Below are 115,343 nucleotides of genomic sequence, written 5' to 3'. Positions count from 1 at the left end.
ATGTTGCAGCACGTCCGGCGGTAACCAGGTGGTCATCTGGACCGGGAACGAAATCAGCAGCACCACGTAGCCGACCATCGCCGGGTTAAACGGATTCTGTCCCAGCCCGCCGTACAACTGTTTGGCAATAATGATGGCGAATATGGTGCCGAGCACCACCATCCACCACGGCCCGAGCGGCGGCAGGCTGATGCCCAGCAACACCGCCGTCAGCAGGGCGCTGTTATCGCCCAGACGTTTTTTCACCGGTTGTTTGCGCAGTTGCAGCACCGCGCCTTCTGCCAGCAGAGCAATCATAATGGCCAGCGTCAGCTGAACCAGTGTGCCATAACCAAAAAACCAGACCTGAGCGATCAGGCCGGGAACACAGGCCAGGATCACCATCATCATGATGGTGCTGGTGCTCTGGCGGTTATGCGTAAAAGGTGAACTTGCGATCCTGAAGGCCATCTATTCCTCGTTCGACATGGTCTGAGCGGCTTTGCGGGCCTTAACTCGGGCGATCGCAGCAGCCACGGCGGCTTTACGTGGATCGCTTTCTTGTTGTGATGGGTCTTTTTCTGATGGAGCGTCGTCTTGTAAATCACTCTGCGCGGCGGCTTTTTTCGCTTTGGCACGGGCAATCGCGGCGGCGACAGCGGCTTTGCGTTTGTCGTCAGCGGTGAGTTCAGCCGGTGCCGTTGCCACGTTTTCCACACCGGTTGTTTCACCGGCAGGCTGTGCGGCAGCGGCTTTTTTGGCTTTGACGCGGGCAATGGCGGCGGCCACAGCGGCTTTGCGATCTGCATCCGCATCGGCGGCAGGCGCAACGTTCAGCTCACTGTCCTTTGCTTCGACTACCACGCCGGTGCCGGCTTTTTTGGCTTTGACGCGGGCGATGGCGGCGGCCACGGCGGCTTTACGGTCGTCTCCGGCAGCCGGTGGCGTTTCAGGCACCGGTTCTGAGGCCACGGGGATGTCTTGCTGCGCGGCGGCTTTTTTCGCTTTGGCACGGGCAATCGCCGCCGCCAGTGCGGCCTGACGCGGATCGACGTCCGGCGTTTCAGCTACCGGTTTCTCTTCGGCTGGCGCGTCTTGCACCGGCGTTTCACTGAGCTTCACGGCGGCTTTCTGATGTTTCTCTTCACGCGCTAACTTCTCGCGTTCCATGCGCGCCTGTTTGGCTTCGAAACGCGCTTTGGCTTCGGTAGCACGGGCGGTTTCGGCATCAATGGCGCGGATTTCGGCCTTTTCCTGACGGTAATACTGCACCAGCGGAATGTTGCTCGGGCAGACATAGGCGCACGCGCCGCACTCGATGCAATCAAACAAATTGTGATTGCGGGCTTTCTCGTGCTCTTCACCTTTGCTGAACCAGTAAAGCTGTTGCGGCAGCAAACCGGCAGGGCAGGCCTCCGCGCACAGGCTGCAACGGATACAGGCTTCTTCCGGCTCCTGCTGACCCAGTTCGGATTCAGACGGTGCCAGCAGGCAGTTGGAAATTTTCACCACAGGCACGTCAAGCGACGGCAGGGTAAAGCCCATCAGCGGGCCGCCCATGATCACCATCTTTTTGTCGCCCTGAGGCTGCAATCCGCCTTCCTGCATCAGGTGCGCCACCGGTGTTCCCAGACGCGCCCAGACGTTGCCCGGTTTCGCCATCGCTTCACCGGTCAGCGTCACCACGCGTTCGATCAGCGGTTCGCCGTCGATGATGGCGCGTTTGATGGCATACACCGTGCCGACGTTTTGCATCAGCACGCCGATGGACGACGAGTGATGGCCTTTCGGCACTTCGAGGCCGGTCAGAATTTTGGTCAGCTGTTTGGCGCCGCCGGAAGGGTATTTGGTCGGCACCACGCGCAGTTCGAAACGCACGCCGTCGGTAATATCCGCACCGATCGCCGCTTTGAACGCCGCAATGGCTTCAGGTTTGTTGTCTTCGATGCCAATCAGCACGCGCTCCGGATGCAGCATGTGGCACAGAATGCGCGTGCCCTGCAGGATCTCCGTCGCGTGTTCCTGCATCAGCCGGTCATCGGCGGTGATGTAGGGTTCACATTCGGCCGCGTTGAGGATCAGCGTGCGGGTGGAGGTCAGGCCGCCTGCCAGCTTACTGGCGGTCGGGAAGCCTGCGCCGCCCAGCCCGGCGATACCGGCCTGGCTGATGCGCTGATTCAGCTCATCGGCAGAAAGCTGGCGGTAATCGGCAATCAGTTCGCGCTCGCACCAGGTGTCCTGACCGTCGGCTTCAATCAGCACGCACAGTTCTTTCAGGCCGGAAGGGTGCGCGGTGATGTGCGGTTCGATGGCCGTGATCACGCCTGACGTCGGCGAATGCACGGGCACGGTACGGCCACGGCCTGTCGTCAGCGGCTGACCTTTTAATACGCGGTCGCCCGCACTGACGCACAGCTCGCCTTCAGGGCCAAGATGTTGCTGAAGAGGGATGATAAAGCGCTCAGGCAGCGGCACGTTGCGCAGCGGAACGTGGCTCGACTGCGTCTTCATTTCCGGCGGATGAATACCGCCGTCGAAGTCCCAGACTTTGTCTTTTTTGAGCGCGGCAAACAGATTAAACATGTTACTCCGCATGGATGACCTGAACCGGAATGGATTGCATATCCCACTTCCAGTTTGCGGTGGTGGTTTTGATCGGCAGCATTTCGATGCAGTCCGTCGGACAAGGCGCGACGCACAGGTCACAGCCGGTACATAAATCAGTGATCACGGTATGCACGGCGCGGGTGGCACCCACGATGGCATCCACCGGGCAGGCCTGAATGCACTTGGTGCAGCCGATGCAGTTGCTTTCATCGATGTAGGCCACTCGGCGCACCGGTACCGCCGCGGCGGCGTCTTCGCCCATCGGCTGCGGTTCAACGTTAAGCAGCGTGGCCAGCTTGAGCATCACGGCTTCGCCACCCGGCACACATTTATTGATGTTGTCGCCGTTGGCAACGGCTTCGGCGTAAGGCTTACAGCCGGGATATCCGCATTGCGCGCACTGGCTTTGCGGCAGAATATCGTCAATCTGATCGACAACCGGGTTGCCTTCCACGGCAAAACGACGCGAGGCGTAACCCAGCAGCAGGCCAAAAACCAGCGCCAGAGCGGTCAGCGCGCCAATCGCTACCCATAATTCAAACATTAGAATTTCACCAGACCCGTGAAGCCCATAAAGGCCAGCGACATCAGACCGGCGGTGACCAGCGCAATGGAAGAACCTTTGAATGGCGCAGGGACGTCAGCCACCACCAGGCGTTCACGGATAGCGGCGAACAGCACCATGACCAGCGAGAAGCCGAGCGATGCGGCGAAGCCGTACAGCGCAGACTGCATGAAGTTCAGCTGCTGGTTAATGTTCAGCAGCGCCACGCCGAGCACGGCGCAGTTAGTGGTAATCAGCGGCAGGAAGATGCCGAGCAGGCGATACAGCGACGGGCTGGTTTTACGCACCACCATTTCGGTGAACTGCACGACCACGGCGATGACCAGAATGAACGCCATCGTGCGCAGATAAACCAGCTCCAGCGGCATCAGGATGAAGGTGTTGACCATCCATGAGCAGATATTGGACAGGGTGATAACGAACGTGGTCGCCAGCCCCATGCCGATAGCCGATTCCAGTTTCTTAGAGACGCCCATAAACGGGCACAGCCCAAGAAACTTCACCAGAACGAAGTTATTTACCAGCATGGTGCCGACAAACAGTAATAAATAAGAGGTCATGACAATTGCCCGGACATAATAAACATTAAAACTTCAGGGTTATTCCGTGAAGGTTTCTTTAACCCGCAGAGAGCGTTTGAAATAAGGCACAAACACCGCGGCAGCCAATAAAGGTAACAATAAGTTACGCACGGCCAGATCATCGGTAACCGGCGAGAATGCAAAGGCTTTTACGGCCAGCAACACGGTGCACAGTAACCAGATAATATACATTTTCGGCAAGGCTTTGGCACGCTTGCAGAATTGCCACAACACGGCGACGGTAAATACCCCCATCGCTAATGTGGTCACTACGGAAAAATACCATTGCAGGGTAAATGCCTGCGAATTGGTGAGTAAGTAATCCCGCGATTCCGGCATAAATAATGCCATGGAAAACAATGCCAGCATTAATGCCACGCTTAACAACGTCACAATCAGATACGCCATCGGGGCCAGTAACCACCCACCAATACGTTTATAGCCCGGATTATTCGACATAAAAAACCTTTATTACGCGGGTTTTTTCACCCAGTCAGCACGGAGAGTCTTCCCCGACCTTCAAGGCGCAGTAGCTTAACCTGAGTTAGCGGTAGCCGATATCGTATTTATGTGATCAATACCTTAATCCTTCACGCCATCTCCGCGTTGGCCCCTTGGTACGCCCCGTTCACATACTTTTGTATGCTCACGGGGCTGACCCGGTTGCCGCCTTGATTCAGCATGAAGGCTTCAGGTAATCAAATGGGGAAGGTTTAACGCACCGGCACCAGAATTTCAGTGGCGACGATCACCACAATCAGGCCGACCAGTACGGGCACGGAGGTGCGTTTGACCACTTCGAACGGGGAGATTTTTGCCATACCGGCGACGGCGACGATCACGCCTGACACCGGCGAAATGGTGCGTCCGAGGTTTGAGGCCTGCAGCATCGGGATCACCAGATATTCCGGGTTTATGCCCATTTTCGCCGCCAGTTTCGGAATAAGTTCCACAAATGCATAGAAAGAGGCGTTACCGGAACCGGTGGTCATGGCCGCCAGCACGGTGATCACCACCAGAACCAGCATCATGAGCAGGCTGCCGGAACCGAAGTTTTGCGCCAGACCGATCAGGCTGCTGATGAAACCGACGGTGCTCAGCCCCTGCGCGAAGACACCTGCCGCGACCAGCAGCATCACCACGTTGGCGAAGGCATCGGCCATGCCGCGATAGGCAACGTCCAGACCGGCGAACACGATTTTCCCGCTGCGGTTACGTACGGTTTCAATCAACGCCGTCAGCAACATGCAGATCACCAGAATGGTAATAATGTGCAGCCCCGGTCCCCATTTGCCGTCAAAAATCAGCACCCCGATAATGGGCGTGAAGGGCAGAATGGCGTAGAACGCGGGCGCATTGGTTTCCACCACATCTTCTTTATTGGAATCCAGGGCATCCACCGTTTCGGGGGTTTCACGTTTATCGAGGTAACGCTGCCAGAAGAAATGGGCAACGGCCATCGCCACGATGGCGGCCACGGAAATCGGCAGAGTGGCTTTAAACGCAAAATCCACCAGCGGCATGTTCGCCGCCTGCGCGGCCAGCACCACGTCCCCGGAGGTCGGTGAAAGAATGATGGCCGCAGGGGAGGCACAAATCGCCGCTGCTGCACCACGGCTGATGCCGACGTTGACCATGATCGGGAACAGGGTGGCCATCAGCAGCACGCCCAGCCCGGTTGCCGAGGAGACGGCCAGCGACATCAGGCACGCCAGAATGTAGGCCGCCACCATCAGAATATAAGGGGAGTTGATCATTTTCAGCGGACGCGACGCCAGCCGCACGACCACGTCGTTCGCGCCGATGTGCGTCATGTAGGCGGCGAAACCGCACAGCATCATGATCATCATCCCGAGATCGCCACCGCGGCTCATCAGCAGAATTTTGACGTATTCCACGATATCCGTGGTGTTCCAGCCGGTGCTTTTCGCCCCTTCAGGCAGCACGCTGTGGCCCATTAACACGCTTATCACCAGCAGCAGAAGGCCGCCGACCATCAGCACGCCGGTGGGCGAATAGCCTTTAATGATGTACCGCCCGACAAACACGGCAACCACCAGCCCGATCAGTAATTCCCACATAATGTTGTATCCCCGAGAGTCAATATGGATCCAAATGAAAGGCGGGCACTGTGCCGAAATAGCGCACCGGGCGTCATGACGTTTATCAATTATGGGTGATGAAAAAGAGGGGAATATCAAAATATGTGATGTTTAGCGGGGAATAAGAGGGATGTTTAAAACTGATTTTAACTTCAACTTCAACTTCAACTTCAACTTCAACTTCAACGTCAACGTCAAAACCGTGGGTTGCCACCCACACGGGCCTTAAGAGGCGCCTATCGCCGCGCCTCTTAAGAATCTCCGGCTCTTTTACTGCGCGCTCCGCTCGCGGGCTATGTTTCAGATGCCGCAGCGATAGCCGCAAAATCCCGCCGCTTCGCGGTGCCCTTCGTTCGGGCTACAACCCGCGCAAAAAGACGCGCGGTTTTGCGCCTCTCCTCCGGCGGAATTTTGGAACCGGCCTCAGGCTTTTACTTCACAACCTCACTGATTTTGATTTGAAAAGCCAACGGGTATGGGTTTTGAATTTAAGATCGTGCGGGTGATTCAGAAATCTTGCCTCCGGCGGAATTTTGGATCCGGCCTCAGGCTATTACTTCACAACCTCACTGATTTTGATTTGAAAAGCCAATGGGAATGGGTTTTGAATTTAAGATCGTGCGGGCGATTCAGAAATCTTGCTGAGTGAGAGGTTGCAGACCAGAGGCTGCAATCCCGAAACGAAGGTACCGCGCAGCGGCAAGATTTCCAGCCTTACGCCGTGGTAACTGAAACATAGCCAGCAAGCGGTAGCGCGCAGTAAAAGAGCCGGAGATTCTTAAGAGGCGCGGCGATAGGCGCCTCTTAAGGCCCGTGTGGGTGGCAACCCACGGTTTTGACCTTAAGGCCCGTGTGGGTGGCAACCCACGGTTTTGACCTTAAGGCCCGTTTGGGCGGCCAACCCAAAATCAAAGCTTCGGGATTTCCCGATAAAACCCCACGCCAATCAGGCGCCCAAACAAGAACGGGATAAATTTGCGCCCGCGCAGCCATGCCTCCATCCGGGAGGGAGGTTTGGTGCGTTTTTTTTGCCCCGCACGGCTGATCATAATTTGTAGCGACTGCGTCGCCCATGTCGGAAACGCGCGGCGGCGCTGGATGCGCTTTAAATGCCTGAGCGTCAGGCGTCCGGCTTTCAAAGGTTCAGTGATGATATTCGCGGTCGCCACCGCATCCTGAATCGCCAGATTCACGCCGACGCCGCCGATAGGCGACATGGCATGAGCCGCATCGCCGATGCACAGCAGCCCCGGTTTCGCCCACGCCTTCAGACGGTCGATGCGGATCACCAGCAGACGCACGTCGTCCCAGCTGAGAATATCCTCGGCTAAGCGTGCGCGTTCGAACGGCGATACCCCGGCCAGAAGATCGAGGAACGGCGGGATCCCTTGCGCTTTGAGCGCGTCGAGGCTGTCTTTGGGGATGGAATAGCCACACTGCCAGTAATCACCCCGGTCGATCATGATGAAGTTTTTCTTCGGACCGCGGTGGCCCATTGACCACTGCGGATCGTCCGGGCGCTTGTTGATTTTAAGCCACAGCACGTCGCGCGGCGCGCCATAACGGCGAATTTCCATACCGGCCTTTTCACGCACAATTGAATTGCGCCCGTCGCAGCCCACCACCAGATCGGCGTTGAAGGTCTGTGTTTCGCCCGCCACGTCGGCAATCACGCCGGTTACCTGGCCTTTCTCTTCCTGCAACGACAACACCTGTGCGTGATGGATCAACCGGAAATTCGGCAGCAGGGCGGCTTTACCGGCGATAAAATTAAGAAAATCCCACTGCGGCATAAACGCGATGAATTTGCATTGTGTCGGCAGATGGCTGAAATCCGCCAGCGTGGTTTCCTTGCCGTCAATCTCGCCGTAAAGTTTTTCAGCCCGCTGATGCGGAAGTTTCAGAAACTCGTCGAGAAAACCGAGCTGCCAGATAATGTCGAGGGTGGAAGGATGGATGGTGTCGCCGCGAAAATCGCGAAGAAAATCACGGTGTTTTTCCAGCACCGTCACATCGATGCCCTTGCGCGCCAGCAAATACCCCAGCATTAAGCCCGCGGGGCCGCCGCCGACAATGCAACATGTGGCGGCGGAATCCGTGTTCGGTGTCATAAAAACCTGCCTGGCAAAGTGAATTTACATGATAACAATTATCATTTGCGCAAGTGCGCGTCAATTCTCAGATAACCGCATCAGTTTCACCCCAACCCCCAGGCCGGCAACCAGCATCAAACTGATGAACCCGGTGATCCCGTACCAGCCGTAGGCGTGCCAGAAGAATCCCCCAAGCGTACCGGCGACGCTTGACCCGGCGTAATAACAGAACAGGTACAGTGAGGAAGCCTGGCCTTTGGCACGGCGCGCGCGGCGTCCGATCCAGCCGCTGGCGACCGAGTGCGCGGCGAAGAACCCGCCGGTGACCAGGATCATGCCGATGAAAATCAGCCAGACCGGTGAAAACGCGGTGATCACAATGCCCAGCAGCATGATGCCGGTGGCACCGATAAGTACCGGACCTCGGCCATAAACACCGGTCAGCACGCCCGCTTTGGGGGAGCTGTAGGTGCCCATCAGGTACACCACCGATAAAATCCCGACAATGGCCTGACTCATGTTGTACGGCGTGCCGAGCAGGCGATAACCGATATAGTTAAACATGGTCACGAAGCTGCCCATCAGCAGAAAACCTTCGATAAACAGCAGCGGCAAACCGCTGTCGCGCCAGTGCAATTTAAAGTTGATCAGCAGCTTGCGCGGTTTCAGCGAGCTGGCTCGAAAGTGCTTAGACGGCGGGAGAATTCGCCAGAACATGATTGCCGCCGCCAGCGCGAAGACACCGACCACCGCAATGGCGATGCGCCAGGAGAAGAAATCCGTCAGTACGCCGCTGACCAGACGCCCGCTCATGCCACCAATGGAGTTCCCGCTGATGTATAACCCCATCGAGAACGCCACCACGCTCGGGTGAATTTCTTCGCTCAGATAGGTCATCGCCACCGCAGCCACGCCGCTGAGCGACAGGCCGATCAGGGCGCGCATCATCAGAATGCCGTCCCAGCTTTGCATCACCGAACAGACCAGCGTGCAGCCTGCCGCGAGCAGCAGCGCCACCACCATCACTGATTTGCGCCCGACGGCGTCAGAAACCGGCCCGGTGAACAGCAGACCGATGGCCATCAGACCGGTAGACAACGACAGCGACAGGCTGCTGGTGGCCGGCGACACGCCGAAATCATGGGACAGCACCGGCAATATGGGCTGAACGCAGTAGAGCAGCGCAAAGGTCGCCAGGCCCGCCGAAAACAGGGCGAGGGTGACGCGGATGAATTGCGGTGTACCACGTTTAATGAAAGGTGTTTTAAGGCCGGAGCGGACGACGGGCATGTCCGGATTGAGTTCGTCGTCATTCACTGAGTCGCGGGAGGGTGCAGCGGCATTCCGCCGGGTGGTTTTCACTGAGAGTCCTTAACCAGGGTGATAATAAAAATTATTTGAAAATGTATGAAAATTTTAACAGTCGGCTTTATATTGTCTAATATATTAATTTCGCTGAAACGATATGTTTAAGATATCAATCGGAGTCAGACCCGCGCCATGAGCCACATCGAACTGCGCCACCTGCGTTACTTTATCGCCGTCGCTGATGAGTTGCATTTCGGCCGCGCGGCGGAGCGTTTACACATTTCGCAGCCGCCGCTGAGCCAGCAAATTCAGGCACTGGAGGCCCACGTGGGCGCGGCGCTGTTTTATCGCAGCAACCGCACGGTGCGGCTGACACAGGCGGGTGCCGCTTTCCTGCCGGAAGCGCGGCAGATTTTACAGCGTGTGGAGGAAGCCTCGGAACAGGCGGCGCGTATTCACCGTGGCGAGGCGGGCAATCTGACCCTCGGGCTGACCTCATCAGCGCCTTTTCTCCAGCGTGTTTCCCGTACCTTGCACCGTTTTCGCCTGACTTATCCCGCGGTGAATATCCGCATTGAGCAGCTCAACAGCAAACAGCAGATCGAACCGCTTCTGGAAGGAAAACTCGATCTGGGGATCATGCGCAACGGCGAATTGCCGCCGCAGCTGGCGCATCAGCAGGTGTGGTCGGAGCCGCTGATTGCCGTGGTGCACAAAGACCATCCGCTTAACGATCTTCCCGCAGGCGAACTGACGTTTCAGCATCTTGCCGATCAGCCCTTCGTGTTTTTCTCTAAAGACGTGGGGACGTCACTGTATGACGACATTCTGGTGCAGCTGAAAACGCAGGGGATCACGCCTTATATCACGCAGGAAGTCGGCGAACCGCTGACCATTATCGGGCTGGTGGCGGCGGGGCTTGGCGTCTCGATTTTACCGGCCTCGTATTTGCGTATTCAGGTCGAGGGCGTGCGCTATTTACGCTTTGGAAAAATGGAAGGCACCACGCAACTCTGGCTGGTGAATCACGCCGAACGGCCCATGACGGCGTCGGCGACGGCGTTTATGGCAATGATGATGGCGGAGGACGGGCTCTGACCTATGACAAAAACTGCTGTATTTCCAGTCAATTCCGAACGTGTTTTCACGCAATATGTGCACCGAATCACATAACGAATCAAATAGTTGACGACATATAGCAAAAACCCCACCATAGCCTCTAATCTTTATTTTGAAGCGCGAAAATAACAGGAGTTCCTTGAGTGATCCCCGATGGGCAGCCCGGCCATATTGATCAAATCAAACAAACCAACGTCGGTGCTGTGTATCGCCTGATCGATCAGTTTGGTCCTATTTCGCGCATTGAGCTTTCCAAAAAAGCCCAACTGGCTCCCGCCAGTATCACCAAAATTGTCCGTGAACTGATTCAGGCGCATCTGGTGCTGGAAACGGAATTTCAGGATCCCGGCAGCCGCGGGCGTCCCGCCATCGGTTTAGCCCTGGATACTCAGGCCTGGCATTATCTTTCCGCACGCATCAGCCTGGGGTCGATCACCCTGGGGCTGCGCGATCTGAGCAGTAAACTGGTGGTGGAAGAGGTGCTGCCGCTGCCCGAGCAGGCCCCGCAGCCGCTGATGCAGCGCATCATCGCCGAAATCGACCAGTTCTTCATCCGTCACCAGCGCAAACTTGAACGCCTTACCGCTATCGCCATCACCTTACCGGGCATGATTGATGCACGGCGCGGCATTGTGCACCGTATGCCGTTTTACCATGACGTGTTCGATATGCCGCTGGGCGATACGCTCAGCACACACACCGGTTTGCCGGTTTTCGTGCAACATGACATCAGCGCCTGGACGCTGGCGGAAGCGTTATACGGCGCATCGCGCGGCTGCAAAAACGTGGTGCAGATTGTTATCGATCACAACGTCGGCGCGGGGGTGATCACCAGCGGGCGCGTACTGCATGCGGGCAGCAGCAGCGTGGTGGAAATCGGTCACACGCAGGTCGATCCTTACGGTAAACGTTGTTACTGCGGCAATCACGGGTGTCTGGAAACCGTGGCCAGCACCGACAGCATTCTCGAACTGGTGCGCCAGCGTCTGACGGCATCCGCGCCTGCCAGCCTGTTGCACGGCGTGTCGCTGACCATTGAAGCCGTCTGCGACGCCGCCAACCGGGGCGATCAGCTGGCGCGCGATGTCATTATCGGCGTCGGCCAGAGCGTCGGCCGGATGCTGGCGATCATGGTCAATTTGTTCAATCCGGAAAAAGTGCTCATCGGTTCACCGCTTAATTTATCTCAGGATATTCTGCATCCGGCGATAATGTCCTGTATTCAGCAGCAATCACTTCCTGCATATAGCGAAAATATCAAACTTGAATCCACGCAATTTTATAATCAGGGAACAATGCCCGGCGCGGCATTAGTTAAAGACGCGCTGTACAGCGGATCATTACTGATTAAGCTTCTGCAAGGCTGAGTTTTTTTTATAACGTTACTGTCTGATTTAAAATAAATCAGAATAAGCTTTCGTTCGCTGGTCAACAAAACATTGCGCTAACGCAAACCGCTCGCATCTCGCATCGCCTAGACTTTCCGTCGTTACTTTGTCTCTGGCGGTGTTTTTTACCGGAGATTATCTTTCAATAAGACGGAGAGATCCCGGAGCCTGAATTCCATGTTAACGCACTTTTTCGTCACGGGTACGGATGCCCGTGTAGGTAAAACCATTGTCACACGTGCCTTGCTTCAGGCCTTAGCCGCGCAGGATCGCTGCGTTCTGGGCTATAAACCTATTGCAACAGGCAGCCAGGAGTTGGCCGACGGGGTTCGAAATAAAGATGCGGTAACTCTCCAGCAGTCATCTTCTATTGCTTATCCTTTCAAAAAAATAACGCCTCTGGCATTAACTGATGAAGATATTTATGCCAGTGAAATACCTGAGAATGTGTTTGAAATAATGACCAGTGGCCTCAATTTTATGCGGGAAGAGGCTGATTCGGTGATTGTGGAAGGATGTGATGGCTGGAGAACGTTGATTACTCCGCATCTTTTATATTCCGACTGGGTGCGCCAGCAAAATATGCCGGTGGTGTTAGTGGTCGGTATTCAGGAAGGTTGTGTCAGCCACGCGCTATTAACCGCGCAGGCTATTATTGCCGACGGTTTACCGTTGTTAGGGTGGGTGGCGAATCGAATTAACCCATGCCTTGCACATTATCAGCAGACTATCGATGCGCTGACCGCCAATATTTCGGCACCGCTGCTGGGTGAAATTCCCTATTTACCCCGCGCAGAAAGCCGCGATATGGCGAAGTTTATCGACCTCTCAAGCTTTGATCTGAAAACCCTGACCCGCGCCTGACGTCAGCGTTGTAAAATCTGCTCATCAATTAAACGGCTCCGTCTCTCTGACCCGGAGCCGTTTTTTTGTCTATAATTCGGGATTAGCATTAACGCATCAATCTGAAGAAAAAAGAGAACATGGCCGTCACTCACACCTCAGAAACACAATCTGCGCACGATCCTGTCGTTAAAAATGCCCACCGACCGTTGATCCTCATCGCCTGTATGTTGTCGATGTTTATGGCGGCGGTGGAAGTGACGATTGTCGCGACCGCGATGCCGACCATCATTGGCGATCTGGGCGGTTTCTCCCTGCTTGGCTGGGTGTTCGCCGTCTATCTGCTGACCCAGGCGATCACCGTGCCGGTGTACGGCAGGCTGGCCGATTTGTACGGCTGCCGGAAAATGTTTTTTATCGGCACCACGCTGTTTTTAATCGGCTCCGTTCTCTGTGGCTTCGCTCCATCCCTTGGCTGGATGATCGGTTTTCGTGCCTTGCAGGGGCTGGGCGCCGGGGCGATCACGCCGATTGCGACCACGCTTATCGCCAACGTCTATGGCCCGCAGGAAAGGGCGAAAGCGCAGGGGTATCTTTCCAGCGTGTGGGGTGTTTCGGCCATCGTCGGGCCGCTGATGGGCGCGTTTATTGTGTCGCATTTCCACTGGGCGGTAGTGTTTTGGGTCAACGTACCTATCGGTCTGGTGGCGATGGGGATTTTAATCAAATACCTGCCGCCGGACGGTCAGCGTAAACAGCACCAGCTGGATCTGGCCGGTACTGGTTATCTCACCCTCTCGGTGGCGGCGTTGCTGCTGGCGCTGCTGCAGGCCGAAGTGCTGGGTTACTGGGCGCTGGGGCTGATTGCGCTGGCCGTGTGCAGCGCGCTGTTGCTGATTCGTCAGGAGCGCAAAACGCCGGAGCCGCTGTTTCCGCTGGCATTGTGGCAGAGCAAAGTGATCATCGCCGGTAACGTCGGCGGCCTGATTATCGGCGCGACCATGATGGGGATCAGCGCGTTTCTGCCGACTTACGTGCAGGGCGTGCTTGGCGGCACGCCGTTACAGGCGGGCACCACGCTGGCGCTGATGTCGATTGGCTGGCCGCTGGCGAGTATGTTAAGCAGCCGGCTGATGCAGACGACGTCATACCGCGCCACGGCGGTCATCGGCGGGATTTTGCTGGTGGGCGGCAGTCTGGCGCTGTTGTTACTTTCACCGACGTCCGGCCTGTGGGTTGCGCGTCTGGCGGCGTTCTCCATCGGTGCGGGCATGGGATTATGTAACACCACGTTTATCGTTTCGGTGCAAAACAGCGTCGGGCCAGAGATACGGGGAATTGCCACGGCATCCACATTGTTTACCCGCATGCTCGGGTCGGCCATCGGCACGGCGTTACTGGGCGCGACGCTCAATCTTAATCTGCAATTCCGTTTGCCAGGGGTGAACGATCCGGTACAGCAACTGATGGAGAAAGCCACGCGTGGCGCGATGGAAGCCGGTCAGCTCAGTGCTATAACCGAAAGCGTTGCGGCCTCTTTGCACTGGGTGTTTGTGGTCTCGGCGGTGATTTCGGTACTGGCGGTCGCCGCCGGTTTACTGATCCCTTCCGGCGACCGCCCGCACCCGCAGCCTCAGCGGGAAAGTTAAGCTGCCTGCCGTTGCTGTAGCCTGAACGCCGCTAACATCAGCGTCAGGCTCAGTAACACCGCCACGGAAGCCATCGCCATTCCGTCGCCCACCGAACCTTGCTCAAACTGCCGCCAGACAAACACCGACACCGTTTGTACGCCCGCCGGGGAGAGCAGCAGGGAGGTCACCAGTTCACGTGAAGCGACGGCAAACACCATCATCATCGCCGCCAGCAGGCTTGGAAACACCAGCGGCAGCAGGATCAGCCGTAAGGTCTGTGACGCCGTGGCACCATGCACCCGCGCGGCTGCATCGAGATTTCCGCCAATCTGTTTCAGCGCTGCGCTGACGTAACGCACCGGATACGGCAGCAGCAAACAGCAATAGGCCAGCAGCAAAATTCCCCAGGTGTTGTAAGGCGTCACCGGCCAGAAACTGCGGTTCCACGCCAGAATCAACCCGACGCCGACCACAATGCCCGGCAGCGCAGCGGGCAGCAAAGAGAGCCCGTCGATCCACGCCGCCCCACGAATTTTCCGTACCACCACCAGCCAGGATGCCAGAAAGCCGGTCAGCCCGGCGATCAGCGCCGTGCCCGCCGCCAGACTGAGGCTGGTGGAGAGCGCCCCGATCGCGTCACCGTGCGCAGCAAACAGCACGCTGAAATGCCGCAGGGTCAGATTCGAAAGTGAAAGGCCGCCTGACAGCGTGCCGGAAAATGCGGTCGCCAGCATCGAAAGCAGCGGCAGCGCGACGGCAATCAGCGCCACCAGTGAAAACAAAATCATCACCGGGATCGTCCGGCCCGCCAGGGATTTTTGCGTCAGGTCTGCCGGTTTGCCGGTCATACTTTCCACATTTTTACCCGCCAGCACCGCGCGCTGGACGCTGTAAGCACACAGCGCCATCGCCACCAGCACCAGCGAAAGCACTGCCGCACCGGGCAAATCGATCGGCCAGTCAGCCAGGCGTTGCTCGATGCCGGTGGTCAGCATCAGAATGCCGCTGCGTGAACCGAGTGCGCCGGGCACGCCGTACTCTTCAATCGACAGCGTGAATGCCAGCAACAGGCTGGATGCCATCGCCGGTAAGGCCATCGGTAACGTGATCCGCCAGAATGCCCGCCACGGGCCCGCGCCGTGGATCCGCGCCACATCGGCCAGGCGACTGCCGCTGGCGGCCATGCTGCGTGAGACGGCGAAATAGACCACCGGAAAGATATTCAGCGTCATCACCACGATCATCCCCGGCAGGGAAAACAGGAAATCATTAAGATGCAGCCACGGCAGCAGTTGCTGCACATAACCGTTGGTCTGCAACGCCAGCATCCACGACAGCGCGGCGATGTAAGGCGGCAGTAAAAAAGGTACCAGAAACAGCACGTCCCACAGCCCGGCGCACGGCAGCCGGAATAACCCGCGCAGGGCGCCGAGCGGAATACCGATCAGCCCGCTGCATAACGCCACGCCGAGCCCGACCTGTAAGGTCGTACCGATAAGCCCTGAGAGCTGAGGTTCGGCGAAAACGCGGCGAAATGCGCTGAAAGGTGCATGATAGCTGCTGGTGTCCAGATGCGGAAAAACCGCCTGTAACACCACAAAACTCACCGGTATGGCGACCAGCAACAGCAGCGCAAGGCCGGTCACGCCCGGTAAAAAAGCGTTCTTATTCATGATTTGTTTCTCAGAAACGGGCTGCGCAACCTGCGGCAACGCAGCCCGGCGGGCGTTATGGCTGGGCGAACAGTTTTGCGAAACGATCGAGAACGTCTTTACGTGAGGCAGAAGCCTGCGGGTCTTCCGGCAACAGCTTCAGGGATTTGAACAACGGACGTTTGGCGTCGATGTCCGTGCGCGCCGGCATCAGCCAGGCATCCGCCACCAGCTTCTGGCCTTCCGGCGAGAGGGCATAATCGATGAAAGCTTTGGCGTCTTTTTGTTGCTGGCTGGATTTGAGGATCATCATCGGGCGCGGAGCAATCACGGTGCCGCTGGCCGGGAAAATCACTTTGACCGATTCGCCGTCCTGCATGCTGGCGTAGGAAACGTAATCCACCGCGCCGAACACTGCCGCTTTCGCGCCCTGTAACACCGGCGTCAGCGCCTGCGCGTTCGGCCCGGCGATAATCATGCCGTTGGCTTTCAGGTCATCAAATAATTGCCATGCCTGCTGAGCGTGGGCATTTTGTAACCCGATCAGCAAATCCAGCGAGGCGCCGGAAAGAGAGGGATCCGGCGTGGTGACTTTGTCTTTGAACTCCGGTTTGGTCAGGTCGCCCCAGTCTTTCGGTTCCGGGGTACCGCTTTTGGTGTTCCACACAATGCCCAGCGCGGAAATGCCCTGCGCGACGTAATACGGCGTTTTAAACTGCGCCGGCACCTGTTCTGCGTTCGGGCTCTGGTATTCCAGCAGCCAGCCGCGCTGTTCGAGATCGGTCGCGGTGTCCCACGAGGCGGAAATCAGGACGTCAGCGCGCGGATTGGCCTGTTCGGCTTCCAGTCGTGCCATCACTTTACCGGTGGTTGCCTGAAAAACATCGACTTTCACGCCGGTCTGTTTTTCATAGCCTGCCGCCAGTTTTTTAGCCAGCGAACCCGGCCCGGCGGTATAGAGGGTCAGCGCCTGCGCGCTGCCTGCTGCCATTGCGAGAGAAAGAGTCATTGCGGTGATTACGCCTGTTTTGGTTCCGGAAAATCGTGTGCGATTCATGTGTGTAATTCCATCAGAGGTTAAGCAACGAAAGGGGAAACGACGGAGGTGTCATTCAGGTCAATGCTGGCGATAGCGCCCTGATCCATGCGTGCGATCCGGTGAGCCAGGGCGCGGGCTTCGTGATGATCGTGGGTGACATACACCGCCGTGGTGCCGAGCTGGCGCAGCAGCGTTGCCATCTCTTCGCACAGGCTTTCGCGCAGGTCGCGATCAAGATTGGACAGCGGTTCGTCGAACAGCAAAATGCGCGGCTCGGCGACAATCGCACGCGCCAGTGCCACACGCTGTTGCTGACCGCCGGAAAGCTCGGCAGGACGACGGGAGGCGAAATCGGCCAGGCCGACCCGATCCAGCGCGGCCATCACTTTCTCGTGGCGGGCTGCGCCGCGAATACCGCGCATTTGCAGCGGAAACGCGACGTTTTGCCCGACGCTCATGTGCGGCCACAGCGCGTAATCCTGAAAAGCCATGCCGAGATTGCGTTGTTCCGGCGGCAGACTGAACGTTCCGCTGGCAACGACGTTGCCGTCAAAACAGATCTGGCCTGAGGCGGGATGCAATAAACCGGCGAGCATTTTCAGCAGCGTGCTTTTGCCGCAACCCGAAGGGCCGAGGAGGGCGAGGATCGTGCCTGAAGGCACCGAAAGATTGACGTGATTGAGTACCCGGTTGCTCCCGAAAAAATGGGACACCTGATGGATGGCGATAGCGGGGGGAGAAGCAATGCGCGGTGGCGCATTCCCGCCGGTAAAAGCTGGAATGTTCATGACGGTACTATCCTCTTTGGGACTTATTGGTGAGATGAGCCTAAAGAGATTATGTGACGGGGAAATGACAGCAGGCGCTGCGCGGGAAAACGGAGGGTGCAGGCCGGAAACCTGCACCGCAAAGGGTTAACGGTAGTGCGCCTCTCCCCATGCCAGCATGCCCGCCAGCAGCGGTTTCAGCACGCCCTGAAGTTCGGTTGCTTTGTCTTCCGACCAGGCAAAGGGCTCGATTTCTTCCATGTAATTCATCTGTGCCAGCTCCAGCTGAACCGCGTGCTGGTCGGCCTGTGGCTGCCCGTACTCGCGGGTAATATATCCGCCTTTAAAACGCCCGTTGAGCACGTGGCTAAACCGCGTTTGTTGCCGGCAACAGCCTTCCACCGCGTCGCTCAACCCCGGCAGGCAGCTCGCGCCGTCGTTGGTGCCCAGATTGAGATCCGGCAGTTTACCCTCGAAAAGTCGCGGAATGCGCGAGGCGATGGAGTGCGCATCAAACAACAACGCATAGCCAAATTCCTGTTTCATCCGCGCCAGTTCCGCCTGCAGGGTCTGATGATACGGCTGCCAGATTTGCGCCAGATACTGCTGACGCTGTGCGGCGGTCGGTTCCATGCCGGGTTTAAAGGTCGGGCGTCCGTCGAACAAGGTATCGGGGAACAGCCCGGTGGTGGCCGTGGCATAAAGCGGTGTGTCGTCCGCCGGGCGGTTGAGGTCAATCACAAAGCGGGAATATTCACCCACCAGAATGCTGGCACCGAGTGCGCGCGCAAAATCGTACAGGCGGGGAATATGCCAGTCGGTATCAGACAACGGCAGCGCCGCGTCCGTCAGACCACTGGCGACTTCCGGCGTCAGGTGCGTGCCTGCGTGAGGAATGCTGATCAGCAACGGAGCAGTTCCCCGGATAAAATGGTAAGGATTGGCGATAACGTGATTAGCTGAAAGGCTCATAAACGAACGTCTCCACGGGAGTGACCACGATAAACAACGGTGCAGGGCAGCTGACCACCCAGCCAGTAAACCAGCTCAGCCGGACGCGAAAGCGGCCAGTGAATAAAATCGGCGACTTTTCCCGCCTCCAGCGTGCCGTGTGTGGCCTGCAAACCCAGCGCGCGTGCGCCGTGACAGGTTACGCCTGCCAGCGCTTCCTCCGGCGTGAGGCGAAACAGCGTACAGCCCATATTCAGCATTAAGCGCAGGGAAAGGGCGGGCGACGTGCCCGGATTGGCATCACTGGCCAGCGCCATCGGCACGCCGTGCTGGCGAAAGAGGGCGACGGGCGGGCACTGCGTTTCGCGCAGCAGGTAATACGCGCCCGGCAGCAATACTGCCACGGTACCGCTGGCCGCCATGGCGATGGCGTCGGCGTCGGTGGCGTATTCGAGATGATCGGCAGACAGCGCGTGATGACGTGCGGCCAGCGCGCTGCCGTGCAGGGAAGAGAGTTGTTCAGCATGAATTTTCACCGGCAGGCCGAGAGCCTGAGCGGCAGTGAAAACCCGTTCGACCTGTTCCGGCGAGAACGCCAGGTGTTCGCAAAAAGCATCCACGGCATCCGCCAGGTGTTCTCTGGCAACCACCGGCAGCAGGGTGTCGCAAATCAGCTGGATGTAATCATCAGCCCGGCCTTTGAACTCCGGCGGCAGGGCGTGCGCGGCAAGACAGGTGGATTTCACCTCCACCGGCAACATGTGGCCCAGCCTGCGGATCACCCGCAGCATTTTGATTTCGCTTTCCACGCTCAGGCCGTAGCCCGATTTAATCTCCACGCAGGTCACGCCCTCGGCCAGCAGCGGTTGCAGGCGGAACAATGCCTGCGCCAGCAGTTCCTCTTCGCTGGCCGCGCGGGTGGCGTTCACCGTCGATAAAATCCCGCCGCCTGCCGCCGCAATGTCCGCGTAGCTCACGCCGTTCAGACGTTGCTCGAACTCTGCGCTGCGGTCACCGCCGAAAACCAGATGGGTATGGCAGTCAACCAGCCCCGGCGTGATGATCCCGCCTGAAAACGCATGTTCCACGGCGTCGGGAAAATCCGGGCAGTCGGCCTCGCTGCCGACCCAGAGAATGTGGCCGTCGCGCACGGCGATTACGCCGTTTTCGATCAGGTTATAGTGCCCGTCCTGCATGGTGACCAGCGTGGCACCACGCCATACGCTGTCACAATCGCGGGAGGGGGCAGAAGAGTGCGGGGACGTTGTTACCGGCATGGCAGGCTCCAGGTGGCGATCAATTGTCGGGATAATCATCTTGTATAGACAACTAAAGTCAACCTAGCGCATTCGCCGATAACCGGCAAGTGAAAAGCCGCTTAACCGTGACTGGTGAAACGTCCGAACAGCTGATAACGGGAACCGGGATAAATCAGACGCGCCGAGGTGACCACGCGGTTGCCGCTCCAGGTGCGGCGATGGATCAGCAGACAAGGCTCATGTTCGCCCAGTTGCAACAGCTCCCGCTGTTCGTCGCTGGCACTGATGGCTTCGACGCGGTGCTCACCGGCGGTCAGCGGCGCAATGGTCATCAGATACGTGTACGGCGACTGTTTGTTCAGCACTTCCTGCAGATAGTCCGGCGCAGTCTCGGGGTTGACGAAACGCTCTTCAATCTGTACCGGCACCCGCTCTTCGTAATGGACAATTTGCGAATAGAACAGGATCGCGCCGGGGGCGATTTCCATTTGTTGCGCCTGAGCGGCATCGGACAGCCGCGCTTCGCACACCAAAATTTTGCTGTCATGACGATGGCCGCGCCGGGCGATTTCATCGGCAATGTTGTGCACTTCCAGCATCGGGGTGTAAGCCTTGGCTTCGGCAACAAACGTGCCGACACCCTGCATGCGGATCAGAAAACCTTCGCTGGTCAGTTCGCGCAGCGCCCGGTTGATGGTCATGCGGCTGACGCCCAGTTCGTTCACCAGTTCGCTTTCCGACGGCACACGCTGATGCGGTTTCCACACGCCTGCGCGGATCTGGCTGATGATCGCCTGTTTGACGCGCTGATAGATCGGGGCGGGGGTGTCGCTCATCGCGGCGGCCAGTTCGGACAATGTCTGCTGGGACACTCCCTGTTGCGCTGCACCGTACTGCAAAAGTGGCGTCGGCTCCGACATGTCTTTTACCTCGTTCATTGAGTTTTCAACGCTCTTCATTTCACACGCATTGTCAGATGTGCAATGGCTGAATGGGATCCCTGATACAGCCCCGTAGTGTCCACCACGGGCAGGCAAACGAAAAGAGGACGACGGAAACAAAAATCAAAAAAATTCCTGTTGCAAGTTTACAGCGCAATCAGGCATATGTATATGTATAGACAAGTTGCTCAAAACTTTCTCACATCGGGTTTTGTTTCCCCATGTTTAATCAGGAACGATGTCATGGCTGCTTATTTTGCTTCACGCGCTTTACTCGCCGAAGGCTGGGCGCACGATGTACGTCTGGACGTGGATGCTGCAGGAATGCTGACGGCGGTCACCGCAGGCAGCGATTCGCAAGACTGCATCAGGCTGTCAGGACCGGTCGTGCCGGGAATGCCTAACCTGCATTCGCATGCTTTCCAGCGGGTGATGGCCGGTCTGGCGGAAGTCGCCGGGGATCCGCAGGACAGTTTCTGGACATGGCGCGACCTGATGTATCGCATGGTGCAGCGCCTGACGCCGGAGCAAACCGGTATCATCGCCCGCCAGTTGTACATAGAAATGCTTAAGGGCGGTTATACCCAGGTCGCCGAATTCCACTATCTGCACAATGATGTCAGCGGGCAACCGTATGCCGATCGCGGTGAAATGACCGCGCAGTTAAGCGCCGCGGCGGAGCAGGCAGGCATCGGCCTGACGCTGCTGCCGGTGCTGTATCGCTACGCGGGATTTGGCGGGCAGCCTGCGCAGCCCGGCCAGAAACGCTTTATTCAGGATGTGGACAGCTATCTGCAACAGCAGGCGGTGGTTCGCCAGCAGCTCAGCGGCAAACCTCTGCAAAAAAGCGGGCTGTGCTTTCACTCCCTGCGCGCGGTGACCCTCGGGCAAATGCGTGAGGTGCTGGCGGCGGGCGATGCGCACTCACCGGTGCATATTCATATTGCCGAACAGCTGAAAGAAGTGAACGACTGCCTCGGCTGGAGCGGACAGCGTCCGATCACCTGGCTTTACGATAATCTCGATATTGACCGCCGCTGGTGTCTTATTCACGCCACCCATGCCGACCGTTTTGAGCTTGCCAGCATGGCGAAAAGCGGCGCTGTCGCCGGATTATGCCCGACGACGGAAGCCAATTTAGGCGACGGTATTTTCCCCGGTGTGGAGTACCTCGGGCACCAGGGCCGCTGGGGCATTGGCTCCGACAGCCACGTTTCGCTCAACGTCGTGGAAGAACTGCGCTGGTTTGAATATGGGCAGCGTCTGCGCGATCAGCGCCGTAACCGTCTGACGCTGGCGCATCAACACTCGGTGGGTGATGTGCTGTATTCACAGGCTTTACAGGGCGGGGCGCAGGCGTGCGGCGTTAGTATTGGCAAACTCGCCAGCGGTTTTCGCGCCGACTGGCTGGTGCTGGACGGCAACGATCCTTATCTGGCGGCGGCGAAAAACAGTGAGCTGCTCAACCGCTGGCTGTTTGCCGGTCACGCCGGGCAAATCCGCGACGTTTATGTCGGGGGGATAGCCCGGATTATTGACGGACAACACGCGCAGCAACAGGCCGCCGCCGCAGATTTCCTGCGGGTGCTTAAGCAGCTGGCGGAGGGCGTCGCATGACCGGCTGGCAGCATTTCACTTTCGCCGGGCTGCCGGTCACCCCCTGGCGTAACGGCGGTGGGGAAACCCGCGAAATCCTCAGCGCTGCGCAAGGAAACACCGATTTTGACTGGCGCGCCAGCATCGCCACTATCGCGCAGGACGGCCCGTTTTCAGCTTTTCCCGGCATTGACCGCTCCATCACTTTGCTTTCCGGCGCAGGCGCACAGTTGCTCGCGCCACCGGACATCAGTCACTCCCTGACCCGCACCGGTGAACCCTTTGCTTTCTCCGGCGAACTGGCGATCACCGCCCGTCTGACCGCAGGCGTCACCACCGATTTCAACATCATGACGCGCCGCGCGGTGTGCCAGGCACGGGTGATCGCCGCACGGGAAACGCTGTCCGTTTCCACCGATCAGAGCGGTGTGATCTATGTCGTGAGCGGTGAATGGCAGATGCCGGACGGACGGCGCATCAGGCAGGGCGAAGGGTTTTACCGGGCCACACCGGCTGGCCGCGCGGACACCGCCCGGATACACACAGAATACCCGGACAGCCTGCTGCTCTGGGCTGCGATCGTCTTTCACTAATCAGTAGCGTACAGCCACCCGACAGGCTCCGGTCTGGTTCGGGTGAACTCTTAGCTTCACTTGTCTATACAGGAATAGATTATGGCTTCTTCATCCACAAAATTGACCCTTTGCCACCTGCAACCGGGTCTGGTTGATTTACCGATGCTGCGCAACATTTATCAGGGCAACGTGCGTCTCGAACTGGCTGAGGAAGCACGGGCCGACGTGCAGGCTTCACAGGAAACGGTTACCCGCATTGTGGAATCCGGCAAGGTGGTGTACGGCATCAATACCGGTTTTGGCAAACTGGCGCAGACCCGTATTCCGGCGGACCGGCTGGCGGAACTGCAACGTAACCTGGTGCTGTCACACAGCGTCGGCATAGGCAAAGATCTGGCCGATAACGTGGTGCGGCTGGTGATGGCAACCAAAGTGCTGAGCCTGTCGCGCGGGCATTCCGGGATCCGGATGGCGGTGATCGACGCGCTGATCGCGTTGTTTAACGCCGGGGTCTATCCCTGCATTCCGGAAAAAGGCTCGGTGGGGGCATCCGGCGATTTAGCGCCGCTGGCCCATCTTTCCCTGATGCTGATAGGCGAAGGGCAGGTGACGGTAAAAGGGCAGAAAGTGTCAGCCCGTGAAGGGTTGGCGGTAGTCGGGCTTGAGCCGTTTGAACTCGGGCCGAAAGAGGGGCTGGCGCTGCTTAACGGCACGCAGGTGTCCACCTCGCTGGCGCTCTCCGGGCTGTTTGAGGCCGAGCGGGTCTTCTCCGCCGGTCTGGTGGCCGGTGCGCTGTCGCTTGAGGCCATCAAAGGGTCCGTCAAACCGCTGGACCCGCGTATTCATCAGGCGCGCGGGCAGATCGGGCAAATCGCCGTGGCCGCGGCGGTGTCTGAGTTGCTGGCGGGCAGTGACATTGTCACTTCTCATGCCGGGTGCAGCCGCGTGCAGGATCCTTATTCTATCCGCTGTGTGCCGCAGGTGATGGGCGCCTGCCTCGATAATTTGCATCACGCCGCACGTATTTTACGTATTGAGGCCAACGCGGCATCTGATAATCCGCTGGTGTTTGCTGAGAACGGAGAGGTGATTTCCGGCGGGAATTTCCACGCCGAGCCGGTGGCCTTTGCGGCGGACATTCTGGCGCTGGCGATTGCTGAGATCGGCGCGATTTCAGAACGCCGCATGGCGCTGCTGCTTGATACCGGGCTTTCCGGCCTGCCGCCGTTCCTGGTTAACGACGGCGGCGTCAATTCCGGCTTTATGATTGCGCAGGTCACCGCCGCGGCGCTGGCATCCGAGAACAAATCTCTGGCACACCCTGGCAGCGTGGACAGCCTGCCAACGTCGGCCAATCAGGAAGATCATGTGTCAATGGCGACCTACGCCGCGCGGCGTCTGGGCGACATGTGCTTTAACACCAGCGTGGTGGTCGGCATCGAAGCGATGGCCGCGGCGCAGGGCATCGATTTCCACCGTCCGTTGCAAAGTTCGGCCCTGCTGGAAAACGAACTGAAAGCCATTCGCGCCGACGTGCCTTTCCTTGAACAAGACCGCCTGATGGCGCCGGATGTCGAGATGATGCGTCTGTGGGCCACCCGTGAACACTGGCCGGCGGTCATTGAAGCGCTGTTGCCAAGTTTTGCCTGATTCTCCTGACCCGATAAAGGATACGAAAATGAACGCTCCACAAAAAACTGCCGTTGCCCGCGTAGTTCGTGCCCCGCACGGCACAGAACTCAGTTGCCAGAACTGGCTGATCGAAGCGGCTTACCGCATGTTGCAGAATAACCTCGACCCCGACGTGGCCGAGCGCCCGGACGATCTGGTGGTGTACGGCGGCATTGGCAAAGCGGCGCGTAACTGGCCGGCTTTCGAAGCCATTCTCGACAGTCTGCGCAAGCTGCGTGAAGACGAAACGCTGCTGGTGCAATCTGGTAAACCGGTGGGCGTGTTCCGTACGCACACCGATGCGCCCCGCGTGCTGATCGCCAACTCCAATCTGGTGCCGCACTGGGCAAACTGGGAGCACTTCCACCAGCTGGATAAAGCCGGACTGATGATGTACGGCCAGATGACCGCCGGTTCGTGGATCTACATCGGTGCGCAGGGCATCGTCCAGGGCACTTACGAAACCTTCGCCGAAGCAGGGCGTCAGCATTACAACAGCGACCTGCGCGGCAAGTGGATTTTAACGGCCGGTCTGGGCGGTATGGGCGGCGCACAACCGCTGGCCGGTGTGCTGGCCGGTGCCTGCGTGCTGGCGATTGAATGTCAGGAATCGCGCATTGATTTCCGCCTGCGCACCCGCTATCTCGATTACAAAGCGCACAGCATTGATGAGGCGCTGGCGATGATCGAAAAAGCCTGTGCAGAGAAGAAAGCGATTTCCGTGGGATTACTGGGTAACGCGGCTCAGCTGATGCCGCAACTGGTGGCGCGCGCCAAAGAAGGCGGCCTGCGTCCGGATATGGTTACCGACCAGACTTCCGCACACGACCCGCTGAACGGTTATCTGCCGGAAGGCTGGAGCCTGGAACAATGGCAGGCGGCGCGTCAGTCCGACCCGCAGTCTGTGATTAAGGCCGCGAAAGCCTCGATGGCGAAACACGTTCTGGCGATGCTGGATTTCCACGCGATGGGCATTCCGACCGTGGATTACGGCAACAACATCCGTCAGGTGGCAAAAGACGAAGGTGTGACTAATGCGTTTGATTTCCCGGGGTTTGTTCCGGCCTATATCCGCCCGCTGTTCTGCGAGGGCAAAGGGCCGTTCCGCTGGGTGGCGCTTTCCGGTGATCCGGAAGATATCTACAAAACGGACGCCAAACTGAAAGAGCTGTTCCCGGATAATGCCAATCTGATCAACTGGCTGGACATGGCGCGTGAACGCATTGCCTTCCAGGGACTCCCGGCGCGCATCTGCTGGCTGGGGCTGGGCGAGCGTCATATTGCCGGTCTGGCCTTCAACGAAATGGTGCGCAACGGCGAGCTGAAAGCGCCGGTGGTGATTGGCCGTGACCATCTGGACACCGGTTCGGTGGCGTCACCAAACCGTGAAACCGAGGCGATGAAAGATGGCTCGGACGCGGTGTCTGACTGGCCGTTGCTGAACGCCTTACTCAATACCGCAGGCGGCGCGACCTGGGTCAGCCTGCACCACGGCGGCGGCGTCGGCATGGGCTTCTCGCAACATGCGGGCATGGTGATTGTGGCGGACGGCACACCCGAGGCAGATGTCCGGCTGGCGCGCGTACTGTGGAATGATCCGGCGACCGGCGTCATGCGTCATGCCGATGCAGGCTATGAACAGGCAGCCGAATGCGCAGCGCGACATGACCTGAATTTACCGATGATCTGAGCCGTGACGTGAGGTGAAAAACCGCCGCCCGCTTAACGTACTCCGATAAGCGGGCGGCGGTCGTTTTATCATCGCTGTGATGTAATCGGCTGAATTAACCGAAAAAAGCCCCTTTTATTGCCCGATCAAAAAGGGCGGGTGTCGTGTCTAATGGCTAGCATCAGACAGGTGTAAAGCCCAGCAGGCGGGATTCTGAGGGCTGAGGCCGTCCAAAAAAATACCCCTGGAACAGCGAACACCCTTCTTCTTTCAGACGCCGGAACTGCTCGTCGGTTTCCACGCCCTCGGCGGTGGTCTGAATATCCAGACTGCGGCTCATGCCGGTGATGGCGCGGATAATCGCCAGCGCTTCCGGACTGTCCTGCATATCATTAATGAATGACCGGTCGATTTTGATTTTGTCGAACGGGAATGAACGCAGATAGCTCAGTGACGAATACCCGGTGCCAAAATCGTCCAGCGCGATGCGGATGCCCAGCGCTTTCAGCTGGCGCAGTGTACCGACATTTCCCAGCGTGTTGTCCAGCAGCACGGACTCGGTGATTTCCACTTCCAGCCGTTCCGGCGCAAGGCCCGAGGCGGCCAGAGCCGATTCGACGACGGACACCAGCCCACTGTTTTTGAACTGGATCGGCGAGAGGTTCACCGCCACGGTTTGATTTCCCGCCCAGGTGGCGGCCTCGCGACAGGCTTCATGCAGCGCAAAAGATCCCAGGCTGTGTATCAGGCCGGTTTCTTCGGCAATCGGGATGAAATCGACCGGCATGATCAGCCCGTTTTGCGGATGGTGCCAGCGCATCAGCGCTTCGTAGCCCATCACGGCATCGTGCCGCGCATCGGTGATCGGCTGGTAATAAAGACGCAGCTGATTGCAGGTTATAGCGTCGCGCAGATCCATTTCGACCACACGGCGTTTACGTGCGGCGGCATCCATCTCAATGCGGAAATCTTCATAGCGGTTGCGGCCATTGCGTTTGGCTTCGTACAGCGCCATATCCGCGCAGCGCAGCAGCTGATCCGGGGAGTTATCCGTCGAATCTGCCAGCGCAATGCCGATGCTCAGACCGACCGACAACGAGTGACCGTCGATGATCACCGGCGGGCGCACCGATTCAATCAGACGTTTTGAGATCTGATGCGCATCGGAGATATCTTTCAGCCCCGGCAGCACCACGGCAAACTCATCGCCGCCAATTCGCGCCAGCGTATCGTCGTCACGCAGGGTCATGCGCAGCCGTTTGGCAATGGCGCGCAGCAGTTCATCGCCGACCTGATGGCCGAGTGCGTCGTTGACGTTTTTGAAGTTATCGAGATCCAGACACAGCGTGGCCGTATGGGTGTGGCTGTAACTGTCGTGTTGCAGGGCTTCGTTGAGGCGCTGACTGAACAGGATGCGGTTGGGCAGGCTGGTCAGATTATCGTGATGCGCCATGTGGTGGATACGCGCATGGGCGGCGTGCTGGTCGGTCACGTCGTCAGCGATCATCATGACGTAGCTGGTCTGCGGATCGTGCCCGCGGATCACCGAACTGGTGGTTTGCAGCGTGCGGTCACCGACGGCGGTCAGCAGTTGCTGTTCGCTTTTATGCACGCCTTCCGCCCGCAGACATTCGTCTGACTGCTTATTGATAAAGGTGCTCAGGCCGACACCCATGCAGTCCTGCGGACGCTTACCCAGCATCTCTTCGCGCGAAATGCCCAGCAGACGTTCAGCCTGACGATTCACCAGCAAAATTTCCCGCGAGACAGCGTTTTCGACAATCACAGACGAAGGAATATTGGCGATCACCGTGTTGAGAAACTGGGTGAGGGCGGAGAGCTGCTCGCTGTTGGATTCTGCCAGATCTTTGGCATACATCAGCGCCTGTTCATTTTCACGGCGTTCGGTGACGTCGCGGGTGATTTTGGCAAAACCGATGATGTTACCGGATTCACGCAGGGCTTCGATGATGACATGCGCCCAGAAGCGTGAACCGTCTTTGCGCTGTCGCCAGCCTTCGGATTCATAGCGGCCGGTTTCCCGTGCCGTCTCCAGCCCGTGCTGCGGCCAGCCACTTTTTTTATCTTCCTCGGTGTAAAAACACGAAAAATGCTTCCCGACCACTTCCTCAGGCGAATAGCCCTTAGCGCGCTGCGCACCGGCATTCCAGTTCGCCACGGTGCCATCGGGTTTCAGCATGTAAATAGCGTAATCTTCTACGCGTTGAACCAGCAACCGATACAGTACGTCAGAATCTTCGTTCATTATATTTTGCCTGCTAGCTGGCCGCCTCTGTGCGGGATCCTCCCAAATCAGAGTCCGGCTAAATAGTGCGCCTGTTCCCGACGCATTTCTGCTGTGATGTGCGGTGAAACGTTAGCATAAGATAATTCTCAGTTCGTCAAATTTTGCCTCTAACGTGCTTAAAATTAAGCCTTTTTAGCAAAAAGATCGGCCTTAAGTGAAATTTCACTTTTGGTCTGAAAGAGGCGTAAAAGTTATCGGCAGTAACCTGCCAGGCTTTAATGAAAGGGCACAAAAAGCTTAAGGGTTTGTAAGGCCATTCAGGGGGAGCCGGTCAGGCAGAAATAAGAAAGCCGCAACAGGTTGCGGCTTGACATACAAAGGGCATTTCGGGCAGGGCAAACGCCGCCTTATTTTAGCGCAGGATCGCGGTCGGAGAGCGCCGTGGAATAATATGGCCCGTTAATGACCGACTCGCGCAAAATAACGTCGGAGGTAAACTGATTCTGTTGCGATAAATACCCGCCATCGAGCATCGAAATAATCTGGTTAATCACTTCGCTGACCATATCGCTGACCGGATCTTTCACACTGGAGAGCGCGGGAATTAAAAACGGCGCAGTAGGAATATTATCAAAGCCTATTACCGAGACTTGCGCAGGTACCGCGACGGCGGCGTGGCTGAGCTGTTTCATTGCGCCGATCGCCATGTCATCGTTGCTGGCAATCAGCGCGCTGAACGTGACGCCACGGGCGAGAAGGGTATCGACCGCCGCTGCGCCGCTGGCCGGTGACCATTTCCCGGCCACGATCAGGTCTTCCTTCACCCCGATCCCGGCGAAGATTAAGGCGTCTTTATAACCCGACAGACGTTCAGTGGCGGTCGGGGAATCCATTGAACCGGTAATAAACGCAATATCGCGATGACCGCGTTCAATCAATGTCCGGGTGGCCTGAAAACTCGACCCTTTATGATCACAATAAATACAGTGGCTCTGATGTTTTCTCAGCTTACGGTTCACCACCATCACCGGTTTTTTATATTTATCGATGATCACGTCCATTTCATCGACCGTTAAAAAGCGCGGATAAATAATGATGCCGTCGCAGCGTAAATCATGCAGAAAATCGATCGCCTCGCGCTCTTCGGCAGCGCTGTTTTTGCCGTCCACCAGGATCAGCTGCCGCCCGTTGGCGTCCAGTTTTTTGGCCGCCTGCGAGATCAGTTCACTGAAATAATTGCCGTTATACAAGGTGTTGGTAACCACCAGGCCGATGCACATCGATTTGCTGGTCGCCAGATTACGGGCCAGTAAATTCGGGCGATAGCCGGTTTCTTCGATGGCTTTAAAAACCTGATCTTTTGTTTCCTGGGTCACATAGCCTTTCCCGGAAAGCACCCGCGAAACCGTGGCTTTTGAGACGCCTGCTCTTGACGCTACTTCCTGCATTGTCGACATCAGGCACACCTGAAAAATAAAAATGATTCGCTATTCTACACATTTCGGCAGTTTTTCGAGGATTTCGACGCGCAAAGCCACCGCATGGAGATCGTCATCACAAAAATGAAACAGCGTTGTTACTTTTTATTGAAGTCAGCATCAGAACTGAACATTCTCGTATGTAACCGGTTACCTATTGTTTCATCCACCGACTTAAAAAGCGCGAATAACAGCATTTAACGCTCACAGCATCATTCATAACCCTATGAATTCGAGAGAGTTGTCACTCATGTCAAAGAATTTTGCAGCAATGTCACAGTCGATCGTCAGTGCCCTTGGCGGCGCGGACAACGTCGCGGCGGTTACGCACTGCATGACCCGTTTACGTTTTGTGCTTAATGACGCCTCGCGGGTTGATGGCGCAACCCTGAAAAACATCACCGGGGTGATGGGGGTCGTGCGTAATGAAAATCAGTGTCAGGTGATCATTGGCAACAACGTGTCGCAGGCCTATGCCGAAGTACAGAAACTGCTGCCGGAAGGCGTATCGGGTGCAAATCTTGCGCCGGTAAAACGGAAAATTACCTTAAAAAGCATTGGGTCGGGGATTCTTGACGCGCTGATTGGTACAATGTCGCCGCTGATCCCGGCGATCATCGGCGGCTCTATGGTAAAACTGCTGGCGATGATGCTCGAGATGACTGGCGTACTCGAGAAGGGCGCGTCTACCCTGGTGATTCTCAACACTATTGGTGACGGCGCGTTCTTCTTCCTACCTGTGATGGTCGCGGCTTCGGCAGCGGTAAAATTCAAAACCAATATGTCGCTGGCGATCGCCATTGCCGGTGTGCTGCTCCATCCGGCGTTTATCGATCTGATGGCAAAAGCGGCTGCCGGGCAAAAAGTCGAATTTATCGGCATCTCCATCACGGCGGTGAAATACACCTACACCGTCATTCCCGCGTTGTGCATGACCTGGATGCTGTCCTATATCGAAAGATGGGTTGACCGCATTACGCCGGTCGTGACCAAAAACTTCCTTAAACCGATGCTGATCATGCTGATTGCGGCACCGATCGCCATCGTCATTATTGGCCCGCTGGGGATCTGGATCGGCACCGGCATTTCTGCGGGCGTGTATACCGTTCACCACTATCTTGGCTGGCTTTCCGTCGCCATCATGGGGGCGGCCTGGCCGCTGCTGGTGATGACCGGGATGCACCGGGTGTTTACGCCGGGCATCATTCAGACCATCGCCCAGACCGGCAAAGAAGGCATGGTGATGCCGTCCGAAATTGGCGCCAACCTGTCCCTTGGCGGGTCTTCGCTGGCCGTCGCGTGGCGCACCAAAAATCCGGAATTACGTCAGACCGCGCTGGCCGCTGCCGCTTCGGCAATCATCGCCGGCATTTCTGAACCGGCACTCTACGGTGTCGCATTGCGGCTGAAACGCCCGCTTATCGCCTGTCTTATCAGCGGATTTATCTGCGGCGGCGTGGCCGGGCTCGGCGGGCTCGCCAGCCACTCGATGGCCTCACCGGGGCTGTTCACCAGCGTCCAGTTCTTCGATCCGTCGAACCCGATGAGCATCGTCTGGGTATTTGGCGTGATGATTCTGGCGATTGTGATTTCCTTCGTCACCACGCTGTTGCTCGGCTTTGAAGATATTCCGGTGGAGACGGCGCAGCCTGACGTTCAGCAGCCGACGGACACCCCGCAATCCAGCCACTTTGCCGCCGGGCAAAGTGCGCTAAAAACACATTAAAGACCCTACAGAAGAGGACTTTCTCATGGCAGCATCACCATTTCCTGACGGCTTCTTATGGGGCGGCGCGATAGCCGCCAATCAGGCCGAAGGTGCCAGTTTTGAAGGCGGAAAAGGCCTGACCACGGTGGATATGATCCCACACGGCCAGCACCGGCTGGCGGTGAAAACCGGTCAGGAAAAACGTTTTTCGCTCAGAGACGATGAGTTTTATCCTGCCCATCAGGCGATTGATTTTTACCATCGTTACAAAGAAGACATCGCGCTGATGGCGGAGATGGGCTTTACGGTATTCAGAACCTCGATTGCCTGGAGCCGTCTTTATCCGAACGGTGACGAACTGACGCCAAACGCCGAAGGCATCGCGTTCTACCGTGACGTGTTTGCCGAGTGCAAAAAGTACGGCATCGAACCGCTGGTGACGCTGTGCCACTTCGACGTGCCGATGCACCTGGTGATCGAATACGGCTCGTGGCGTAACCGTAAAATGGTGGAGTTTTTCGCCCGCTACGCGCGCACCTGCTTTGAAGCCTTTGACGGGCTGGTGAAATACTGGCTGACCTTTAACGAGATCAATATTCTGCTGCACAGCCCGTTCTCCGGCGCCGGTCTGGTGTTCGAAGAAGGGGAAGATCAGGAACAGGTGAAATATCAGGCCGCGCATCATGAGCTGGTTGCCAGCGCCCTGGCGACCAAAATTGCCCATGAAGTGAACCCGCAAAATCAGGTCGGCTGCATGCTGGCGGGCGGTAATTTCTACCCGCGCACCTGCAAACCGGAAGATGTGTGGGCGGCGTTGCAAAAAGATCGCGAGAACCTGTTCTTTATCGATGTCCAGGCGCGTGGCGAATATCCTTCTTATACCCGCCGCGTCTTCGCGCAGAAGGGGATAACCATTGCGAAAGAGCCGGGGGATGACGACATCCTGAAAAACACCGTCGATTTTGTGTCGTTCAGTTATTACGCCTCCCGCTGCGCCTCGGCGGACATGAACGACAATAACAGCAGCGCAGCAAACATCGTTAAATCACTGAAAAACCCGCACATCGAGGTCAGCGAATGGGGGTGGGGCATCGACCCGCTTGGCCTGCGCATCACCATGAACATGATGTACGACCGCTATCAGAAACCGTTATTTCTGGTGGAAAACGGCCTGGGTGCGAAAGATGAAATTAACGAGCGTGGCGAAATCGATGATGATTACCGCATCAGTTATTTGCGTGAGCATATTCAGGCGATGGGCGAAGCCATTACCGACGGCATTCCGGTCATCGGTTACACCTCGTGGGGCTGTATCGATCTGGTGTCGGCATCCACCGGTGAAATGAGCAAACGCTACGGTTTCGTGTATGTCGATCGCGATGACAGCGGCAACGGCACGCTGGAGAGAAAACGCAAGAAATCGTTCTGGTGGTATAAAAAGGTGATCGCCAGTCACGGTACGGATTTGCAGTAATCTGACCGGGTAATAAATATTCAGGCCAGCGCCATGCTGGCCTTTATTTTGGCGCATCCTTTATGACACTCCGTGGTGTTTTAAATAGTGGTCATCCTCTTATACAATCACTTAATGAATGATGGCTAACAGCTTTGCCCACTCCTCAACCTGTGAACGGTATATAAACTCAATAATATCGGTATCATAAAGTCTCATGCCTTTAATTTCTAATACAATGCAGGGGTAGTTTACAGGCATATGTCTGACCAGTTCATTTTCAATTTCAACGGCTTCAAGCATTGGCGGAAAACCGTCATCAATATATAAATAATCTTTCGTCATCCATTCTCTGTATTCAGATTCATTATTTAATAGTTTCATCGTGATTACTCATGTTTTCTGTAATGACAGACAGAGTTATGCTTTTCATTCTACACAGGCATAACCCTCAACGATATCTTGTGTGTTAGAGGAAATATGACCATCTGACAGGTAGGCATAGGCGTAGGCACTGACATCGAAACTGGAAATATCAGAAGACCAGAAGACAACGCCTGAATGCGGCATATCTTCCACACTTTCTCCCCATTCTTCCCACAAAGAGGTGCCGGGTGCGTGACGGACATGAAGTCCGGCGGAGAGTTCATACAGCTTAGGCAGACGCAGCCCCTGATTTTCACACGCTTTTTTGGCGTCCGGCCAATTTTTGCCGGAGGTACTTGCGGTGTAAAAACGCTCAGGGGAGAAAATCATGGACGCTCTTTTCTCATTATGTCTGGCCATAATACGCACCGCGCCTTTTGTTTTAAATGTCACCAGTCCGCTGTTCGAGACTGTCGCGATGGCACTGTTACTGGTGGTCCAGTCTAACTGGTCAGCCAGGTTATCTGTTTCCATTTGTACTTCGGCACCCGCAAAGGCGGTGTGTAAACTGTTATCGCCACTCACGGTTAATCGCGCGGAGGGATTATTCGGTGCGACGATATATCCCACTATATTGATAGCGTGCGGGTTTACCGGTCCGTCAGGAATATTATCCGAATTGTCATAACTGCTGATATCGCCGATCTGAAGGGGAGTATTTGCCTGAGGAAAACCGGTAACCGTTTTCGGAGTAATGTTCACACCGATGACACAGCCCTTATCGGCGGGCCTGATAACATAATTTGTCGTGCCTTGTGACAGCGTTCGCTTATTATTCGCCGCATCCAGACATATCCATTCGACAGAAGGGAGGGTCACATCATCATCACCTTCATCATCATTAAAACGCCAGGATAAAGAAATACTGTCATTAATTTCGAGTTCGTCATTATCGCCAATAATATCGTTATCCCGCGTGATATTTATCGTTTCGGGAAGGTCTTTATTATTGTAAATCACAGGCGCTGTACCGGCGACGATGCCCGCTGACCCCGTCATAACTTCTGCGGTTGCCATGAATGAGACGCCGAGAGAGGTTGCCACTAAAAAAGCGATCCCGGTGACGTTGGGTTTATTCGTTTTCATTTTTTACACCATAACAGCGGGAGTCTGGTTATTCAGTAAAGGGAAATAAACCGGGCGTTCGTCGCCCGGCTTATTCAACGCCGGGAAAGATTATTTTTGACGCTTACCGGACTTTAATGTGGCTTTCACTTTTGCGGTGTAATCCACTTTCAGCTGATAACCCTGAATACCGTCCGGGCCGGCGCTGGCGAAGACGTTCTTCGCATCAGCGTTGGTTAATGGCAGTTTCAGATCCTTGTTATCGGTTGAACTGACGGCCGCACCTCCTGCTGTACCCGCCGTTGCCGAGGTACCGTCGAAGGTCCACACGTAGCTGTAGTTAGAGGAAGCATCCACTTCACCGGCATCCATGACGTTGTTGTTGTTGGTGTCATACCAAATTTTGAACTGATAGCTGTGACCAAGGATCAACTGACTGTTCGCTTTGCCAATCAGGTTAGTGCCAGGATCGGCTGCATCGACAATCATGGTTGACACAGTTCCGCCAACGACCGGACCGTCAGGGATATTATCTGTGGTGTCATTTTTACTGACATCCTGAATGGTGAGGGTTTCTCCGACCGCTGGGATACCCGTCGAGGTGGTTTCAATGATCGTCACGCCAAGATAACGTCCGGCATCGGCCTGCGCGAGTGTATAGTCGGCGTTGCCGTCAGCAGCGGTGATATCCTTTTTGTCGCTCTGACCGTCTGACGTGGTGAACCATTTAATGGTTTTTTCACTGGCGTCCGTATCCCCTTCGGCGTCTTTTAAAACATAACTCAGGGTGACTTTATCTCCGACGGCCATTCCCGTGACAGAGCCACTTTCATGTCCGTTGGAAAAGGAAACGCTGTGATCGACGGCACCCGCACCGGTACCGGTGAGAACAGGTTTGGTACCCATTATCTGACCCGCGCTGGCGGTGGTATCCGCAACGGCAAACTGTGAACAGCTCGCAAATAACAGGGTGGCGAGTAATGTTTTATTGAAATTTTTCATAGGTAATAAAGACTCTTGTTAATGAGATAATCGTAAACTCTGAATGAAGCTGCCAGTTATTATCGGGTTCGTAATGACTCAACGGATTTCAACCCTGCCTGCGTCAGCTGGTAATCCACTTTTAATTCATAACCCTGAATACCTTCTGCTCCGGCACCGGCGAAAACGCTCTTCGCCATAGCATTGGTGGCTGGCAGAATAAGGCTATGGTTGTCTGTCGCGGAAACGGCAAAGCCGCCCGGCGTTCCCGCCGGCGTGACCCCGGTAAATTGCCAGCGGTAATTCACAAGCGACGATAATGGTGTTGACGAGGTATCAGAAATAGTTTCCCGGTCACTGGCATCCCACTGACCATTGTTATTACTGTCGTAGGCGACCCTGAATAAATATTCATGGCCTAACTGAAGGGTATTTCCCCGGGTAGCCGTCAGATTAATATCCGGAGCTGCTTTATCCACAATGGCGGTATAAAACATGGTGTCAGCTGGGGAGAAATTAATCAGCACCGCATTGGTCCGTTGTGTTTCTTTATTTTCTGGTGAAGCGACAATGCTATAAACGCCGCTCATGGTACTGCTGACCGCGGCTTTTCCATTATCCGGAGAACGGGTGTAGAAAAGACAAGATGTTGCTGCGTCGCATTTTTCTTTTGATGCGTGAATCACCACTTCGCTGCTATGACTTTTATCTTCCATTTTGTAAGCACGGAACGTCATATTCAGATCTTCTGCATGAATCGGTGTCGTTTCACCTGCCAGCCCGGCAATTTTGCTCCCGCTGGCTTCTAAATCGACCACACTTTTACCGTCAGACAGAACTTTGGTGGCTTTCTTCTCCTCACCGGCATCATTAATCACCAGCTGATAGGAAGAAGGGGCTTCTGAAACGATAATATCCACTGCGTTTGACTGCTTGCTGCGCCCTTTATCGTCGAGCAGCATCACCGAGAGCGTATATTTATTAGCATCAGGATCCGCAGAATCCACCCAGGCCGGGAACGTCAATGTCCAGTGGTTGTTGGTGCCTGCGCTGATATTTTGCTCAGGGGATAACGCGGGTAAACCTAACTGTGTTTCCGGATTAAACGCGCCAGAGGGGATCCAGCGGGCTTCTTTAATCGCCAGATGTGAGGAAATGGAAGCATTTACGGTCCAGTGACATCCTTCATAGGCCTGTGCTTGCTCCGGCGTATCAGCAATGATGCATTGCGCGGCGGTGCCCGTCGGTTTGAGGTACAAACCGATATCCAGATCGTTTTTTTCGCGGTATTCGAGAACGATGTGATTATTACGATCGACGAAATCCATCCGGCTGCCGGCCAGCGTTCTCATTTGCGACACTGCGGAAGGATCCAGTTGTTTTGAAATGGGCACGCCGATGCGGTAATCCAGCGCGAGTTCGGCAGTCACTTCATCGCTATCAGAATTCCCTTTTTTATAACCCACGCCAAGGGTGACCATGGGAACCGGCGTATAATCTGCGCCCAGCGTGACCGCGGAAGGGTCTTTTTGCAGATCATCAGTGCCAAATAGCGCCACTTCGTCACCGTAATACTTTTCATAAACCAGTGACGAACCAAGCTGAGGGTAGGCAGGTAAATAAGCCTGCACACGCATATCCCAGCCCCTTGCCGGGCGTTCTTCATAATTTTCCAGATCGCGGGAATCTTTCCATGAAGATAAAGGCAGATAATAGTTACCGCTGAGCTTTAAAAAGTTTGTCCAGGCCTCACCACCAAAACCTATACGCCGGTGATGCCGGGTAATATCGTAATCATAGAAAGTATTGGCACCAATCATCCAGTCCTGGCTGAGATTATGACGAATACCGGCACCCAGGTTAGCTATTGTCCTGCCATCGGTATTATGAGCAGAAATTTGATTAAAAAAGAGATTATCCTTTCCCTCAATGATCGGGATGAGATAATCCAGTGACGAGCCGTCAAGGCTTCCGTCATCATCGAGAACGAATTGTGTACTGATATGCCCGTAGGGAGAAAGTAAAGATTCGGCTTGCGCCTGTGCCGCGCCGCTGGCCATTCCTTTTCCGTACTGGAATAACTGTGATTTCAATCCTTCAGGTGTCAGATTTTGAAAATTTTGTTGCGCTTCACTCGTCGCCATTTGCGCCGTCTTCGAGGCCCAAATATCATTCTCAGCCGGGTTATTTTTTGTCTCGCTTTGATCTGCGTCGTCAGATGATTCAGCACGGCTGCCGAGATCAGGCAACGGAATATTATCAGAGGCCTGTACTGTCTCTGCAGGAATTTGACAAAATAAAGATATTGCCAATGAATAAAAAATAAATTCTTTCATCATATTATTAACCGATAATACGGGGCAAGTTCTTAAAAAAAGAATGATTGAGTATTCGCAATCAGATATTACTCTGGCTTTGCGCGGGTAAATTGTATTCCATGTGGGTGGATGAAGCAGATCTTAACAACAATGGGTTTTTACAACAACGTCCGTTTTTGGACAGTTGGCCGGACTAACCGAATGAGAGATAAGAATTTTTTTATCGAAGTGATCTCTCGCTCCCACAGCGCAGGACAGCGTGAATTTTTCAGTGATGAAGTTATTTTTATTTAAAATCAGTGAGTTAAGTAATATTTTAAAACGAGGAATATCAGAGTGCTTTTGCGCAAAGATTTTTGGTGATTAACAACTATTCAGAACAAACAGAACCCCCATTCAGAATGATTTTGGCAGTTTTCTCAATATGCTTATCAGCTTGCCACTTTCTATTTTTATATATTCACCTTGCCGCAGGTGAGATAATATTTTCATTATTCCGCTGCGCGCCAGATGACTACGTTCTAAAATAAACGTAGGGACATTGATTTTGGTTTTTATCTCAGCGGGAACCTTATCCAGTTCGAGTAACAGGGCGCGTACGATTTCATAAGATGTCTTATTAATGAGCATGTTTGTTCGGTACGCGTGGTAATCATTGAAATAGGACTGGCAGATGAGCAGTTCTTCAAGAAGTGAGTTTGCATTTATAATCCGGATAACAGAGGACAAAGGCAGTGTTTCTAATACACAGTCAGGGCGGGAAATGAATTTATAGATACTGTCGCGATAGGGTGAACCTTGCATCCCGAAAATAGCGGGGGCGCGGGCAGTGGCAAATAGCATATTATCCGCGTTACGGTAAATATCCACGGTACCTTCAATCACAAGCACGACCTGAGAATCACCCTGTTCATTGTGCAGTTTAACCTCTCCTGCGGCGATGTCGGGCAGTAATGGAGCAGATAATTGTTTGAATAACCCGATTAATTTAATGATTGTTTTAACGGGCTTTTGCATAGGATGATGACCTGAAGTCGACATTTTTTCAGACAGGTGTTGAGTGTTCATTCCGCCTCTGATTTATTTAAAATTGACTTTCCCTGTTCAGGCGGAAGTCTACCACGGCGGAGGAGAATTGCTATGGACTTAACACGTCAGGCGTTGTTGATTAATCTTTATAACCTCCGTTGTTGCTACGGATGTTATAAAAAAGCAGAAAGCTAATTTCTGAAAAATAATGTCATCATGGGTTAATGTGCATTAAAAACGGAAACATTATCCTGCGGTGCTCGCACGCACCTTCAGTTTTCCTGCCATGCGTACACGCGTTGCCGCGTCTTCTCCTGAACAAATATATTCCACCGCCTGACGGCCCAGTTCGACATAAGGCAACTGTACGCTGGTCAGTTTCGGGGTCATCTGATCGGCAATGCGCTGATCGTCGTATCCGGCAACCAGAATATCCTGCGGAATACGCAGATGCAGTTCGGTCAGCGCCTGATAACAGCCGAGCGTCATCCAGTCGCTGGAGCAAAAAATGGCATCGGGCGGTTCCGGCAGTTTCATCAGTGCCAGCGTGGCCTGATAGGTTTCATTCAGTGACCAGTTGGTGGCCATCACCCGCCGTTCATCATAAGGGATCCCCGCGTGTGACAACGCTTCGCGGTAACCTTCACGGCGCATTTCGCAGGCCTCCATCCAGTTATCCCCCATGATATGCGCAATGCGTGTCGCGCCCTGTTCGATGAGGTGTCGGGTAATCTGCAACGCGTTAGCACGGTCGTCGGGCAGGAAGGTGGGCAGCAGCGGGAAGGCGCGATCGTAGACATTGAGCAGCACAACGGGAAGCGAGGTCTGGTTGGCGAATACCGAAAAATCAATCGCCTGCGTAACCGGTGAGGCAATGATGATGCCCGCACAGCGGCGCTGATTCAGCTGCGCAATGATACGCACCGCCAGCCCGATATCATCGCCATAATCATAGACGGTCAGCAGCGTATCGTGCCGCCACGCGGCTTCACGGGCTTCGCTCAGCGCATCAACAAAGGGATCGTAACTTGGCATGGCGTTGAGCAGCAGGGCGATCTCTTCCTGTCCGTTATCCCGGTGCGGCGCAGGCATTTTTTTATAGCCGAGCGACAGGGCGGTATCGAACACCCGCTGACGGGTTTCTTCGCTGAGTTTTATGGCGCGTGAGTTGTTTAAAATAAGCGAAACCGTTGCCTGTGAAACTCCCGCTTCACGTGCGATATCACTCATTGTCACTTTGTTCTTTTTCTCCATCCGCCTTTCCCCGTCACCCTGTTTTATGCCCGGCGCACTATATCACAGCACGCATTTTTGCCAGACCAACCGCGAGCTTGCCTGAAAAGAGTGTGATCCCACTTGCAGAACCCGCCCCCCATATTTGCAGCCTGGCGGGTTTGATAATAACTATTAGCTAATATTATTAGCAATGACATGTTACCGGCAAGCGAACCAGGAGAACAGAATGAAAACGCAGTGGAGCGAACAACAGGCAGCAGAATGGGGAAAGCAGCAGGGATGGATTTGCGGATTCAACTACCTGCCGCGCACGGCGGTAAACTGGACAGAACTCTGGCAGCGCGAGACGTTTGACGCGCCAACCATTGATCAGGAGCTGGGCTGGGCGCACCAGGCAGGCTATAACCAGCTGCGCATCAATCTGCCGTTCATCGTCTGGCAGGACGATCGCGACGGTTTGCTGGCGCGGATTGATCAGTTCCTGAGTATCGCCGCGCACCATCAGATCAAGGTGATGCTGACGCTGATGGACGATTGCGGATTCTCCGGTGACGAGCCGTTCCTTGGCCCGCAAAAAGCGCCGGAGCCGGGTAAACATAACAGTCAGGCGGCGGCCAGTCCGGGGCGGGATGTGGTGTGCGATCGCGACAGGTGGCCGGAAATAGAGCGCTATGTGCGCGATATTATTCGTCATTTCCGCACCGACGCGCGCATCGCCATCTGGGATTTATACAACGAGCCGGGCAACCGTGGCACTTTTGCCACCGGGCTTGAAGAAGTGCTGTATGACGAAAAACTTGAGGTTTTTGCGCTCGAACTGATGCAGCGGGCGTTTGTCTGGGCGCGGGAGGAGGATCCGGTTGCGCCGCTGACCGTCTGCGCATGGCATTTCCCGCAAGACCCGGATCAGCCGGAAAGCGAGTTTTTCACCCATCCGGTCGATGTTGCCGCCGCGCAGCTCTCTGACGTCATCAGTTTCCATGCCTACGTCGCCACGCCAAAGCTTTTGCAGGCGCTGCGGTTCTGGCAAAAATTCAACCGCCCGGTGCTGTGTACCGAATGGCTGGCGCGCCACGTGGGCAGCGTGTTTGAAGAACAACTGCCGCTGTTCAGCGCCTTTAACGCGGGCTGTTATCACTGGGGGCTGGTGCGGGGTAAAACGCAGACCACACTGCAGTGGCCTTCGGTGCGCAAGGGGAATCAGGATTACGCCCACTTATGGTTCCACGATGTGCTCGATGAATACGGCATTCCGTTCCGCCGTGCCGAAATGGATCTGGTTCGCCGTTTAACACGCATGAAATAATCTTTTCAACAGCCGCACAGGGACGTGCGGCCGATTCACGAATCTTCAGTGCTTACTACTTCCTTTCATCAGCAGCCATAAAAACCACGGTGCGCCGATCAGCGCGCACAGCAGCCCGGCGGAAACCGGCCACGGCCAGGCGATGTTGCGGCCCAGCCAGTCGGCGATCACCATCAGCAAAGAGCCAAACAGTGCCGCGACCAGACATTGCGCGCGGAAACGGATTGCGCCGCTGTAGCGGGCCAGCTGCGGGGCGATCAGCCCGACAAAACTCAGCGGGCCGATCAGCAACGTGCCGCTTGCGGTCAGCGCCGCCGCCAGCAGCAGGATCAGCATATTGCTGCGCCGAAGCCCGATGCCGAGCGCCCGCGCGGTGGGATGCCCGAGGCTCAGCAACTGCACCCAGCGCTGCAACAGCAAGGCCAGCGGGATCAACACCAGCGCCTGACCCGCGCCCCAGACCGCACGTTCTGCGGTAATGCCTGCGGTGGATCCGGTGCTCCAGTTGAGCAACATCATCGCGCGCGGATCGCCGCTCATCAGCAACAGCATACTCAGCGCCATGCTCAGGTGCGTCAGACACAGCCCGACCATGACCATCGACTGTGGCTGAAAGCGCGAGCGTAACCCGAACATAAACAGCAACAGTGTCGCCAGCAAACTGCCCGCCAGCGCGGCCGGAAACAGCGAAGACAGCGGCTGATTAAACAGGACAACCATCATTACCACCGTCAGCGATGCGCCGCTGCTGATGCCGAGCAGTTCCGGGCTGGCGAGGGGGTTGCCGCTCTGCCGCTGGATCAGCACCCCGGCGACCGCCAGCATCGCCCCTGCGCTCAGTGCGCCGAGCATGCGCGGCCAGCGCCATTCCAGCAGCGCCCGGAACGCAGCGCCTTCCGGCGACCGGTTAACCAGCAACGAGACGACGATCCCGCCCAGCAACATCAGCAGCAAGATCCGCAGCCGGGCGCGGGTCAGCCTGCGTGCGGGCGGTGCGCTGAACGGCGACGGCGTGAGAAGCGGATTGCGCTGGCGAAACAGCAACACCAGCATCAGCGGTGCGCTGAGTAATCCCGAGAGCGCACCGGTCGGCAGATCGCCCCCGGCAGGTGACAGAAACTGTGCCAGCTGATCGACCAGCGTCAGCAACAGTGCGCCACACAGCGGCACCCACAGCATCTGATGCCGGAACGCACGCACGCCGGTCAGCCGCACCAGAGCCGGAGCGGCCAGTCCGACAAAACCGATAATGCCAAGCTGACTGGTGACCAGCGCACTGAGCGCCACGGCGACGGCAAGGGTGGCGATACGCACTTTCACCACCGAAACGCCGAGCGCACCGGCGCTTTGGTCGGAAAGCCCGATCAGCGCCAGCGGCCTTGCCAGCAGGGCGCTCAGTGCCATCAGTATCAGCAGCGGCAGCAGTAAAAACTGCGTCGCCTGCCAGCCGCTCTGGCTGAGTGAACCGGCCTGCCAGCTGAACAAATCGCTGAGATAATCATGGTTGAACAGCACCATCAGCGTATTGAGGGCATTGCCGTACAGGCTGATGACCATGCCGGTGAGGATCACTTTCAGCGGATCCAGCCCCTGACGGGCGATCAGCAGATAGAGCACCAGCGCTGTCAGCGCCGCACCCGCCAGCGCCAGATTGGTCAGGCCGACAACCAGCAGGCCGGGGAACACAATCATGCTGGCGGACATGGCGAGATTAGCACCGGCGGCAATGCCGAGCGTTGCGGGTTCGGCCAGCGGATTGCGCAATACCTGCTGAAAAAGCAGGCCTGCCATCGCCAGCGCCATTCCTGCCAGCACGCCGATCGCCAGACGCGGTAAAAAACTGTAATGCAGCAACAGGCTGGCGGTTGCCGGAGAAGGCGTATTGCCAGAACGTGAAAGATTACTGAACAGTAAAAATGCGCACAGCAGCGTCAGTAGCAGCGCGAACAGCCACGGGAGCAAAGCACGGTGTTGTTTATGCATCGCCCATTGCCTCTTCCAGTGCCGCCGTGATGTGCTGCGCCAGACTCACCGCCGTCGCCAGACCGCCAAACGGGAAGAAGTGCGACAGTTCTCTGGCCCGGCCTGCGGCCACCAGCGGTAACTGCTGCCACATACCCTGCGGCTGACGCAGCCGCGAAACGCGCGTCAGCGTGGTCGGCAGTTCTGTATAAAACAGCCAGTCCGCCGGTAACGACACCAGTTTCTCAATGCCCATATTGGCGGTGCCCATCGCGCCGACCGGCTGCGTCCAGGCATTGCGTAACCCGAGCTGAGTGAGCAGCGCATCGGGCAGGCTGTTGCTGCCATACACCGTGGCGTATTTCCCGTCCTGACTGCGTACGGCGACCAGGATCCGTTGCCCGGCGGCGTGCGCGATGCGCTGTTTGCAGCGTTCGATCGCCACCGCTGACGTCTCAGTCAGGCGGGCGGCGCGGGGGGAGATCGCCAGTTGTTGCCCGAGTTCCGCCGTGAAGTTCAGCAAGCCTGACCAGAGCGGCCCGGCAGAAGGATAGACCGACACCACCTGCAACGGCGCGATGCGTTGCAGGCTGTCGAGGAGGGCAGGCGCAAGCCTGTCGCTGAGAATAAGTCCGGGTTTCAGGGCGGCGATAAGTTCCAGATTCGGCTCCCAGTAGGGGCCGATATCCTGAACCTCTGTCGGTAACACCGGCGTGGCAATCCGGCGGCGAAAATAACCGCCGTCAGATACCGCGAGCGGCGTCATACCGAGCGAAAGCAGGGTTTCCGCCGCCAGCCAGTTGATGGCAACGATACGGTGATCCGCAGGCGCCGCCAGCGCTGACGCTGCATCAAGCAGCGGCAGCGCCAGTAACGCCTTCAGACAGTCGCGCCGGCTGAGTAACAGGCCTGACATCAGAAGCTGTATTTCAGCGAGCCGATGAACGTGCGTTCCTGTCCCGGATAACAGCTGGTGTCGTCGTCGCAGGTGCCGACATAGTCATGATCCAGCAGGTTCTGAATATTGAAACCGACAGAAACATGCTGATTAACCTGATATTTCGCCCCGGCGTCGATCAATGCAAAGTTCTTCACCGGCACGGTATTGGCGTTATCGCCGTACATGCTGCCGACATAGCGCACGCCGGTGCTCAGCAGCAAACCGTCAAGCACACCCTGATGGAAGCCGTAATTCAGCCAGGTGGAAGCCATATGTTTGGGCACGTTGGCCTGCTCGTTGCCGCGGTCGCCGTTGTTGCTGGCGGTGATTTCGGTTTCGGTGTAGGTGTACGACGCCAGGACATCGAGATTCTGCGTCAGCTTCACCGTGCTTTCAGCTTCCACGCCTCGCGAGCGAACTTCGCCGGAAGCCACCTGATAACCGGTGATCACGTTATTGACGATCTCGTTGGTCAGCACGTTACTTTTGGTGATATCAAACGCTGCCAGCGTCATCAGCAGATCCGGGTCCGGCTGATATTTCACGCCGACTTCGTACTGGTGCGCCTTGCTCGGATCGAAGGTGCGGTTCTGGCTGTCGGTTCCGCTGTTTGGCACGAAAGATTCGGCATAGCTGATGTACGGCGCAAGCCCGTTATCGGCCAGGTACGTCAGCCCGGCACGGCCTGTCCAGGCGCCTTTATCCAGCCAGCTGGTGCTGTCGTTGAGATTATTTTGCGTGCGCATGCTGATGTCATCGTGGCGGCCACCTAAGGTCAGCAACCATTTTGGCGTCAGTGAAATCTGATCCTGCATATACAGGCCGAGCTGCGCGGTGGTCTGATCGTTATTGTTCAGGGCATAGGTCGGGTCGGCGATATTCTGGCCATACACCGGATTGTAGATATTCAGCGCCGGGGCGGCGGCCCCGAAGCGTTTGGCATTGCCATCAAGGCGGCTGTAATCCAGCCCGGTTAACAGACGGTGCGTGACGGAGGCGGTGGAGAAATCCGCCTGCAACTGGTTGTCGATATTGAACGCATTCATGTGCTCGTCAAAACGAATCGCATTGCGCGACACCGTACCGGCGTTGAAATTCACCGCGCCCGGCAGCAGGTTATTCAAAATCGTGTCAGTCTGGCCGTAACGCACGTTCTGGCGTACCTGAAAAATATCGTTGAACTGATGGCTCAGCTCATACCCGACGGTGAACTGTTCCTGACGAAAACGGTTATAGCTGTAATCGCCGAGCAGGGTATCGGTGACCTTGCCGCCCGGTTTGGTCAGCACGGCGATGGTGCCGCCGGAGGTGTCACGCAGATAATCGGCGCGCACGGTCAGGCTGGTATCGGCGTCCGGCAGCCAGGTCAGAGAAGGGGCGAGATAGACGCGGTTATCTTCCACATCCGGGCCGTCGCGGTACTGGAACTGTGTGTCGCTGTCACGGGCCAGGCCGATCACGCGGTACAGATAATGGCTGTCATCATCGATTTTATCGCTCATATCAAACTGCGCCTGACGGCGGTTAAAATTGCCCAGTTCGACTTCCACGTCATGCACACCCTGCGCCGACGGCAGCTTGCTGATGCGGTTCACAATGCCGCCCGCGTCGCCCAGACCGAACAGCGTGGATGAAGGCCCGCGCACAATATCAATCCGTTCCAGCGCGTAAGGTTCGGTGCGGAAATAGCTGTAACTGTTGTTGAGCTGGCGCAGGCCGTCGCGGTAATCATTGGTGGTCAGGGCGTTAAACCCGCGAATGTAGATCCAGTCATAGCCTTTAGGATCCACGCCGTAGGTTTCGGTTTTGACGCCTGGCACATAACGCAGCGCTTCGGTGACGCTTTGCACGTTCTGTCTGTCCATCCGTTCACGGGTAATGACTGACACGGACTGAGGCACTTCCAGCAGCGGCGTGTCGGTTTTGGTGGCTGAGTTGCTTTGCTGCGGAATGGCAGAATAAGGGCCGGTCTGCCCGGTGACCGTCAGCGTATCGGCGGCGGCGGGCTGCGGCGCGACCACCACGGTGTCTTTGTCGAGGCTGTAACCCAGGCCGCTGCCGCCCAGCAGACGGCCAAGTGCCGCTTCCAGCGTCATGTTTCCCTGTACCGCGGGGGCATTTTTTTGTGCGACGGAGTCCGGTGCGGCAATCAGCTGTACGCCTGCCTGCTGTGCCAGCGCATTAAGCGAGGTGAGAAGCGGCTGGGCAGGCAGTGAAACCGGCAGCGTGGCTGCCGCCATGACCCCCGGTGAACAGACGGCGAGCGCGATCGCGGTCAGGCCAGTTTTGAAACGCGTACCCTGATAAAACGAAGAAATGGTCATGCGGATATCCCCAGAAATAAATCAAATAAGAATCATTATCCTTTCTGAAGACGAGACTGACGCCAAAACCCTGACGTCGTCTCAGGAATATTTTTACTTTATTTTTAATCGGGTCCTTCAGCGCCTGCGGATCTGCGTCTCGCCTGCCTGCAGATTGATTTTCACCGGCAACACTTTGGGCAGGGCGCGGGCAAAACTGTCCGGGCGATAGACGTTAAAACTGCCGCTGATGCGCAGGGCGGCAACCTCCGCCGATCCCGCCACGTAAGGCATATCGCCGTAGCGGGCGAATTCCGCCAGCGCCAGACGCAGCGGCGTGTTATTGAAATTAATGCGCGACTGGCGCCAGTCTGCGATAGCGTCCGGCGCAACCGGTGGCTGACGGGTGAGATTTCCGCGGATATCGCTGGTGGCGCGCTGCGTGGCGCCCAGCACCATCAGATGACGGTCCTGCCCGGTCAGATGCAGTGCGGCCATCGCCCGCCAGCGCATATTTTGCAGCCATGCGCGAGGGCCGACGCGCACGGCGCCGCTGCTGACCGCGACATCCACACCGTCGCCGCTCATCGACTGCGGGATATAGCGCACGCTGAAACGGGTGCCAAGCACCGTGACGCGGGAAGGGCCGCTCAGCACCACAAAGGGTTTGTCCTCAAGATGCTTCACGTCGAAAAAGGCCTGCCCCTGACGGAGCGTGACTTCACGCCGCTGCGGGTAATACGCCACGTCGAGCCGGGTTTGGGCATCGAGCGTCAGCACGGTGCCGTCCGGCAGGGTGATCTGTTGCGTTTCACCGCGTCCGGTATGCAGCTGGGTGGTCATCACCGGCGGCGTCAGCCACTGCCAGGCAGGCCACATCAGCACCAGCAGCAGCGCACACGCCAGACCGGCCAGGTGCCAGGCCGGGCGGCGCAAAGCCTGAGGCCGTGCGGCGGGCAGTGAAGCACGCAGACGCGCCACGTTTTTCTGCGGTAATTCACCGACCTGCTGCCACACCTGCTGCATGGCGCGGTATCGCGCGGCGTTGTCGGCCTGCGTCAGCCAGCGTTCAAATTCAGCGCGTTCCCCGGCGGACAGCCCGGTCTGCTGTTGACTCAGCCAGTGCACGGCCTGCTCATCGGTCTGCATATGTGGATCCCTGGCGCTATTCATCAAGGCCATCCTTATTCTTGTCTCGGGCTTGCTGGCCGGAATGCTCCTGCTGCCAGATGTCGTTACTGTTCCGGCAGGCCAACATGGCGCGGATAATGTGTTTTTCGACCATATTGATGGAGATCCCCATCTGGCGCGCGACCTCTTTCTGCGACAGGCCGTCAAAGCGGTGCAGAATAAAGGCTTCACGGCAGCGCGGCGGCAGGCCTTCAATGGTGCGGGTCATCAGTTCAGTATACTGATTTTCTTCGATTAATTCGTAAGGTTGCAGATAAGAAGGCGCTGCAAATTGCTCCGCGTCCGTCTCATCAGCAGCGTCGCCGGACGCTATGTCAGGGCGGCGATAGTGATCGACCAGCAAATTGCGGGCGATACGGTACAGCAGGCTGCGGTGCGACCGTATGGGCTGGGTGACCGTCAGCGCCCGGATAAACGTTTCCTGCGCCATGTCTTCTGCATGTTCACGGTCACGGAGTTTCCGGTTTATAAACCGATATAATTCAGTGTAATACTTCTCGAAAGCAGGCACTTGATTCTCTGGTGATGAAGGACAGGGGGGCTTCTGCGATGCCTATATTACGCATAAATCCCCGCGCCTGGCATACTTAAATGATAATCATTCTCGAAAATAATCTGCCCAACTGGTCTGAATCTCTGCGCAGGCCGCCCTCCGGCACGCTTCTTGCTTCACCGCTGTTATCCTCCGGCGATCAGGTTCAACCATGACACTTTCTGCTCTCGATTTTGTACTGGCTTCCAAGAGAAGTGAAATCACCGGCCTGCAACAGTTGCTGCAAATGGGCAAACTGGTGGGAGCGGTCAGCCAGCTTATTCACGTCTTACAACGCGAGCGCGGCACGGCAAATATCTACCTGGGTTCGCAGGGCAAAACCTGGGGTGACCGGCTGAGCGAGCGGGCGCTTCAGGTACAGCTTGCTGAGCAGGCGGTCAGCCAGCAACTTGCGGCGCTCGATCTCCACGGACAACCGATGGCTAACGCCTCGCGGCTGTTCAGCCGGATTGCCGGCGTGTTGCATAGCCTGAGCACGCTGCCGTCGCTGCGCGCGCAGGTTCAGGCGCTGAGTATCCAACAGCCGGACGCCATGAGCCGTTACAGCGAGGTGATCCGCATTCATCTGGCACTGGTGTTTGAAGCTGCGGATACCTCCGGTGATCCTTCTGTCTCACGGGCGTTGCTGGCGATGTTCAGCTTTATGCAGGGTAAGGAACTGGCCGCTCAGGAGCGCGCGCTGGGTGCGGCGGGTTTTACGGCGCGCCACTTTGACGAGCAGACGCACCAGCAGTTACTGGCGCTGATCGAAAGTCAGGAGCGCTGTTTCCAGACATTCACCGAGTTTGCCGATCCCCGCTGTCTGGCGCTGTGGCAGCAACAGCTGAGCGCCGACAGCAGCGAGTTCGAGCGTTTTCGCCGTATTGCCTGCACCCGCGCAACACCTTCCGGCGAAGCCAGCGACGTGGCGTTGCGCTGGTTTGACGTCACCACCGCCCGCATCGACGGCATGAAAATTGTCGAGGATTTACTGGAAGATGTGCTGACCGAATGCTGCCGTCAGCGGATCCGCGATGCAGAACGTGCCGGAGAATTGCAGCAGCAGGAAATCGGCCAGATACCGCGCCATGACCCGCACTACGCCGCGCTGATCCCGCCGCAGCTCAGCCGTTCCGTCCTCGAACTGGTGGAGCAGCAATCCCGCCAGCTACAGGCGCAGGATGCTGAACTGGCCGGACTGCGCACCACGCTTGCCGAACGCAAAGTAGTGGAACGCGCCAAAGGCTTACTGATGCAACACCACGGCATGAGCGAGCCGCAGGCGCACAAGACGCTGCGCGACATGGCGATGAACCAGAAAAAAAAGCTGTCAGACATCGCCGACGCGATGCTCTCGGTGGCGGCGGTATTGGGCAAATCCGCGTCCTAATCCTAAAGGAGTATCTGCACAATCTATGTGCCATACGGGTGTGCACCGCGGGCAGTGGCGGTGCACCGGAAAGCGCTGAACGCGAAGGGCACCCGCTAACCGGCTGATTTACCAGTGATGTCACAAGTTGGCACACAAGCTGCATTGTTTATCATCACAGCACTAAACCAATGGCGGTTTAGTCAGCATTTCGGATAAAGGCGTCCGTTAGCGTTCAGGAAACTGAGCGCTAACCGGACGCTTTTTTTTTGCTCATTTTTCACCTTACAGGAAGCCGTAATGACGCAAGACGACAACAACACAGTGGGCACATTCTCCCGCCGCCGTTTTCTGGCCGGCAGTGCAGTGCTGGGCGGCAGCATGATGATGCCGGGCTTTATGAACAGCGTCTGGGCGGCGGGCTCTGATGCGCCCGAGAAAAAAGAGATCCGCGTTGGTTTCATTCCGCTCACTGACTGCGCGTCAGTGGTGATGGCGGCGGTGAAAAAGTTCGATGAGAAATACGGCATCAAAATCATCCCCAGCAAAGAATCGAGCTGGGCGTCGGTGCGCGACAAACTGGTGTCCGGCGAGCTCGATGCCGCCCACGTGCTTTATGGCCTGGTGTACGGATTACAGCTCGGGGCCTCCGGTCCGCAGCACGACATGGCGATGCTGATGACCCTCAACAATAACGGGCAGGCGATCACCCTCTCAAACCAGCTGAAACAGGCGGGCGTCACCGATGCGGCCTCGCTGAAAAAAGTGGTGGATGCCAGCGCAAAAGGCACCTACACCTTTGCGCAGACGTTCCCCACCGGCACCCATGCCATGTGGCTCTATTACTGGCTGGCGAATGCCGGGATCCACCCGTTTAACGATGTGCGTAACGTCGTCGTACCGCCGCCGCAAATGGTGGTGAACATGAAAATTGGCAACATGAGCGGTTACTGCGTCGGAGAACCCTGGAACCAGCGCGCCATTTTAGATGACGTCGGTTTTACCGCCGCCACCACCCAGGAAATCTGGGCCGATCATCCGGAAAAAATCCTCGGTACCACTTCCGCCTGGGTAGCCGCGAACCCTAACGCCGCCCGCGCACTGACCGCCGCGGTGCTCGACGCCTCACGCTGGATAGACACCTCCGATGCCAACCGCATTGAAACCGCGCAGGTGGTGGCGGCGCGCGCCTACATCAATACCCCGGCGCAAACCATTCAGGGACGCATGCTCGGCGAGTACGACAACGGGCTGGGCAAAAAGTGGAAAGATGCCCACAGCATGCGCTTCTTCAACGACGGCGCGGTCAACTATCCGTACCTCTCCGACGGCATGTGGTTCCTGACGCAGCACAAACGCTGGGGGCTGATTGACAGCGATCCGGATTACCTGGCCGTCGCCAAAAAGATCAACCGCACCGACATCTACAAACAGGCCGCCACGGCGGTGGGCGGCATCAACATGCCTGCGGGTGATATGCGCAGCAGCACCTTGTTTGACGGAAAAGTGTGGGATGGCAGCAACCCCGCGCAATACGCCAACAGTTTTGCCATGAAACGTTAAGTGAGGCCGAAATGTCCATGAACCCGAAAACCAATATTGTCGCCCTGACCGCAGAGCCGGAAAGCGCGGAAATTCTGCCGCTGAACGCCGCGAAAGCCGCGCCGCCGCCGGTGGCGAAAGCCGCGACCGGCAGCAAAGGGCGTGAAATCCTGCGTCGCATGATGCAAAAACTCGTGCCGGGGCTGCTCGGCGCGATAGTGCTGATTGCTATCTGGCAGATTGCCGCACTCAGCAGCAAAGGGTTTCCGACGCCGCTGAAAACCTGGGACGCGGCGAAAATCATCTTTGCTGACCCGTTTTACATCGACGGCCCGAACGACATGGGCATCGGCTGGAACGTGCTGGCGTCGCTCAAACGCGTGGCGATGGGCTTCGGGCTGGCGGCGCTGGTGGGGATACCGGCCGGGTTCCTGATTGGCCGCTTCCGTTTTATCGCCAATATGCTCAACCCGATCATCTCTTTACTGCGACCGGTCAGCCCGCTGGCCTGGCTGCCAATCGGTCTGCTGCTGTTTCAGCGCGCCGAACCGGCATCCGCCTGGACCATCTTTATCTGCTCAATCTGGCCGATGATCCTCAACACCGCCGAGGGCGTGATGCGCATTCCGCAGGATTATCTCAACGTGGCGCGGGTGCTCAAACTCAGTGAATTCACGGTGATGCGCAAAATCCTGTTTCCTGCCGTGCTGCCGTACATCCTGACCGGCGTGCGTTTGTCCATCGGCATCGCCTGGCTGGTGATTGTTGCGGCAGAAATGCTCACCGGCGGCGTGGGGATCGGCTTCTGGATCTGGAACGAATGGAACAACCTCAACGTGGAAAACATCATCATCGCCATCCTGCTGATTGGCGTGGTGGGCATGCTGCTGGAGCAGGGGCTGATGGCCATTGCGCGGCGCTTCAGCTACGAAAACCGTTAGGAGCCTGACATGAAAAACGACAAAGCCATTATCCGCGTAGAAAACGTCACGCAAAGTTTCCCGACCGCCAAAGGGCCATTTCTGGCGCTCGACAACGTCAGTTTTGACATCGCACAGGGTGAAACCGTCAGCCTGATCGGTCACTCCGGCTGCGGAAAATCCACGCTGCTGAACCTGATTGCCGGGCTGAGCCGCCCGACCGAAGGCGTCCTGCTGTGTGACAACCAGGAGATTAACGGCCCCGGCCCGGAGCGCGGCGTGGTGTTTCAGAACCATTCGCTGCTGCCCTGGCTGACCGCTTTTGAGAACGTCGCGCTGGCGGTACATCAGGTATTCAAAGGCCAGATGAGCAAAAGCGACATGCAGGCATGGATCGAACACAACCTTGAGCTGGTGCATATGTCACATGCCATGCACAAACGCCCCGGTGAAATCTCCGGCGGCATGAAACAGCGGGTCGGTATTGCGCGCGCGCTGGCGATGAAACCCAAAGTGCTGCTGATGGACGAACCTTTTGGCGCGCTGGATGCCCTGACCAGAGCGCATTTGCAGGACGCGGTGATGGAGATCCAGTCACGCCTGAACACCACCATTTTGCTGATCACTCATGACGTGGACGAAGCGGTGCTGCTGTCTGACCGCGTGATGATGATGACCAACGGACCGGCGGCGAAAGTCGGCGAAGTGATGCAGGTGGCGCTCGAACGGCCGCGTTCACGGCTGGCGCTGGCGAACGATCCGAGGTTCCACCAGTACCGCCAGCAGGTATTGCAGTTCCTGTACGAAAAACACCAGGCCGTGGCCTGAGTCAGTGGTGGAGTGAGCGCAATGGATAAACCTGTTCTGGTGGTGATCGGCAACGGCATGGCGGGCGTCCGGCTGGTGGAAACGCTGTGCGAACGCGCACCGTCGCGCTTCCGCATTCTGATCATCGGTGACGAAGCGCAGCCCGCTTACAACCGCATCATGCTCACGCCGGTACTGTCGGGCGAGAAATCCTTTGCCGATATCGTGACGCACGAACAGAGCTGGTATGAACGTCACAACGTCACGTTTTTGCGCGGTGCGCCGGTCACGGCCATTGACCGTGCCGCCAGACGGGTCAGCGTTGAGGGGCAAACGTTCTCTTACCATCATCTGGTGATCGCCACCGGTTCGCGGCCTTTTATGCCGCCGCTGCCGGGGGCGCAACTGGCGGGGATCCACGGATTCCGTACGCAGCGCGACGTCGAAAACATTCTGCACGGACAGGTGGCCGGACGACCGGCGGTGGTGATCGGCGGCGGCGTGTTAGGCGTGGAAGCCGCCGCGGCGCTGGCGATGCGCGGAATGGCGGTCACGCTGTTGCATCGCGGCCCGCATCTGATGGATCAGCAACTGGATGAACATGCTGCCGGGCTGCTGCGCATGAGCCTGCTGTCACGCGGTATCGAAACGGTATTGCAGGCGCAAACGGCGGCCTATGGCGCAGACGACAGCGGCAACGTCCGGCAGGTGACCTTGTGCGATGGCCGCGTTTTGGCGGCGCATCGTGTGGTGGTGGCCGCCGGTGTCCGCCCGGATATTGCGCTGGCGCAGGCTGCCGGTCTGGCCTGTGCGCGTGGCATTCTGGTGGATAGCGGGTTGCAGACTTCTGATCCGCATATTTCCGCCATCGGCGAATGTTGTCAGCTGGGCGAACTGACTTTCGGGCTGGTCGCTCCCTGCTGGCAGCAGGCAGAAAACCTGGCGGCCAGACTGGCGGGCGATGATGCAACGCCCTTTACCGTACAAAACGTCCCGCTGCGCCTGAAGGTGACTGGCATTGACCTGTTTTGCGCCGGTGAACTTGCCGCCGGTGATGACGCCCAGATCCACAGCACCTTTGACCCGATCGACGGCCACTACCGCCGCCTGTTACTGCGCCACAACCAGCTGCAAGGTGTGCTGCTGTGGGGCGACATCAGCGACGGGCCGGACTACTTCTCACGTCTTCGCCATCCATCCATTCAGCCATCGCAACTGAGCGTTTTCAATCCAGAAGAAACGCCTGCGGTGCCTGATCTCCCCCTGAACGAACCGTTATCCCATGAGATAGCGAGGAGCAATGTAATGTCAAAACCCGTTTTAGTGATGGCCGGACACGGCATGGTCGGACACCATTTCCTGCAACAACTGGTCGAGCGCGAACTGCATCTGCACTATCAGGTGATCGTGTTTGCCGAGGAAACGTCCCCGGCATATGACCGCGTCCATTTGTCAGAGTTTTTCTCCGGACGCAGCGCCGAATCGCTGTCGATGGTAGAGGACGGCTTCTTCGAATCCACCGGTATTGAGCTGCGTCTCGCGCACGGCGTGGAGCACATTGATACCAAACACCGTTTTGTGGTTGACCGGCAGGGGCGGCAGACGGCGTACGATTTGCTGGTGCTGGCGACCGGCTCTTACCCGTTTGTGCCGCCGATACCGGGGAATGACGCGCCGGGCTGCCTGGTGTACCGCACGCTCGACGATCTGGCGGCGATCCAGGCCTGCGCCGGTAAGGGCACCACCGGCGTGGTGGTGGGCGGCGGATTGCTCGGGCTGGAGGCGGCCAATGCGCTGAAACATCTCGGGTTGCAAACGCACGTGGTGGAGTTTGCGCCACGGCTGATGGGCGTTCAGCTCGATGAGGGCGGTGCGGCCATGCTGCGCCGCAAAATTGAAGCGCTGGATGTGCAGGTGCACACCGGCAAAGAAACCCGCGAAATCGTCGCAGGTGAAACCTGCAGTTACCGCATGGTGTTTGCCGACGGCAGCCATCTGGAAACCGATCTGGTGCTGTTCTCCGCCGGGATCCGCCCGCGTGACCAGCTGGCAAAAGAGTGCGGGCTGACGGTCGGCCCGCGTGGCGGCATTGTGATTGATGACCAGTGCCGCACCTCCGATCCGGCAATTTTTGCCATCGGTGAATGTGCGTTGTGGAACGGTCAGATCTTCGGGCTGGTCGCGCCCGGTTATCAGATGGCGCGCACACTGGCGGATACGCTGTCCGGTAGCGAAGTGGCGTTCAAGGGCGCGGGCATGAGCACCAAACTGAAACTGCTCGGCGTCGAAGTGGCGTCGGTCGGGGACGCGCACGGCCGTACCCCCGGCAGCCAGAGCTACAGCTGGGTGGACGGCCCGGCGGAAGTGTATAAAAAAATCGTGGTCTCGCAGGATGGCAAACGCCTGCTCGGCGCGGTGCTGGTCGGCGACAGCACCGAATACAGCACGTTGTTACAGATGATGCTCAACGACATGCCGCTGCCCGCGAATCCGGAAGGGCTGATCCTTCCCGCCAGCACCGGTGCTGCGCCGAAAAGCCTCGGCGTGGCGGCGCTGCCGGACGGCGCGCAGATCTGTTCCTGCCATAACGTCAGCAAGTCGGATATCTGTGACGCGGTGAAAGGCGGCTGCGGCGACATGGCGGCAGTCAAAGCCTGTACCAAAGCAGCCACCGGCTGCGGCGGCTGTGCGGTGCTGACCAAACAGGTGATGGAGTTCGCGCTGACGGAAATGGGCGTCGATGTTAAAAAAGACATCTGCGAGCATTTTGCCTATTCGCGGCAGGAGATTTATCACCTGGTCCGCATGGGCAATATCCGCAGTTTCGGTGAACTGATTCAGAAACACGGCCACGGCCACGGGTGTGAAATCTGTAAACCGCTGGTGGGATCGGTGCTGGCATCATGCTGGAACGATTACCTGCTCAAACCGCAACATCTGCCATTGCAGGACACCAACGACCGCTTCTTCGCCAACATCCAGAAAGACGGCACTTATTCCGTGGTACCGCGCGTCCCTGCGGGGGAAATCACCCCGGACGGCTTGATCGCCATCGGACTGGTCGCCAAGCGTTACAACCTTTACACCAAAATCACCGGCGGCCAGCGTGTCGATCTGTTCGGCGCACGGCTGGAGCAGTTGCCGGAAATCTGGCAGCAACTGGTGGATGCCGGGTTCGAAACCGGTCACGCCTATGGCAAATCCCTGCGTACGGTGAAATCCTGCGTCGGATCCAACTGGTGCCGCTACGGCGTGCAGGATTCCACCGGGCTGGCGCTGCAACTGGAGAGCCGCTACAAAGGGCTGCGCTCGCCGCACAAAATCAAAATGGCCGTGTCCGGCTGCACCCGGGAATGTGCCGAAGCACAAAGCAAAGACGTCGGTGTGATTGCTACGGAAAAAGGCTGGAACCTTTACGTCTGTGGCAACGGCGGCATGAAGCCGCGCCATGCCGATTTACTGGCGCAGGACATGAGCACCGAAGCGCTGATCCGCACCGTGGACCGCTTTCTGATGTTCTACATCCGCACCGCCGACCGCCTGCAACGCACCAGCACCTGGATGGACAATCTGGAAGGCGGGATGGCGTATCTGCGTCAGGTGGTGCTGGAAGACAGCCTGCATATCGGCGCGGAGCTGGAAAACGAGATGAACGCCGTGGTCGGCACCTATCAGTGCGAATGGCAGACCACGCTGGCTGACCCGGATCGTCTGGCGCTGTTCAGGCCGTTTGTGAACAGCGAACTGCCGGACGAAGCGGTAGTCATGGTGCAGGAGCGGCAGCAGATCCGCCCGGCAACTCCCACGGAGCGCGCCTCACTGCCACCGGTGGTGGTGAATCAGCCGGTGATGGCCGTTCATGGTTGGGTGGATTTGTGCGAACTGAACGCCATCCCGGCCAACGCAGGAATGGCGGCGCGGCTGGCAAACCGCCAGATTGCGCTGTTCCACCTGCCGGATCATCCGCAGAAGGTTTTTGCCCTCAGCAACCATGAGCCGGACAGCGACGCTAACGTGCTGGCGCGCGGCCTGCTGGGCGATGTGAAAGGGGAACCGGTGGTGATTTCGCCGTTGTACAAGCAGCGCTTTCGTTTGCTGGACGGGTGCAGCGTGGATGACGGGCACACCGCACTCAGCGTCTGGCCGGTCAAAGTGGACGGCGGGCGCGTCTGGGTGCAGGAAAACCCGGTGAGCCACGGGGTGCGTGCCGCAGAGCGGATTGAGACGGTCAGCCTATGAAAAAAGACGCGACGTTCACCACCTGCGCATACTGCGGCGTCGGCTGCGGCGTCAGGATGCAACCGCAGGTGCAGGGCTTCAGCGCCAGCGGCGACGATGCGCATCCGGCCAGTCTCGGGCGGCTGTGCGTTAAGGGCAGCGCGCTGGGAGAAACGCTGGATTTGCAGGGACGTTTACTTCAGCCGGAAATCCACGGCCAGCCGGTCAGCTGGGAGAAGGCGCTGGACGCCGTCGCCAGCGGATTGCAACAGGTGATCCGCGAACATGGCCCGCAGGCCGTGGCCTTCTACGGCTCAGGCCAGTTGCTGACGGAAGACTATTACGTTGCCAACAAACTGATGAAGGGTTTTATCGGCGCGGGAAATATGGATACCAACTCGCGCCTGTGCATGGCGTCGGCGGTGGTCGGCTACAAACGTGCGTTCGGCGCGGATGCCGTGCCGTGCAGCTATCAGGATCTGGAACGGGCAGACTGCGTGATCCTCACCGGTTCCAATACCGCCTGGGCGCATCCGGTAGTTTATCAGCGGCTGGCGCAGGCGAAAAAAGAGCGGCCCGCAATGCGCATTATTGTGATTGACCCGCGCCAGACCGCCACCTGTGATATCGCCGATTTGCATCTGGCGTTGCGCCCCGGCAGCGATGCGGCGCTGTTTTGTGGTGCGCTGAACGCCATGGCGGACAGCGGGAAACTCGACGCCGCTTTCCTGCAACAGCATACCCGGGGTGCGGAACAGACCTTGCAGGCGGCACAAACCTGGACGCCAGCCCGCACTGCCGATGCGTGCGCGCTGCCTCCGGCAAAGCTTATGGCCTTTTATCAGATGATTGCTGACAGTGACCGGCTGGTGACCCTGTATTCGATGGGCATCAATCAGTCCAGCTCCGGCGTTGATAAATGCAACGCCATCATCAACTTACATCTGGCGACCGGCAAGATTGGCCGCGAAGGCTGCGGGCCGTTTTCCATCACCGGCCAGCCCAATGCCATGGGCGGGCGCGAAGTGGGCGGTCTGGCAAACCAGCTGGCGTCGCACATGGGGTTCAGCGCGCAGGAGGTGGATCGCGTGGGGCGGTTCTGGGCGAGTGACAACGTCACGAAAACCGCCGGACTGAACGCCGTTGACTTGTTTCGTGCCGTGGAAACAGGCCAGATCAAAGCGGTATGGATCATGGGCACCAATCCGCTGGTGTCGCTGCCGGATGCCGACCGCGTGCGTGCCGGGCTGGCGCGCTGCCCGCTGGTGATTGTCTCCGACATCATGCGCGATACCGATACCACCCGTGCCGCCCACATTTGCCTGCCCGCACAGGGCTGGGGCGAGAAAAACGGCACGGTCACCAATTCCGAACGTTGCATTTCCCGTCAGCGGGCGTTTCTGCCAGCGCCGGGCGAGGCGAAACCGGACTGGTGGATCCTCTGTCAGGTGGCGCAGCGTCTGGGTTATGACGATGCCTTCGCCTATCAGCATCCGGCAGAGATTTTCCGCGAACATGCGGCGCTTTCCGGTTTTGAAAATCAGGGCTCGCGGGCGTTTGATATCAGCGGGATGGCGCAGCTTTCCAATGAACAGTGGGACGGGCTGCGTCCGGTGCAGTGGCCGGTCAACGCCGCAAATCCGCAGGGCACTGCGCGGCTGTTCACCGATAACCGGTTTTTCCATCCTGACGGCCATGCGCGGCTGATCCCCGTTACGCCAAGGCCGCCGGTGAACCCGCCGACGGCTGCCTGTCCGCTGATCATGAACACCGGCAGGGTGCGTGACCAATGGCACACGATGACACGCACCGGGAAATCTGCGCGCCTGATGCAGCACATCAGCGAACCTTTCTGTCAGTTTCATCCCGACGATGCCCCGCAGATCCAGCCCGGCGATCTGGTGCGCGTTGCCTCCTCGCACGGCTGGCTGTTGCTGCGCGCCCAGCCGGACAGGCTGCAACCGCGCGGCAGCGTCTTTGTGCCGATGCACTGGAACAGCCAGTTCAGCCAGCAGGCCAGGGTGGATGCGCTGATTGAGGCACATACCGATCCGCTGTCCGGGCAGCCGGAAAGCAAACATATGCCGGTCAGTCTGCGCCGCTGGAATGCCGCCTGGCAGGCCGAACTGTTTATGCGCGGCGACAGCGACCGGCATCCGGCACCGCCTGACACTGCTTACTGGAGCCGCATCGCGCAGCAGGGCGTGACGCATTACACGCTGGCCGATTCGTCTTTACCGCAGGACTGGACGGCCTGGCTCAGCGAACATTTCGGCACCGGCCAGTGGGTTTGCCAGGCGGCACATCTGGGCGATGACGGTTTTCATCTTCTGGCCTGGTCCGGCGGTGAGCTGCAACTGGCGTTTTACGCGCACCGCCGTCGCCCTGCGCCGGAACGTCAGGCGGTGGTGGCCGCATTTTCTCAGCCGCCGGTGACCGCGTCGCAGCGTCTGGCGCTGCTGGCAGGCACCGTCGGAAACGGTAAAGCCCCCACCGGCGCGATGATTTGCAGCTGCTTTGCCATCGGCGAAATCGCCATCGCAGACGCCGTGCGGCAGGGATGTCACAGCGTGCAGCAGCTCGGCGCGCAGCTGAAATGCGGCACTAACTGCGGTTCATGCATTCCCGAACTCAAAAAGATCATAGCCGGCCAGCTTACGTCGCTGACGGCAGGAGACGACCAATGAACATCCTCGAAAAGTCATTACAGATGCAGCAAATCTCTCAGCTTATGGCGTCGGGGAACCTGCGCCAGCCCGTGTGCCGGGGTGAAGTCTGGCTGGTGGGCGCCGGGCCGGGCGACGTTGAGCTGCTGACGGTGAAAGCGCTGCGGGTGATTGTGCAGGCCGACGTGGTGGTGTTTGACCGGCTGGTTTCAGACCCGGTGATGGCGCTGATCCCGGACGAGGTGCTGCGCATTGATGTCGGTAAATCGACACGCAATCACACGCTCGGACAGGGTGAGATCAACCAACTGCTGGTGACGCTGGCACAGGCCGGACACCGCGTGGTGCGCCTCAAGGGCGGCGATCCTTTCGTTTTTGGACGTGGCGGCGAAGAGATGGCGCACTGCCAGCAGCATGAGGTGATCTGCCACATCGTGCCGGGGATCACTGCGGCAATGGGCTGCGCGGCAGCCAGCGGTATCCCGCTGACACACCGGGATCTGGCTCAGTCGGTCCGGTTTGTCACCGGCCACGGCGCGCAGGGCGAGCCGGACATCGACTGGTCAGCACTGGCCACCACGCGCCAGACGCTGGTGTTTTATATGGGCATTGCCAACAGTGAAAACATCAGCCAGCAGCTGATAGCGCATGGTCTGGCGGCCTCCACACCGGTGGCCGTGATCGAACGCGGTACCCGCCCCGATCAGCGGGTACTGACCGGCACACTGACCGCGCTGGCAGAGCTTATCCGCACGGAGCAGGTGCAAACGCCCGCGCTGCTGATCGTCGGGGAGGTGGTGGAGATGCATCGGGGCTGGCAACGCAGTTGCGGGTATGGAGAAGGTCAAGATCGTGGGTTGCCACCCACACCGGGTTTGAGAGGTGCTTATCGGTGTGCCTCTTAATATTTCAGGCTTATTTACTGCGTGATGCTGTTTCAGGGGGTTCTGTGAATACGTTTTAACGTCAAGATCGTGGGTTGCCACCCACACCGGCCTTAAGGTCAACACCGTGGGTTGCCACCCACACCGGCCTTAGGGGTGGCTTATCGCCGCCACCCCTAAGAACCCCGGGCTCTTTTAACTGCGCGCTGCCGCTTGCTGGCTATGTTTCAGCGGCTCCTCCTGTTGCCGCAAACGCCGCCGCTGCGCGGTCCTCTCATTTCAGGTTCGGACCCGCTCGGGAAAACACCCTCGCGGTTTCTCACCGTTCATTCGACGTCGTTTCGAGCGCGGCCAGAGGCTTCTTAAAGCACAACCTCACCGTTTTCGACTTTATAAATCAGAAATTAAAGTCTCAATCTTTTGAATGACATAGCCATTGGCCGCGCTTAAAAATCTCGCCGGAGGGAGCGGTGGAAAACCGCGCGTCTGTTTGCGCGGGTTGTAGCCCGAGCGGAGGGCACCGCGCAGCGGCGGGATTTTGCGGCAATAACGCAAGTCCCTGAAACATAGCCCGCGAGCGATAGCGCGCAGTAAAAAAGACGTGGGAGATCCAAGAGGGGCCCGTCCTGGCCCCTTTTGGGCGGTTTCGGCGACAGCGGCTGAGCAATCACCGCAGGTGAGAAACCGAAACTTTCACCTCACCTAAAATAGTCGGGTTAAAACCGGTGGAATACCCGTAGCAACAAAAACATAGCCCGCGAGCGGCAGCACGCCATAACGCGCAGTAAAAAGACGTGGGAGATCCAAGAGGGGCCCGTCCTGGCCCCTTTTGGGCGGTTTCGGCGACAGCCGCTGAGCGATCACCGCCCGTGAGAAACCGAAACATCCCCCTAGGCCCCCGCCTGCATCCCCCTACGGCATCCCCGGCAGCGAGTTGATCAGCTGCTGCGTCCACGGGTGGGCGGGCCGGTGGAAAACGTCATCGACCTGCCCGTGTTCTACCACGCTGCCGTCTTTCATCACCACCACGCGGTCGGCCAGATGGTGGATGACGCCTAAATCGTGCGAGATGAATAACAGTGCGGTGCGGTGTTCTGCCTGCATATCGGCCAGCAGATCCAGCACCTGCGCCTGAACCGAGACGTCGAGCGCGCTCACCGGTTCATCGGCCACCAGCAGCGCCGGATTGGGCGCGAACGCACGGGCGATCGCTACGCGCTGGCGTTGACCGCCGGATAAATCGCGCGGATAACGGCGCAGAAAACTCTCGCCCAGCTGCACTTCATCCAGCAACTGCCGGATGCGTTTCTTGCGTTCATCGCCAAAAATCCCGACGCTGTCCAGACTCTCACCGATGATTTTCTCAACGTTATATCGCGGATCAAACGAACTCAGCGGATCCTGTGCAATCAGCTGGATGCCTTTGCGTTGCAACCTGCGGTCGGATTCCGGGACCTGACTCCAGCGCCGACCCTGAATGGTGATGGTGCCGGAGCCGGGTTCGGTCAGCCCGAGCACCATGCGCGCCACCGTGGTTTTGCCGGAACCGGATTCGCCGACAATCCCCAGCGTTTCACCCGCGGCAAGGCGCAGACTGACGTGATTCACCACCGTTTTCCCGGCGAACTGTTTGCATAAACCCCTGGCTTCCAGCACCGGGATGTCCGTGGAAATATGCCGGGCAGGCAACGCGACGCCTCGCGTGCCGGAAAGCCTCAGTCCACGCGTCGCGGTACCGGGTACCGCGGCCAGCAATTGCTGCGTGTAAGGGTGCTGCGGCGCGGTCAGCAGTGCCTCGCTGATGCCTTCTTCCACCACCTTTCCCTGATGCATCACCAGGATCCGATCGGCGAGTTTCCCCACCACGGAGAGATCGTGGCTTATCAGCAGCAGGCTTTCGCCTTTATCGCGCCGCTGTTGCAGCAGATCCAGAATCTGTTTTTGTACGGTCATGTCCAGCGCCGTGGTCGGTTCATCGGCGATCAGCAAACCGGGGTTGCCCGCCAGCGCGGTGGCGATCAACACGCGCTGACGCAAACCGCCGGAAAGCTGATGCGGATAAGTGGTCAGCCGGCGTTGCGCATCGGGAATACCGACAGATTTCAGCAGGGCAAGGGTCTGCGCGTGCAGTTCACGGGGCGCGCCGGGCTGCGTGGCGATGAGGGCGTCGCGCAGTTGCTGACCCACCTGACGCAGCGGGTCAAGCGACACCAGCGCGTCCTGCAACACATAACCAATTTTGCTGCCGCGAATTTTACGCCAGCGGCGCTGGCTGGCGCCCAGCATGTCCTGACCGTCAATCACAAACCGGTCAGCAGTGATGCGCGCACTGGCGTCCTGCAACCCCAGCAGGCTGCGCGCGGTGACGGTTTTTCCCGAGCCGGATTCCCCGACAAAAGCCACCGATTCGCCGCGTCTGAGTTGCAAATTCAGGCCGCTGACCGCCGCTTTTTCACCCTGTGCCGAAGGAAAAGAGATCGACAGATTGCGGATATCGATAAACAGGTCGCCGCTCATGGTTGTTTCCCTTCAAAAGTGGCCTGCCAGTAACGGCCCAGCGTGTTCACAGAAATAACGGTCAGCGTAATGGCGACCCCCGGCCAGACGCCGATCCACCAGGCATTGCGCAGATAGTTACGGCCTTCGGCCAGCATCAGCCCCCATTCGGCGGTAGGCGGTTGCGGCCCCATGCCGAGAAAACTCAGCCCGGCGGTGCCAATAATGGCGCTGCCTAAACCGAGCGTTGCCAGCGCCGGCACGTGGGCAATGGCGTGAGGAAGAACGTGCCGCCACACCAGAACGTGGCGTTTCAGGCCAAAGGTGCGCGCCTGTTCTACGTAGCCCGAAGACATCACCACAAAGGTTTGCGCCCGCACCACGCGGGTAAAGCGCGGTATGGAAGCCACGCCGAGCGCAAAGATCAGATTGGTGGTACCGGGGCCGGTAAAGGCGATCAGCATCAGCGCCAGCAGCAGATCAGGAAAGGCGGACACCACGTCCACCGCGCGGCTGATCAGTTCATCCAGCGGCCCTTTGAGCAAACCGGCCAGTAACCCCAGCAGGCTGCCGATGCTGACCGCGACGGCCATTGCCGCAAGGCTTATCAGCAGGGAATAACGGCTGCCGTAAATAATGCGCGCCAGCACATCGCGCCCGAGCTGATCGGTACCCAGCCAGTGTTCAGCCGAGGGCGGCAACTGGGCGTTCACCGGATCGGCATTCAGCGGGTCGTAATGGGTGAGCCACGCGGGGAAAATCACCGCCAGCAGCACCAGCAACAGGTACAGCGCGGCCAGCAGAAATCCCGCAGAAAAATGACGTTTAAGACCGGCGGTGGCGATCATCTGGCTCATGACGTGTGCTCCCCGTCCGCATCCCGCAGGCGCGGATCGATGAATAAATAGAGAATGTCCACCAGCGTACTGAGCACCACGTACACCAGCGCGGAGAAAATCGCCACTGCCAGCACCACCGGAAGGTCTTTACCCAGTACCGCATCCACGGTGATTTTGCCGAGCCCCGGACGGCCAAAAACCTGTTCGGTGATCACCGCGCCGCTGAGTAAACCGCCAATCAGCCAGCCGGTCAGGGTGACGGCGGGCAGGGCGGCGTGGCGCAGGGCGTGACGCAAACGCAGGGTGGTATCGGGTAAACCCCAGGCGCGCAGCGTCAGCATAAAGGGCTGATCGAGCGCGTCTTCCAGCCCGCGCCGCAGCACCTGTGACACCACCGCACCCAGCGATAAGCCCAGAGATAACGCGGGCAGCACCAGTGAGGAAAAGCTGCGATCGCCCGCCACCGGAAACCAGCGCAGTGTAAAACTGAAAATAAACAGCAGCACGATGCCCAGCCAGAAAGAGGGCGTGGAGGCCAGAACCAGCTCGACCGACCCGGCGATGCGCTGCCCCAGGCGGCGGTGCGCGGTGGTCACCGCCATCAGCACGGCAAATATCAGGCTGAACACCAGCGCCAGACCGGTGAGTTTGAGCGTCGGCCACAGCTGCGACAGCACCAGCGAACTGACGTCAGTATTGAGCATATAAGAGCGGCCAAAATCGCCGTGCAGCACGCGCCATAAATAGTGCAGATATTGTCTGTACAGAGGCTGATCCAGCCCCCATTCCGCCCGGATCGCCGCTTCGATGGCCGGAGTCTGTACCTGTTCGCCCATCAGTAAACTGACAATGTCCCCCGGCGCGAGATGCACGCTGATAAAGGACAGCGTCACCGCCGCCCATAACACCAGCGCGCCGCTCAGCAGCCGCCGGAGGATCCGCCATCGCCATGACGGCGGGGTGTCGGGCAGCCGGGGTGAAGCCAGTGAACTTTCAACCGTCATGGTGTGACTCCTTGCTTATTGATGCTGAGCGCCCGATCAGTGCTTGCTCAGCCAGACGTCGTAGGTGTTTTCCGGCATCTGTTTGAACGGCCTGAAACCCACGTCATGAACGTAAGACGCGGCGGCAATCTGGTCTTCCGGCTCGTACAGTGGGATCGCCAGCGCCTGCTGCAACACAGCAAAATTCTGCAACTGACCGTAGAAGTTTTTACGTTCGCTGTTATCCAGCGTTTGCGACGCGCCTTTGAGCAACCCAATGATCTCCGGGGCATCGGTGCGGCTGTAGTTGATTGCGCCTCCGGCGTTCACCGGCAGGTAATGGTTTTCGATATCTATGCCGTCGGTATCGGTATTGGAGTTGGCGATCGAACCGAATTCACCGGTTTTCCGCACTTCGGTATAGGTGCCGGAATCGACATAACGGATTTTCAGATCAATACCCAGACGTTGCCGCGCCTGCGCCTGCAAGGCCTGCAACAACACATCGCGCTGATCGCGCACCGTGGCCTGCGCCTGAATGATTTCTATGGTCAGCGGTTTGCCGTCTTTGGTGCGGATACCGTCTGCGCCTTTGGTTTTCCAGCCAGCTTCATCCAGCAACTGATTCGCCAGCGCCGGGTTGTTACCGTATTTATTCACCAGACTGTTGTCGTATAACGGGTCAACCGGTGAGGTGATCCCCCAGACGCGGGTGCGCTCGCCGCGATAAATCGATTGCAGGATGGGCGAAATATCCAGCCCCTGTAAAATCGCTTTACGGACGTTCAGCTCCTGCGTCGGCCCGTATTTCACGTTAAGAAACAGTGAATAAGGGGTGCCGGTATTCAGTGCGTGCTGATAAGAGAAATCCGCGTTGTCTTTGAATTCGCCCGCATCATTGCCGGAGACGCCTTCGATAACGTCGACCTGGCCGGAAAGCAGTGCGCCGGTGCGCACCGACGATTCAGGCAGGAAGCGGTAAGTCACGCCTTCCAGATAGGCCGGGCCCTGATGGCGGGCATTGGCAGACGCCCAGTGGTAATCCGGGTTGCGCACATACTCAATCTGCTGGCCTTTCTCATAGCGTTTGAGGATAAACGGGCCGGTCCCGGCGATATCCGTGCCGCCTGATTTGAGCTGAGGTGAGGTCCAGGATGACGGCGAAATCAGTTTCAGGCCGGAGGCGAAAGAGAGGAACGGGCTGTAAGCCTGTTTCAGCGTAATGCTGACGGTGTGCTCGTCGGGGGTAGCCACGCTGTCGATCCGCCCGGCCAGCGCACAGATGCTGGAGCCTGCGCAATAGGCCGGATCCTGCGCGTGGCGGAAGTTTTCTGCCACGGCACTGGCGTTGAACTTCTCACCGTTGGAGAATTTCACGTCATCGCGCAGGGTAAAGGTGTAGGTTTTGCCGTCTTCGGACACCGAATATCCGGTAGCCAGCCACGGAATATAACTGCCGTCAGGTTTACGCGCGAGCAGCGACTCGTAGGCGACGCGCAGGATCAGTTCCGCTTTGGACTGGCCGTTCAGCTGAGGGTTAAGCGTATTCGGTTCGGTTTCCACGCCCCAGGTGAGGGTTCCGCCTGATACCGGTTTTTCAGCCGCGTAAAGCGCCTGGCCGGAGGAAAGAATTAACAGCGTTAAAGCAGACAGTGAGGCGGCAGAGGCTTTCATATTTTTCCCATTAAAGTCATACCCGGACGGTATTTGAAATACATCAACAAAGATGAATGCGCTGGATCTGTTATAGGGAATCGCAATTCCCGTAATGATTATTAAAGGCGCGTTGCCGGGTTGTAAAATCACAATATTTGCTTACCAGCGTAAATAAATGACTTTGGCGCGCATCCTGCCGGGCGGGGTTATTTCTGCGGATGTGTCAGTGCGGGTTTATTCATTTTTGTCGTATTCAAATGCTTTTTTCTTCGTGGCGTAAATAACCCTGATCTCTATTTTTAACGCAGACTCATTATTCAAATTAAGGAGATCATTTGACTATCCAATCTCGCCGTCGTCTGAAAACTCTGGTCGGGGCAGGGAGCGTGGTGTACGCCTCCAACGATCAGGGACGCGTGACCGGTATTACCCGTGCCATTGCGCAGGCGAAAATAGCGGAAAAAGAGAAGATCACCGGGCTGTTTACCGCCGATCTGTTGCAGGCTGACCCGGACGGATTGTCCGGTTCGACCGGCAGTCAGGATCCTGTCGTCACCCTTGCCGCACTGAGCCAGGTCACCTCGCACATCGGGCTTATTGCCACGATTTCCACCACTTATCAGCACCCTTACAACCTCGCCCGGCTGGTCGGCACGCTCGATCACGTCAGCGGAGGCCGTGCGGGCTGGAACGCGGTGACGTCGTCGGTGGGGGAAGAGAACTTTGGTGACATCACCCTGCCTGCGCCACAGATTCGCTATGCCCGTGCCACCGAATTTATCGAGGTGATCAACGCGCTGTTCGATGCCAACCAGCCGGACGCCGTGCGCCGCAATAAAAGCGGTTCAGTCACCATCGACCCGCGCAAGCTGCATCCGGTGCATCATCACGGCGATTTTTTCCGCGTGCAGGGGCCGCTGAATGTGCCACCTCCGCCGCAGCACCGGCCGGTACAGTTTCAGGCCGGGCAGTCCGAAGAAGGGCTGAAGCTGGGCGCACGCTACGCCGAAGTGATTTACACCTCACAGCCCACCTTTGAGGATGCGAAGCATTTTGTCGAACAGGTACACCATCATGCGGATGCGTTTGGCCGCCGAGAAAATCGTCCGTTAATCATGAACTCGTTCCATTCGATCATCGGCGAAAGCCCGTCAGACGTGACGCGCCGGTTATTTGAAAAGCATGAGCGCATCGATTACGAGCAGGGACGCCTTAAAGTGGCTGACATGCTCGGTGGCGAGATTGACCTGCGGGATCTGGCGCTGGATCAGCCCGTCCCGTTGCGCCTGCTGCCCGACATCGGGCAGGTCAACCGGCGTCGCGGGCGCGCAGAAATCTTCAAACGTTTTGCCTTACAGGGGCTGACGCTGCGCGAATTGATCATTCAGGCACAGGAAACCGGCCACTGGTTTGTCGCCGGTACCCCGGAAACGCTGGCCGACGCCATCGAACAACGTTACCAGGCGGGCGTGCTGGATGTGATTTCCCTGCACGGGCTGGGCCAGCCGGATCAGGAGGACCTGCTGCTCAACGGCTTACTGCCGGAATTACGCCGCCGCGGGTTGATTGATACGGAGTACAGCGGGGGGGATTTCAGGGAGAATTTGGGGATAAGAGGGAGGAGGAGGTAAAACAGGCGTGTTTTATCCTTTGTTTCAAGTTCAACTTCAAAACCTTGGGCTCGCCGCCCAAACGGGCCCAAAGGGTTTTAAACGAAACCCTTTGGAATCCTGCGTTTTTTTAACTGCGCGCTATCGCTCGCTGGCTATGTTTCAGGTATCCCTGCTATTGCCGCAAAATCCCGCCGCTTTGCGGTGCCCTCCGGTCGGGTTACAACCCGCGCAAACTGACTCGCGGTTTTCCACCTCTCCCTTCGGCGTGATTTTTGAGCGCGGCCAATGGCATTTTTAAAGTTGAAACGATGTGTTTGGTTCTGCTTTCCTCCTTCCACATCGGAGGGGGAGGAGAAAAACCTTCGTTTTACATAGCCTCTGGCCGCGCTCAAAACGACGTCGAATGAACGGTGAGAAACCGCGAGGGTGTTTTTCCGAGCGGGTCCGAGCCTGAAATGAGAGGACCGCGCAGCGGCGGCGTTTGCGGCAATAGGAGGAGCCGCTGAAACATAGCCAGCGAGCGGCAGCGCGCAGTTAAAAGAGCCCGGGATTCTTAAGGGGGGCGGCGATAAGCCCCCCTTAAGGCCGGTGTGGGTGGCAACCCACGGTCTTGAATTTGAATTTGACCTTAAGACCACACCACCATGGCTACCTGTTGCCCCTCAACAATATACGATATATCCTCTATGCTCACTTTCCACCCAGGAAACTCCGTTATGACCCCATCCACACCGCTTCTCGATATCCGCAGTCTTGCGATTCATACCGATTCAGGGATCCCGCTGGTAAATCCTGTTTCCTTTCAGGTGAACAGACGCGAAATAGTGGCGCTGGTGGGGGAATCAGGTTCGGGGAAAACCCTCAGTTCGCTGGCGCTGATGGGGTTGTTGCCGCCCGGCGTGTTGATGAGCGGGGGCGAAATCTGGCTGGAGGATAAACGTATTGCCAGCCCGGATGTGCCTTACGATGCGCCGGTGCGCGGCAAAGAACTGGCGATGATATTTCAGGAGCCGATGACCAGCATGAATCCGGTGCTGAAAGTCGGGGAGCAGATCGCGGAAGTGCTGGTTCGTCATCAGCAGATTGGCTGGAAACAGGCGCATCGCGACGCGGTTGCTTTACTGGATCGCGTGGGCATCGTTAACCCCGAGCAGCGGGCGAAGCAGTATATTCATCAGCTTTCCGGCGGGATGCGCCAGCGGGTGATGATCGCCAGCGCCATCAGCTCTAAACCTCGTCTGCTGATTGCCGATGAGCCCACCACCGCGCTGGACGTCACCATTCAGGCGCAAATCCTCGCGTTGTTGCAGGAACTGCAACAGGAAATGGAAATGGGGATCCTGCTGATTACTCACGATTTAAGCATCGTTGCCCGCTACGCCGACCGCGCGTATGTCATGCATCAGGGAAACCTGGTCGAGCAGGGGCCGGTCGGGCAGTTGCTGACCGCGCCGCAGGAACCCTATACCCGCAAACTGATTGCCGCCTCACAACCGCAGGCGCGTCCGGCAGGCGCACAGATAAGCGACGAGGCACCGCTTATCCGGCTGCAGGCGCTGACCAAAAGTTATGCGCAAACCCGCTCTCTGCCTTTTGTTGCCGCTAAACGCCAGACGGTGCTGTTCCCCACCACGCTGGATATCCGCCGTGGCGAAATTCTCGGGCTTATCGGGGAATCCGGTTCCGGTAAAACGACGCTGGGGCGGGCGATTATGGGGCTGATTGACACCGACAGCGGCGATATCGAATTTGACGGCGTATCTCTGACCCTCGCCAGCCAGGCCATCCGGCAGAAAATGCGTCGCCGTGCGCAAATTATATTTCAGGATCCCTATGCCAGCCTGAACCCGAAAATGACCATTGGTGAGCAAATCGCCGAGCCGCTGCGGGTCTATAAGTTACGTCCGGCGGGGCAGATTCAGGCAAGGGTGGAGGAGTTACTCAAACTGGTCGGGCTGGAAGCGCATCACGCCAGCCGGTTACCCGGTGCGTTTTCCGGCGGCCAGCGTCAGCGCGTGGCGATTGCCCGTGCTCTGGCGCTGGAACCGGAGTTACTGGTCGCGGATGAAGCCGTCTCGGCACTGGATTTATCGGTTCGCGGGCAAATACTGGCGCTGCTGGACAGACTGCGTGAACAACTGGGGCTGACCGTGTTGTTTATCAGTCATGATCTGGCTGCCGTGAAGCAGGTCTGCGATCGCGTGGTGGTGCTGTATCACGGAAAAGTGGTGGAAAGCGGCACCACAAGCGAGGTGCTTGTCGCGCCGCAACACCCCTATACCCGCCAGTTGCTGGCCGCGGCGCCCGATATTGTGCAGGCGCTGCAACTGCGTAAAGCCAGCTAGAAACCGGTCAGCATCGGCAATTCATCATGTTCAGCCCATTCATGCCAGGAGCCGACATAAATCGCCAGATGCTGATAACCCGCCAGCTGAAGCGCGACATACACCGTGGCTGCCCGTGCGCCACGGTGGCAATAAATAATGGCGCGGCGATCGGGTGAAATCCCGGCTTTTTCAGCACGCTGACGAAGCTCACCGGCTGCCAGAAACTGACCGTCCTGTATCACATCCTCCCAAAACAGCAGTGTGGCGCCGGGAATACGCCCGGCGCGGTGACAGCATTCATGGGCAAACTCGCCGGAATACTCGCTTTGCCTGCGGGCATCGACAATCTGCGTGGGGTGCTGCGCGGCTGCCAGCACGTCAGCCCGCGTGGCGGCGAGGCGTTTGTGCATCGCGGGAGCGGGTGAGAACTCAGGGTTTTGTGCGCTGATTTCAGCCTGCAAACCCTGTCCGGGCAGCAGCGCGCCACCGGCCTGCACCCAGGCATCCACACCGCCGTCGAGCAGTAACGCCCCCGAAATGCCGGCAAACTGCGTGAACCAGACGCCCCGTGGCGAGCGCATGCCCACCTGTTGCTCGAAAAAAACCGGAGTGACGTTGTCACCGATGAGCAGCGCCTGCCACGCGCGATAAAAGGCGTGAGCCATGCTGACGATCCCTTCGTCGCTGCTGTCAGGAATAAAATAGTCGTACACGTTGAGATGGCAGGCATCAGGCAGGGTGGCCTGCTGCCATTGCGCCCGTTCACGGACGTCAATCAGCGCAAATAACTCGCCCTGCGCCAGACGGGCGCGCAGTTCCGCCGCACCGATCAGCAGGGAATTATTCAGGGGCATGGGCGGACTCCGGGAAAAACGGTAACAGGGTGCCGGTATCGCGTTCAGCGGCGAGCCGCAGGACCCGCGAGGCCAGGGCGATATCGAACACGTTGAGGCCAAAAGAGGAAAAATAGACGCTGTCTCCGGCGGCAGGCCGCCAGCCGTCGAGCAGCAGGTTGCCTAAATCTGCATCCACCCGCTCCCTGCTGAATTCACCGGCGCGGTACATCTGGAACAGACTTTTGGCACTGGTTTCGCAGAAATCACCCCATAAATCCACCACCACGCGGCTGGCGCAGCGGATGGCGGCAAAACTGACTTCGTGATAGCCGACCTGGATCACCAGCCGTCCGGGGCGCATCGCCTCAGCTTCCAGCAGAGGTTCTGCGGCGCTGGTGCAGGTGATCACTGCGTCAATATCCCGGCTGAGCGCCTCCTGCAAATTTTCGACGTTAACCAGCGGCCACGGCAAAGACGCGCTATCGACCGGCAAACTGCGCTGGCGACGATCCCACCAGCTGACTTCCCGCAAATTGCCGAACAACTCACGCAGCATATCCAGATGCGCCATCGCCTGAACGCCAGCCCCCAACAGCAGCACGCGCTGCACGGTGCGCGGCGCGGCGTGACTCAGGGCAAGTGCGCTCACGGCCGCCGTGCGGGTGGCGGTCAGCGCACCACTTTCCACCAGCCCGAGCGGCAGTCCGTTATCCGCCCGGCTGATAAGCGTGAGCGCCATTGCCTGCGGCAGATTGTCCTCTGCGTCTGGCCGGTGGGCGGTCCATTTAACGCCTGCGGCATTAAAACGCCCGCCAACCCGCGCCGGTAATGCATAGGCTTTGCCACGCTGGCCGGTGAGGCTGACATGGGTTTCCGCAGGCATTTCGGCGTCGTGGTGGCGCATCAGCGTGACAACGTCACAGACGTCATCCAGCGCCGCCTGCGCCAGCGTACCGCCGAGCGCGATGACGTCCTGCCGGCTCAGATAGCGAAAACCCTCTGTCATCTCAGTGCTCCAGCAGCGTTTGGGCAAAGGGATAGAGCGCCGGTGAACCGCCGCAGTGGACGAAAATCACCGTGGCACCGGCTTTAATTTTGCCTTGTTCCACCAGACCGATCAGGCCGTGCATGGCCTTGCCGGTATAGACCGGATCCAGCAGCAGGCCTTCTTCCTGCGCGACACGGTAAATGGCGTCAATCCCCCCGGCGGACGGCACGCCATAGGCTGTACCGACGTACTCATCCTCAATCCAGATATCGTCGGGAGTCCAGCGTTGCGGCCATTCGAGCAGATCGGCGCAATCCTGCGCCATGGCGGATATCCGTGTGCGGAACCATTCGGCCTTAGCACTGACGCTGATGCCGACGATGCGGGTGTCAGGCCAGTATTTACGGGCACCGACGTACAATCCGGCCAGAGTGCCGCCGGAGCCGGTGGGGGCGACGATCACCTGCGGCGGTGGCTGATTGCGCTCTTTGAGCTGCGCATCCATCTCTTCGACCGCGCGCACGTAGCCCAGTGCGCCGAGCGGCGTAGCACCGCCGAGCGGAATGATCAGGGCTTTCTCGCCACGGGCTTCGGCCGCCGCCGCGTGGGCGTTCATGGCGCCTTCAATCTGGGTGAAATAGCCCTCGGGGTCGAGGAACTCCAGCTCCGCGCCAAACAGCTTATCGAGCAACAGGTTGCCCTGATAACTCTGCGGCGCGTCGCCACGCAGCACCAGCACCGGTTTCATGCCGAACTTGCGTGCCGCCGCCGCCACCATGCGGGCATGGTTGGACTGATGGCCGCCGGTGGTGATGACCACCTTGACCTGCTTGCGGCAGGCGTCAGCCATCAGATACTCCAGCTTACGGACTTTGTTGCCCCCGCCGCCAAAGCCGGTGTAATCATCACGTTTGATGTCGAGCGTGATGCCAAGCGAGGTACTGAGCGAGGCCAGACGCTCGAGAGGTGTGGGGAAAAAACCCAGTGGAACACGTTCAAAATCATCTGCTTGTTTCATGATATTTTCCTGCTGATTATTTTTTAAAACTTTCCCGGGAGTTGACGCAAAACAGCGGCGGAGATCACTCCGTCACCGTTGAAAAAGAGGTGTCGTTGCTGAAGAACTGTATCCAGTCGGTGACGGATTGCTGAAACCGTGCCAGCCCGCGCAGGGTGACGAATTCATTGACGCCGTGGGCATTACCACCGTGGCCGAGGCCGCCAATCAAAAAGGCTTCAGACACGTGCGCAAAGGTGTAGGCGGGTGCGCAGCCGGGCGCCCAGGGCCAGATTTGCGGCGTGGCACCCTGCGCCTGATAGCTGGCGAGCAGCGCGTCCACACCGGCACTTTCGCGCAGGAAGCGGTGGCCGGGATAGCTGTCGTCCAGCGTCAGCGTCACGCCGCTGAATTCCGGGCGTGCCAGGGTTTCCCTGATGTCGTTAAGCAGACTTTCCCCGTCGATGCCGGGCGGCACCCGCAGCGCAAATTCGGCGCTGGCACGGTGCGGGATCACGCCGCGCGCATCGGACGGATCGCTGCGGATTTCGGAAATGTTCAGCACCGCGCCGTTAATCAGCTGTTGCAGGCAGGCAAGCGTGTCGCCGTGTACGGACAGTTTTTCACTGCGACGAAAGCGCAGTTCGTCTTCGATACTGAACCGGTCGGCGAGGGTGGTCAGCAGGCGGGTCGCCTGTTCGTCAGTCTGCCGTCGCGCCATCACGCCGTTGTCTTTGGCGGGCGCAATGGCATGCAGGGCGTTCACCAGGTGCCAGACGGGGTTGGCGATCCAGTTGGCATTGCTGGCATGGATGGCCGCATGAGGGCCGCCCCATTTGCCCGCGTTGACTTCAATTCTGCCGCCGCTCAGCCCGCTGAAACCGAGGTAAACCCGCGGTTCGCCGCCGCCGTATTCGCACAGCGAGGGGAAAAATACCGCGTCAGCGGGCGCCACCGGGCAGGGTGTTTGTGCCAGATAGCGGCGTAAATGCCCGCTGCCCGTCTCTTCCTCACCTTCAAGAATGATCTCCAGATTGACCCGCAGGGCACCGCTATCGCGCAGGGATTTGATGGCTGTCAGCATCCCCGCCAGCGGGCCTTTGTTGTTTTCGGCTCCGCGCGCGACAAACACGGCGCCAATGCCCGGCCAGTCACTGAATCCGCCGCTGAACGGCGGGTGCTCCCAGCCTTCTGGTCCGGCGGGCATGACGTCATACATGTTGTAGAGCACCAGCGTTTTCGCGGCCTGCATGTCGATGCGCAGATGCACCAGCGGCGGCGCGTCGCCTGCCGATTGCTGGCTGACGGTGATAACCGGCGTGCCGCCCAGCTCGCGGATGATCCAGGCTTCCAGCCAGCGGGCGAGTTCGCGTTGCTCATCAATTCGCCCGGCTACGCTGGCAAACGGCGTAATGGCTGACAAAACGGCGAGGGTGGGTTGCAGTTCAGCAGGGATCTCTACAGTCACAGGCGAATCCTCGGATTAAGCACGACATAAAGCAGATCGATAATCAGATTGATGCCGACAAACACCAGCGCGGCCAGCAGCACGATGGCCTGCACCAGCGGGAAATCACGGTTCTGGATCGCCTGCACCGCAAGGCGGCCAATCCCCGGCCAGGCAAAAATGATTTCCGTGACCAGCGCGCCGCCGAGCAGCGAGGCAAAATACATGCCCTGAACGGTGATCACCGGGATCAGCGCATTGCGTAACCCGTGGCGCACCACAACGCGCCACTGACTCAGCCCTTTGGCGCGGGCTGTGCGGATATAATCCTGCTGTAAAACGTCTATCAGGCTGGCGCGGATCAGGCGGGCAATGGCGCTCATGTAATACGCGCCAAGGCTCAGTGCGGGCATCACCAGCTGGCTGGCGCTGCCGTAGCCGCCGGAGGGCAGCCAGCGTAAATTCAGGCTGAACACGATGATCAGCAACAGGCCGAGCCAGAACACCGGCACGGCCTGCCCGCTGAACGCCAGCAGACGGGCGAACAGATCCCACCGCGTGTTTTGACGAAGCGCACTGAGGATCCCGAGCAGTAAACCGGCCAGCGTGCTCCAGGCCAGCGCGGTGACGGCGAGCAGTAATGTCGCCGGTACGCGCTGGGAAATCAGTTCGGTGACCGGCTGGCTGTAGCGCAGCGATTCACCCATATCGCCCTGCAGCACGCCGGTCAGGTAATGCCAGTATTGCCAGGTCAGTGACCGGTCAAAGCCCATGCTGTGACGAAAATTCTCCATCTCCTGCTGACTGGAGCCGGGTGGCATCATGACGGCAGCCGGATCGCCGGTCAGATGCAGGCTGTAAAAAATCAGCAGTGACACGCCGAACATCACCAGAACGGATTGGGCGAGGCGGTGCAGGATATAGCGCAACATATCAGTCGAGCCTCGTGTGGGTTTTGCGCAGCAGGCTGTCGCCGAGCAAATTGCAGCCGATCACCAGCGCGGCAATCACCAGGCCGGGATACAGCACCAGCCACTGCGCCAGCAGCATGTAAGAACGGCCTTCGCCGATCAGATTGCCAAGGGTCGGCGTCGGAGGCTGAATGCCCATGCCGAGAAAGCCAATTGACGCCTCCAGAACAATCAGCCGGGGAATATCCAGCGTCAGCAGCACGATAAGCGGCGTCATCAGATTGGGTAACACGTGGCGCAGCAAAATGCGCGGCGTGGAGAATCCCATCGCTTTCACGGATTCGATGTACTCCAGTTCGCGGATTTCCAGCGTTTTCGCCCGTGCCACGCGGGCGTAAATCGCCCAACTGGTGACGCCCATGATCACAATAATGTTGCTGAGCGTTGCGCCGAACAGCGCCATCACCAGCAGGATCAGCAGGATGAACGGCACGGCGAGCTGGATATCCATCAGGCGCATGATCACCGCGTCCAGCCAGCCCCCGACGTAACCGGCGATCATGCCGAGTGCGGAACCGATCAGCGCAGCGATCACCGCCGCCAGCATCACCACCATCAGCGAGAGGCGGGTGCCGGAGAGAATGCGGGAAAGAAGGTCGCGACCCAGCTGATCGGTGCCCAGCCAGTGCGCGCCCGCTGAGCCCGAACTGCCGGGAGGCGAGAACGCCGCCGCCAGATCGTTAATCAGCGGATCGGGCAGAGGAAGCCACGGCGCGAGCAGCGCCGGGACGATCACCAGCAGGAGCAATAGTCCGCCGAGGACGCCGTCACCGTAAAAACGGCGGCGGGGTTTTCTCAGCAAAGCCTGTCGCGGTGAAATCATTTGAGCCTCAGATCAAACAGCGGGATACGGGCATCGGCGCGGCCGCTGAAGGTGAGGTTGTCGGCACTCGCGTACAACGCATCTTCTTTGTACAGCGGGATCAGCGGTTGCTGCTGTGCCACCACGTCCTGAATCTGTTGCAGGATTTTCTCACGGCGGGCCGGATCGACGGTCAGGCGGCTGCTGTTGAGTAAGGCATCCAGCTCCGGTGAACTGACGGTCGAATAGGGTTCGCCGGAATGCAGAATGGGGTAAAGCGCGGCGTCGGCATCGAGCGTTTGCGTTGAACCCCACGCCAGCATGTACATCGGTGCCTGTTTTTGTGCGGCAACCTGCTGGGTGTAAACCGACCACTCCGGCACTTCCAGCTCGGCTTTCACCCCGATGGCGGCCAGATCCTGCACGATGGCCTGTGCCACGTCGGCGCTGGCAATGTAACGGCGCGGTGCCTGGAAGCGCAGGGTGAACCCTTGCGGGTAACCGGCTTCGCTCAGCAAGGATTTGGCCTTCGCGATATCCTGCGCCGGGGCGGGTATTGCCTGATAACCGAAATCTTTCGGCCCGGCCATGGTGCCGGTCGGCGTGCCAAATCCGTGCAGCAGATCGCGGGTATACGCGGTGCGGTTCAATGCCAGTGACAGCGCCTGACGCACGCGCACGTCGTTAAGCGGTTTCTGATCGTTTTTCAGCCCGAGATAGATAGTCAGGCCGCCGTTTTTAACCTGTTCGAGATGAACGCCCGGCTTGTTTTTCAGCGCTGGCACCAGATCAGCCGGTACGCCATCCACCAGCTGAACTTCGCCGGTCAGCAGGGCGGTAATGCGCGCGGTGGCTTCCGGGATCGGGCGCCAGGTGACGGTATCGATTGCGGGCTTGCCGCGCCAGTAATCCGCATTGGCCTGCATCACGACTTTTTCATCCGGGACAAATTCTTTCAGAATATACGCGCCGGAGCCCACGGGTTTGCGGGCAAATTCAGCCGCCCCTACTTTTGTGACATAAGCTGGCGGTACAATGTAGGTCGGGTAGCGGCTCATGCGGGTTGGCAGCAGCGGATCCGGGCCGGTGGTATGAATTTTCACTTCAAGATCGCCGCTGACTTCAACGGATTTTATCGTGCGGATATACGAAATGGTCGGTGAGTGATTGGCCGGATCGAGAATGCGATCGATAGAGAATTTCACCGCCTGCGCATTCACCGGTTCGCCGTCAGAAAATGTTACACCGGGACGCAGGGTAAACGACCAGGTGGTGTCATCGAGGGCTTTCCATGCGGTGGCCAGACCCGGCTGCAACTGCATGTTGGCATCGCGCAGCACCAGCGTGTCAAACAGGTTGTCTACCAGCGTGGCAGGCTCTTTAAGGAAACCGGGATCCATCGCGGTTGCGGAAGTTGTCTGGGCAATCACCAGTTCGGAAGCGAAGGCTACCGGCGTCATGAGGCTCATCAACACAGCCAGCGAAGCCAGCTTAAAGGCAGGTATTTTCATCTACGGTCATTCCCAAAGTGAAGCCGCCAGCAAAGTTGACGGAATTAACGTGACGTCCGGCGTCACAGAAAACGTACAAGCAATGTTCAACTCCTCAATACATGATATATCCTATATAATGTATTTTTGGCAAGCTACGGATTAAACCGCAAAAGAAAAGCCATATTTTTGCTAAAGGAAAATGTCACATGTTTGAGATGGAAAAAGCGCAGCGTGTCAGTTTAACCATGCAGGTCGAAGCCAAACTGAAAGGGGCGCTGATCGTCGGCATCCTCAAGCCCGGCGCGCGTCTGGTCACGAAAGAGATTGCGGCGCAACTGGGCACCAGCGTCACGCCGGTGCGCGAGGCACTGCTGCGGCTGGTGTCTGCGGGCGCGCTGGATGCCACGCCTGCGCAGGCATTTCTGGTGCCTAAAATCGCGCTGACGCGTTATCAGGAAATCACGCTGATCCGTAAAAATCTCGAAGGTCTGGCGGTGTCTCAGGCCTGCGAGCGGGCAACGCCTGCCTGCCTGACGCAGCTGAAAACGCTGAATGCCCAATTTATGGCGGCGAAAGTGGTGAATAACGTGGAAGAGGCGTTACAGGCTAACCGCGAGTTTCGTTTTGCGTTGTATGACATCGCCGGTATGCCGACGCTGACGGCGCTGATTGAACAACTTTGGGTGCAAATCGGTCCGTGTTTTAACTATCTTTATCCGCAATCGGCGCACATGGCACAGGGCCAGCACAATTACGATCAGCTGCTGCTGGCGTTAGAGGCGGGTGACAGCAAACGCTGCGTAAAACTGATTCATAAATCCATTGATGACGGTTCTGCCATTCTGGAAAAGCACTATTTCTGAGAGGCTGGGCATAAACGGGTTGCGGGAATGAACAAAAGCCAGACGGGACGGTGATCACCTGTCTGGCTGAACCTTAGGCGGTGGCAATTTCCTCTTGTGCGGCCTGCGCCGCAAACTGGTTTTCCGGCTCCGCTAACCCCAGATTTTCCCTCAGCGTCTTCCCTTCATACTCCGTGCGGTACACCCCGCGGGCCTGTAACAGCGGGATCACCTGGTCGGCAAAGACGTCAAATGCCGTCGGCGTGCCGCCGCGCACGATAAAGCCGTCAGTGGCGCCGGAGGTAAACCAGTGTTCAAGCCCGTCGGCGACATCCGCAGGCGTGCCAAGGAACGTCGGGCGTGGCGTGGCGGCTTCCAGTGCCGCCTGACGCAGCGTCAGCCCGCGTGCGTGCGCATTGCGTTTGATTTCGTCGGTGGTGCTGCGAAAGCTGTTCTGGCCCAGATCGCCAATGTCCGGGAAGGGCGCGTCGGGGTCGTGCTGGCTGAAATCGTAATGCTCAAAGTAACGCCCGAGGTAATCCAGCGCGCTTTCCAGCGTCACTAACTGCGCGGTTTCCTGATACTGACGCTCAGCCTCGCTGACCGTGTCCCCGATAATCACGCTGATGCCCTGGAACACGCGGATATCGTCGGCGTTGCGGCCATTTTCCACCAGCTGACGGCGGACATCCTCGCGGAATGCGCGGGCCAGTTCAGGCGTTTCCTGACGGGTATAAATCGCGTCAGCCGCTTCGGCGGCAAAGGCTTTGCCCTGTTCAGACGCGCCGGCCTGAAATACCACCGGACGGCCTTGCGGTGAGCGCCCGACGTTGAGCGGGCCCTGCACCGAGAAGTATTTTCCCTGATGATTCAGCGTGTGTAATTTTTCGGAAGCGAAGAATTCGCCGCTGGCTTTGTTACGCACGAACGCATCCTTTTCCCACGAATCCCACAGCCCTTTCACCACGCTGACATACTCACTGGCGATGCGGTAACGTTCGTCGTGCTCCGGGTGTTTGTCACGGGAGAAGTTTTTGGCCGAGCCTTCCAGCGGGGAGGTGACGACGTTCCAGCCCGCCCGGCCACCGCTCAGATGATCGAGGCTGGCAAACTGGCGCGCAACGGTGAACGGCTCGCTGTAGGACGTTGAAAGGGTCGCCACCAGACCAATTTTATCGGTGACCAGCGACAGCGCCGAAAGCAGGGTTATCGGCTCAAAACGGTTAAGAAAATGCGGGATTGATTTCTCAGTAATAAAAAGCCCGTCGGCAACAAATAAGAAATCAAATTTAGCCTGTTCGGCTTTTTGCGCTAATTGCTGGCAGAACTGAATATTAATACTGGCGTCGGCGACGGCGTCAGGGTGTCGCCACGCCGACATATTTCCCGATGCGCCCTGAATAATGGCACCCAGACGAAGGTATTTATTGTGGCTCATTGTGAATTCCTTATTGATTTAACCGGGCGGCGCTAAACCGGCGCGCGTAATTCAGTGAGTGAACGAACCTGTGGCTTATTTTCCTGTACGTCGAATGCCTGCTGATCGAGAATTTTACGCAGATACACCAGCTCGACGCCCAGCGGATTGGTCGCGGTATGAAACGGCTCGTAGCCACGGCGCAAATAGAGATCTGTCAGCCACGGGTGTCTGATCGCCGTAGCCAGATACACGGCGGGGGATTTCAGCGTATCGCGTAAAAACGTTTCTTCGACGTGACGGATAATTTCGCGGCCAAAACCCTGGCCCTTCGCCTGTTCGGCCACCGCGAACCAGTGCACAAAAGGCCAGGGGGCAAGATGATTTTTTGCCGGTGTCCACGGAAAGCGGGTGGTCAGGGTGGCGGTCAGCCCGGCATCGGTTTCCAAAACATAAGTGGTTTCACTGCGGATAACCTGCCGCACGTCTTCCACGCTGGCGCGGGTAATGGTGAAGTGAATGTTGTGCTCGAGAAGCGGCGCGTAGGCCTTTTGCAGCAGGCTGTGCAGGGCTGCTGCGTCGGACTCACGGGCAAGACGAATACCTTGGCTCATGTTCAGATCCTCAGGCCAGCGCCACGCTGGACGTGGCGAGTAATTCGAGAGAACGCAGGCGCGCCTGCGGCTGTGCCAGCGGGGTGTCTATCACAAATTCCTCAATGCCGTATTTCGCCTGCAACGCCTCCAGTTGCTGATGAACCTCCTCGCCGGTGCCGTGCAGCACGGCGGATTTGCGCTCTTCAATTTCATGAGACGCGGCGTCAGACTGGCGCGCGTACAGCTCGGCCTGTTCCAAGCTGCCGACGTTGACGCTCTGACCGTCGCTGCCGGTCACGCGGTATCGCTGGCTGTTATCCACCAGACTGGCCGCTTTCGCCGCCGTGTCGGCCACGATCACCGGCACGGCCAGCAGGGCGCGCCTGCCGTTGCTGTCATGCGAATAGGCGGAAAGGGCGCGTGAAATATCGCGCTCGTCGGCATTCAGATGGGCGGCGAAAACGAAGTTCCAGCCGAGGCTCGCCGCCAGCCGCGCGCTTTGCTCACTGGCACCCAGCAAAAAGCGTGAGGCAGGCTGCGGCGGTTGCGGCGTCACAGACAGGCGGTCATCGCCATGCCCTCTGACCGGCACCGACAGCCAGTCATCCAGCTGGCGAAGCTGTTCGGCAAAATCGCCTTTACGGGCAGGATCGACGGCGTACTGCAACGCGTGGGTGGAAAGTGGCAATCCGCCCGGCGCTTTGCCGATACCGAGATCAACCCGTCCCGGCGCCAGCGAGGCCAGCTGATTGAAATTCTCCGCCACCTTGAACGGGCTGTAGTGTTGCAGCATCACGCCACCGGAACCGACCCGCAGTTGCCGGGTATGCGCCAGGATCCAGGCGATGACAATTTCAGGCGAGGAGATCGCCAGTTTGTCCGTATTGTGATGCTCCGCCAGCCAGAACCGGTGGTAGCCCCAGCGTTCAGCTTTTTGCGCCAGTTCCAGCGTGCGTCTGAGCGCACCGGCTGCATCTTCGTGGTCATCCAGCGGACTTTTTTCCAGCAAACTTAAACGGTATCCCATCGCTTTCCCTTGTTTTCGAAACACGTTGTTAACAAGGATTATTGGATTCAGGGGGAAGGGATGTAAAACAACAATAGTTGCTATTTAAGTGCGGGAAATGAGATTAGAAAGCAGACTGGCGGGGAATATTTCATAAGACGCAAAAAATAACATGCCCATCATGAAATGGGCATGTTAAGAAAACCGGTTTTAACGTTTAAAAATCACTTTTTCTTATAAACGTCCGCAGTACCATGGATCTTATTATTGGTATTGCCGGAGGTTAAGACGAAGACGTCACCGCCTTTTTTATCGGCTTTTTTCGACAGGTCTTCGATAGCGCCGGACTGAGAAGTTTTATTGGACGTCGTCACTGAACCCACTTTGGTGTATTCAGACGCCACTTTTTCAAAATCCACTTTCTTCATCAGTTCTGCGGAAAAAGCACTGGAAGAGATAAACGCCGTCAAAGCCACAGCCAGCAACACATTGTATTTTTTCATGTCAGCCTCAGATTGAGAATTGCCCAGTAATTGACGAAACCTGGCTAGCCCTACGCCTGTTTATAATAACCCTGTTAAGTAATAAACCCGTCTGTAAACAACAAGTTCATACCTCACTAAGGTGTAGATGACGTTGTGAGTAATTTCAATGCAAAACTAAAATTTTAAACGCTTCCCGCTCTGTTTCAGGCAAAAGCCGTCATGGCGCGCTATCTCACATTCCGTTTCCGATCCCACAAAAATCCAGATCTCCGTAGGATTTTCATCGTTTTTTCCTGCTTCTTTCCCCGTAGTTTGATGTTACGCAAACGTTAACTGACGAGGCAAAACATGAACATTTCAACGGAACAGTATCTCACCGCGCTGGGCGCAAATCAGACGTTGTCACCGGCGCAACTCGATGAGCTGGAGACGAAAGGTTATGTGGTTATTCATGATGTTATCGACAAAGACTGGCTGGAAGATATGCGCAGTGCCTTTGATTCTCTGGTGGAAAAAGAGGGCGATAATCTGGCGGTGGAACACCATCAGGAAGCCACCGCGACGCGTATCGCTAACATGATTAACAAAGGCACCGTGTGGGAAAAAGTCTGGGCGCATCCGCTGATCCTTTCTGTCTGCCGCCATATCTTTCAGGGAGCCTTCAAGGTGTCGAGCCTGAACGGACGGGAAGCGTTGCACCACGGCGGGCATCAGCCGCTTCATGCAGACTGGAAAAAACCGCGCCCGGATTTCCCAAAAGTGCACCTGGTGAATGCCATCGTGGCGATTGACGATCTGAGTGCTGCCAACGGCGCGCCGCGTATCATTCCCGGCACGCACCATCGCCCGGAGCTGCCGGAAGAGGTGCTGGCCGACCCCGCGCTGCCGCATCCTGATGAAGTGATGTTTGAAGCGCCCGCAGGCAGTGTCATGATTTACAACGCGCACGCCTGGCATGGCGGCACCAATAACACCCTCGGCACACGCCGCCGGGTGCTGCACAGTCTGTATATCGACCGTGACGATATGCAGCAGCAGGATCAGCGCAAGTGGCTGAAGCCTGAAACGGCCAGCCGTCTGACACCTGCGCAGAAATGGTTACTCGACGTGCTGTGACGTCTGACGGAGTGAAACGCCCGGCCGGCAGGTCGGGCTTTTTTTTGGCAATTTGCGCAGGGTCACAGAGTCCGCCACCGGCATAACATCGAAGTTGTTACGGGTATGTTATGGTAAAAGGAAATTCCCGGAGGCTCACATGCTGACTGACGTCATTGAAACCCTTTTCCGATCGGTGTCCGGCAGCGGTGCCCCGGTGGTGCGGTTCCCGGATAACTCCCAGCCGCCTCCGGAGCTGGCCTGTGTGGTGAGCTTTCCGCGTATCGAATTTGTGGTCGAAGGTGAGGTGCATGATCGCAGTATCACCCGCGACAAGGGTTTGCTCAGGCAGGGGGACGCCGTTTATATCCCCGGCGGGAAGTGGAATCTGACGGTATGGGACCGCCCGGCTGTGTTGCTGAGTATTCTGTTCAGCAAAGAAAAACTGGGTTTCAGCCTGCAATTCTGGGATGGCAAGGCCTTCACCGGCACCGACAAACAGAGCGTGCCGCGCCTCGGCCCGCGCGTGGGATCCTTCCTGTTGCAGGCCATGAATGAAAGCGTTTCTCTTCCCGACGATCAGCAAACGGCCCGCTGCGTGGTGGCCGGATTGCTGAGCCATTGCCTTGAGCAGTTATCCAACCGGGCCCAGGTGCTGACCCGCAGCGGCGCACTGTTTGAGATGGTGAAAAAATACATCGATGAAAACGCTTCGCTGCCGCTGACGCGGGAAAACGTGGCGAAACGCTTCCATATCACCCCCAATTACCTGTCACATCTGTTCAGAAAATCCGGCGATATCGGCTTTAGCGAATACCTCAATCACGTGCGTCTGGAGCGGGCGAAACTGCTGCTGAAGGGCTACGAGCTGAAAATTAAAGAAGTCGCGAGTCATTGCGGATTTGTGGACAGCAATTATTTCTGCCGTGTGTTTCGCAAAAGCACTGCGCGATCCCCTTCGCAATACCGCAGCCAATGGCTGAGCCAGTTGCCCTGATTTTTTTGCATATTGTCACGCTGCGATATTATTGCGGGTCTATGCTACTTTTTTTAACCCGTAATGATAAGGAATGAGTGATGCACCAGCTCGTGTTGTTTTTATCTTTGTTCTGCATGGCCAGTTCGGCTTTCGCCAGCCCCGATGCGGCGACTTCTCTGGCTTCAGCGATGAATCAGCGCATGGCGGTGATGAAAGATGTGGCGGGGTATAAAGCGGCCCATCATTTACCGGTTGAGGATTTGGTCAGGGAACAGAAAGTGCTGGCCGAAGCTCAGGAAGAGGCGGGGAAAGCGGGTGTGGACGCTCAGTCGGTCGCGCCGTTTATTCAGGCGCAAATGGATGCAGCGAAAGCCATTCAGTACCGCTATCTGGCGGACTGGCTGTCGCAGCCGGAACCTGAGTGGAAACCGGCCGATCTGGCGGACGTCAGAAAACGGATTTCACAGTACGACAAACTGATCCTCGACACGCTCAGCCAGCAACTGAATGCCGGAGGATTCAGCAAGGAAGAGCGTGCGCGGATGGTCAGCCTGCTCAACGCGCCGCACCTGAGTAATGCCGATAAACAGCGCCTGGCAGATTCACTGGGAATGATTAAACCTAAGTAAAACCCCTCAACCCGGCGGGAATGGCGCACTTTTCGCTGCCATTCCCCCGTCTCTTGTTCTACGCCTGCGCCAGCCTGCGTCTCTTCACCGGCACCGTGATCCACAGCAGGCAGGCGACGATCAGGCCAATCCCCCCCCAACCGAGAGCGGGCAGCCTTTCGCCGACTATCACCACGGCAAGCACCGCCGCAACGGCGGGTTCGAGCAGCGTAATGGTGGTCGCCATACTGGCGGGAATGCGCGCCAGCCCGTAGCCGTAATAGAGATAGCCGATAAACATCGGGACCAGCGCCATGTAAATGCCGACGGCGGCGTTATTCCATGAGGCCAGCAGCGGCGCGCCGGTGGCAAAAAGTACCGGCATCAGCATTATTCCGCCGAAGCCAAAGGTCGCCCCCATGGCGGTGCGCGAAGGAATGCCGCGCTGCATCAGATGACGCGCCGCCCAGGAGTAAAGGGCGTAGGTCAGACCGGCCAGCAGCCCGAGCGCAATGCCGGTAATCACCTCTGACTGCTGCGCCGTGGAGGAGGAGTGAGCACTTTCGGCCAGACAGAGCAGCACCATGCCTGCGACACCCGCCGCCGCGCCGGTCATCCAGCGGCGCGTCAGGCGTTGTCCGTCAAGACCATATTCAATCAGTGCAGACAGCAGCGGGGCGGAACCGATAGAAATCACCGTCCCGACCGTCACCCCCGCCAGATGCATGGAGGCATAAAACGCCAGAGGATACACCGCCACCGCCAGCGCACCGGTCAGCAACATCCGCCAGTGATGGCGCAGCGTGGCGCGGTGACGGGCAATGCCCCGCAGGGCGATCAGCGCCTGTAATATGCCGCCAACGCCCATCGCCACCGCACCGATGGCAACGGCGCTGACGCCCGGCGCAAAGGTCGCCGCCGTTCCGGTGGTTCCCCACAACAGTGCGGCGATCAGTACGCCGCCCATGCCTGACATACGTTCAGCGGGATTCATGCCTGCGTCGCCTCCATCATCTCTTCTGCCATCGCCATGGCCTGCCGGACACAGTCGCCGTTGCCTTCAAGCCCCGCGCGGGACATGGCCCCTTCGAGCAGGAAGGAGAAGTGACGCGCCATCCGCTGTGCTTTGGGTTCATCGCCGTCAAGCAGGGTGAGAAGGTGGGCAGTCAGAATCGATTCCACCTGTTCTTTGTGCCCGCGCACCGCCGTTCTGCCGGGGGCACCGGCGGGTAACTCCGCGGCGGCATTGAGTAATCCGCAACCGCGAAAGCCGCGCTCATAGGCGAATTCCGCGTGATCCTCATACGCCAGAAACACCGCCAGCACACCTTCTCTGGCGTCAGAAGTCTGCTGCAGACGGCGGCTGTAGAGCATCAGCCATTCGTCGTGGCGGATCTCAATGTACGTGGCCACCAGTTCAGCTTTTGATTCGAAATTGTTGTAGAGGCTTTTTTTGGCCACACCGGCTTTTTTGACGATGGCATCAATGCCCGTCGCGGCGATGCCATCGTTGTAAAACAACACTCTGGCCGCGCCCAGCAGGCGGTCGCGGGCGCTTTCTGCGGGAGAATCGGAGACTGGCATGGCGCAATTCCTTCGGGGTGAGTAAGCAGTATGTATACCAGTCTACCTACTGGTGGCGAAAAACGAAAGGGTCAAAGTGGGCGGGTTAACCGTGCCTTTACTGGGGGAAAGAGACATAATCCGGTAAAAGCCGTTTGCAGACAGCAGGTTGGTTCTGTCCGGCAGAGCAATATGTCGTTAACTTTCAGAAGGAATAAAACATGTTTCATGAGTGGCTGAATGCCGTACACGTTATTGCAGGGGTGTTGTGGATTGGCGGAATGATGGGGATGGCGATGGTTTTCGCGGTCACCGGCAACGCGGCGGCGCAGGAGGCCAGCCAGACGGCGCTGCTCGGCTATGTGCGCAAATGGAACCGCTGCGTCACCAGCCCGGCAATGCTTCTGCTGTGGATCGCCGGTGTCTGGATGATTGTCAGTTACGGCAAATTCCCGCACGCCTGGTTGCTGATCAAACTGCTGGTGGTGGTGGGGCTTTCCGCCCTTCACGGCATGCTTTCCGGTGAACTTCGCCGCCGTGCAACCGGCCAGCCGACCAAAAACTTCGCCATTTTAGGTAAGGCGTCGGCAATTATCGTGGTGGCCGTGGTAGTGATCGGGGTGTTAGCGGTAATCAGACCCTTTTAACGGCGCGGCAGTGACCGGCTAAAACGGCCTTAACCGGCAATAAAAAATCCACGCTCAGACGTGGATTTTTTATTGGCATCAATTTCGTAACAAACACTAAACATTTTCAGCTTAACCCGCTGGCGGCGCTGTGAGAAACTGGCAATGATTGCGCAAACATTCTAATTTTTGACACCCGAAAACAGTGGGCAATGCTTTGAATAACACCCAAAAAACCTATAAGAATCGAACCCGTTCTGCCACGCTCGAAGATGTGGCGAAAGAAGCCGGTCTGTCACCGATGACGGTGAGCCGGGCGCTGAATAACCCAAAAGTGGTGCGACCGGCGACTATCTCCCGCGTGATGGACGCGGTGAATATTACCGGCTACATCCCCAACATGCTGGCCGGCGGGCTGGCGACCAGCCGCACCAAGCTCATCGCCGTGGTGGTGCCGCAGATTAACAACAATATGTTTGTCGATACCGTGCAGGCGATAAGCGATGAACTGGCGCTGCGCGGTTACCACATGCTGCTGTGCATTGTCGGCTACGAGCCGGAGGCGGAAACGGACATTGTGGCGACACTGCTTTCCCGCCGCCCGGACGGTATCGTGCTCACCGGTATTCATCACACCTCAGAACTGAAACGCATTATTCTCAACGCCAATATTCCGGTGGTTGAAATCTGGGATTTAACGCCCACCCCCATCGACATGCTGATTGGCTTCTCCCATGAAAAAGTCGGCAACGCGATTGGCGCGTATTTTCTGGATAAAGGCTTCACCCGCTTCGGCTTTATCTGTGCCTCTGACCGCCGCGCGATAGTGCGGAAAAAGGGTGCGCAGGCGGTGTTGCGCACCCGGCCTGAGCATGAGATTGAAGAGCTGATTGTGTCCCGTCCGGCCAATATGGAAGTCGGGCGCAATGCGCTGCGTCAGATGATGGCGGACGGTAAACGTTTCGATGCCATCATTTGCAGTTCTGACACGCTGGCGCAGGGCGCGATTATGGAGGCGGAAGCGCAGGGGCTGCGGGTACCGGGCGATCTGTCGGTTATCGGCTTCGCAGATCTGAATTTTGCTGCCCATAACCGCCCGGCGATCACCACCGTCAGCGTGGATAAGTGGGAACTCGGGGTGAAGGCGGCCCGGATGCTGGCGGATAAAATCGAAGGCATTCCGGTGGCGGAAAGCGTGGTGGATCTCGGCTATTCGCTGGTGATCCGCGAATCCGCATAAGGCCATCAGGGAATATCTCGCGGGGATTTAAGCCTGCATCACAGCGGCTTATCACCTTTAGAAAACGTAATTTTAACTTGTTCGCCACCTTATCCTGGTGTCAAATCAGACACATTGCATCCTGACGGGCAAGACCGTTAACAAAAGGAAAATACTATGTCTCAAACTCTGCGGGTTGGCCTCATCGGTTATGGCTTCGCCAGCAAAACCTTCCACTCACCGCTGATCGACGGCACACCGGGTCTGGAACTGGCCGTGGTGTCGAGCAGTGATGCCGGAAAAGTGCATGCAGAATGGCCGCAGGTCAGGGTAGTGGATTCCCCTGAGAAGGTGTTTGCCGATCCGGATATCGATCTGGTGGTGATCCCCACGCCAAACACCACGCACTTCCCGCTGGCGAAACTGGCGCTGGAAGCGGGTAAGCACGTTATCGTCGATAAACCCTTTACCGTCACGCTGGAAGAGGCCCGCGAGCTGGATGCGCTGGCGCGTGAAAAAGGCAAAGTGCTGTCGGTGTTCCATAACCGCCGCTGGGACTCCGATTTCCTGACCGTGAAAACGCTGATCAACGAAGGATCTCTCGGCGATATCGTTTATTTCGAATCGCATTACGATCGTTACAAACCGCAGGTGCTGGAACGCTGGCGTGAGAGCGCGGCGCAGGGCAGCGGCATCTGGTATGACTTAGGATCGCATCTGCTGGATCAGGCATTGCAGTTGTTCGGTACGCCGGACACCTTACAGGCCGATCTGGCCGTGCTGCGCCCCGGCGGTAAAGCGGTGGATTATTTCAACGCCGTGCTGACCTATCCGCGCCGTCGCGTGGTGCTGCACAGCACCGTCTACGCCGTGGCAGAAACGGCGCGCTTTATCGTGCAGGGCGAAAAAGGCAGCTATGTGAAATTCGGGCTGGATCCTCAGGAAGATCGTCTGAAAGCGGGTGAGCGTTTGCCGCAGGCTGACTGGGGTTACGACATGCGCGATGGCGTGGTGACGCTGAGCCATGACGGCGTGCTGGCGGAAAAATCGCTGCTGACCCTGCCGGGCAACTATCCGGCCTATTACGCCGGTGTGCGTGATGCGATTAACGGCCAGGGTGAAAATCCGGTGCCCGCGGGCGACGCTATCCGCGTGATGGAACTGATCGAACTGGGTATGCAATCTTCTGAGCAACGCGCGACGCTGAACGTCAAAAAATAAGTCGCCGTTGTTATTTTCACGAGGTGTTAACCGCACCTGTTTATCTGGCAAGGAAGGTCCATGTCCTGGTTAAAAATCGATAAGTTTTTGCTGATTCTGATCTGTGTGGTGGTGGTCGCGTCGTTCTTTCCTTGTGAAGGGATTTACAAAACGATCTTCGAACACCTGACCACCGCGGCCATCGCGCTGCTGTTCTTTATGCACGGCGCGAAGTTGTCCCGCGAAGCGATCATGTCGGGGATCGGCCACTGGCGTTTGCACGTTGTCGTTTTCCTCAGCACCTTCGCACTGTTCCCACTGCTGGGGCTGGGGATGAAATGGCTGGTGCCGGTGGGGATTTTAACCCCGACGCTGTATTACGGTTTTCTGTATCTCTGCGCGCTGCCTGCCACCGTGCAGTCGGCCATCGCCTACACCTCGGTGGCGGGCGGGAATATTCCGGCGGCCATTTGCAGCGCGTCCGCCTCCAGCATTCTCGGTGTTTTCCTTTCGCCGGTGCTGGTGGGCCTGCTGATGCATACGCAGGGCGGCACCAGCGATACGCTGCATGCCATCGGGTCGATCGTGTTGCAACTGATGGTACCTTTCATCATCGGGCATCTGTGCCGTCCGCTGATCGGGGGCTGGGTGCAGCGACATAAGAAAATCGTTAACGTGACCGACCGCTCTTCCATTCTGCTGGTGGTGTACGTGGCCTTCAGCGCGGCGGTAGTGGAAGGGATTTGGCATCAGATTGACGGCTGGTCACTGCTGGCGGTGCTGGGTTGCTCGATTGTGCTGCTGACCATTGTGTTGATCATCAATACGTTTGTGGCGCGCTTGTTTGGCTTTAACACCAAAGATGAAATCACCATTGTCTTCTGCGGGTCGAAGAAGAGCCTGGCGAACGGGATCCCGATGGCGAACGTGTTGTTCCCGGCGGCAGCCGTCGGGGCGATGGTCTTACCGCTGATGATTTTCCACCAGATCCAGCTGATGGTGTGCGCGGTGCTGGCCTCGCGTTATGCCAGACGCGTGGCGCGTGAAGACGCCGCTGCACAGGTGAAAAAAGAAGACGTGACATCAGCGTAACCGGCTGACAGAAAGACAAAAGGGCGAGAATCATTCTCGCCCTTTTTTATGGAGTCAGAAACGGTTACGCCGAGACTTTATCGCGGATTGCCTGTTTTTCCGCATCGGTCAGGAAGGCCATGGTCAGGCCGTTTTCCTGCGCTTTACGGATTTCATTTTGCGTCAGGCCCGCGGCTGGCGCGGCAACGTTGTACTCGTTGGCGATCTCAATGCCCTGAACCGCCGGGTCATCGGTATTGATCGATGCCAGAACGCCGTGACGCAGGAACGTCGCCAGCGGGTGCTGCTCAAGCGACGCCACGGTGCTGGTTTGAATATTGGAGGTCAGGCAGGATTCGATACCAATCTGGTGCTTCGCCAGGAAATCCATCAGCGCCGGATCTTGCGCTGCTTTCACGCCGTGGCCGATACGCTCAGCGCCCAGTTCACGGATGGCCTGCCAGATGCTTTCAGGGCCTGCCGCTTCACCGGCGTGAACGGTAATACGCCAGCCTGCATCACGCGCGCGGTTAAAATGGCTGAGGAAAAGACTGCCCGGAAAACCGAGTTCATCACCGGCCAGATCCAGCGCGGTAATACCGTCGCGGTGCGCCAGCAGGCCTTCCAGCTCCTGCACGCAGGCATCTTCACCAAAAGTACGGCTCAGAATACCGATCAGACGCACATCGATATCATGATTTTTTTGCCCTTCACGGATCCCTTCGATCACCGCTTCCACCACGCCGGCAACCGGCAAATTGTGATTCATCGCCATGTAGTACGGCGAGAAACGCAGCTCGGTGTAATGCAAACCGGCCTTCGCGGCATCTTCCACGTTTTCTTTAGCAACGCGACGGCAGGCGTCGATGTCGCCCAGCACTTTCACGCCCCAGTCCAGTTTTTGCAGGAAGCTGACCAGATCCGGTTCCGCGTGCATCACCTGCACGTGCGGGCGCAGGGCGTCGAGTTCGTCAGCAGGCAGGGTCATATTAAACTGACGACCTAAATCGAGAATGGTTTGAGCGCGAATGTTGCCATCAAGGTGGCGGTGGATATCAGTGAGGGGAAGGCGTGTGTCGATCATGGTGTGCACTCATTATTATTGAAATGTGCGGGGCATTATAACTGGATTTAGTTGCGCAACAAGGAAGGTTTTGGTTTTGCTGCCTCCCCGGCAATGAACTGAACCCAGAATGTTGGACTTTTTAACCTTCATTCGGAGTTCATATGAAATACACTCTTCAAACCAAACTCATGGCCGTCAGGCATTACCTGGACGGCCATGGCGGCTACAAAATTTTATTTGAAAAAAATTAGCCGTAACTATCATCGATATCCGGATGTTTTTAAAAAATAATGGATTATAACAATGGGTTATGCAATATTTTTGTTTTTACACAACACATTAAATTAAAGTGGTTCGTTTTTTAAACTAGTTTCTTTCGCACAGTTTTTCGTTTAAAGCATATCTGCTCGTGCCAATGACTGTGCGGGTCACAGTATCACAATTGATATAACCATTTTTTTCTAAAAATTTTGGATATTTAACTGTAAATATTAGAGTGAATATTAATGCAGAGAGCATATAAAAAATAAAAAAAATGAATAGTTGCTTACCATATTTTTTCGCCATGCTCTGTGTTTTTTCGCTGACTGATGCTAACAGTATTGCGAGTATCGTCAGGCCGCCACATATTGCGAATGAAAAAAAGCCAAAGTCGAATAAGACAACTTGTTTTGGATATATATATTCAATGGCTACTGAAATGCCAAAATATAAAGATGAAAAACTTAAGGTTAGCAATAATAGACAACCAAAAAACAACTGAGTTTTACTAACTTTACTTGTCCTATTCAACTTTTTATTCACGTAATAACCTCAAAAAATTCCAATGATAGTTAAAAAATTCTAGGTGTAATATCATTAATACTATTCTTCAAATATTTTATAACTTCACCTTCAATGACTTTTGCTCCTTTTTTTAATTTTCCTTCGACATACATTCCCCCTAGATCCCATACTTCACTTTCAAATTCCCTGGCCTTGCTCACAAATTCTTGTTGCGCTGATTCTATATAATCAATAATTTTTTCAGTTATACCATATTTATCATCTAAACTGTTCAAAATAACTGTTACAAGTACACTTGTTGCAACAACGATAACAAGCGGCCCTACGATGAAAGGCAGAAAACTAAGAGCCGAACTGGCTGCCCAACTTACTCCTGATACTATCCCCACCTTAACAACGTCTGTGGCGAGGCTTCCGATGAAAGTAGCTAGAGATGTTTCATCATTTAAAATAAAATCTATTGTTCTGTATGCGGCAGCTACATAGATGGTTAGTAATCCTCCCTCTTTTATTACATTGCTTATTCCATATTTTCCGATTCCCAACGATATTACCTTTGGGTTTTTTAGCGCGAATACAGGGGCATTAAGAATTTTTCTTACTCCCGGATAGCCATAAATTTTTATTAGTTCAGTACCTTTTTCGTTTACGAATACTGTAGCTTTGATACCGAACCCCCCTAGTTTATTTATTAGTAAACCTGTGGTAATAAAATCTTTCGCGTTGAGGCCATAATTCACAGTAACTTTGCCTACCTCTGACTGTGTAATGCTAACCCATCCGCTTTTGATCGCCCCCCAGCTTGACAGTACATCTACGCTTTCAGTTAGCGTTATCAACATGCATGTTGACGCTTTTGCTATAAGCATTTGGCGTAAGTGTTGATCTGGTATAGGGTGAGTGTTTATCAGTGTTGCGGGATAATCTGAAATATATACTGAATCTGATTGCTCACCGGTAGTATAATTTGATAAATGATTTGGAGATTTAACAGATTGCGCATGTTGCAGTGGGGGCTTTTCAATAAACTCATATACAGAGGAGAATTCACTTGCGAATATTTTCGCTCTACAGGGGCAAGTGCTGATGCTGTTCAGTGTACCGGCGCAGGGTGTCCCATAAGCTGTATAATTTTGTATACCGCCGCTAATTCTAAAAATACCCGGATTTTTTCCACAACTCACAGGATCGTACATCCTCGCAACGTTTAGCCCGTGGTGAGTGATGTTACTACTTGCCCCCAAAACTCGACCGCCACATGATGTTTTATCGCCGAACCTTATGAAATATCCAATTGCCATTTTCTTTAAACTCACTTGTCAGTGTTAGATAGAAATAATCCACTCATTCTTATTTATAGAGAATCGAGATACACGATCAAAGACACTTCGTCCATTTTCTGTTGTTATCACCATTTTGGATATGGCTATCGAGGCAAAAGAATGCATATCCGAATTGCTTATTTAGTTTTGAGTGTTTAAATCTTTACAATAGTCTCGATAATGTAGGACCCAATACTCATTTATTTCTTTAAATAATTCCTTGCTAAATTTTAAAGTAATTGGACTCAAGGCAGAGCTTCCTTTTTCATGCGGGAATGACATAACAAATCCTTTTGTTATTAACGCCTCGTTAGGGCATAACACTTTTCCTTCGTTATCTACAGCAAATCCAAAATTAATGTGTATTGAATATTTATCTTGAATCGTAGCAACATCAATCATCATTTCAGTGACGCTTATATCAGAAAAGCTGTATGCAGCCCATCCCCCTTTATCATATTCATTCAAGGTAATCGCATAGATATAAGCATCAAGTTTAGAAGTAAAAAGAGATAAACCATTATCTTCACCGCTTGGCCCGGCTTTCCAAATAGGTTCGAGCCAGTGAATACCGTTTTCCCGCACAGAATGTTTTGCAACTACAAAAAGCGTCAATGGTGCAATATAAAAATTATCGCCCGGAGAATAGAAGTACAAACGTTTTTCCATTTTGAGTTTCCTAAGTTGTTTTTTAGAAATCAAAATATACGCTTATGTTTACTGTGGGTATAATGTCATTTTTCTATCTAACGATTACTTAAGATTTGTTTGAAAAATTACTGAAATGAATAAGTCTTCTGCATTTAAAGCGGTTTAAGGAGAGTGTAATGCATTGTTTAGATAAATTTCATGCAGAACAAAAAACAGGATATAACTTTATACCGGTTTATTTATATTCCTATAAAACAGAGGATTAGTATTACTTGCCTCCCCCTTCGCAGGGGGAAGCGCTTACCGTAATGCTTTGATACCGCTAATTAATTTTTCAACTCCCGCTTCAACTTTCGACCGCGGGCAGCCGACATTGAGACGCAGGAAACCGTTGCCTTCTTCACCGTAGGTATATCCCGGCATGATGGCGACTTTTTGATGTTCGATCAGCTCTTTTTGCAGCAGTTTGTCGTCAATGCCCAGCGGGCGCAGGTCGATCCACGCCAGATAAGTGGATTGCGGCGGCTGCCAGTTGAGGGCCGGGAACGCGGCATTCAGCTTGTCGGCCACATAGCGCAGATTGCCCTGCAAATAGTTGCGCAACGCATCCAGCCAGGGTTCACCGGCCTGATAAGCAGCCACGTGAGCGTGGATCGCCAGCACTGCCGGAGAGGATAAGCCGTCGCAGGCTTTGAGCTGATGCAGGTAGGCATCGCGCTGCGCTTTGTGGCTGATCAGCCCGTAAGCGCCGGTCAGCGCCGGAATGTTGAAGCTTTTCGAGCCGGAAGTCAGCAGCGCCCATACGCCACGGCCGGTTTCATTCCATGGCGTATGCGTATTGTCGCCCCAGACCATGTCCATGTGGATTTCATCGCTGATCACCCGCACGTTGTGGCGCTCACACAGTTCAGCAATCAGCGTCAGCTCTGCTCGCGTCCAGACTTTTCCGGTCGGGTTGTGCGGGCTGCATAACAGCAGCACTGAGCAGGTCGGCTGTGCCAGCAGCGTTTCCAGCTGGCGGGCATCCAGCGCCCAGTCGTTGCCCTTTTTGGTCAGCGGGCTGGAAAGCATGGTGCGCTGATTGCCTTCCACCACTTTGAAAAATGCGTCGTAAGCGGGGGTGAAGGTCACCACGCCGTCGCCCGGCTGGCTCCACTGGCGGATCAGTTGCGCCACCATGTAAATCACCGACGGGCCGTATACCACCATGTCGCGATCGATCTGGCTGTTGAATCGCTGCTGATACCAGTGCGCAACCGCGCCGAGGAAATCGTCGTGCTGCCAGCGGCTGTAGCCGAGGACGCCGTGTTGCAGACGTTTTTGCAGGGCTTCGAGAATGCACGGCGCGGCGGCGAAATCCATGTCGGAGATGGTGAAGGGCAGTAAATCAGCGCTGCCAAAACGGTCAGCGACGTAATCCCACTGCGTACACCAGCTGCCGTGGCGATCCACCACGGTGGAGAAATCGAAAGAAGTTGAAGTCATTTTTCACTCCCTGAAGAAAGCTGAAAAGGGCGACACAAGGTCGCCCTGCGGATTCAGTGCTTACGCCGTCACCCCTTGCGGAGCGGAATGGCTGGCCGCTTCGCGGATCAGATAATCCAGTTCATCTTTCACCGACTGTACCTGCGGCCCGATCACGACCTGCAAATTGTGGTCGTTGAGATGAACCACGCCAATGGCACGGTTAGCTTTCAGTGTTGCGTCATCCACCCGTGACATATCCGAGACGGAAAGGCGCAGGCGGGTGATACAGTTGTCCAGAGAGACGATATTTTCAGCACCGCCCAGCGCGCTGAGAATAGCCGGAACGTTGTAGCCGGATTTGCTGGAAGAAGGCACTGGCGCTGCGTCAGGCATGCTTTCCGATTCGCGACCCGGCGTTTTGATATTAAAGCGCATGATGGAGAAGCGGAAGATGGCATAGTAAGCCGCAAACCAGATGGCCGCCACAACGGGTACCAGATACCATTTGGTCGCCGTGCCGTGCAGGATGCCGAAGACCACGAAATCGATGATGTTACCGTCGGTATTGCCGATGGTGACGCCCAGAACCGACATAATGGTGAAGCCCAGACCGGTCAGAATGGCGTGGATCACATACAGCACTGGCGCCACGAACAGGAACAGGAATTCGATCGGTTCTGTGGTGCCGCCCACCACGCATGCCACCACGCCGGAAATCAGCAGGCCTTTAATTTTATGACGGTTTTCAGGTTTCGCGCAGTGGTACATCGCCAGCGCCGCGCCCGGCAGGCCGCCGAGGAAGGCAGGCATTTTGCCCTGAGACAGGAACTGTGTGGCACTCTCAGAGAAACCGTGCGTGGTCGGGCAGGAAAGCTGCGCCTGGAAGATGGTCAGCGCGCCGCTCACTTCACGGCCACAGACATCCAGCGTACCGCCGGCTTCGGTGAAGCGGATCAGTGCCACCAGAATATGGTGCAGACCGAAAGGCAGCAGCAGACGTTCGCCGGAACCAAAAATCATCGGCCCGAACACGCCCGCGCCCTGAATCAGACGGCCCAGACCGTTGATGCCAGCGGCGAAGAACGGCCAGATAAGTGGGATCAGCAGACCGACTAAACCGAGCACCACGGTGGTGACGATAGGCACGAAACGGGTGCCGCCGAAGAAGGCCAGTGCATCCGGCAGGCGGATTGTGTTGTAGCGTTCATGCAGCATGTACACGATGATACCGACGATCACCGCGCCCAGAATACCGGTGTCGATAGACTGAATACCGAGGATCATCTGGATGTTGTTGGCTTTCAGTACCGCAGGATCCACGGTCGGCAGCGTGCCGTTGGCGGTCAGGTAGAAGTTAATCGCCAGATTCAGCACCGCGAAGCCGACGAAGCCGGAAAACGCCGCGACGCCTTTGTTCTCACGCGCCATGCCCAGCGGGATAGCGATAGCGAACATCACCGGCAGGAAGCTGAACGCGAAGGAACCGACTTTGCTCATCCAGACGAAAATCAGCTGGAGGATGGGATTGCCCAGTGCGGGAAGCAGGGTCACCACATCGTGGCTGCTTAACGAGCTGCCGATGCCCAGCATGATGCCGCAAAACGACAGCAGAGCCACCGGCAGCATGAAGGTTTTACCCAGACTCTGGAAGAATTCCCAAAGCGTAATTTTTTGTTTTTTACTGGCAGGCATAGCTGCTCCCTGTAAGTGTTGGTGTTAGCTGTGTGTTGACGGCGCTAAAGATAAAACGTTTTACCTAAATAATACGTGGCGTGAATCACAATATTCGATCATTCCCTCTGTGCGGGGTCTGGTGGCAGGTTTAACGTTTTACTCAATCCGGTGAATTAGGTATAACTGTCTGACCACGCTTATTTTTTAATGTTGTAAATAATGCGGGCGGGAAAGGATCCCGTTTTATGGAGTTTGAAATGAACGATGACGTCCAATGAATCATAAAAAAATCACGATTATTGACGTCGCGCAGCACGCGGGAGTTTCCGTCACCACGGTGTCACTGGTGCTGAGCGGCAAAGGACGAATTTCACAGACCACCTCCGAGCGTGTAAACCGTGCGGTCGATGAACTGGGGTTTGTGCGCAACCGTCAGGCCAGTACGCTGCGCGGCGGCGAATCCGGCGTGGTCGGGCTGATTGTTCGCGATATCTGCGAGCCTTTTTATGCCGAAATGACCGCCGGGTTGAGTGAGATGTTTGAGGCGCAGGGCAAAGTGCTGTTTCTGCTGCAAAGCGGCTCAACCGGCAAGGGCCTTGAGCGCTGTTTTGATACCTTACTGACGCACGGCGTTGACGGCATCGTTATCGCCGGTGGGGTGAATTCGATTGCCGGGCTGAAAGAAAAAGCGGAAGAACATGGGGTTCCGCTGATCTGCGCGGCACGCTCCGGCGGGATCGAAGGGGTGGATGTGGTGCGCCCGGACAACATGCTGGCCGCGAAAATGGCCACCGAATATCTGATCAAACGCGGGCATAAACAGATCGCGTATCTTGGCGGCCTGAGCAATTCGCTTACCCGCGCCGAGCGGCTGGGTGGGTTCTGCGCCACGCTGTTGCAATACGGCCTGCCGTTTCGCAGTGAGTGGATCATCGAGTGTGATTATCAGCAGAAATGCGCCGCCGATGCAGCAGAAGCCTTGTTATCCCGTTACCCGAAAATCAGCGCCATCGTCTGCCATAAAGCCTCCGTTGCGCTCGGTGCCTATTTTGGTGTGATGCGTACCGGCACCCAGGTCGGCGGTGGCGCTGTCGATAACTTCTTCCAGCAAAAAGTCGCGCTGATCGGCATGGAGGATGCGCCGGAATCCGCGCTGACCGAGCCTCCGCTGACGTCAATCGTCAACTCGGCCAGGGAAATTGGTTATTCGGCGGCGCGCCGGTTAATGCTGAGGATTGGGGGACAAAATCTGGAGGCGCAAAATATTATCGTCGCACCGGGGCTGGTGGAGAGGGAATCGGCGTAAGGCGGATTTCACAGCGGCACAACAGACTCTGCGCGCCGCTGTGAAATCTCATGATGACTCAGCGTGATTCACATGGCCGCCGTGGCGACGGCCTGCGTGATTAACGGCTGCACAGCTTGTAATACACCTCATTCCAGCGGATCTGGTTTTTGAAGTCTGCCAGGGTCGTGTCGTTATCTATCACCAGCAACTCAATCCCGGAAAGCTCGGCATAAAGACGCAGCGCGTCGATATCCAGTGCCTGCGAGAATACCGTGTGGTGGGCGCCGCCGCCGAGGATCCAGGCTTCTGCTGCGGTAGCCAGTGATGGCTGGGCTTTCCAGATAGCGCGGGCGACCGGCAGTTTTGGCAGCGGATGAGGCTGTTCGACGGTATCCACCAGATTGACCAGCAGACGGAAGCGGTCGCCCATGTCGATGACGCTGGCGTTCACCGCCGGACCTGCCGGGGTGGAGAAGATCAGACGCGCCGGATCGGCTTTGCCGCCTATGCCGAGAAACTGCGCATCCAGCAACGGTTTTTCTTCTTTGGCAATCGACGGGCACACTTCCAGCATGTGCGAGCCCACCACCAGATCGTTCCCCGGTTTGAAGTGGTAGGTGTAATCTTCCATAAACGACGTGCCGCCTTTCAGGCCGCTGGCCATCACTTTCATGATGCGCAGCAGGGCAGACGTTTTCCAGTCGCCTTCGCCGCCAAAGCCGTAGCCTTTTTGCATCAGACGCTGTACTGCCAGCCCCGGCAGTTGTTTCATGCCGTGCAGATCTTCGAAGTTAGTGGTGAAGGCACCAAATTTGCCTTGTTCGAGGAAACGGGTCATGCCCAGTTCGATCTTCGCGGCGTCCAGCAGGTTTTCACGGCGTTCGCCGTTGACTTTGACCGTATCGGTGAGACGGTACGTGGCTTCGTACTCTTCCACCAGCGTATCCACGTCACCTTTGCTGACTTCGTTGATCACACTCACCAGATCGCCGATACCGTACGCGCTGACGGTGTAGCCAAACTGGATCTGTGCGGCCACTTTATCGCCTTCGGTCACTGCCACTTCACGCATGTTGTCGCCAAAACGTGCCACTTTCAGGTGCTGACTTTCATTTTTCGCCGCCGATACGCGCATCCATTGGGCGATGCGGCGATGAGATTCGCCGTCCTGCCAGTGCCCGGCCACCACGGAATGCTGCTGACGCATACGGGCACCGATGAAGCCAAATTCACGGCCACCGTGCGCAGTCTGGTTCAGGTTCATAAAGTCCATGTCCATGGTGTCCCACGGCACTTCGGCGTTGAACTGCGTATGGAACTGTAACAGCGGCTTGTGCAGGATGCTCAGGCCGGCGATCCACATTTTGGCCGGCGAGAAGGTGTGCAGCCAGGTGATGATCCCCACGCACGGGTTGTGGTAGTTGGCTTCGCGGCACAGGGCGGTGATTTCGTCCGGCGTGGTTACCAGGGGTTTGAGCACCAGCTTAATCGGCAAACCGGCTTCCGTGTTCAGGCCGTTCACCACTTTTTCGGCATTCTCTTTGACCTGACGTAACGTTTCCGGCCCGTACAGATGCTGACTGCCGATAGCGAACCACACTTCGAGATGTTTAAACGCGTCCATTTGTTACTCCTGAATATCGGATATGAGAAAGAGGAATTAATGCGTCGTCTTCGCTGCGAACAGCGGTTCAGTCGTGACACACCATTGCTGATAACGTTCGTACAGGCGCTGATATTGCTCGACGCGCTGCGGATCCGGCAGCAGCGTGCGTTCGATGCTGCAGGCCATTTTTTCCTGCGCGGCAGGCACGTCGCTGAATTCACCGGCGGCGACGGCGGCAAAGATCGCCGCACCCAGCGCACAGCACTGATCTGAAGCGACAATTTGCAGCGGGCGGTTCATGGCGTCGGCGCACACCTGCATGATGACCGGCGATTTACGCGCAATGCCGCCGAGGGTCAGGACGTTTTCCACCGGAATATCCTGCTGTTCGAAACACTCCATGATGGCGCGTGCGCCAAAGGCGGTGGCGGCGATAAAGCCCCCGAACAGTTCCGGCGCTTCGGTACCTAAATTGATATCGGTAATCACGCCTTTCAGGCGCTGGTTGGCAAACGGCGTACGGCGGCCGTTGAACCAGTCGAGCACCAGCGGCAGGTGATCCAGTTTCGGATTGGCGGCCCAGGCGGCGGTGAGATCTGACAGGAGATTTTTTTGTAATCCGGCTAACTGCGTTTGCAGTTCAGGATGGGTTTTTGCCGCCTGAATCAGCGGCCAGCTCAGCAGACGGCTGAACCAGGCGTACATGTCGCCAAAGGCAGACTGCCCGGCTTCCATCCCGATCATGTCCGGCACCACGCTGCCTTCGACCTGACCACAAATCCCGGCAATGGCACGATCGTTAACGCGGGCTTTATCGGCGATCAGAATGTCGCAGGTGGACGTGCCGATGACTTTCACCAGCGTATACGGCTGTGCGCCCGCACCGACGGCGCCCATATGGCAGTCGAATGCGCCGCCCGAAAGCACCACGCTTGCCGGTAAACCGAGACGTTCTGCCCATTCAGGGGTAAGTGTACCGACGGCCTGTTCGGCGGTGACGGTATCGGTAAACAGCGGATACGGCAGGTTTTCGACCAGCAACGGATCAAGGGCGGCGAAGAAATCTTTCGGTGGCAGGCCGCCCCACGACGGATGCCAGAGCATTTTGTGCCCGGCGCTGCAACGCCCGCGTACCACTTTGTCCGGCGCGGTGGTGCCGGAAAGCAGGGCGGGCACCCAGTCGCACAGTTCAACCCACGACGCGGCGGCTTCTTTCACCGCGGCGTCAGCGCGGGAAACGTGCAGGATTTTCGCCCAGAACCATTCGGAGGAGTAGACGCCGCCGATGTAGCGGGAGTAATCAGGGAAATCGCCGCTGCGGCACAGACGGTTGATCTCTTCGGCTTCTTCTATTGCCGTGTGATCTTTCCACAGCACGAACATGGCGTTCGGGTTTTCGGCAAATTCCGGGTTCAGCGCCAGAATGTTGCCCTGATGATCGACAGGCGCGGGGGTTGAGCCGGTGGAATCGACCCCGATACCGACCACGCGGGCGGCGCGCTCATGGCCCAGGCGGGTCACCACGTTTTTTATCGCCTGCTCCATCGCTTCTATATAGTCGAGCGGGTGATGGCGGAACTGATTTTTAGCCGCATCACAGTAACGGCCTTCATTCCAGCGCGGGTAATACACGACATCCGTTTCTATCTCAGCACCCGTCTGACAATCTACGGCCAGTGCACGGACAGAATCGCTGCCAAAATCCAGACCAAGAGCAATCGCACCTTGCGTCATTCTTTCTCACTCCTTCAGGTTTGCCGTAGTCATTACGGCGGCGAATCGAATTGCTCTAACAGTAGGAGGATGTCAAAAAGGGAGTGAGGAGGCGTTAGCTGGAAGTATGCACAAATCTGCTCCCAATGATGTTTCTGTGAGGTTGGTCAAATGTTAGCGTTTGGCTAAAATCGCTATATCTATGCACATTCCTGCTGTTTTCCCGGCGTGTGATAGCGCTCTACATTCCGCTGCAAAATTACCGCTAAAACTTAACCCGTCTTACAAGAGAGTGTGACGTAAATCCGCTATACACAGGACTTCGGCGCATCCTCACTTTGTTTCCTTACGCTACTGATAACGTTTTCACGATGGCGGCAAACCACCAGATTTCAGAGCGCAATTGTGAAAAACAACAATAAAAGTCGGAGAACATCATGCATAAATTCACTAAGGCATTAGCGGCGGTAGGGTTAGCAGCCGTTATGTCACATTCAGCTATGGCAGCAGAAAATCCGAAGCTGGGTTTCCTGGTTAAACAGCCTGAAGAACCCTGGTTCCAGACTGAATGGCGCTTCGCCGATAAAGCCGGTAAAGACCTGAACTTCGAGGTCATTAAAATCGCCGTGCCGGATGGTGAAAAAACGTTGAATGCGATTGACAGTCTGGCGGCGAACGGCGCGAAAGGTTTTGTCATCTGTACGCCGGATCCCCGTCTCGGGCCTGCCATCATGGCGAAAGCGCGCAGCTATGACATGAAAGTGATCCAGGTGGATGACCAGTTCGTGAATGCCAAAGGCAAGCCAATGGAAGAAGTGCCGTTAGTGATGATGGCCGCGACCAAAATCGGCGAGCGTCAGGGGCAGGAACTGTATAAAGAGATGCAAAAACGTGGCTGGAAACCGGCTGAGACAGGCGTCATGGCCATCACCGCCGATGAGCTGGACACCGCACGTCGTCGTACTTCCGGTTCAATGGACGCGCTGAAAGCGGCCGGTTTCCCGGAAAAACAAATCTACAAAGTACCAACCAAATCTAACGATATCCCTGGCGCACTGGATGCCGGTAACTCACTGCTGGTGCAGCATCCTGAAGTGAAAAACTGGCTGATCATCGGCATGAACGACAACACCGTGCTCGGTGGCGTGCGTGCAACGGAAGGTCAGGGCTTTAAAGCGGCTAACGTGATCGGCATCGGTATCAACGGTGTGGATGCGGTGAATGAGCTGTCGAAAAGCGCGCAAACCGGCTTCTACGGTTCCCTGTTACCCAGCCCGGATATCCACGGTTACAAAAGTATCCAAATGCTGAACGAATGGGTGACCAAAGGCGTTGAACCACCGAAATTCACCGAAGTGACTGACGTTGTGTTAATCACCCGCGACAACTTCAAAGAAGAATTGAAGAAAAAAGGGCTCATGTAATTTCCGAAATCATTTGAAAAGAGCATCAGATAACGCTGCTGCATAACGGACGACAGTTTTTTTTATAAGTTATTTATAAAAGGTTACGTACTGTTTTCTGCTGTGCAGTGGCGTGCATTCAACTTCACTTAATTTCCAGGTAGCCACTATGACTCAGCAATCTTCAACCAAGACGCCTTTGCTGAAACCGTCGCTGACGGAGTTTGATGCGGCCAAGCCGTATCTGGAATTCCATGACATTGGCAAAACTTTTCCGGGCGTGAAAGCGCTGGACGGAATTTCTTTCAATTGTTATGCCGGGCAAATTCACGCACTGATGGGCGAAAATGGCGCAGGTAAATCGACGCTGTTAAAAATCCTCAGCGGTAATTATCAGCCGTCGCAGGGCGTTATTCACATTAAAGGCCAGCCGGTCAGTTTTAATAAAACCACTGACGCACTTGATGCGGGCGTGGCGATTATTTATCAGGAATTACATCTGGTGCCGGAAATGACGGTGGCAGAAAACATTTACCTCGGACAATTGCCGAGCAAACACGGTTTTGTGAACCGTAAACTGCTGCGCTATGAAGCCAAAATTCAGCTCGAACACCTCGGGCTGGACATCAACCCGGATACGCCGCTCAAGTATCTCTCCATCGGTCAGTGGCAGATGGTGGAGATCGCCAAAGCCCTGGCGCGTAACGCCAAAATCATTGCCTTTGACGAGCCAACCAGTTCGCTCTCTGCCCGTGAAATCGAACAATTGTTCAGGGTTATCCGTGAGTTGCGTGCCGAAGGGCGCGTGATTTTGTATGTCTCCCACCGTATGGAAGAAATCTTCGCGTTAAGTGACGCTGTCACGGTGTTCAAGGATGGCCGCTATGTGCGTACCTTCGACGACATGACGCAGGTCGATAACAGCAAACTGGTGCAGGCGATGGTGGGCCGTAATCTGGATGATATATACGGTTACGCACCGCGTCCGCATGGCGAAATCCGCCTCGAACTGGATGAAGTCAAAGCGCCGGGCGTGAGAACGCCGGTCAGCCTGACGGTGCGTCAGGGGGAAATTGTCGGTCTGTTCGGGCTGGTCGGGGCTGGGCGCAGCGAGCTGATGAAAGGATTATTCGGCGGCACGCGCATAACCGGCGGCACACTGAGGCTGGATGGCGCGGTGATGAACATCCGTAAACCGGCGGATGCCATTCGTCAGGGCATCATGCTTTGCCCGGAAGACCGCAAGGCTGACGGCATCATTCCGGTTCACTCGGTGCGCGACAACATCAACATCAGTGCCCGCCGTAAAACGGTGAAAGCAGGGTGCCTGATCAACAACGCCTGGGAAGCGAAAAATGCGCGCAAGCATATCGAAGCGCTGAATATTAAAACCCCGAGCGATCAGCAGCTGATCATGAATTTGTCCGGCGGTAATCAGCAAAAAGCCATTCTTGGCCGCTGGTTGTCGGAAGACATGAAAGTGATTTTGCTGGATGAACCGACGCGCGGCATTGACGTCGGCGCGAAACATGAAATCTATAACGTGATTTATTCTCTGGCAAAACAAGGCATTGCGGTGCTGTTTGCGTCCAGTGATTTACCGGAAGTGCTGGGTCTGGCCGACAGAATTGTGGTGATGCGCGAAGGCGCCATCTCCGGCGAACTGTCCCATGACGAAGCCACCGAAGAAAAAGCGCTGGGGCTCGCGATGTTGCGAACGCCAGACCTGACTTCTGCCCCTGACGCAGCCTGACCGAGGAGCAAAATATTATGTCGAGTATGACAACCAATTCCGCCAAACCGGATCAACCCTCAGCGGCTTCACGCGGCGGCCAGGGCCTGATGCGTATCTGGGACAGTTACGGCATGTTAGTGGTGTTCGCCGTGCTGTTCATCGCCTGTACCATTTTCGTGCCAAACTTCAGTTCTTTCATCAACATGAAAGGTCTGGGGCTGGCGATTTCAATGTCCGGGATGGTCGCCTGCGGCATGTTGTTCTGTCTGGCCTCCGGTGATTTCGATTTGTCCGTAGCATCGGTCATTGCCTGCGCGGGTGTTACCACGGCGGTGGTGATTAACCTCACCGAAAGCCTGTGGATTGGCGTCGGTGCGGGGCTGGTGCTGGGGATGCTGACCGGTTTACTTAACGGTTTCGTGATCGCCCGGCTGAAAATCAATGCGCTGATCACCACGCTGGCAACCATGCAGATTGTGCGCGGTCTGGCGTATATCATTTCCGACGGTAAAGCGGTCGGTATCGAAGATGAGCGTTTCTTCGCCCTCGGTTATGCCAACTGGTTCGGGCTGCCTGCACCGATCTGGCTGACCGTCGGCTGCCTGATTATCTTCGGGCTGCTGCTCAACAAAACCACTTTCGGGCGTAACACGCTGGCGATTGGCGGTAATGAGGACGCGGCGCGTCTGGCCGGTGTGCCGGTGGTGCGTACCAAAATCATCATTTTCATGTTGTCCGGGCTGGTGTCGGCAGCAGCGGGGATCATTCTGGCGTCGCGTATGACCAGTGGCCAGCCAATGACATCGCTGGGCTTTGAGCTGATCGTCATCTCTGCCTGTGTGCTGGGTGGCGTTTCCCTGAAGGGCGGTATTGGCAAGATTTCCTACGTGGTATCCGGGATCCTGATCCTCGGTACGGTTGAAAATGCCATGAACCTGCTGAACATTTCCCCGTTCTCTCAGTACGTGGTGCGTGGCTTGATCCTGCTGGCGGCGGTGATCTTCGACCGCTACAAGCAGAAAGCTAAAAAGACCCTGTAAACCGGTTTTGTGATAACGCTTTCACCGCGCTTTTTTCACGGAATTTGACGCTTTCAGGGGTTAAGTGCCGTAAAAACGCGTGGTTGTTCACAAATTGATAACCTTTACTGGCAGCGTTTTCACCGCCGATTAGAATAGATGAAAAATCCATAGCCACGTGATGTTCAGGAGGTTCGATGTATCACCGCATGATTCAGGATCAGCAGCAAAATCCGCTGTTACCGGGTTACAGTTTTAATGCTTATCTGGTCGCCGGAATGACACCGATCCTTGCTGATGGCCCGCTGGATTTCGCCATTGACCGCCCCGGCGGCATGAAAGGCTTTATTCTCAACCTGACGGTAAAAGGCCAGGGGAAAGTCTTTGACGGCGAGGACACCTTTTATTGCAACCCCGGCGATCTGTTGCTGTTCCCGCCGAAAGCGCGCCATCTTTACAGCCGCTCGGCTAACGCAGACTCCTGGTATCACCGCTGGGTCTATTTCCGCCCGCGCGCCTACTGGGCCGACTGGCTGGAATGGCACACCAAAACCCGCGACGTCGGGCGTCTCTCTTTGCCGAATAACACCCTGTTGCTGGAATTCGACCGGCTGTTCGCTAACATCGAACAGACGCAAAAATCAGGCCGCCGTTTTTGCGAAGAACTGGGCATGAACCTGCTGGAACGTCTGTTGCTGCGTGCAATGGAAGAAGACCCGCAGAGCCCGCAAAAAATCATGGATCCACGCGTTATCGAAGCCTGTCAGTTTATTACCGGTAATCTCGCCGGTGAGCTGCGCATTGATGAAGTCGCCCGCCATGTCTGCCTGTCGCCATCGCGGCTGGCGCATCTGTTCCGCGAGCAGGTGGGGATTAACATTCTGCGCTGGCGGGAAGATCAGCGGGTGATCCGCGCCAAACTGCTGTTGCAGACGACGCAGGAGTCGATTGCGACCATCGGGCGCGTGGTGGGATATGACGATCAGCTGTACTTCTCAAGGGTATTTCGCAAGCGGGTGGGGGTCAGCCCGAGTGATTTCCGCCGCCGCAGCGTAGAGATCAATTACCCCGCAAAGCCTTACCGGGCGCAGGCGGATAATGCGGTGGCCTATCACTTCTGAGCCTCTCACAGCCTGAACAGTGATGAGCAAAATTCAGACGAACGTTGAGAGAGCAGACAAAAAAAAGCCGGTATAAAAACCGGCTTTTCTCTTTTTTACGTACTGACGAAAGTTACGCCGCAGGTCGGGCGATCACATTTCGGTTTTCCATGCGCACTTCCGCAATCGTCACATCAATGATGTCACTCTGGCGGTAGGCCACTTCGCCTTTAATCAGCACGGTGCCGGTGTCAGCGCTGCACACCAGCTCGTCGCGCACGCTGTGCAGGAACGGAGCAGGAATGAACGCCACGGCGCCGATATCTTGCAGACGGATACGCAGGCCGCCGCGGGTCACATCGATAATTTCAGCGCTGAACTTCACCTCAGTACCGACTTTATCTTCCAGATAACGGGCGTACAGCCAGTCACCGACATCACGCTCAGCCATGCGGTTCGCACGACGGCGCTCTGCCAGTTGTACGGTCATCTCATCCTGAGGTTTCTCAGCAGACTGTTGCAGGATCATCGCTTTCAGCAAGCGGTGGTTCACCATATCGCCGTATTTACGGATAGGTGACGTCCAGGTGGCGTAAGCTTCCAGACCCAGACCAAAGTGCGGCCCCGGCGTGGTACTGATTTCTGCAAAGGTCTGGAAACGACGAATGCGGCTGTCGAGGAACTGCGTTGGCAAGGCATCAAGCTTACGGCGCAAGGCGCAGAAGCCCGGCAGTGTCAGCATCTCTTCGGCGTTGGCTTGCACGTCATTGGCCTGCAACACGGTGACCGCGTTCTCAACCAGCAGCGGATCAAAACCGGTGTGCACGTTGTAAACGCCAAAACCGAGGCTGTCGCGCAGGGCGATGGCGGCGCAGACGTTGGCGGCAATCATCGATTCTTCCACGATGCGGTTAGCGATACGGCGATGCTCGGCGACGATTTCCAGCACGTTGCCTTTCTCACCCAGCACGAAGCGGTAATCAGGACGATCTTTAAACACCAGCGCGTGCTCAGTACGCCATGCGCTGCGCACGTCACAGACGCGTTTCAGCAGGCGGATCTGCGAGGCGATCACCTCACTGGCCGGCTGCCATTCGCTTTTCTCATCGGTTTCCAGCCAGTCAGACACGTTATCGTAAGCCAGCTTGGCTTTGGACTCGATGGTCGCGGCGAAGAAACGAATGTCACTGCCCAGGGTGCCATCGGCGCTGAGCGTCACAGAGCACGCCAGAACCGGACGGCTGACATCCGGCCACAGTGAGCAGATGTCGTCGGACAATTCACGCGGCAGCATCGGGATGTTAAAGCCCGGCAGATAGTTGGTGAATGCGCGTTTTTTAGCAATATTGTCGAGATCGCTGCCTTCTGCTACATAAGCTGTCGGGTCAGCAATCGCGATGGTCATTTGCAGGGTGCCGTCGCCGTTGTCTTTGACATACAGCGCGTCATCCATGTCCTGCGTGCTGCCGCTGTCGATGGTGACAAACGGCAGGGCAGTCAGATCTTCGCGGGTCAGGCCTTCGTCGCGCAATTCGGCGATGTCAGATTTTGGTGCCTCGCGTTCAAGATTATGACGTGCCAGTGTCACCCACCACGGCGCGAGATCGTCAGTGCCGGTGGTGATCCACTCGGTGATTTCAGCCTGGAAGCTGTGATCACCTTCTTTCAGCGGGTGGCGGCGCATTTCAGCCACACACCAGTCGCCGTCGCTCACTTCATGATTGATGTTACGGGCAACGCGGCACTGAATGGAATCACGTAATAAAGGGTGATCGGGAAGAATAGTAAGACGGTCGTCTTTTTTGGTCACACGACCCACAAAACGGCTGAGGAAAGGTTCAACCAGGGTTTCCGGCTGGACGACTTCACGCTCTTTTTCGGTTTGCAGTGAGGCGATCACGCGGTCACCGTGCATGACTTTTTTCATGTACGGAGGCGGAATGAAATAGCTTTTTTGGCCGTCTACTTCAAGAAAGCCAAAGCCTTTCTCAGTGCCTTTCACAATGCCTTCGACACGTGGAGTCTGAGAGTGAAGTTGCTGTTTTAGCTGCGCGAGCAGCGGGTTATCTTGAAACATATCGTCCAGAGAATTGGGGGTTAATGTGGCTCGATTAGCGGCAGACAGTTTTACGCGATCTGGCACCGTCGGGCAAGCTCTTATCCCCCCTTTCGCCTCATAACGCCGACGCGAAAGGGAGGATTTACGGCACACCCCGCAAAAGGGATCAGGCGATACGTTGCAGATCGACGGTTTGTTCACAGCGACGGATTGTCACCGGCACCGCTTTTGAGGTCGGGGTGTGGGTCTGATCGCCAAAACTCGACATCGGCACCAGCGGGTTGGTTTCCGGATAATAGGCCGCCAGATTGCCGCGCGGAATGTCGTAGCTCACCAGTTTGAAACCGCTGACTTTGCGCTCAACGCCATCGTTCCACAGCGTTTCGATTTCCACCAGTTCACCGTCTTTCAGCCCTAAATCGGCCAGATCCTGCGGGTGAATAAACAGCACTTCACGCTGGCCGTAAACGCCACGGTAACGGTCATCAAGGCCGTAAATCGTGGTGTTGTACTGGTCATGGGAACGCAGGGTCTGCAGCGTGAACGGCGCATTGCGATCGCCCATTGGGATCAGCACATCAGGCAACGGCGCGGCGCTGAAATTCGCCTTGCCGCTCAGGGTGTTGAAATTCAGTTCTGCCGCCGCATTGCCCAGATAGAACCCGCCTTTAATGTCGCAGCGCGCATTAAAGTCTTTAAAGCCAGGAATGGTCGCTTCGATGTGATCGCGGATCAGATTGTAATCATCCGCCAGCGCCATCCAGTCGAGGTATTTGTCGCCGAGAACCGCATCGGCGATACCGCAGACAATGGCCGTTTCGGAACGCTGTTCTTTGGATAACGGAATACCCACACCTTCGGACGCATGCACCATGCTGAAAGAGTCTTCGACGGTGATGAACTGCGAACCGGTGGCCTGCATGTCCAGCTCGGTACGACCCAGCGTTGGCAGGATCAACGCTTCGTGACCCGGCGTCAGGTGGCTGCGATTCAGTTTGGTACTGATCTGCACCGACAGTTCAAGATTGCTCAGCGCCTGAAGGGTACGCGGCGTATCCGGTGCCGCCGCCGCGAGATTACCGCCAAGGCAGATCAGCACTTTCGCTTCTTTACGCAGCATCGCTTCCAGCGCTTCTACGGTGTTGTGGCCCGGAGTTCGCGGTGGGGTGAAATGGTAATGTTTTTCCATCGCATCCAGCAGGGCTTTCGGCGCTTTTTCGTCGATACCCATGGTGCGGTTACCCTGCACATTACTGTGGCCACGCACCGGACAAAGCCCCGCGCCCGGTTTACCCAACTGACCAAACAGCAGTTGCAGGTTGGTGATTTCACGTACGGTCGGCACGGAATGTTTGTGCTGAGTAATGCCCATCGCCCAGGTACAGATCACGCGTTCGGCGTGCATATAAATAGCCGCGGCTTCGCGCAGATCCTGCTCGCTCAGGCCAGACTGTTCAGTGATTTTTTCCCAGCTGGTGGCATCTACTATTGCCAGATACTCGTCCACGCCAGCGCTGTTTTGCGCAATAAACGCGTCATCGAACAGGGACGGCTGGCCGGAGGCAATGCGCTCGCGGTGAGTTTGTAACAGCGCTTTGACGATGCCGCGTACTGCCGCCATATCGCCACCCAGATTTGGCTGGTAATAGGCGGAGCTGATGCGACCGGCTTTCGGTGTGACCACTTCCAGCGGTTTTTGTGGATCGGCAAAACGCTCCAGACCACGTTCGCGCAGGGTGTTAAAGCTGACCACTTTCGCGCCGCGATCGGCTGCGTGACGCAGGCTGTGCAGCATACGCGGATGGTTGGTCCCCGGATTCTGCCCGAAGACGAAAATGGCATCGGCTTTTTCAAAGTCGTCCAGACGGACCGTGCCCTTACCGACGCCGATGCTCTGTTTCAGGCCAACGCCGCTGGCTTCATGGCACATGTTGGAACAGTCAGGGAAGTTGTTGGTGCCGAACATGCGGCCAAACACCTGATACAGATATGAAGCTTCGTTACTGGCGCGTCCGGAGGTGTAAAAATCGGCCTGATCCGGGCTTTCCAGACCTTTAAGATGGCTGGCGATCAGCGAAAAGGCAGCATCCCAGCTGATCGGTTCGTAATGGTCGGTGGTGCGGTTGTAGCGCATCGGGTGGGTCAGACGTCCCTGATATTCCAGGAAATAATCGCTCTGCTCACGCAGTTTGCTCACGCTGTGCTGGGCGAAAAACTCCGGTTCGACGGCTTTACGGGTGGCTTCCCAGCTGACGGCTTTCGCCCCGTTTTCGCAGAAGCTGAACGTACTGTGATTATCATCGCCCCAGGCGCAGCCCGGACAGTCAAAACCGCGACCTTTGTTAACACGCATCAGGTTACGTAAGTTTGAGAGGACTTTTTTACTGTCGAAGACGAAACGGGTGGTGGATTCTAATGCACCCCAGCCACCGGCCGCGCCGTGGTAGGGTTTGATCTCAGTTTTGAATTTCATAATTATGCTTCGCAGGTGGTTTTTATTCTGGTCTGGAAACAATCGGATCGGCAAAATGTTAATCGGATTGTTAATTTTATGTCACAAGTTTAGGAGGGCGAGGGGAATACGTCTAATCGAATGCCGTGATGGTGTGATAGATAACCTCTATGGCGCAAAAAGTTCGGCGCGAAATCCACATTTCCCAGTTCTGACGGGGGCTTAAAGTCAGTTTCATCAGGTTAAAAAACAGCAGGTTGTGATAATCAAAACTGATTGCGCGGGCAACTGACTGTTTTGCTGAAAAAGCATCCAACTTGTAACTGAACCGTTTCATTATGAAATGCTTAGCAAAAGACTAAGGGTTTTTCTGTACGCCGATTTAAGGCACCCTATGCCGCAGATCTCAATCTATGATTTTTTTGTATATTGCCTGTGCATTTTTATGCGCCGGTCAATACGGCACGTTTAAGGAAGACTCAGTGAAACGTAGTGTAATAAGTGTTTTGTCTTGTGTGTTGATGTTCTCTGCGGGCAGCGCCCACGCTGTCGCGCCACTCGATTTCCCGGTTGTGCCACCGAGCATTGATGCCGCCTCGTTTGTTCTGATGGATTACGCCAGCGGTGATGTGCTGGCGGCAGGGAATCCGGACGATCGCCGTAACCCGGCCAGCCTGACCAAACTGATGACCGGTTACGTGATTGACCGTGCTTTGGATCAGAAAAAAATCACCATGAATGACGTGGTGACCGTGCCTCAGGAAGCCTGGGTGGCGGGTAATAAAAGTCTCGATGGTTCTTCCCTGATGTTCCTCAAACCGGGCGACCGTGTTTCCGTACGCGATTTGATCCGCGGCATCATCATTACCTCCGGTAACGATGCCTGCGTGGCGATGGCTGACTATGTGGCAGGCAGCCAGGACAGTTTTGTCGGCATGATGAACAAATATGTCGTCAGCCTGGGCCTGACCAACACCCATTTCGAAACCGTGCACGGTCTGGACGCGCCGGGGCAGTTCACAACGTCATACGATCTCGCCAAGCTTTCCCGAGCCATCATTGGCGGCGAGCCTGAGGAATATCAGATGTATGCCGAGAAATCGCTGACATATGACAACATCACTCAGCAAAACCGTAACGGCCTGTTGTGGGATAAAAACCTGCAGGTAGACGGCCTGAAAACCGGTCATACCGAAAGCGCCGGTTTCAACATCATTGCTTCGGCAACGCAGGGTGACCGTCGTCTGATTGCCGTCGTCATGGGCGGGAAAAGTTCAAAAGGGCGTGAAGAGCAGGCACGTAAACTGCTGACCTGGGGCTTCCGCGAATACACCAGCAAGCAGATTTTCAAAGCGGGTCAGACTGTCTCTGATGAACATGTCTGGTACGGTGCGAATTCGCAGGTGAAAGTCGGGTCGCTGAGCGATGTATTCATCAGCGTACCGCAGGCGGATGCCGATAAACTGAAAGCACAGTATGTTCTGACTAACCCGCAGGTTGAAGCACCGCTGAAAAAAGGGCAGGAGCTGGGCAATATCAATATCGTGGATAACGGCAAAGTAATTAAAACCGTGCCGCTGGTGGCATTAGAAGATGTCGCCGAGGGCGGAATCATCAGCCGGGCGATCGATTATGTGAAACTGAAAATTTAAAATAACTTCCTTAATAATAAGTATTAATAATCCCTGGTGAAATGACCGGGGATTTTTTTTTGCCATAAATTTGAAGTATTGATAATTTATAAAATATGACGGAGTTATTGTTTTTAAATGTGATTGGCGTAATTCATATTATCTCCGATAAATTCAGCTCGTTTTTATTTTTAATTAATGCATTAATGAGGGTGGTGAATTATCAATGTTTATTTTTAAATCTTTCGATTGATTCATCAAACAAATTAGCATGATTACTAATGGTTTTTTTAAATATATATAAATGGAGTTATATAATGAGTGAAGAAAAAACAAAATCAGACCTGGTCATTGCTGAAGGTAGTCAATTCAGCGCGGAAACATCAACAGATTATTCCCCTGGGAAAGAAAGTATCGGGCTCGCTGTGACGGCGACCGGGATAACCTATAACGGTACATCGGGTAATGATTCGTTTACGGGTGGCACAGAAGATGATCATCTCAGCGGCGGTGCCGGAGATGACTCGCTCGGCGGCGGGGCGGGTGCTGATGTTATCGACGGAGGTGCCGGAAATGATTATCTCAGTGGCGGCACCGGGCTGGATACTTTCATATTCAAAGTTGGCCACGGTCAGGATCTGATAAACGATAACTTATCCAGTGAAGCCGGTAATGATACGTTGCGTTTTACGGGGGCGAAGGCGGACGTGGGTGGGTTCAGCCGTGAGGGAAACAATCTGGTCATTCATGCGTACGGCACCGCAGACAGCGTAACGATAGAAAATTACTTCTTTGACGGCGAATCAGACACCAGCGGTTTTCGTCACTACAGTTTTGAGTTTGACGACATCACGCTGACGGAGTCCGATCTGGCGACGGCTGGGATCACTTTCTACGCTACAGCGGGGGATGACCGGATCGACGGATGGTACGGACGAGATGTGCTGAACGGCGGTGCGGGTGATGATTATCTATACGGCGGATCCGGTGACGATTTTCTCAGCGGCGGTGCCGGTGATGACTCGCTGATCGGCTGGGCGGGTGCTGATGTTATCGACGGAGGTGCCGGAAATGATTATCTCAGTGGCGGCAACGGGCTGGATACTTTCATGTTCAAAGTTGGCCACGGTCAGGATCTGATAAACGATAACTCATCCAGTGAAGCCGGTAATGATACGTTGCGTTTTACGGGGGCGAAGGCGGACGTGGGCGGATTCAGCCGTGAGGGAAACAATCTGGTCATTCATGCGTACGGCACCGCAGACAGCGTAACGGTAGAAAATTACTTCTTTGACGGT

89 protein-coding genes and 1 pseudogene (1 of these 90 running past the window's edge) are annotated in these 115,343 nt (G+C 56.6%); 36 read left to right on the top strand and 54 right to left on the bottom strand.

Features of this window, described 5'->3' with window-relative positions:
• The 8 genes from rsxD to ED901_RS06935 form a co-directional block, all read right to left on the bottom strand.
• Window positions 1-450 carry the beginning of an electron transport complex subunit RsxD gene (gene rsxD, locus ED901_RS06975; protein ID WP_056780341.1) on the bottom strand. It extends 603 nt beyond the left edge of the window, so only the first 450 of its 1,053 coding nucleotides appear in the window; it begins with the start codon at window positions 448-450; the stop codon falls past the left edge of the window.
• The gene (rsxC, locus tag ED901_RS06970; RefSeq protein ID WP_122095419.1) at window positions 451-2,562 is read right to left on the bottom strand and encodes an electron transport complex subunit RsxC; all 2,112 of its coding nucleotides are present in this window, start codon (window positions 2,560-2,562) and stop codon (window positions 451-453) included.
• A gap of 1 nt (window position 2,563) precedes the next feature.
• Window positions 2,564-3,130, bottom strand: coding sequence for an electron transport complex subunit RsxB (gene rsxB / locus ED901_RS06965; RefSeq protein WP_056780337.1), 567 nt, complete (start codon window positions 3,128-3,130; stop codon window positions 2,564-2,566).
• On the bottom strand, window positions 3,130-3,711 hold the full coding sequence (rsxA, locus tag ED901_RS06960) for an electron transport complex subunit RsxA (protein WP_056780334.1): 582 nt from the start codon (window positions 3,709-3,711) through the stop codon (window positions 3,130-3,132). The genes rsxB and rsxA overlap by 1 nt, the downstream gene beginning before the upstream one ends.
• 39 nt (window positions 3,712-3,750) lie before the next feature.
• Complete coding sequence (locus tag ED901_RS06955; RefSeq protein WP_056780331.1) at window positions 3,751-4,191, bottom strand: DUF2569 domain-containing protein; 441 nt, start codon at window positions 4,189-4,191, stop codon at window positions 3,751-3,753.
• 254 nt (window positions 4,192-4,445) lie between these two features.
• Window positions 4,446-5,813: an anaerobic C4-dicarboxylate transporter DcuC gene (dcuC, locus tag ED901_RS06950; protein ID WP_122095418.1), complete on the bottom strand. Its 1,368-nt coding sequence runs from the start codon at window positions 5,811-5,813 to the stop codon at window positions 4,446-4,448.
• Between the two features lie 929 nt (window positions 5,814-6,742).
• On the bottom strand, window positions 6,743-7,945 hold the full coding sequence (locus ED901_RS06940; protein ID WP_122095416.1) for an FAD-dependent oxidoreductase: 1,203 nt from the start codon (window positions 7,943-7,945) through the stop codon (window positions 6,743-6,745).
• Window positions 7,946-8,005: 60 nt separating this feature from the next.
• Entirely contained in the window at window positions 8,006-9,289 is a 1,284-nt protein-coding gene (locus ED901_RS06935; protein WP_122095415.1) for an MFS transporter, read from the bottom strand.
• 138 nt (window positions 9,290-9,427) lie between these two features.
• On the opposite strand from ED901_RS06935, the gene ED901_RS06930 reads away from it, so the two are divergent.
• From ED901_RS06930 to ED901_RS06915, 4 genes are all read left to right on the top strand, one after another.
• Window positions 9,428-10,333, top strand: coding sequence for a LysR family transcriptional regulator (locus ED901_RS06930; RefSeq protein WP_056777494.1), 906 nt, complete (start codon window positions 9,428-9,430; stop codon window positions 10,331-10,333).
• A 164-nt stretch (window positions 10,334-10,497) separates the two neighbouring features.
• On the top strand, window positions 10,498-11,721 hold the full coding sequence (locus ED901_RS06925) for an ROK family transcriptional regulator (protein ID WP_056777491.1): 1,224 nt from the start codon (window positions 10,498-10,500) through the stop codon (window positions 11,719-11,721).
• A 198-nt stretch (window positions 11,722-11,919) separates the two neighbouring features.
• Window positions 11,920-12,606, top strand: coding sequence for a dethiobiotin synthase (gene bioD, locus ED901_RS06920; RefSeq protein ID WP_056777489.1), 687 nt, complete (start codon window positions 11,920-11,922; stop codon window positions 12,604-12,606).
• A gap of 119 nt (window positions 12,607-12,725) precedes the next feature.
• Window positions 12,726-14,234, top strand: a complete 1,509-nt coding sequence (locus ED901_RS06915) for an MDR family MFS transporter (RefSeq protein ID WP_122095414.1) — start codon at window positions 12,726-12,728, stop codon at window positions 14,232-14,234.
• Here ED901_RS06915 and ED901_RS06910 read toward each other — a convergent pair.
• The 5 genes from ED901_RS06910 to hutI all read right to left on the bottom strand — a co-directional run bounded on the left by ED901_RS06910 (window position 14,231) and on the right by hutI (window position 19,821).
• A complete protein-coding gene (locus ED901_RS06910; RefSeq protein WP_122095413.1) occupies window positions 14,231-15,889 on the bottom strand; it encodes an iron ABC transporter permease in 1,659 nt (552 codons plus the stop codon). The genes ED901_RS06915 and ED901_RS06910 overlap by 4 nt on opposite strands.
• A 55-nt stretch (window positions 15,890-15,944) precedes the next feature.
• Entirely contained in the window at window positions 15,945-16,925 is a 981-nt protein-coding gene (locus ED901_RS06905) for an ABC transporter substrate-binding protein (RefSeq protein WP_122095412.1), read from the bottom strand.
• Window positions 16,926-16,945: 20 nt separating this feature from the next.
• The gene (locus ED901_RS06900; RefSeq protein WP_122095411.1) at window positions 16,946-17,695 is read right to left on the bottom strand and encodes an ABC transporter ATP-binding protein; all 750 of its coding nucleotides are present in this window, start codon (window positions 17,693-17,695) and stop codon (window positions 16,946-16,948) included.
• A gap of 126 nt (window positions 17,696-17,821) precedes the next feature.
• The gene (gene hutG, locus ED901_RS06895; protein WP_122095410.1) at window positions 17,822-18,646 is read right to left on the bottom strand and encodes an N-formylglutamate deformylase; all 825 of its coding nucleotides are present in this window, start codon (window positions 18,644-18,646) and stop codon (window positions 17,822-17,824) included.
• A complete protein-coding gene (gene hutI / locus ED901_RS06890) occupies window positions 18,643-19,821 on the bottom strand; it encodes an imidazolonepropionase (RefSeq protein WP_371414298.1) in 1,179 nt (392 codons plus the stop codon). Before hutI ends, hutG begins: the two co-directional genes overlap by 4 nt.
• A gap of 23 nt (window positions 19,822-19,844) precedes the next feature.
• On the opposite strand from hutI, the gene ED901_RS25585 reads away from it, so the two are divergent.
• Window positions 19,845-19,937 carry a hypothetical protein gene (locus tag ED901_RS25585; RefSeq protein ID WP_371414297.1) on the top strand — a complete coding sequence of 31 codons (93 nt, stop codon included), beginning with the start codon at window positions 19,845-19,847 and terminating at the stop codon, window positions 19,935-19,937.
• A gap of 66 nt (window positions 19,938-20,003) precedes the next feature.
• Here ED901_RS25585 and hutC read toward each other — a convergent pair whose 3' ends face one another.
• Entirely contained in the window at window positions 20,004-20,804 is an 801-nt protein-coding gene (gene hutC / locus ED901_RS06885; protein WP_122095408.1) for a histidine utilization repressor, read from the bottom strand.
• 264 nt (window positions 20,805-21,068) lie between these two features.
• Between hutC and ED901_RS06880 the strand changes: the two genes are divergently transcribed.
• The 4 genes from ED901_RS06880 to hutU all read left to right on the top strand — a co-directional run bounded on the left by ED901_RS06880 (window position 21,069) and on the right by hutU (window position 26,357).
• On the top strand, window positions 21,069-22,442 hold the full coding sequence (locus tag ED901_RS06880) for a formimidoylglutamate deiminase (protein ID WP_122095407.1): 1,374 nt from the start codon (window positions 21,069-21,071) through the stop codon (window positions 22,440-22,442).
• On the top strand, window positions 22,439-23,014 hold the full coding sequence (locus ED901_RS06875) for a HutD family protein (protein ID WP_122095406.1): 576 nt from the start codon (window positions 22,439-22,441) through the stop codon (window positions 23,012-23,014). Before ED901_RS06880 ends, ED901_RS06875 begins: the two co-directional genes overlap by 4 nt.
• Window positions 23,015-23,095: 81 nt before the next feature.
• Complete coding sequence (hutH, locus tag ED901_RS06870; protein ID WP_122095405.1) at window positions 23,096-24,646, top strand: histidine ammonia-lyase; 1,551 nt, start codon at window positions 23,096-23,098, stop codon at window positions 24,644-24,646.
• A gap of 28 nt (window positions 24,647-24,674) precedes the next feature.
• Complete coding sequence (gene hutU, locus ED901_RS06865) at window positions 24,675-26,357, top strand: urocanate hydratase (RefSeq protein ID WP_122095404.1); 1,683 nt, start codon at window positions 24,675-24,677, stop codon at window positions 26,355-26,357.
• Between the two features lie 160 nt (window positions 26,358-26,517).
• On the opposite strand, the gene ED901_RS06860 is transcribed toward hutU, so the two are convergent.
• Both ED901_RS06860 and ED901_RS06855 read right to left on the bottom strand, forming a co-directional pair.
• Window positions 26,518-28,602, bottom strand: coding sequence for a bifunctional diguanylate cyclase/phosphodiesterase (locus tag ED901_RS06860; protein ID WP_056777448.1), 2,085 nt, complete (start codon window positions 28,600-28,602; stop codon window positions 26,518-26,520).
• 389 nt (window positions 28,603-28,991) lie between these two features.
• Entirely contained in the window at window positions 28,992-30,041 is a 1,050-nt protein-coding gene (locus ED901_RS06855) for a LacI family DNA-binding transcriptional regulator (protein ID WP_122095403.1), read from the bottom strand.
• A gap of 271 nt (window positions 30,042-30,312) precedes the next feature.
• Between ED901_RS06855 and ascF the strand changes: the two genes are divergently transcribed.
• Window positions 30,313-31,788: a PTS cellobiose/arbutin/salicin transporter subunit IIBC gene (gene ascF / locus ED901_RS06850; RefSeq protein WP_122095402.1), complete on the top strand. Its 1,476-nt coding sequence runs from the start codon at window positions 30,313-30,315 to the stop codon at window positions 31,786-31,788.
• A gap of 25 nt (window positions 31,789-31,813) precedes the next feature.
• Window positions 31,814-33,244: a 6-phospho-beta-glucosidase gene (locus ED901_RS06845; protein WP_122095401.1), complete on the top strand. Its 1,431-nt coding sequence runs from the start codon at window positions 31,814-31,816 to the stop codon at window positions 33,242-33,244.
• A gap of 111 nt (window positions 33,245-33,355) precedes the next feature.
• Here ED901_RS06845 and ED901_RS06840 read toward each other — a convergent pair whose 3' ends face one another.
• The 6 genes from ED901_RS06840 to ED901_RS06815 all read right to left on the bottom strand — a co-directional run bounded on the left by ED901_RS06840 (window position 33,356) and on the right by ED901_RS06815 (window position 40,296).
• A complete protein-coding gene (locus ED901_RS06840) occupies window positions 33,356-33,607 on the bottom strand; it encodes a hypothetical protein (protein ID WP_122095400.1) in 252 nt (83 codons plus the stop codon).
• Between the two features lie 45 nt (window positions 33,608-33,652).
• A complete protein-coding gene (locus ED901_RS06835; RefSeq protein WP_162997824.1) occupies window positions 33,653-34,666 on the bottom strand; it encodes an Ig-like domain-containing protein in 1,014 nt (337 codons plus the stop codon).
• Window positions 34,667-34,825: 159 nt separating this feature from the next.
• Entirely contained in the window at window positions 34,826-35,716 is an 891-nt protein-coding gene (locus tag ED901_RS06830; protein WP_122095398.1) for a SinI family autotransporter-associated protein, read from the bottom strand.
• Window positions 35,717-35,775: 59 nt separating this feature from the next.
• Window positions 35,776-37,839: an inverse autotransporter beta domain-containing protein gene (locus tag ED901_RS06825; RefSeq protein ID WP_162997823.1), complete on the bottom strand. Its 2,064-nt coding sequence runs from the start codon at window positions 37,837-37,839 to the stop codon at window positions 35,776-35,778.
• Window positions 37,840-38,409: 570 nt separating this feature from the next.
• Entirely contained in the window at window positions 38,410-39,081 is a 672-nt protein-coding gene (locus ED901_RS06820; protein ID WP_240993881.1) for a helix-turn-helix domain-containing protein, read from the bottom strand.
• A 207-nt stretch (window positions 39,082-39,288) separates the two neighbouring features.
• The gene (locus tag ED901_RS06815) at window positions 39,289-40,296 is read right to left on the bottom strand and encodes a LacI family DNA-binding transcriptional regulator (RefSeq protein ID WP_056777425.1); all 1,008 of its coding nucleotides are present in this window, start codon (window positions 40,294-40,296) and stop codon (window positions 39,289-39,291) included.
• Window positions 40,297-40,504: 208 nt separating this feature from the next.
• Between ED901_RS06815 and ED901_RS06810 the strand changes: the two genes are divergently transcribed.
• Window positions 40,505-41,584, top strand: coding sequence for a cellulase family glycosylhydrolase (locus tag ED901_RS06810; RefSeq protein WP_122095396.1), 1,080 nt, complete (start codon window positions 40,505-40,507; stop codon window positions 41,582-41,584).
• 45 nt (window positions 41,585-41,629) lie between these two features.
• Here ED901_RS06810 and fhuB read toward each other — a convergent pair whose 3' ends face one another.
• From fhuB to ED901_RS06785, 5 genes are all read right to left on the bottom strand, one after another.
• Window positions 41,630-43,567, bottom strand: coding sequence for a Fe(3+)-hydroxamate ABC transporter permease FhuB (gene fhuB, locus ED901_RS06805; protein WP_122095395.1), 1,938 nt, complete (start codon window positions 43,565-43,567; stop codon window positions 41,630-41,632).
• Complete coding sequence (locus ED901_RS06800) at window positions 43,560-44,462, bottom strand: ABC transporter substrate-binding protein (protein WP_122095394.1); 903 nt, start codon at window positions 44,460-44,462, stop codon at window positions 43,560-43,562. The genes fhuB and ED901_RS06800 overlap by 8 nt, the downstream gene beginning before the upstream one ends.
• Window positions 44,462-46,810, bottom strand: a complete 2,349-nt coding sequence (locus ED901_RS06795) for a TonB-dependent siderophore receptor (RefSeq protein WP_122095393.1) — start codon at window positions 46,808-46,810, stop codon at window positions 44,462-44,464. The genes ED901_RS06800 and ED901_RS06795 overlap by 1 nt, the downstream gene beginning before the upstream one ends.
• 117 nt (window positions 46,811-46,927) lie before the next feature.
• The gene (locus ED901_RS06790; protein ID WP_122095392.1) at window positions 46,928-47,962 is read right to left on the bottom strand and encodes a FecR domain-containing protein; all 1,035 of its coding nucleotides are present in this window, start codon (window positions 47,960-47,962) and stop codon (window positions 46,928-46,930) included.
• Window positions 47,955-48,491, bottom strand: a complete 537-nt coding sequence (locus tag ED901_RS06785) for an RNA polymerase sigma factor (protein WP_056777409.1) — start codon at window positions 48,489-48,491, stop codon at window positions 47,955-47,957. Before ED901_RS06785 ends, ED901_RS06790 begins: the two co-directional genes overlap by 8 nt.
• Before the next feature lie 193 nt (window positions 48,492-48,684).
• Here ED901_RS06785 and ED901_RS06780 point away from each other — a divergent pair, with 193 nt between their 5' ends.
• The 7 genes from ED901_RS06780 (at window position 48,685) to cobA (ending at window position 60,939) form a co-directional block, all read left to right on the top strand.
• Window positions 48,685-49,902 carry a nitrate regulatory protein gene (locus ED901_RS06780; protein ID WP_122095391.1) on the top strand — a complete coding sequence of 406 codons (1,218 nt, stop codon included), beginning with the start codon at window positions 48,685-48,687 and terminating at the stop codon, window positions 49,900-49,902.
• Window positions 49,903-50,181: 279 nt separating this feature from the next.
• The gene (locus ED901_RS06775; RefSeq protein WP_056777400.1) at window positions 50,182-51,444 is read left to right on the top strand and encodes a CmpA/NrtA family ABC transporter substrate-binding protein; all 1,263 of its coding nucleotides are present in this window, start codon (window positions 50,182-50,184) and stop codon (window positions 51,442-51,444) included.
• Window positions 51,445-51,455: 11 nt separating this feature from the next.
• Entirely contained in the window at window positions 51,456-52,364 is a 909-nt protein-coding gene (gene ntrB, locus ED901_RS06770) for a nitrate ABC transporter permease (protein ID WP_056777397.1), read from the top strand.
• Between the two features lie 9 nt (window positions 52,365-52,373).
• Window positions 52,374-53,171, top strand: coding sequence for an ABC transporter ATP-binding protein (locus ED901_RS06765; protein WP_056777394.1), 798 nt, complete (start codon window positions 52,374-52,376; stop codon window positions 53,169-53,171).
• Window positions 53,172-53,192: 21 nt separating this feature from the next.
• Window positions 53,193-57,389: a nitrite reductase large subunit NirB gene (nirB, locus tag ED901_RS06760; RefSeq protein ID WP_122095390.1), complete on the top strand. Its 4,197-nt coding sequence runs from the start codon at window positions 53,193-53,195 to the stop codon at window positions 57,387-57,389.
• Window positions 57,386-60,055 carry a nitrate reductase gene (locus ED901_RS06755; protein ID WP_122095389.1) on the top strand — a complete coding sequence of 890 codons (2,670 nt, stop codon included), beginning with the start codon at window positions 57,386-57,388 and terminating at the stop codon, window positions 60,053-60,055. The genes nirB and ED901_RS06755 overlap by 4 nt, the downstream gene beginning before the upstream one ends.
• Before the next feature lie 23 nt (window positions 60,056-60,078).
• Entirely contained in the window at window positions 60,079-60,939 is an 861-nt protein-coding gene (gene cobA / locus ED901_RS06750) for a uroporphyrinogen-III C-methyltransferase (RefSeq protein WP_056777505.1), read from the top strand.
• Between the two features lie 891 nt (window positions 60,940-61,830).
• Here cobA and ED901_RS06745 read toward each other — a convergent pair.
• Genes ED901_RS06745 through ED901_RS06730 form a run of 4 tightly spaced genes read right to left on the bottom strand, consistent with a single transcriptional unit; the run spans window position 61,831 to window position 66,910 of the window.
• Window positions 61,831-63,435 carry an ABC transporter ATP-binding protein gene (locus ED901_RS06745; RefSeq protein WP_122095388.1) on the bottom strand — a complete coding sequence of 535 codons (1,605 nt, stop codon included), beginning with the start codon at window positions 63,433-63,435 and terminating at the stop codon, window positions 61,831-61,833.
• Window positions 63,432-64,262, bottom strand: coding sequence for an ABC transporter permease (locus ED901_RS06740; RefSeq protein WP_056777385.1), 831 nt, complete (start codon window positions 64,260-64,262; stop codon window positions 63,432-63,434). Before ED901_RS06740 ends, ED901_RS06745 begins: the two co-directional genes overlap by 4 nt.
• Before the next feature lie 5 nt (window positions 64,263-64,267).
• A complete protein-coding gene (locus ED901_RS06735) occupies window positions 64,268-65,257 on the bottom strand; it encodes an ABC transporter permease (RefSeq protein ID WP_056777370.1) in 990 nt (329 codons plus the stop codon).
• Window positions 65,258-65,293: 36 nt separating this feature from the next.
• Entirely contained in the window at window positions 65,294-66,910 is a 1,617-nt protein-coding gene (locus ED901_RS06730; RefSeq protein WP_122095387.1) for an ABC transporter substrate-binding protein, read from the bottom strand.
• Between the two features lie 317 nt (window positions 66,911-67,227).
• Between ED901_RS06730 and ED901_RS06725 the strand changes: the two genes are divergently transcribed.
• Window positions 67,228-68,523, top strand: a complete 1,296-nt coding sequence (locus tag ED901_RS06725) for an NtaA/DmoA family FMN-dependent monooxygenase (protein ID WP_122095386.1) — start codon at window positions 67,228-67,230, stop codon at window positions 68,521-68,523.
• 698 nt (window positions 68,524-69,221) lie between these two features.
• On the top strand, window positions 69,222-70,850 hold the full coding sequence (locus tag ED901_RS06720; protein WP_122095385.1) for an ABC transporter ATP-binding protein: 1,629 nt from the start codon (window positions 69,222-69,224) through the stop codon (window positions 70,848-70,850).
• Here ED901_RS06720 and ED901_RS06715 read toward each other — a convergent pair.
• The 7 genes from ED901_RS06715 to ED901_RS06685 form a co-directional block, all read right to left on the bottom strand.
• On the bottom strand, window positions 70,847-71,686 hold the full coding sequence (locus tag ED901_RS06715) for a sulfurtransferase (protein ID WP_122095384.1): 840 nt from the start codon (window positions 71,684-71,686) through the stop codon (window positions 70,847-70,849). The genes ED901_RS06720 and ED901_RS06715 overlap by 4 nt on opposite strands.
• Window positions 71,673-72,674, bottom strand: a complete 1,002-nt coding sequence (locus tag ED901_RS06710) for an ornithine cyclodeaminase family protein (RefSeq protein ID WP_122095383.1) — start codon at window positions 72,672-72,674, stop codon at window positions 71,673-71,675. The genes ED901_RS06715 and ED901_RS06710 overlap by 14 nt, the downstream gene beginning before the upstream one ends.
• A gap of 1 nt (window position 72,675) precedes the next feature.
• A complete protein-coding gene (locus tag ED901_RS06705; RefSeq protein WP_122095382.1) occupies window positions 72,676-73,674 on the bottom strand; it encodes a 1-aminocyclopropane-1-carboxylate deaminase/D-cysteine desulfhydrase in 999 nt (332 codons plus the stop codon).
• A 64-nt stretch (window positions 73,675-73,738) separates the two neighbouring features.
• On the bottom strand, window positions 73,739-75,121 hold the full coding sequence (locus tag ED901_RS06700) for a M20/M25/M40 family metallo-hydrolase (protein ID WP_122095381.1): 1,383 nt from the start codon (window positions 75,119-75,121) through the stop codon (window positions 73,739-73,741).
• Window positions 75,118-76,032 carry an ABC transporter permease gene (locus ED901_RS06695; RefSeq protein ID WP_122095380.1) on the bottom strand — a complete coding sequence of 305 codons (915 nt, stop codon included), beginning with the start codon at window positions 76,030-76,032 and terminating at the stop codon, window positions 75,118-75,120. Before ED901_RS06695 ends, ED901_RS06700 begins: the two co-directional genes overlap by 4 nt.
• Before the next feature lies 1 nt (window position 76,033).
• The gene (locus tag ED901_RS06690) at window positions 76,034-76,894 is read right to left on the bottom strand and encodes an ABC transporter permease (RefSeq protein ID WP_056777336.1); all 861 of its coding nucleotides are present in this window, start codon (window positions 76,892-76,894) and stop codon (window positions 76,034-76,036) included.
• Window positions 76,891-78,384: an ABC transporter substrate-binding protein gene (locus ED901_RS06685; RefSeq protein ID WP_122095379.1), complete on the bottom strand. Its 1,494-nt coding sequence runs from the start codon at window positions 78,382-78,384 to the stop codon at window positions 76,891-76,893. Before ED901_RS06685 ends, ED901_RS06690 begins: the two co-directional genes overlap by 4 nt.
• 188 nt (window positions 78,385-78,572) lie before the next feature.
• Here ED901_RS06685 and ED901_RS06680 point away from each other — a divergent pair, with 188 nt between their 5' ends.
• Entirely contained in the window at window positions 78,573-79,229 is a 657-nt protein-coding gene (locus ED901_RS06680) for an FCD domain-containing protein (protein ID WP_056777328.1), read from the top strand.
• A 73-nt stretch (window positions 79,230-79,302) separates the two neighbouring features.
• On the opposite strand, the gene ED901_RS06675 is transcribed toward ED901_RS06680, so the two are convergent.
• The 4 genes from ED901_RS06675 to yahO all read right to left on the bottom strand — a co-directional run bounded on the left by ED901_RS06675 (window position 79,303) and on the right by yahO (window position 82,730).
• Window positions 79,303-80,646: an LLM class flavin-dependent oxidoreductase gene (locus tag ED901_RS06675; RefSeq protein WP_122095378.1), complete on the bottom strand. Its 1,344-nt coding sequence runs from the start codon at window positions 80,644-80,646 to the stop codon at window positions 79,303-79,305.
• Between the two features lie 32 nt (window positions 80,647-80,678).
• On the bottom strand, window positions 80,679-81,239 hold the full coding sequence (locus tag ED901_RS06670; RefSeq protein WP_056777321.1) for a GNAT family N-acetyltransferase: 561 nt from the start codon (window positions 81,237-81,239) through the stop codon (window positions 80,679-80,681).
• Between the two features lie 10 nt (window positions 81,240-81,249).
• Entirely contained in the window at window positions 81,250-82,248 is a 999-nt protein-coding gene (locus tag ED901_RS06665) for an LLM class flavin-dependent oxidoreductase (protein WP_056777318.1), read from the bottom strand.
• 203 nt (window positions 82,249-82,451) lie between these two features.
• Window positions 82,452-82,730 (bottom strand): DUF1471 family periplasmic protein YahO, encoded by a 279-nt coding sequence (yahO, locus tag ED901_RS06660; RefSeq protein ID WP_056777315.1) that lies wholly within the window; start codon window positions 82,728-82,730, stop codon window positions 82,452-82,454.
• Between the two features lie 330 nt (window positions 82,731-83,060).
• Here yahO and ED901_RS06655 point away from each other — a divergent pair, with 330 nt between their 5' ends.
• The 3 genes from ED901_RS06655 to ED901_RS06645 all read left to right on the top strand — a co-directional run bounded on the left by ED901_RS06655 (window position 83,061) and on the right by ED901_RS06645 (window position 85,415).
• Window positions 83,061-83,828, top strand: a complete 768-nt coding sequence (locus tag ED901_RS06655) for a phytanoyl-CoA dioxygenase family protein (protein ID WP_122095377.1) — start codon at window positions 83,061-83,063, stop codon at window positions 83,826-83,828.
• A gap of 139 nt (window positions 83,829-83,967) precedes the next feature.
• A complete protein-coding gene (locus tag ED901_RS06650) occupies window positions 83,968-84,804 on the top strand; it encodes an AraC family transcriptional regulator (protein ID WP_056777310.1) in 837 nt (278 codons plus the stop codon).
• 80 nt (window positions 84,805-84,884) lie between these two features.
• Window positions 84,885-85,415 carry a chorismate mutase gene (locus tag ED901_RS06645; RefSeq protein ID WP_122095376.1) on the top strand — a complete coding sequence of 177 codons (531 nt, stop codon included), beginning with the start codon at window positions 84,885-84,887 and terminating at the stop codon, window positions 85,413-85,415.
• 58 nt (window positions 85,416-85,473) lie between these two features.
• Here ED901_RS06645 and ED901_RS06640 read toward each other — a convergent pair whose 3' ends face one another.
• Window positions 85,474-86,388 carry a DMT family transporter gene (locus ED901_RS06640; RefSeq protein ID WP_240993880.1) on the bottom strand — a complete coding sequence of 305 codons (915 nt, stop codon included), beginning with the start codon at window positions 86,386-86,388 and terminating at the stop codon, window positions 85,474-85,476.
• Entirely contained in the window at window positions 86,385-86,978 is a 594-nt protein-coding gene (locus ED901_RS06635; protein ID WP_122095375.1) for a TetR/AcrR family transcriptional regulator, read from the bottom strand. The genes ED901_RS06640 and ED901_RS06635 overlap by 4 nt, the downstream gene beginning before the upstream one ends.
• Window positions 86,979-87,178: 200 nt before the next feature.
• Here ED901_RS06635 and ED901_RS06630 point away from each other — a divergent pair, with 200 nt between their 5' ends.
• The 4 genes from ED901_RS06630 to ED901_RS06615 all read left to right on the top strand — a co-directional run bounded on the left by ED901_RS06630 (window position 87,179) and on the right by ED901_RS06615 (window position 91,094).
• Window positions 87,179-87,604 (top strand): CopD family protein, encoded by a 426-nt coding sequence (locus ED901_RS06630; RefSeq protein ID WP_122095374.1) that lies wholly within the window; start codon window positions 87,179-87,181, stop codon window positions 87,602-87,604.
• A gap of 196 nt (window positions 87,605-87,800) precedes the next feature.
• Entirely contained in the window at window positions 87,801-88,823 is a 1,023-nt protein-coding gene (locus ED901_RS06625; RefSeq protein WP_056777380.1) for a LacI family DNA-binding transcriptional regulator, read from the top strand.
• 156 nt (window positions 88,824-88,979) lie between these two features.
• Entirely contained in the window at window positions 88,980-90,023 is a 1,044-nt protein-coding gene (locus ED901_RS06620; protein WP_056777292.1) for an oxidoreductase, read from the top strand.
• A gap of 60 nt (window positions 90,024-90,083) precedes the next feature.
• Window positions 90,084-91,094 (top strand): bile acid:sodium symporter family protein, encoded by a 1,011-nt coding sequence (locus ED901_RS06615; RefSeq protein WP_056777287.1) that lies wholly within the window; start codon window positions 90,084-90,086, stop codon window positions 91,092-91,094.
• Window positions 91,095-91,158: 64 nt separating this feature from the next.
• On the opposite strand, the gene add is transcribed toward ED901_RS06615, so the two are convergent.
• The 6 genes from add to malX all read right to left on the bottom strand — a co-directional run bounded on the left by add (window position 91,159) and on the right by malX (window position 98,057).
• Window positions 91,159-92,157: an adenosine deaminase gene (gene add / locus ED901_RS06610; protein ID WP_122095373.1), complete on the bottom strand. Its 999-nt coding sequence runs from the start codon at window positions 92,155-92,157 to the stop codon at window positions 91,159-91,161.
• A gap of 348 nt (window positions 92,158-92,505) precedes the next feature.
• A complete protein-coding gene (locus ED901_RS25055) occupies window positions 92,506-92,943 on the bottom strand; it encodes a hypothetical protein (protein ID WP_162997822.1) in 438 nt (145 codons plus the stop codon).
• A 29-nt stretch (window positions 92,944-92,972) separates the two neighbouring features.
• Complete coding sequence (locus ED901_RS06605; protein WP_122095372.1) at window positions 92,973-94,226, bottom strand: PAAR domain-containing protein; 1,254 nt, start codon at window positions 94,224-94,226, stop codon at window positions 92,973-92,975.
• 162 nt (window positions 94,227-94,388) lie between these two features.
• Window positions 94,389-94,916 carry a hypothetical protein gene (locus tag ED901_RS06600; RefSeq protein ID WP_240993879.1) on the bottom strand — a complete coding sequence of 176 codons (528 nt, stop codon included), beginning with the start codon at window positions 94,914-94,916 and terminating at the stop codon, window positions 94,389-94,391.
• 282 nt (window positions 94,917-95,198) lie between these two features.
• Window positions 95,199-96,383, bottom strand: coding sequence for a MalY/PatB family protein (locus ED901_RS06595; RefSeq protein WP_122095371.1), 1,185 nt, complete (start codon window positions 96,381-96,383; stop codon window positions 95,199-95,201).
• Window positions 96,384-96,443: 60 nt separating this feature from the next.
• Complete coding sequence (gene malX / locus ED901_RS06590; RefSeq protein ID WP_056777271.1) at window positions 96,444-98,057, bottom strand: maltose/glucose-specific PTS transporter subunit IIBC; 1,614 nt, start codon at window positions 98,055-98,057, stop codon at window positions 96,444-96,446.
• Window positions 98,058-98,313: 256 nt separating this feature from the next.
• On the opposite strand from malX, the gene malI reads away from it, so the two are divergent.
• Window positions 98,314-99,345 carry a Mal regulon transcriptional regulator MalI gene (gene malI / locus ED901_RS06585; protein ID WP_056777268.1) on the top strand — a complete coding sequence of 344 codons (1,032 nt, stop codon included), beginning with the start codon at window positions 98,314-98,316 and terminating at the stop codon, window positions 99,343-99,345.
• 100 nt (window positions 99,346-99,445) lie between these two features.
• On the opposite strand, the gene araA is transcribed toward malI, so the two are convergent.
• Together araA and ED901_RS06575 are read right to left on the bottom strand one after the other, a co-directional pair.
• A complete protein-coding gene (gene araA, locus ED901_RS06580) occupies window positions 99,446-100,951 on the bottom strand; it encodes an L-arabinose isomerase (protein WP_122095370.1) in 1,506 nt (501 codons plus the stop codon).
• A gap of 36 nt (window positions 100,952-100,987) precedes the next feature.
• The gene (locus tag ED901_RS06575; protein WP_122095369.1) at window positions 100,988-102,667 is read right to left on the bottom strand and encodes a ribulokinase; all 1,680 of its coding nucleotides are present in this window, start codon (window positions 102,665-102,667) and stop codon (window positions 100,988-100,990) included.
• A 416-nt stretch (window positions 102,668-103,083) separates the two neighbouring features.
• Here ED901_RS06575 and ED901_RS06570 point away from each other — a divergent pair, with 416 nt between their 5' ends.
• From ED901_RS06570 to araC, 4 genes are all read left to right on the top strand, one after another.
• On the top strand, window positions 103,084-104,070 hold the full coding sequence (locus ED901_RS06570) for an arabinose ABC transporter substrate-binding protein (RefSeq protein WP_056777260.1): 987 nt from the start codon (window positions 103,084-103,086) through the stop codon (window positions 104,068-104,070).
• A gap of 148 nt (window positions 104,071-104,218) precedes the next feature.
• The gene (gene araG / locus ED901_RS06565; protein ID WP_122095368.1) at window positions 104,219-105,802 is read left to right on the top strand and encodes an L-arabinose ABC transporter ATP-binding protein AraG; all 1,584 of its coding nucleotides are present in this window, start codon (window positions 104,219-104,221) and stop codon (window positions 105,800-105,802) included.
• A gap of 17 nt (window positions 105,803-105,819) precedes the next feature.
• Window positions 105,820-106,824 carry an L-arabinose ABC transporter permease AraH gene (gene araH / locus ED901_RS06560; RefSeq protein WP_056777255.1) on the top strand — a complete coding sequence of 335 codons (1,005 nt, stop codon included), beginning with the start codon at window positions 105,820-105,822 and terminating at the stop codon, window positions 106,822-106,824.
• A 176-nt stretch (window positions 106,825-107,000) separates the two neighbouring features.
• Window positions 107,001-107,924 carry an arabinose operon transcriptional regulator AraC gene (gene araC, locus ED901_RS06555; RefSeq protein WP_056777252.1) on the top strand — a complete coding sequence of 308 codons (924 nt, stop codon included), beginning with the start codon at window positions 107,001-107,003 and terminating at the stop codon, window positions 107,922-107,924.
• A 112-nt stretch (window positions 107,925-108,036) separates the two neighbouring features.
• Here the strand turns inward: araC and ED901_RS06550 are convergent, their stop codons facing one another.
• Both ED901_RS06550 and ED901_RS06545 read right to left on the bottom strand, forming a co-directional pair.
• Window positions 108,037-109,980 carry an exoribonuclease II gene (locus ED901_RS06550; protein WP_122095367.1) on the bottom strand — a complete coding sequence of 648 codons (1,944 nt, stop codon included), beginning with the start codon at window positions 109,978-109,980 and terminating at the stop codon, window positions 108,037-108,039.
• Window positions 109,981-110,128: 148 nt separating this feature from the next.
• Window positions 110,129-112,435 (bottom strand): FdhF/YdeP family oxidoreductase, encoded by a 2,307-nt coding sequence (locus tag ED901_RS06545; RefSeq protein WP_122095366.1) that lies wholly within the window; start codon window positions 112,433-112,435, stop codon window positions 110,129-110,131.
• Window positions 112,436-112,896: 461 nt separating this feature from the next.
• Here ED901_RS06545 and ED901_RS06535 point away from each other — a divergent pair, with 461 nt between their 5' ends.
• Together ED901_RS06535 and ED901_RS06530 are read left to right on the top strand one after the other, a co-directional pair.
• Window positions 112,897-114,066: a serine hydrolase gene (locus tag ED901_RS06535; RefSeq protein ID WP_056777378.1), complete on the top strand. Its 1,170-nt coding sequence runs from the start codon at window positions 112,897-112,899 to the stop codon at window positions 114,064-114,066.
• A 296-nt stretch (window positions 114,067-114,362) separates the two neighbouring features.
• Window positions 114,363-115,343: pseudogene (locus ED901_RS06530) on the top strand (hypothetical protein); the annotation flags it as partial.

It is taken from the genome of Rahnella sp. Larv3_ips (assembly GCF_003697865.1).
Lineage (GTDB): Bacteria > Pseudomonadota > Gammaproteobacteria > Enterobacterales > Enterobacteriaceae > Rahnella > Rahnella rivi.
This window is presented reverse-complemented; position numbering and strand designations above follow the sequence as displayed.

Coding starts and splice junctions, on each gene's coding strand:
- rsxC (WP_122095419.1), bottom strand. CDS start 2,562: ATGTTTAATCTGTTTGCCGCGCTCAAAAAAGACAAAGTCTGGGACTTC.
- rsxB (WP_056780337.1), bottom strand. CDS start 3,130: ATGTTTGAATTATGGGTAGCGATTGGCGCGCTGACCGCTCTGGCGCTG.
- rsxA (WP_056780334.1), bottom strand. CDS start 3,711: ATGACCTCTTATTTATTACTGTTTGTCGGCACCATGCTGGTAAATAAC.
- ED901_RS06955 (WP_056780331.1), bottom strand. CDS start 4,191: ATGTCGAATAATCCGGGCTATAAACGTATTGGTGGGTGGTTACTGGCC.
- dcuC (WP_122095418.1), bottom strand. CDS start 5,813: ATGTGGGAATTACTGATCGGGCTGGTGGTTGCCGTGTTTGTCGGGCGG.
- ED901_RS06940 (WP_122095416.1), bottom strand. CDS start 7,945: ATGACACCGAACACGGATTCCGCCGCCACATGTTGCATTGTCGGCGGC.
- ED901_RS06930 (WP_056777494.1), top strand. CDS start 9,428: ATGAGCCACATCGAACTGCGCCACCTGCGTTACTTTATCGCCGTCGCT.
- bioD (WP_056777489.1), top strand. CDS start 11,920: ATGTTAACGCACTTTTTCGTCACGGGTACGGATGCCCGTGTAGGTAAA.
- ED901_RS06915 (WP_122095414.1), top strand. CDS start 12,726: ATGGCCGTCACTCACACCTCAGAAACACAATCTGCGCACGATCCTGTC.
- ED901_RS06910 (WP_122095413.1), bottom strand. CDS start 15,889: ATGAATAAGAACGCTTTTTTACCGGGCGTGACCGGCCTTGCGCTGCTG.
- ED901_RS06905 (WP_122095412.1), bottom strand. CDS start 16,925: ATGAATCGCACACGATTTTCCGGAACCAAAACAGGCGTAATCACCGCA.
- ED901_RS06900 (WP_122095411.1), bottom strand. CDS start 17,695: ATGAACATTCCAGCTTTTACCGGCGGGAATGCGCCACCGCGCATTGCT.
- hutG (WP_122095410.1), bottom strand. CDS start 18,646: ATGAGCCTTTCAGCTAATCACGTTATCGCCAATCCTTACCATTTTATC.
- hutI (WP_371414298.1), bottom strand. CDS start 19,821: ATGCAGGACGGGCACTATAACCTGATCGAAAACGGCGTAATCGCCGTG.
- hutC (WP_122095408.1), bottom strand. CDS start 20,804: ATGTCGGAGCCGACGCCACTTTTGCAGTACGGTGCAGCGCAACAGGGA.
- ED901_RS06880 (WP_122095407.1), top strand. CDS start 21,069: ATGGCTGCTTATTTTGCTTCACGCGCTTTACTCGCCGAAGGCTGGGCG.
- ED901_RS06875 (WP_122095406.1), top strand. CDS start 22,439: ATGACCGGCTGGCAGCATTTCACTTTCGCCGGGCTGCCGGTCACCCCC.
- hutH (WP_122095405.1), top strand. CDS start 23,096: ATGGCTTCTTCATCCACAAAATTGACCCTTTGCCACCTGCAACCGGGT.
- hutU (WP_122095404.1), top strand. CDS start 24,675: ATGAACGCTCCACAAAAAACTGCCGTTGCCCGCGTAGTTCGTGCCCCG.
- ED901_RS06860 (WP_056777448.1), bottom strand. CDS start 28,602: ATGAACGAAGATTCTGACGTACTGTATCGGTTGCTGGTTCAACGCGTA.
- ED901_RS06855 (WP_122095403.1), bottom strand. CDS start 30,041: ATGTCGACAATGCAGGAAGTAGCGTCAAGAGCAGGCGTCTCAAAAGCC.
- ascF (WP_122095402.1), top strand. CDS start 30,313: ATGTCAAAGAATTTTGCAGCAATGTCACAGTCGATCGTCAGTGCCCTT.
- ED901_RS06845 (WP_122095401.1), top strand. CDS start 31,814: ATGGCAGCATCACCATTTCCTGACGGCTTCTTATGGGGCGGCGCGATA.
- ED901_RS06840 (WP_122095400.1), bottom strand. CDS start 33,607: ATGAAACTATTAAATAATGAATCTGAATACAGAGAATGGATGACGAAA.
- ED901_RS06835 (WP_162997824.1), bottom strand. CDS start 34,666: ATGGCAACCGCAGAAGTTATGACGGGGTCAGCGGGCATCGTCGCCGGT.
- ED901_RS06830 (WP_122095398.1), bottom strand. CDS start 35,716: ATGAAAAATTTCAATAAAACATTACTCGCCACCCTGTTATTTGCGAGC.
- ED901_RS06825 (WP_162997823.1), bottom strand. CDS start 37,839: ATGGCGACGAGTGAAGCGCAACAAAATTTTCAAAATCTGACACCTGAA.
- ED901_RS06820 (WP_240993881.1), bottom strand. CDS start 39,081: ATGAACACTCAACACCTGTCTGAAAAAATGTCGACTTCAGGTCATCAT.
- ED901_RS06815 (WP_056777425.1), bottom strand. CDS start 40,296: ATGGAGAAAAAGAACAAAGTGACAATGAGTGATATCGCACGTGAAGCG.
- ED901_RS06810 (WP_122095396.1), top strand. CDS start 40,505: ATGAAAACGCAGTGGAGCGAACAACAGGCAGCAGAATGGGGAAAGCAG.
- fhuB (WP_122095395.1), bottom strand. CDS start 43,567: ATGCATAAACAACACCGTGCTTTGCTCCCGTGGCTGTTCGCGCTGCTA.
- ED901_RS06800 (WP_122095394.1), bottom strand. CDS start 44,462: ATGTCAGGCCTGTTACTCAGCCGGCGCGACTGTCTGAAGGCGTTACTG.
- ED901_RS06795 (WP_122095393.1), bottom strand. CDS start 46,810: ATGACCATTTCTTCGTTTTATCAGGGTACGCGTTTCAAAACTGGCCTG.
- ED901_RS06790 (WP_122095392.1), bottom strand. CDS start 47,962: ATGAATAGCGCCAGGGATCCACATATGCAGACCGATGAGCAGGCCGTG.
- ED901_RS06780 (WP_122095391.1), top strand. CDS start 48,685: ATGACACTTTCTGCTCTCGATTTTGTACTGGCTTCCAAGAGAAGTGAA.
- ED901_RS06775 (WP_056777400.1), top strand. CDS start 50,182: ATGACGCAAGACGACAACAACACAGTGGGCACATTCTCCCGCCGCCGT.
- ntrB (WP_056777397.1), top strand. CDS start 51,456: ATGTCCATGAACCCGAAAACCAATATTGTCGCCCTGACCGCAGAGCCG.
- ED901_RS06765 (WP_056777394.1), top strand. CDS start 52,374: ATGAAAAACGACAAAGCCATTATCCGCGTAGAAAACGTCACGCAAAGT.
- nirB (WP_122095390.1), top strand. CDS start 53,193: ATGGATAAACCTGTTCTGGTGGTGATCGGCAACGGCATGGCGGGCGTC.
- ED901_RS06755 (WP_122095389.1), top strand. CDS start 57,386: ATGAAAAAAGACGCGACGTTCACCACCTGCGCATACTGCGGCGTCGGC.
- cobA (WP_056777505.1), top strand. CDS start 60,079: ATGCAGCAAATCTCTCAGCTTATGGCGTCGGGGAACCTGCGCCAGCCC.
- ED901_RS06745 (WP_122095388.1), bottom strand. CDS start 63,435: ATGAGCGGCGACCTGTTTATCGATATCCGCAATCTGTCGATCTCTTTT.
- ED901_RS06740 (WP_056777385.1), bottom strand. CDS start 64,262: ATGATCGCCACCGCCGGTCTTAAACGTCATTTTTCTGCGGGATTTCTG.
- ED901_RS06735 (WP_056777370.1), bottom strand. CDS start 65,257: ATGACGGTTGAAAGTTCACTGGCTTCACCCCGGCTGCCCGACACCCCG.
- ED901_RS06730 (WP_122095387.1), bottom strand. CDS start 66,910: ATGAAAGCCTCTGCCGCCTCACTGTCTGCTTTAACGCTGTTAATTCTT.
- ED901_RS06720 (WP_122095385.1), top strand. CDS start 69,222: ATGACCCCATCCACACCGCTTCTCGATATCCGCAGTCTTGCGATTCAT.
- ED901_RS06715 (WP_122095384.1), bottom strand. CDS start 71,686: ATGCCCCTGAATAATTCCCTGCTGATCGGTGCGGCGGAACTGCGCGCC.
- ED901_RS06710 (WP_122095383.1), bottom strand. CDS start 72,674: ATGACAGAGGGTTTTCGCTATCTGAGCCGGCAGGACGTCATCGCGCTC.
- ED901_RS06705 (WP_122095382.1), bottom strand. CDS start 73,674: ATGAAACAAGCAGATGATTTTGAACGTGTTCCACTGGGTTTTTTCCCC.
- ED901_RS06695 (WP_122095380.1), bottom strand. CDS start 76,032: ATGTTGCGCTATATCCTGCACCGCCTCGCCCAATCCGTTCTGGTGATG.
- ED901_RS06690 (WP_056777336.1), bottom strand. CDS start 76,894: ATGATTTCACCGCGACAGGCTTTGCTGAGAAAACCCCGCCGCCGTTTT.
- ED901_RS06685 (WP_122095379.1), bottom strand. CDS start 78,384: ATGAAAATACCTGCCTTTAAGCTGGCTTCGCTGGCTGTGTTGATGAGC.
- ED901_RS06680 (WP_056777328.1), top strand. CDS start 78,573: ATGTTTGAGATGGAAAAAGCGCAGCGTGTCAGTTTAACCATGCAGGTC.
- ED901_RS06675 (WP_122095378.1), bottom strand. CDS start 80,646: ATGAGCCACAATAAATACCTTCGTCTGGGTGCCATTATTCAGGGCGCA.
- ED901_RS06670 (WP_056777321.1), bottom strand. CDS start 81,239: ATGAGCCAAGGTATTCGTCTTGCCCGTGAGTCCGACGCAGCAGCCCTG.
- ED901_RS06665 (WP_056777318.1), bottom strand. CDS start 82,248: ATGGGATACCGTTTAAGTTTGCTGGAAAAAAGTCCGCTGGATGACCAC.
- yahO (WP_056777315.1), bottom strand. CDS start 82,730: ATGAAAAAATACAATGTGTTGCTGGCTGTGGCTTTGACGGCGTTTATC.
- ED901_RS06655 (WP_122095377.1), top strand. CDS start 83,061: ATGAACATTTCAACGGAACAGTATCTCACCGCGCTGGGCGCAAATCAG.
- ED901_RS06650 (WP_056777310.1), top strand. CDS start 83,968: ATGCTGACTGACGTCATTGAAACCCTTTTCCGATCGGTGTCCGGCAGC.
- ED901_RS06645 (WP_122095376.1), top strand. CDS start 84,885: ATGCACCAGCTCGTGTTGTTTTTATCTTTGTTCTGCATGGCCAGTTCG.
- ED901_RS06640 (WP_240993880.1), bottom strand. CDS start 86,388: ATGAATCCCGCTGAACGTATGTCAGGCATGGGCGGCGTACTGATCGCC.
- ED901_RS06635 (WP_122095375.1), bottom strand. CDS start 86,978: ATGCCAGTCTCCGATTCTCCCGCAGAAAGCGCCCGCGACCGCCTGCTG.
- ED901_RS06630 (WP_122095374.1), top strand. CDS start 87,179: ATGTTTCATGAGTGGCTGAATGCCGTACACGTTATTGCAGGGGTGTTG.
- ED901_RS06620 (WP_056777292.1), top strand. CDS start 88,980: ATGTCTCAAACTCTGCGGGTTGGCCTCATCGGTTATGGCTTCGCCAGC.
- ED901_RS06615 (WP_056777287.1), top strand. CDS start 90,084: ATGTCCTGGTTAAAAATCGATAAGTTTTTGCTGATTCTGATCTGTGTG.
- add (WP_122095373.1), bottom strand. CDS start 92,157: ATGATCGACACACGCCTTCCCCTCACTGATATCCACCGCCACCTTGAT.
- ED901_RS06605 (WP_122095372.1), bottom strand. CDS start 94,226: ATGGCAATTGGATATTTCATAAGGTTCGGCGATAAAACATCATGTGGC.
- ED901_RS06600 (WP_240993879.1), bottom strand. CDS start 94,916: ATGGAAAAACGTTTGTACTTCTATTCTCCGGGCGATAATTTTTATATT.
- ED901_RS06595 (WP_122095371.1), bottom strand. CDS start 96,383: ATGACTTCAACTTCTTTCGATTTCTCCACCGTGGTGGATCGCCACGGC.
- malX (WP_056777271.1), bottom strand. CDS start 98,057: ATGCCTGCCAGTAAAAAACAAAAAATTACGCTTTGGGAATTCTTCCAG.
- malI (WP_056777268.1), top strand. CDS start 98,314: ATGAATCATAAAAAAATCACGATTATTGACGTCGCGCAGCACGCGGGA.
- araA (WP_122095370.1), bottom strand. CDS start 100,951: ATGGACGCGTTTAAACATCTCGAAGTGTGGTTCGCTATCGGCAGTCAG.
- ED901_RS06575 (WP_122095369.1), bottom strand. CDS start 102,667: ATGACGCAAGGTGCGATTGCTCTTGGTCTGGATTTTGGCAGCGATTCT.
- ED901_RS06570 (WP_056777260.1), top strand. CDS start 103,084: ATGCATAAATTCACTAAGGCATTAGCGGCGGTAGGGTTAGCAGCCGTT.
- araG (WP_122095368.1), top strand. CDS start 104,219: ATGACTCAGCAATCTTCAACCAAGACGCCTTTGCTGAAACCGTCGCTG.
- araH (WP_056777255.1), top strand. CDS start 105,820: ATGTCGAGTATGACAACCAATTCCGCCAAACCGGATCAACCCTCAGCG.
- araC (WP_056777252.1), top strand. CDS start 107,001: ATGTATCACCGCATGATTCAGGATCAGCAGCAAAATCCGCTGTTACCG.
- ED901_RS06550 (WP_122095367.1), bottom strand. CDS start 109,980: ATGTTTCAAGATAACCCGCTGCTCGCGCAGCTAAAACAGCAACTTCAC.
- ED901_RS06545 (WP_122095366.1), bottom strand. CDS start 112,435: ATGAAATTCAAAACTGAGATCAAACCCTACCACGGCGCGGCCGGTGGC.